At 72.0% G+C, this 115,343-nt stretch carries 94 protein-coding genes, 1 tRNA gene and 5 pseudogenes (1 of these 100 running past the window's edge); 57 read left to right on the top strand and 43 right to left on the bottom strand.

What is annotated here, in order from left to right; genetic code table 11:
- The coding region (locus AB0P07_RS16130) for an ADP-ribosylglycohydrolase family protein (protein ID WP_365550686.1) at positions 1–1,395 on the bottom strand (1,395 nt) is incomplete at its 3' end.
- 233 nt (positions 1,396–1,628) lie between these two features.
- Between AB0P07_RS16130 and AB0P07_RS16135 the strand changes: the two genes are divergently transcribed.
- From AB0P07_RS16135 to AB0P07_RS16145, 3 genes are all read left to right on the top strand, one after another.
- Positions 1,629–2,360 carry a VIT1/CCC1 transporter family protein gene (locus AB0P07_RS16135; RefSeq protein WP_365550689.1) on the top strand — a complete coding sequence of 244 codons (732 nt, stop codon included), beginning with the start codon at positions 1,629–1,631 and terminating at the stop codon, positions 2,358–2,360.
- Positions 2,361–2,812: 452 nt separating this feature from the next.
- On the top strand, positions 2,813–7,351 hold the full coding sequence (gltB, locus tag AB0P07_RS16140) for a glutamate synthase large subunit (protein ID WP_365550691.1): 4,539 nt from the start codon (positions 2,813–2,815) through the stop codon (positions 7,349–7,351).
- Complete coding sequence (locus AB0P07_RS16145) at positions 7,344–8,807, top strand: glutamate synthase subunit beta (protein ID WP_365550693.1); 1,464 nt, start codon at positions 7,344–7,346, stop codon at positions 8,805–8,807. Before gltB ends, AB0P07_RS16145 begins: the two co-directional genes overlap by 8 nt.
- A 139-nt stretch (positions 8,808–8,946) precedes the next feature.
- Here the strand turns inward: AB0P07_RS16145 and AB0P07_RS16150 are convergent, their stop codons facing one another.
- Positions 8,947–9,867 carry a chitosanase gene (locus AB0P07_RS16150; RefSeq protein ID WP_365550696.1) on the bottom strand — a complete coding sequence of 307 codons (921 nt, stop codon included), beginning with the start codon at positions 9,865–9,867 and terminating at the stop codon, positions 8,947–8,949.
- 30 nt (positions 9,868–9,897) lie between these two features.
- On the bottom strand, positions 9,898–10,836 hold the full coding sequence (locus AB0P07_RS16155) for a rhomboid family intramembrane serine protease (protein WP_365550699.1): 939 nt from the start codon (positions 10,834–10,836) through the stop codon (positions 9,898–9,900).
- Between the two features lie 155 nt (positions 10,837–10,991).
- Here AB0P07_RS16155 and AB0P07_RS16160 point away from each other — a divergent pair.
- Positions 10,992–11,204, top strand: a pseudogene (locus AB0P07_RS16160) (VWA domain-containing protein); the annotation flags it as partial.
- 229 nt (positions 11,205–11,433) lie between these two features.
- Positions 11,434–11,940: pseudogene (locus AB0P07_RS16165) on the top strand (VWA domain-containing protein); the annotation flags it as partial.
- 9 nt (positions 11,941–11,949) lie between these two features.
- On the opposite strand, the gene AB0P07_RS16170 reads toward AB0P07_RS16165, so the two are convergent.
- Both AB0P07_RS16170 and AB0P07_RS16175 read right to left on the bottom strand, forming a co-directional pair.
- A complete protein-coding gene (locus AB0P07_RS16170; RefSeq protein ID WP_365550702.1) occupies positions 11,950–12,579 on the bottom strand; it encodes an SIMPL domain-containing protein in 630 nt (209 codons plus the stop codon).
- A gap of 40 nt (positions 12,580–12,619) precedes the next feature.
- Positions 12,620–13,519, bottom strand: a complete 900-nt coding sequence (locus AB0P07_RS16175) for a hypothetical protein (RefSeq protein ID WP_365550705.1) — start codon at positions 13,517–13,519, stop codon at positions 12,620–12,622.
- A gap of 137 nt (positions 13,520–13,656) precedes the next feature.
- On the opposite strand from AB0P07_RS16175, the gene AB0P07_RS16180 reads away from it, so the two are divergent.
- From AB0P07_RS16180 to AB0P07_RS16195, 4 genes are all read left to right on the top strand, one after another.
- A complete protein-coding gene (locus AB0P07_RS16180; protein ID WP_365550708.1) occupies positions 13,657–14,007 on the top strand; it encodes a chorismate mutase in 351 nt (116 codons plus the stop codon).
- Positions 14,008–14,136: 129 nt separating this feature from the next.
- On the top strand, positions 14,137–16,635 hold the full coding sequence (gene pepN / locus AB0P07_RS16185; protein WP_365550710.1) for an aminopeptidase N: 2,499 nt from the start codon (positions 14,137–14,139) through the stop codon (positions 16,633–16,635).
- Between the two features lie 172 nt (positions 16,636–16,807).
- Positions 16,808–18,166 carry an aminotransferase class V-fold PLP-dependent enzyme gene (locus AB0P07_RS16190; protein ID WP_365550713.1) on the top strand — a complete coding sequence of 453 codons (1,359 nt, stop codon included), beginning with the start codon at positions 16,808–16,810 and terminating at the stop codon, positions 18,164–18,166.
- Positions 18,163–19,575 (top strand): SidA/IucD/PvdA family monooxygenase, encoded by a 1,413-nt coding sequence (locus tag AB0P07_RS16195; protein WP_365550717.1) that lies wholly within the window; start codon positions 18,163–18,165, stop codon positions 19,573–19,575. The genes AB0P07_RS16190 and AB0P07_RS16195 overlap by 4 nt, the downstream gene beginning before the upstream one ends.
- A 30-nt stretch (positions 19,576–19,605) precedes the next feature.
- On the opposite strand, the gene AB0P07_RS16200 is transcribed toward AB0P07_RS16195, so the two are convergent.
- A complete protein-coding gene (locus tag AB0P07_RS16200; RefSeq protein WP_365550720.1) occupies positions 19,606–21,414 on the bottom strand; it encodes a 5'-nucleotidase C-terminal domain-containing protein in 1,809 nt (602 codons plus the stop codon).
- Positions 21,415–21,628: 214 nt separating this feature from the next.
- Here AB0P07_RS16200 and pyk point away from each other — a divergent pair, with 214 nt between their 5' ends.
- Complete coding sequence (gene pyk / locus AB0P07_RS16205; RefSeq protein WP_365550723.1) at positions 21,629–23,065, top strand: pyruvate kinase; 1,437 nt, start codon at positions 21,629–21,631, stop codon at positions 23,063–23,065.
- Here the strand turns inward: pyk and AB0P07_RS16210 are convergent, their stop codons facing one another.
- The gene (locus AB0P07_RS16210) at positions 23,066–23,845 is read right to left on the bottom strand and encodes a helix-turn-helix domain-containing protein (RefSeq protein ID WP_365550726.1); all 780 of its coding nucleotides are present in this window, start codon (positions 23,843–23,845) and stop codon (positions 23,066–23,068) included.
- Between the two features lie 106 nt (positions 23,846–23,951).
- A tRNA-Leu gene (locus AB0P07_RS16215) sits at positions 23,952–24,024 on the bottom strand.
- Between the two features lie 106 nt (positions 24,025–24,130).
- Between AB0P07_RS16215 and AB0P07_RS16220 the strand changes: the two genes are divergently transcribed.
- On the top strand, positions 24,131–24,787 hold the full coding sequence (locus AB0P07_RS16220) for a response regulator (protein WP_133888483.1): 657 nt from the start codon (positions 24,131–24,133) through the stop codon (positions 24,785–24,787).
- Positions 24,788–24,862: 75 nt separating this feature from the next.
- Here AB0P07_RS16220 and AB0P07_RS16225 read toward each other — a convergent pair whose 3' ends face one another.
- From AB0P07_RS16225 to AB0P07_RS16265, 9 genes are all read right to left on the bottom strand, one after another.
- Positions 24,863–25,579, bottom strand: coding sequence for an ABC transporter ATP-binding protein (locus AB0P07_RS16225; protein ID WP_365550729.1), 717 nt, complete (start codon positions 25,577–25,579; stop codon positions 24,863–24,865).
- Positions 25,576–26,532 carry an ABC transporter ATP-binding protein gene (locus AB0P07_RS16230; RefSeq protein ID WP_365550732.1) on the bottom strand — a complete coding sequence of 319 codons (957 nt, stop codon included), beginning with the start codon at positions 26,530–26,532 and terminating at the stop codon, positions 25,576–25,578. The genes AB0P07_RS16225 and AB0P07_RS16230 overlap by 4 nt, the downstream gene beginning before the upstream one ends.
- A gap of 5 nt (positions 26,533–26,537) precedes the next feature.
- Positions 26,538–28,364: a branched-chain amino acid ABC transporter permease gene (locus AB0P07_RS16235; RefSeq protein WP_365550735.1), complete on the bottom strand. Its 1,827-nt coding sequence runs from the start codon at positions 28,362–28,364 to the stop codon at positions 26,538–26,540.
- A gap of 5 nt (positions 28,365–28,369) precedes the next feature.
- Positions 28,370–29,302: a branched-chain amino acid ABC transporter permease gene (locus tag AB0P07_RS16240; RefSeq protein WP_365550738.1), complete on the bottom strand. Its 933-nt coding sequence runs from the start codon at positions 29,300–29,302 to the stop codon at positions 28,370–28,372.
- A 117-nt stretch (positions 29,303–29,419) separates the two neighbouring features.
- Positions 29,420–30,655, bottom strand: coding sequence for a branched-chain amino acid ABC transporter substrate-binding protein (locus AB0P07_RS16245; protein WP_365550741.1), 1,236 nt, complete (start codon positions 30,653–30,655; stop codon positions 29,420–29,422).
- Between the two features lie 287 nt (positions 30,656–30,942).
- Positions 30,943–31,539: a Tat pathway signal sequence domain protein gene (locus AB0P07_RS16250; protein ID WP_365550744.1), complete on the bottom strand. Its 597-nt coding sequence runs from the start codon at positions 31,537–31,539 to the stop codon at positions 30,943–30,945.
- Positions 31,536–31,973, bottom strand: coding sequence for a hypothetical protein (locus tag AB0P07_RS16255; protein WP_365550747.1), 438 nt, complete (start codon positions 31,971–31,973; stop codon positions 31,536–31,538). The genes AB0P07_RS16250 and AB0P07_RS16255 overlap by 4 nt, the downstream gene beginning before the upstream one ends.
- Positions 31,974–32,315: 342 nt before the next feature.
- Positions 32,316–32,804: a hotdog fold thioesterase gene (locus tag AB0P07_RS16260; RefSeq protein WP_102930581.1), complete on the bottom strand. Its 489-nt coding sequence runs from the start codon at positions 32,802–32,804 to the stop codon at positions 32,316–32,318.
- Between the two features lie 96 nt (positions 32,805–32,900).
- Complete coding sequence (locus AB0P07_RS16265; RefSeq protein WP_365550750.1) at positions 32,901–35,180, bottom strand: FdhF/YdeP family oxidoreductase; 2,280 nt, start codon at positions 35,178–35,180, stop codon at positions 32,901–32,903.
- Between the two features lie 293 nt (positions 35,181–35,473).
- Here AB0P07_RS16265 and polA point away from each other — a divergent pair, with 293 nt between their 5' ends.
- The 3 genes from polA to AB0P07_RS16280 all read left to right on the top strand — a co-directional run bounded on the left by polA (position 35,474) and on the right by AB0P07_RS16280 (position 41,033).
- On the top strand, positions 35,474–38,197 hold the full coding sequence (polA, locus tag AB0P07_RS16270) for a DNA polymerase I (RefSeq protein WP_365550753.1): 2,724 nt from the start codon (positions 35,474–35,476) through the stop codon (positions 38,195–38,197).
- A gap of 544 nt (positions 38,198–38,741) precedes the next feature.
- Positions 38,742–39,044, top strand: coding sequence for a hypothetical protein (locus AB0P07_RS16275; protein WP_365550756.1), 303 nt, complete (start codon positions 38,742–38,744; stop codon positions 39,042–39,044).
- 186 nt (positions 39,045–39,230) lie between these two features.
- Positions 39,231–41,033, top strand: coding sequence for a lytic transglycosylase domain-containing protein (locus AB0P07_RS16280; protein WP_365550758.1), 1,803 nt, complete (start codon positions 39,231–39,233; stop codon positions 41,031–41,033).
- 51 nt (positions 41,034–41,084) lie between these two features.
- On the opposite strand, the gene AB0P07_RS16285 is transcribed toward AB0P07_RS16280, so the two are convergent.
- Both AB0P07_RS16285 and AB0P07_RS16290 read right to left on the bottom strand, forming a co-directional pair.
- The gene (locus AB0P07_RS16285) at positions 41,085–44,264 is read right to left on the bottom strand and encodes an ATP-dependent helicase C-terminal domain-containing protein (RefSeq protein ID WP_365550761.1); all 3,180 of its coding nucleotides are present in this window, start codon (positions 44,262–44,264) and stop codon (positions 41,085–41,087) included.
- Between the two features lie 71 nt (positions 44,265–44,335).
- Positions 44,336–45,330 (bottom strand): annotated as a pseudogene (locus AB0P07_RS16290) (class I SAM-dependent methyltransferase).
- A gap of 226 nt (positions 45,331–45,556) precedes the next feature.
- Between AB0P07_RS16290 and rpsA the strand changes: the two are divergent.
- The 4 genes from rpsA (at position 45,557) to AB0P07_RS16310 (ending at position 49,357) form a co-directional block, all read left to right on the top strand.
- A complete protein-coding gene (gene rpsA, locus AB0P07_RS16295; protein WP_061445320.1) occupies positions 45,557–47,065 on the top strand; it encodes a 30S ribosomal protein S1 in 1,509 nt (502 codons plus the stop codon).
- Positions 47,066–47,225: 160 nt separating this feature from the next.
- Positions 47,226–48,164 (top strand): PAC2 family protein, encoded by a 939-nt coding sequence (locus tag AB0P07_RS16300; RefSeq protein WP_365550764.1) that lies wholly within the window; start codon positions 47,226–47,228, stop codon positions 48,162–48,164.
- Between the two features lie 136 nt (positions 48,165–48,300).
- Positions 48,301–48,927 (top strand): dephospho-CoA kinase, encoded by a 627-nt coding sequence (gene coaE / locus AB0P07_RS16305; RefSeq protein ID WP_365550767.1) that lies wholly within the window; start codon positions 48,301–48,303, stop codon positions 48,925–48,927.
- A gap of 49 nt (positions 48,928–48,976) precedes the next feature.
- Positions 48,977–49,357, top strand: coding sequence for a tetratricopeptide repeat protein (locus tag AB0P07_RS16310; protein ID WP_365550770.1), 381 nt, complete (start codon positions 48,977–48,979; stop codon positions 49,355–49,357).
- Between the two features lie 40 nt (positions 49,358–49,397).
- Here AB0P07_RS16310 and AB0P07_RS16315 read toward each other — a convergent pair whose 3' ends face one another.
- Entirely contained in the window at positions 49,398–49,655 is a 258-nt protein-coding gene (locus AB0P07_RS16315; RefSeq protein ID WP_365550773.1) for a DUF6343 family protein, read from the bottom strand.
- 172 nt (positions 49,656–49,827) lie between these two features.
- Between AB0P07_RS16315 and AB0P07_RS16320 the strand changes: the two genes are divergently transcribed.
- A complete protein-coding gene (locus tag AB0P07_RS16320; protein WP_365550776.1) occupies positions 49,828–50,511 on the top strand; it encodes a class I SAM-dependent methyltransferase in 684 nt (227 codons plus the stop codon).
- A gap of 67 nt (positions 50,512–50,578) precedes the next feature.
- Positions 50,579–51,016: a DoxX family protein gene (locus tag AB0P07_RS16325; protein ID WP_365550779.1), complete on the top strand. Its 438-nt coding sequence runs from the start codon at positions 50,579–50,581 to the stop codon at positions 51,014–51,016.
- Positions 51,017–51,049: 33 nt separating this feature from the next.
- Here AB0P07_RS16325 and AB0P07_RS16330 read toward each other — a convergent pair whose 3' ends face one another.
- Positions 51,050–51,589 carry an RNA-binding S4 domain-containing protein gene (locus AB0P07_RS16330; RefSeq protein WP_365550782.1) on the bottom strand — a complete coding sequence of 180 codons (540 nt, stop codon included), beginning with the start codon at positions 51,587–51,589 and terminating at the stop codon, positions 51,050–51,052.
- Positions 51,590–51,668: 79 nt separating this feature from the next.
- Here AB0P07_RS16330 and AB0P07_RS16335 point away from each other — a divergent pair, with 79 nt between their 5' ends.
- Together AB0P07_RS16335 and pip are read left to right on the top strand one after the other, a co-directional pair.
- Complete coding sequence (locus tag AB0P07_RS16335) at positions 51,669–52,382, top strand: uracil-DNA glycosylase (protein WP_365550784.1); 714 nt, start codon at positions 51,669–51,671, stop codon at positions 52,380–52,382.
- 55 nt (positions 52,383–52,437) lie between these two features.
- Entirely contained in the window at positions 52,438–53,409 is a 972-nt protein-coding gene (pip, locus tag AB0P07_RS16340; protein ID WP_365550787.1) for a prolyl aminopeptidase, read from the top strand.
- A gap of 262 nt (positions 53,410–53,671) precedes the next feature.
- Here pip and AB0P07_RS16345 read toward each other — a convergent pair whose 3' ends face one another.
- Together AB0P07_RS16345 and AB0P07_RS16350 are read right to left on the bottom strand one after the other, a co-directional pair.
- Complete coding sequence (locus AB0P07_RS16345; RefSeq protein ID WP_365550790.1) at positions 53,672–54,142, bottom strand: GNAT family N-acetyltransferase; 471 nt, start codon at positions 54,140–54,142, stop codon at positions 53,672–53,674.
- Complete coding sequence (locus AB0P07_RS16350; RefSeq protein ID WP_365550793.1) at positions 54,139–54,552, bottom strand: RidA family protein; 414 nt, start codon at positions 54,550–54,552, stop codon at positions 54,139–54,141. Before AB0P07_RS16350 ends, AB0P07_RS16345 begins: the two co-directional genes overlap by 4 nt.
- 311 nt (positions 54,553–54,863) lie before the next feature.
- Between AB0P07_RS16350 and AB0P07_RS16355 the strand changes: the two genes are divergently transcribed.
- From AB0P07_RS16355 to AB0P07_RS16370, 4 genes and pseudogenes are all read left to right on the top strand, one after another.
- Positions 54,864–56,735, top strand: coding sequence for an FUSC family protein (locus tag AB0P07_RS16355; protein WP_365550796.1), 1,872 nt, complete (start codon positions 54,864–54,866; stop codon positions 56,733–56,735).
- A pseudogene (locus AB0P07_RS16360) lies at positions 56,732–58,135 on the top strand (amidohydrolase). The gene AB0P07_RS16355 and the pseudogene AB0P07_RS16360 overlap by 4 nt, the downstream one beginning before the upstream one ends.
- 101 nt (positions 58,136–58,236) lie before the next feature.
- Entirely contained in the window at positions 58,237–58,926 is a 690-nt protein-coding gene (locus AB0P07_RS16365) for a DUF899 domain-containing protein (RefSeq protein WP_365550799.1), read from the top strand.
- Positions 58,927–59,081: 155 nt separating this feature from the next.
- A complete protein-coding gene (locus tag AB0P07_RS16370; protein ID WP_365550802.1) occupies positions 59,082–59,267 on the top strand; it encodes a hypothetical protein in 186 nt (61 codons plus the stop codon).
- A gap of 17 nt (positions 59,268–59,284) precedes the next feature.
- On the opposite strand, the gene AB0P07_RS16375 is transcribed toward AB0P07_RS16370, so the two are convergent.
- Complete coding sequence (locus AB0P07_RS16375) at positions 59,285–59,719, bottom strand: hypothetical protein (RefSeq protein WP_365550805.1); 435 nt, start codon at positions 59,717–59,719, stop codon at positions 59,285–59,287.
- Positions 59,716–60,366, bottom strand: a complete 651-nt coding sequence (locus AB0P07_RS16380; RefSeq protein ID WP_365550808.1) for an ATP-binding protein — start codon at positions 60,364–60,366, stop codon at positions 59,716–59,718. The genes AB0P07_RS16375 and AB0P07_RS16380 overlap by 4 nt, the downstream gene beginning before the upstream one ends.
- Before the next feature lie 266 nt (positions 60,367–60,632).
- Here AB0P07_RS16380 and AB0P07_RS16385 point away from each other — a divergent pair, with 266 nt between their 5' ends.
- The 3 genes from AB0P07_RS16385 (at position 60,633) to AB0P07_RS16395 (ending at position 62,666) form a co-directional block, all read left to right on the top strand.
- Positions 60,633–61,493, top strand: a complete 861-nt coding sequence (locus tag AB0P07_RS16385; RefSeq protein ID WP_365550811.1) for a helix-turn-helix transcriptional regulator — start codon at positions 60,633–60,635, stop codon at positions 61,491–61,493.
- Positions 61,494–61,769: a DUF397 domain-containing protein gene (locus tag AB0P07_RS16390; protein WP_102929095.1), complete on the top strand. Its 276-nt coding sequence runs from the start codon at positions 61,494–61,496 to the stop codon at positions 61,767–61,769. It begins immediately after the preceding gene.
- A 117-nt stretch (positions 61,770–61,886) separates the two neighbouring features.
- Positions 61,887–62,666 (top strand): SAM-dependent methyltransferase, encoded by a 780-nt coding sequence (locus AB0P07_RS16395; RefSeq protein ID WP_365551281.1) that lies wholly within the window; start codon positions 61,887–61,889, stop codon positions 62,664–62,666.
- Between the two features lie 77 nt (positions 62,667–62,743).
- Here the strand turns inward: AB0P07_RS16395 and AB0P07_RS16400 are convergent, their stop codons facing one another.
- Positions 62,744–63,223, bottom strand: a complete 480-nt coding sequence (locus tag AB0P07_RS16400; RefSeq protein ID WP_365550815.1) for an anthrone oxygenase family protein — start codon at positions 63,221–63,223, stop codon at positions 62,744–62,746.
- Between AB0P07_RS16400 and AB0P07_RS16405 the strand changes: the two genes are divergently transcribed.
- The 3 genes from AB0P07_RS16405 (at position 63,222) to AB0P07_RS16415 (ending at position 64,901) form a co-directional block, all read left to right on the top strand.
- Complete coding sequence (locus AB0P07_RS16405; protein WP_365550818.1) at positions 63,222–63,392, top strand: hypothetical protein; 171 nt, start codon at positions 63,222–63,224, stop codon at positions 63,390–63,392. The genes AB0P07_RS16400 and AB0P07_RS16405 overlap by 2 nt on opposite strands.
- Before the next feature lie 14 nt (positions 63,393–63,406).
- On the top strand, positions 63,407–64,039 hold the full coding sequence (locus AB0P07_RS16410; RefSeq protein ID WP_365550820.1) for a uridine kinase: 633 nt from the start codon (positions 63,407–63,409) through the stop codon (positions 64,037–64,039).
- Between the two features lie 67 nt (positions 64,040–64,106).
- Positions 64,107–64,901: a methyltransferase domain-containing protein gene (locus AB0P07_RS16415; protein WP_365550823.1), complete on the top strand. Its 795-nt coding sequence runs from the start codon at positions 64,107–64,109 to the stop codon at positions 64,899–64,901.
- A gap of 79 nt (positions 64,902–64,980) precedes the next feature.
- Here AB0P07_RS16415 and AB0P07_RS16420 read toward each other — a convergent pair whose 3' ends face one another.
- Positions 64,981–65,925 carry a PfkB family carbohydrate kinase gene (locus tag AB0P07_RS16420; RefSeq protein WP_365550826.1) on the bottom strand — a complete coding sequence of 315 codons (945 nt, stop codon included), beginning with the start codon at positions 65,923–65,925 and terminating at the stop codon, positions 64,981–64,983.
- A complete protein-coding gene (locus tag AB0P07_RS16425) occupies positions 65,922–66,830 on the bottom strand; it encodes a pseudouridine-5'-phosphate glycosidase (RefSeq protein ID WP_365550829.1) in 909 nt (302 codons plus the stop codon). Before AB0P07_RS16425 ends, AB0P07_RS16420 begins: the two co-directional genes overlap by 4 nt.
- 135 nt (positions 66,831–66,965) lie before the next feature.
- Here AB0P07_RS16425 and AB0P07_RS16430 point away from each other — a divergent pair, with 135 nt between their 5' ends.
- Positions 66,966–67,394 (top strand): VOC family protein, encoded by a 429-nt coding sequence (locus tag AB0P07_RS16430; RefSeq protein WP_365550832.1) that lies wholly within the window; start codon positions 66,966–66,968, stop codon positions 67,392–67,394.
- 34 nt (positions 67,395–67,428) lie between these two features.
- Here the strand turns inward: AB0P07_RS16430 and AB0P07_RS16435 are convergent, their stop codons facing one another.
- A complete protein-coding gene (locus AB0P07_RS16435) occupies positions 67,429–67,983 on the bottom strand; it encodes a methylated-DNA--[protein]-cysteine S-methyltransferase (RefSeq protein ID WP_365550835.1) in 555 nt (184 codons plus the stop codon).
- A 73-nt stretch (positions 67,984–68,056) separates the two neighbouring features.
- Positions 68,057–68,926 carry a glycerophosphodiester phosphodiesterase family protein gene (locus AB0P07_RS16440; protein WP_365550838.1) on the bottom strand — a complete coding sequence of 290 codons (870 nt, stop codon included), beginning with the start codon at positions 68,924–68,926 and terminating at the stop codon, positions 68,057–68,059.
- Between the two features lie 290 nt (positions 68,927–69,216).
- On the opposite strand from AB0P07_RS16440, the gene AB0P07_RS16445 reads away from it, so the two are divergent.
- The 5 genes from AB0P07_RS16445 (at position 69,217) to AB0P07_RS16465 (ending at position 76,372) form a co-directional block, all read left to right on the top strand.
- Positions 69,217–70,095 carry an MHYT domain-containing protein gene (locus AB0P07_RS16445; RefSeq protein WP_365550841.1) on the top strand — a complete coding sequence of 293 codons (879 nt, stop codon included), beginning with the start codon at positions 69,217–69,219 and terminating at the stop codon, positions 70,093–70,095.
- Between the two features lie 40 nt (positions 70,096–70,135).
- The gene (gene uvrB, locus AB0P07_RS16450; protein ID WP_365550843.1) at positions 70,136–72,274 is read left to right on the top strand and encodes an excinuclease ABC subunit UvrB; all 2,139 of its coding nucleotides are present in this window, start codon (positions 70,136–70,138) and stop codon (positions 72,272–72,274) included.
- 142 nt (positions 72,275–72,416) lie between these two features.
- Positions 72,417–72,995: a TerD family protein gene (locus tag AB0P07_RS16455; protein WP_030185838.1), complete on the top strand. Its 579-nt coding sequence runs from the start codon at positions 72,417–72,419 to the stop codon at positions 72,993–72,995.
- 109 nt (positions 72,996–73,104) lie between these two features.
- Entirely contained in the window at positions 73,105–75,126 is a 2,022-nt protein-coding gene (locus AB0P07_RS16460; RefSeq protein ID WP_365550846.1) for a TerD family protein, read from the top strand.
- 250 nt (positions 75,127–75,376) lie between these two features.
- Positions 75,377–76,372 (top strand): TerC/Alx family metal homeostasis membrane protein, encoded by a 996-nt coding sequence (locus AB0P07_RS16465; RefSeq protein WP_365550849.1) that lies wholly within the window; start codon positions 75,377–75,379, stop codon positions 76,370–76,372.
- 361 nt (positions 76,373–76,733) lie between these two features.
- Here the strand turns inward: AB0P07_RS16465 and AB0P07_RS16470 are convergent, their stop codons facing one another.
- Positions 76,734–77,780, bottom strand: coding sequence for a S66 peptidase family protein (locus AB0P07_RS16470; RefSeq protein ID WP_365550852.1), 1,047 nt, complete (start codon positions 77,778–77,780; stop codon positions 76,734–76,736).
- Positions 77,781–77,884: 104 nt separating this feature from the next.
- Here AB0P07_RS16470 and aroQ point away from each other — a divergent pair, with 104 nt between their 5' ends.
- Positions 77,885–78,358, top strand: a complete 474-nt coding sequence (gene aroQ, locus AB0P07_RS16475; RefSeq protein ID WP_365550855.1) for a type II 3-dehydroquinate dehydratase — start codon at positions 77,885–77,887, stop codon at positions 78,356–78,358.
- Between the two features lie 267 nt (positions 78,359–78,625).
- Here the strand turns inward: aroQ and AB0P07_RS16480 are convergent, their stop codons facing one another.
- Both AB0P07_RS16480 and AB0P07_RS16485 read right to left on the bottom strand, forming a co-directional pair.
- Positions 78,626–79,282, bottom strand: a complete 657-nt coding sequence (locus tag AB0P07_RS16480; protein WP_365550858.1) for an MBL fold metallo-hydrolase — start codon at positions 79,280–79,282, stop codon at positions 78,626–78,628.
- Positions 79,283–79,334: 52 nt separating this feature from the next.
- Positions 79,335–80,021, bottom strand: a complete 687-nt coding sequence (locus tag AB0P07_RS16485) for a maleylpyruvate isomerase family mycothiol-dependent enzyme (RefSeq protein ID WP_365550861.1) — start codon at positions 80,019–80,021, stop codon at positions 79,335–79,337.
- A gap of 223 nt (positions 80,022–80,244) precedes the next feature.
- Here AB0P07_RS16485 and uvrA point away from each other — a divergent pair, with 223 nt between their 5' ends.
- The gene (gene uvrA / locus AB0P07_RS16490) at positions 80,245–83,295 is read left to right on the top strand and encodes an excinuclease ABC subunit UvrA (protein WP_365550863.1); all 3,051 of its coding nucleotides are present in this window, start codon (positions 80,245–80,247) and stop codon (positions 83,293–83,295) included.
- 60 nt (positions 83,296–83,355) lie between these two features.
- On the opposite strand, the gene AB0P07_RS16495 is transcribed toward uvrA, so the two are convergent.
- Positions 83,356–84,264: a carbohydrate kinase gene (locus AB0P07_RS16495; protein ID WP_365550866.1), complete on the bottom strand. Its 909-nt coding sequence runs from the start codon at positions 84,262–84,264 to the stop codon at positions 83,356–83,358.
- Complete coding sequence (locus tag AB0P07_RS16500; RefSeq protein ID WP_365551283.1) at positions 84,261–85,379, bottom strand: LacI family DNA-binding transcriptional regulator; 1,119 nt, start codon at positions 85,377–85,379, stop codon at positions 84,261–84,263. Before AB0P07_RS16500 ends, AB0P07_RS16495 begins: the two co-directional genes overlap by 4 nt.
- Before the next feature lie 273 nt (positions 85,380–85,652).
- Between AB0P07_RS16500 and AB0P07_RS16505 the strand changes: the two genes are divergently transcribed.
- Positions 85,653–86,078, top strand: coding sequence for a Rieske (2Fe-2S) protein (locus AB0P07_RS16505; RefSeq protein ID WP_365550869.1), 426 nt, complete (start codon positions 85,653–85,655; stop codon positions 86,076–86,078).
- A gap of 54 nt (positions 86,079–86,132) precedes the next feature.
- Here AB0P07_RS16505 and AB0P07_RS16510 read toward each other — a convergent pair whose 3' ends face one another.
- Positions 86,133–87,089 carry a hypothetical protein gene (locus tag AB0P07_RS16510; protein WP_365550871.1) on the bottom strand — a complete coding sequence of 319 codons (957 nt, stop codon included), beginning with the start codon at positions 87,087–87,089 and terminating at the stop codon, positions 86,133–86,135.
- 337 nt (positions 87,090–87,426) lie between these two features.
- Here AB0P07_RS16510 and uvrC point away from each other — a divergent pair, with 337 nt between their 5' ends.
- The 11 genes and pseudogenes from uvrC to AB0P07_RS16565 all read left to right on the top strand — a co-directional run.
- Positions 87,427–89,613, top strand: a complete 2,187-nt coding sequence (gene uvrC, locus AB0P07_RS16515; protein WP_365550874.1) for an excinuclease ABC subunit UvrC — start codon at positions 87,427–87,429, stop codon at positions 89,611–89,613.
- Positions 89,610–90,629 (top strand): RNase adapter RapZ, encoded by a 1,020-nt coding sequence (gene rapZ / locus AB0P07_RS16520; protein ID WP_365550877.1) that lies wholly within the window; start codon positions 89,610–89,612, stop codon positions 90,627–90,629. The genes uvrC and rapZ overlap by 4 nt, the downstream gene beginning before the upstream one ends.
- Positions 90,630–90,636: 7 nt before the next feature.
- On the top strand, positions 90,637–91,728 hold the full coding sequence (gene yvcK, locus AB0P07_RS16525) for a uridine diphosphate-N-acetylglucosamine-binding protein YvcK (RefSeq protein ID WP_365550880.1): 1,092 nt from the start codon (positions 90,637–90,639) through the stop codon (positions 91,726–91,728).
- Positions 91,719–92,708 carry a DNA-binding protein WhiA gene (whiA, locus tag AB0P07_RS16530; protein WP_061445365.1) on the top strand — a complete coding sequence of 330 codons (990 nt, stop codon included), beginning with the start codon at positions 91,719–91,721 and terminating at the stop codon, positions 92,706–92,708. Before yvcK ends, whiA begins: the two co-directional genes overlap by 10 nt.
- Before the next feature lie 226 nt (positions 92,709–92,934).
- Entirely contained in the window at positions 92,935–95,925 is a 2,991-nt protein-coding gene (locus AB0P07_RS16535) for a M14 family zinc carboxypeptidase (RefSeq protein ID WP_365550883.1), read from the top strand.
- 227 nt (positions 95,926–96,152) lie between these two features.
- Positions 96,153–97,163, top strand: a complete 1,011-nt coding sequence (gene gap, locus AB0P07_RS16540) for a type I glyceraldehyde-3-phosphate dehydrogenase (RefSeq protein WP_003976871.1) — start codon at positions 96,153–96,155, stop codon at positions 97,161–97,163.
- Positions 97,164–97,296: 133 nt separating this feature from the next.
- Positions 97,297–98,508: a phosphoglycerate kinase gene (locus AB0P07_RS16545; protein ID WP_365550886.1), complete on the top strand. Its 1,212-nt coding sequence runs from the start codon at positions 97,297–97,299 to the stop codon at positions 98,506–98,508.
- A gap of 5 nt (positions 98,509–98,513) precedes the next feature.
- Positions 98,514–99,290, top strand: coding sequence for a triose-phosphate isomerase (tpiA, locus tag AB0P07_RS16550; RefSeq protein ID WP_365550889.1), 777 nt, complete (start codon positions 98,514–98,516; stop codon positions 99,288–99,290).
- Positions 99,291–99,435: 145 nt separating this feature from the next.
- Positions 99,436–99,672, top strand: a complete 237-nt coding sequence (gene secG / locus AB0P07_RS16555) for a preprotein translocase subunit SecG (RefSeq protein WP_078884770.1) — start codon at positions 99,436–99,438, stop codon at positions 99,670–99,672.
- A gap of 212 nt (positions 99,673–99,884) precedes the next feature.
- Entirely contained in the window at positions 99,885–100,220 is a 336-nt protein-coding gene (locus AB0P07_RS16560) for an RNA polymerase-binding protein RbpA (RefSeq protein ID WP_003976875.1), read from the top strand.
- A gap of 15 nt (positions 100,221–100,235) precedes the next feature.
- Positions 100,236–100,475: pseudogene (locus AB0P07_RS16565) on the top strand (glucose-6-phosphate isomerase); the annotation flags it as partial.
- Positions 100,476–100,541: 66 nt separating this feature from the next.
- Here AB0P07_RS16565 and AB0P07_RS16570 read toward each other — a convergent pair.
- Genes AB0P07_RS16570 through AB0P07_RS16580 form a run of 3 tightly spaced genes read right to left on the bottom strand, consistent with a single transcriptional unit; the run spans position 100,542 to position 104,265 of the window.
- Positions 100,542–102,935: an FtsX-like permease family protein gene (locus AB0P07_RS16570; RefSeq protein ID WP_365550893.1), complete on the bottom strand. Its 2,394-nt coding sequence runs from the start codon at positions 102,933–102,935 to the stop codon at positions 100,542–100,544.
- Positions 102,936–102,985: 50 nt separating this feature from the next.
- On the bottom strand, positions 102,986–103,753 hold the full coding sequence (locus AB0P07_RS16575; RefSeq protein ID WP_365550896.1) for an ABC transporter ATP-binding protein: 768 nt from the start codon (positions 103,751–103,753) through the stop codon (positions 102,986–102,988).
- Positions 103,750–104,265 carry a PadR family transcriptional regulator gene (locus AB0P07_RS16580; protein ID WP_365550899.1) on the bottom strand — a complete coding sequence of 172 codons (516 nt, stop codon included), beginning with the start codon at positions 104,263–104,265 and terminating at the stop codon, positions 103,750–103,752. The genes AB0P07_RS16575 and AB0P07_RS16580 overlap by 4 nt, the downstream gene beginning before the upstream one ends.
- A gap of 160 nt (positions 104,266–104,425) precedes the next feature.
- Between AB0P07_RS16580 and AB0P07_RS16585 the strand changes: the two genes are divergently transcribed.
- The 5 genes from AB0P07_RS16585 (at position 104,426) to AB0P07_RS16605 (ending at position 111,108) form a co-directional block, all read left to right on the top strand.
- The gene (locus AB0P07_RS16585) at positions 104,426–105,697 is read left to right on the top strand and encodes an ABC transporter substrate-binding protein (RefSeq protein ID WP_365550902.1); all 1,272 of its coding nucleotides are present in this window, start codon (positions 104,426–104,428) and stop codon (positions 105,695–105,697) included.
- 189 nt (positions 105,698–105,886) lie between these two features.
- The gene (locus tag AB0P07_RS16590; protein ID WP_365550905.1) at positions 105,887–107,512 is read left to right on the top strand and encodes a glycoside hydrolase family 13 protein; all 1,626 of its coding nucleotides are present in this window, start codon (positions 105,887–105,889) and stop codon (positions 107,510–107,512) included.
- Between the two features lie 36 nt (positions 107,513–107,548).
- The gene (locus AB0P07_RS16595; protein WP_365550908.1) at positions 107,549–108,877 is read left to right on the top strand and encodes an ABC transporter substrate-binding protein; all 1,329 of its coding nucleotides are present in this window, start codon (positions 107,549–107,551) and stop codon (positions 108,875–108,877) included.
- Positions 108,878–108,890: 13 nt separating this feature from the next.
- Entirely contained in the window at positions 108,891–110,258 is a 1,368-nt protein-coding gene (locus AB0P07_RS16600) for an ABC transporter permease subunit (protein ID WP_365550911.1), read from the top strand.
- 10 nt (positions 110,259–110,268) lie between these two features.
- Positions 110,269–111,108, top strand: coding sequence for a carbohydrate ABC transporter permease (locus tag AB0P07_RS16605; RefSeq protein WP_365550914.1), 840 nt, complete (start codon positions 110,269–110,271; stop codon positions 111,106–111,108).
- Between the two features lie 130 nt (positions 111,109–111,238).
- Here the strand turns inward: AB0P07_RS16605 and pgl are convergent, their stop codons facing one another.
- The 4 genes in view from pgl to tal are tightly spaced (at most 3 nt apart) and all read right to left on the bottom strand, a layout consistent with a single transcriptional unit that may run on beyond the window.
- Positions 111,239–112,024 (bottom strand): 6-phosphogluconolactonase, encoded by a 786-nt coding sequence (gene pgl / locus AB0P07_RS16610; protein ID WP_365550917.1) that lies wholly within the window; start codon positions 112,022–112,024, stop codon positions 111,239–111,241.
- Positions 112,021–113,073, bottom strand: coding sequence for a glucose-6-phosphate dehydrogenase assembly protein OpcA (gene opcA / locus AB0P07_RS16615; RefSeq protein ID WP_365550920.1), 1,053 nt, complete (start codon positions 113,071–113,073; stop codon positions 112,021–112,023). The genes pgl and opcA overlap by 4 nt, the downstream gene beginning before the upstream one ends.
- The gene (zwf, locus tag AB0P07_RS16620) at positions 113,070–114,593 is read right to left on the bottom strand and encodes a glucose-6-phosphate dehydrogenase (RefSeq protein ID WP_365550923.1); all 1,524 of its coding nucleotides are present in this window, start codon (positions 114,591–114,593) and stop codon (positions 113,070–113,072) included. Before zwf ends, opcA begins: the two co-directional genes overlap by 4 nt.
- A gap of 3 nt (positions 114,594–114,596) precedes the next feature.
- On the bottom strand, positions 114,597–115,343 hold the 3' portion of the coding sequence (gene tal, locus AB0P07_RS16625) for a transaldolase (RefSeq protein ID WP_365550926.1). Its footprint extends 372 nt past the window's final position; the window shows 747 of its 1,119 coding nt (coding positions 373–1,119); its start codon lies off the right edge, out of view; the stop codon is at positions 114,597–114,599.

Here is a 115,343-nt window from a genome sequence, read left to right on the forward strand (position 1 = left end):
CGCGCCTGGTCGTGTGGGCTTCGGGGCGGGTGGCCGTTGTTCTGTGCTCCGGGGTGTTCGCACGGCTCCCGGGGGTGGGGCTCCCGCGCCTGGTCGTGTGGGCTTCGGGGCGGGTGGCCGTTGTTCTGTGCTCCGGGGTGTTCGCACGGCTCCCGGGGGTGGGGCTCCCGCGCCTGGTCGTGCGGGTTCAGTGTCGGACGGCCCCTGTTCCGTGATCCGGGGTGTTCCCTCCGCTCCCGGTGGCGGGGCTCCCGCGCCCGGTGGTACGCGCTCCGGGCCCGACGGCACCTCCGCCGGGTCCCCGGGCACCCCTTCCGCGTCTCTGGGCACCCGCACCGTGAGCACCGCCGTCCCCGCCGGACCCCGAGACACGTCCTCCCGGCTTTCCGCGCCCGGCGGAGCCTCTCGCGTCAGGAGGTCCGCCACCTCCAGGACGTGGTGGCCGGCCATCGTCGGCAGGCAGGTGCCGCGGGCCGGTCCGATGGCGGCGGCCCAGTCGGGCGGGATGGCGTGGACGCCCCGGGTCGCGCCGGCCAGGGCGCCGGCCACCGCGGCCGTGGTGTCGGCGTCGCGGCCCATGTTGACGGCCGTCAGCACCGCGTCCGTGAAGTCGCCGTCGGCCGCCGCGTACGCGCCGAAGGCGAGGGCGACGGCCTCGGGGGCCAGGTCGGTCCACGGGTAGCCGCCGATGACCACCGCGGAGCGCACCGCGCGTTCGCCGCGGTGGGCCGCCGTCATCGCGCGGCGCAGACAGCGCGCCGTCCAGGAGTCGTCCGGGACGACGGCCAGCGCGGAGGCCACCACCGCGACGGTCGACGCCCCGGCCATCGCCGCCGCGACGCCGGCCGCCACCGCCTGGCCGCCGTAGATGCCCTCGCCCTCGTGGCTGACCGAGCCGTCGATCGCCGCCAGCCGGGCCGCCTCCGCCGGGCGCCCGGCGGCGAACACACCGTGCGGCGCGGCCCGCATCGCCAGTCCGTCGCTCCAGGCGTGCCGGTGCTGGGCGGAGATCGGGGCGGCCAGGCCCCGGCGCAGGTTCTCCAGGGTGCCGCGTTCGCTGAAGCCCGCGCCCCGGAACGGGCCCTCCTCCCGGTCCGCGATCCACTCGTGCCAGGCCGCCTCCACATGGGCCTGGGTGAGCGCGGCGCCGTGGCGGGCCAGCAGCAGACCCGAGAAGATCGCGTACTCCGTGTCGTCGGTACCGGCGGGCCGGTCGGCCACGTAGCCCGTGATGCGGCCCCAGCGGGCGCGGATCTCCGAGGGCTTCATGTTCTCGGCCGGCGCCCCGAGGGCGTCCCCGACGGCCAGCCCGAGCAGCGCGCCCCGGGCCCGGTCGCGGAGCCCGACGGCGCCCTGGGGCGCGGGGACCGGGGGAATGCAGGCGGTGGATGCCATGCGGCCTCTCCTCTCCCTCGGCACATCTGTCCCCGGTGCGGTGCGCACCGCAGCCGAACCGGGCGCAGCGTCACCCGGTCGACATATGAGCAAGCATGATCACGAATGAGTGAGCAGGGGTAAAGCCGCAGGTAAGCCCAGCCTTTCCTTGCTGGCGGGACGGAAATGAACGGCGTAGATTGGGTGTTGTTGAAAAGTGGAATGAGTCCAAACTAGCTTTCCGGGGGAACCCTGTGGCCATCATCGAGACCGAGGCGGCGCTGCACGAGGCGCACCGCGACAACCACACCCACCGCGACGTGAGCGGCGGCTGGCTGCGCCCGGCCGTCTTCGGCGCCATGGACGGACTGGTCTCCAACCTCGCCCTGATGACCGGTGTGGCCGGCGGTACGGCGAGCCAGCAGACCGTGGTGATCAGCGGGCTCGCCGGTTTGGCTGCCGGTGCCTTCTCCATGGCCGCCGGCGAGTACACCTCCGTCGCCTCCCAGCGTGAGCTGGTCGAGGCCGAGCTGGACGTGGAACGCCGCGAGCTGCGCAAGCACCCGGCGGACGAGGAGGCCGAGCTGGCCGCGCTCTACGAGGCGCGCGGCGTCGAGCCGGAGCTGGCCCGCGAGGTCGCCCGCCAGCTGTCCAGCGACCCCGAGCAGGCGCTGGAGATACACGCCCGCGAGGAGCTGGGCATCGACCCCTCCGACCTGCCCTCGCCGACCGTCGCGGCCGTGTCCTCCTTCGGCTCCTTCGCGCTGGGCGCCCTGCTCCCCGTCCTGCCGTTCCTGCTCGGCGCCAGTGCGCTGTGGCCCGCCGTACTGCTCGCGCTGGCCGGGCTGTTCCTGTGCGGCGCGGTGGTCGCCAAGGTCACGGCCCGCAGCTGGTGGTACAGCGGCCTGCGGCAGCTCGCCCTCGGCGGCGCGGCGGCCGGTGTGACGTATCTCCTGGGCAGCCTGTTCGGAACGGCCGTAGGATAGTCCGGCTCGAACCTATGCGGCTCTCCGTATAAGTAGTCGCCGCTCGCAGCCGTTACTCGCTGGTTTCGAGTGCGTAATCTCCGGGCATGAGCCGTAAGCGCTGTGGGCAATGAGGCCTGCCGCGCATCCGTGGAGCGGGTGACGACGCTCGCTGCGCGCCCTCGGGCCGGCGGACATCGATCTGTTCGCTTCGGTCCCCACAGCCGCCACCGCGGGTGCGGAACCCCCACCGCCCCCGTCGGTGTCCGCATGCTGGAACGGATTGTCCCGTTTACCGAGAAGCAATCCATCATGTAACCTGCACCAAATTTTTCAGCGACTGCTGCACCACCGCAGAGGGCCAACGTCGTCCCTCGGCACTTGCCACATGCCAGATGACGACGACGGGAGAGCCGATGCGTACGCCGCGCCAGCCGTCCCAGCACTCCGCGAATGGCCAGAACCGGTCCTTCATGGATGCTCGCCCTGCCGCGCAGGGTATGTACGACCCCCGCAACGAACACGACGCGTGCGGCGTCGGTTTCGTCGCCACCCTCACCGGCGAGGCGTCCCACACCCTGGTCGACCAGGCACTCACCGTGCTGCGCAACCTGGAGCACCGCGGCGCCACCGGCTCCGAGCCCGACTCGGGCGACGGCGCGGGCATCCTCTCCCAGGTGCCGGACGCCTTCTTCCGTGAGGTGGCCGGATTCGAACTGCCCGAGGCCGGCTCGTACGCCGTCGGCATCGCCTTCCTGCCGGTCGAGGGCACCGACGACGCCGTCTCCCGCATCGAGGCCATCGCCGCCGAGGAGGGCCTCACCGTCCTCGGCTGGCGCGAGGTACCGGTCGCCCCGCAGATGCTCGGCGCCACGGCCCGCTCGACCATGCCGGTCTTCCGCCAGATCTTCGTGTCCGACGGTGCCTCGCAGGGCATCGCCCTGGACCGCCACGCCTTCGCGCTGCGCAAGCGCGCCGAGCGCGAGGTCGGCGTCTACCTCCCGTCGCTGTCCGCGCGGACCATCGTCTACAAGGGCATGCTCACCACCGGCCAGCTCGAGCCGTTCTTCCCGGACCTGTCCGACCGCCGCTTCGCCTCCGCGATCGCGCTCGTGCACTCCCGGTTCTCCACCAACACCTTCCCGAGCTGGCCGCTCGCCCACCCGTACCGCTTCGTCGCCCACAACGGCGAGATCAACACGGTCAAGGGCAACCGCAACTGGATGCGCGCCCGCGAGTCCCAGCTCGCCTCGGACCTGTTCGGCTCCTCCGCGGACCTGGAGCGGATCTTCCCGATCTGCACGCCGGACGCCTCGGACTCCGCCTCCTTCGACGAGGTCCTGGAACTGCTCCACCTGGGCGGGCGTTCGCTGCCGCACTCCGTGCTGATGATGATCCCGGAGGCTTGGGAGAACCACGCCTCCATGGACCCGGCCCGGCGCGCCTTCTACCAGTTCCACTCCACGATGATGGAGCCCTGGGACGGCCCCGCCTGCGTCACCTTCACCGACGGCACCCAGGTCGGCGCCGTGCTCGACCGCAACGGTCTGCGCCCCGGCCGCTACTGGGTCACCGACGACGGCCTCGTCGTCCTCGGCTCCGAGGTCGGCGTCCTCGACATCGACCCCGCGAAGGTCGTCCGCAAGGGCCGCCTGCAGCCCGGCCGCATGTTCCTCGTGGACACCGCCGAGCACCGCATCATCGAGGACGACGAGATCAAGGCCCAGCTCGCCGCCGAGCAGCCCTACGCCGAGTGGATGGAAGCCGGCGAGATCGAGCTGTCCGACCTGCCCGAGCGCGAGCACATCGTGCACACCCACGCCTCGGTCACCCGCCGCCAGCAGACCTTCGGGTACACCGAGGAGGAGCTGCGGGTCATCGTCGCGCCGATGGCCAAGGCCGGCGCCGAGCCCATCGGCTCCATGGGCACCGACTCGCCGATCGCCGCCCTCTCCGACCGCCCCCGGCTGCTCTTCGACTACTTCACCCAGCTCTTCGCCCAGGTCACCAACCCGCCGCTGGACGCCATCCGCGAGGAACTGGTCACCTCCCTGCGCTCCTCGCTCGGCCCCCAGGGCAACCTGCTCGACCCGACGGCCGCCTCGTGCCGCAGCGTCCTGCTGCCCTTCCCGGTGATCGACAACGACGAGCTGGCCAAGCTCATCCACATCAACGCCGACGGGGACATGCCCGGCTTCAAGGCCGCGACCCTCTCCGGGCTCTACCGGGTGCACGGCGGCGGCGACGCGCTGGCCGCGCGCATCGAGGAGATCTGCGCCGAGGCCGACGCCGCCATCGAGAACGGCGCCCGGCTGATCGTCCTGTCCGACCGCCACTCGGACGCCGAGCACGCGCCGATCCCCTCGCTGCTGCTCACCGCGGCCGTCCACCACCACCTCATCGGCACCAAGCAGCGCACCCAGGTGGGCCTGCTGGTCGAGGCCGGCGACGTCCGCGAGGTCCACCACGTCGCCCTGCTCATCGGCTTCGGCGCCGCCGCGGTCAACCCGTACCTGGCGATGGAGTCCGTGGAGGACCTGGTCCGCGCGGGCACCTTCCTGCCCGGCATCGAGACCGAGCATGCCATCCGCAACCTGATCTACGCCCTCGGCAAGGGCGTCCTCAAGGTCATGTCCAAGATGGGCATCTCCACCGTCGCCTCCTACCGCGGCGCCCAGGTCTTCGAGGCCGTCGGCCTGGACGAGGCCTTCGTCGCCAAGTACTTCAACGGCACCGCCACCAAGATCGGCGGCGTCGGCATCGACGTCGTCGCCCAGGAGGTCGCCGCCCGCCACGCCAAGGCGTACCCGGCCAGCGGCATCGCGCCGGCCCACCGCGCCCTGGACATCGGCGGCGAGTACCAGTGGCGCCGCGAGGGCGAGCCCCACCTGTTCGACCCGGAGACGGTCTTCCGCCTCCAGCACTCCACGCGCTCCGGCACGTACGACATCTTCAAGAAGTACACCGAGCGGGTGAACGAGCAGTCCGAGCGGCTGATGACGCTGCGCGGCCTGTTCGGCTTCACGTCGGACCGGCAGCCGATCCCCCTCGACGAGGTCGAGCCCGTCTCCGAGATCGTCAAGCGCTTCTCCACCGGCGCCATGTCGTACGGCTCCATCTCCCAGGAGGCGCACGAGACCCTCGCCATCGCCATGAACCAGCTGGGCGGCAAGTCCAACACCGGTGAGGGCGGCGAGGACCCGGAGCGCCTGTACGACCCGGCGCGCCGGTCCAGCATCAAGCAGGTCGCCTCCGGCCGCTTCGGCGTGACGTCCGAGTACCTGGTCAACGCGGACGACATCCAGATCAAGATGGCCCAGGGCGCCAAGCCCGGCGAGGGCGGCCAGCTGCCCGGCCACAAGGTCTACCCCTGGGTCGCCAAGACCCGGCACAGCACCCCCGGTGTCGGCCTGATCTCCCCGCCGCCGCACCACGACATCTACTCCATCGAGGACCTGGCCCAGCTGATCCACGACCTGAAGAACGCGAATCCGCAGGCGCGGATCCACGTCAAGCTGGTCTCCGAGGTCGGCGTCGGCACGGTCGCGGCGGGGGTGTCCAAGGCGCACGCGGACGTCGTGCTCATCTCCGGCCACGACGGCGGCACCGGTGCCTCCCCGCTCACCTCGCTCAAGCACGCGGGCGGCCCCTGGGAGCTGGGCCTCGCCGAGACCCAGCAGACCCTGCTGCTCAACGGCCTGCGCGACCGGATCGTCGTCCAGACCGACGGCCAGCTCAAGACCGGCCGCGACGTCGTCATCGCCGCGCTGCTGGGCGCCGAGGAGTTCGGTTTCGCGACCGCGCCGCTCGTCGTCTCCGGCTGCGTCATGATGCGCGTCTGCCACCTGGACACCTGCCCGGTCGGCATCGCCACCCAGAACCCGGTCCTCAGGGAGCGGTTCTCCGGCAAGGCCGAGTACATCGTGAACTTCTTCCGGTTCATCGCCGAGGAGGTCCGCGAGATCCTCGCCGAGCTGGGCTTCCGCTCCATCGAGGAGGCCGTCGGCCACGCCGAGACCCTCGACGTGACCCGCGCGGTCGACCACTGGAAGGCGCAGGGCCTCGACCTCGAGCCGCTGTTCCACGTGCCCGCCCTGGCCGAGGGCGCGGTGCGCCACCAGGCCGTCGCCCAGGACCACGGTCTGGAGAAGGCGCTCGACAACCAGCTGATCAAGCTGGCATCCGACGCGCTGGCCGCCCCGGACGCCACCCGGGCCGCCCCGGTGCGCGCCCAGGTCGCCATCCGCAACATCAACCGCACGGTCGGCACCATGCTCGGCCACGAGGTGACGAAGAAGTTCGGTGGCGCCGGGCTGCCCGACGACACCGTCGACATCACCTTCACCGGCTCCGCCGGCCAGTCCTTCGGCGCCTTCGTCCCGCGCGGCATCACGCTGCGCCTGGAGGGCGACGCCAACGACTACGTCGGCAAGGGCCTGTCCGGCGGACGGATCGTCGTCCGCCCCGACCGGGGCGCCGACCACCTCGCCGAGTACTCCACCATCGCCGGCAACACCATCGGCTACGGCGCCACCGGCGGCGAGATGTTCCTGCGCGGCAAGGTCGGCGAGCGCTTCTGCGTCCGCAACTCCGGCGCACTGGTCGTCTCCGAAGGCGTCGGCGACCACGGCTGCGAGTACATGACCGGCGGCCACGCGGTCGTCCTCGGCGAGACCGGGCGCAACTTCGCGGCCGGCATGTCCGGCGGCATCGCCTACGTCGTCGACCTCGACCGCGACAACGTCAACGTCGGCAACGTCGACGCGATCCACGCCCTGGACGACGCCGACAAGGACTGGCTGCACGACGTGGTGCGCCGCCACGCCGAGGAGACCGGGTCCACCGTCGCCGAGAAGCTGCTCGCCGACTGGCCCGCCGCCGTGGAGCGCTTCAGCAAGCTCATCCCCAGCACGTACCAGGCAGTGCTCGCCGCCAAGGACGCCGCCGAGCGAGCCGGTCTCTCCGAGACCGAGACCACCGAGAAGATGATGGAGGCGGCGACCAATGGCTGATCCCAAGGGCTTTCTGAACCACGGACGCGAGGTCGCCAGGACCCGGCCCGTCGAGGAGCGCGTCAAGGACTGGAACGAGGTCTACGTCCCCGGCTCCCTGCTGCCGATCATCAGCAAGCAGGCCAGCCGCTGCATGGACTGCGGCATCCCGTTCTGCCACAACGGCTGCCCGCTCGGGAACCTGATCCCCGAGTGGAACGACTACGCCTACCGCGAGGACTGGTCGGCGGCGTCCGAGCGCCTGCACGCCACCAACAACTTCCCGGAGTTCACCGGCCGCCTGTGCCCGGCTCCGTGCGAGTCGGCGTGCGTGCTCGGCATCAACCAGCCGCCGGTCACCATCAAGAACGTCGAGGTCTCCATCATCGACAAGGCGTGGGAGACCGGGGACGTCGCCCCGCAGGTCCCCGAGCGCCTGTCCGGCAAGACCGTCGCCGTCATCGGCTCGGGCCCGGCGGGGCTCGCCGCCGCCCAGCAGCTCACCCGGGCCGGTCACACCGTCGCCGTCTACGAGCGCGCGGACCGCATCGGAGGCCTCCTCCGCTACGGCATCCCCGAGTTCAAGATGGAGAAGCGGCACATCAACCGCCGCATAGAGCAGATGCGCGCCGAGGGCACCCGCTTCCGCACCGGCGTCGAGATCGGCCGCGACCTCAAGGCGACCGACCTGAAGAAGCGCTACGACGCCGTCGTCATCGCCGCCGGCTCCACCACCGCCCGCGACCTGCCGGTCCCCGGCCGCGAGCTGAACGGCATCCACCAGGCGATGGAGTACCTGCCGCTGGCCAACAAGGTCCAGGAGGGCGACTACGTGGCGCCCCCGATCACGGCCGAGGGCAAGCACGTCGTCGTCATCGGCGGCGGCGACACCGGCGCCGACTGCGTGGGCACCGCCCACCGCCAGGGCGCGGCCTCCGTCACCCAGCTGGAGATCATGCCCCGGCCGGGCGAGGAGCGGGACGCGGTGCGCCAGCCGTGGCCGACCTTCCCGATGCTGTACAAGGTCACCAGCGCCCACGAGGAGGGCGGCGAGCGCGTCTACGCCGTCTCCACCACCCACTTCGAGGGCGACGAGGACGGCAACGTCCAGTGGCTGCACATGAGCGAGGTCGAGTTCGTCGAGGGCAAGCTGACCCCGAAGCCGGGCACCGAGCGCAAGATCCCGGCCCAGCTGGTCACCCTCGCCATGGGCTTCACCGGCACCGACAAGGAGAACGGTCTGGTCGACCAGTTCGGCCTGGAGCTCGACGCGCGGGGTAACATCGCCCGGGACGCCGACTTCCAGACCAACGTGCCGGGTGTGTTCGTCGCCGGTGACGCCGGCCGCGGCCAGTCGCTCATCGTCTGGGCGATCGCCGAGGGCCGCTCGGCGGCGCGCGGCGCCGACCGCTTCCTGACCGGGGCCAGCGAACTGCCGGCCCCGATCCGCCCGACCGACCGCGCCCTCGCGGTCTGACGGACGGAACAACCGCCCCGAGGGGCGGACAACCGCCCCGAGGGCGGACAACCGAAGAACGTCCCGCACAAAGGCGTGCGGAACACTGATGGCGCCTGCCCCGTCCCCGACCGGACCAAGGGCAGGCGCCGTCGCATGCTCAGGGCACCCGGTAGGTGTCCCCGTACATCTCCCACACCAGCGGCGTCGCCAGCCGCATGTTCCCGGCCGCGAGGAACCGGCGCTGGGCCGTGTCGACGCGGGAGGTGTCGATGCCCGGGCGCTTGGCCTCCATGGCCTGCTTCCGCACGTCCAGGAAGGTCTCCAGGTAGGCCTTCTCGGAGCCCCCCTGCCCCGGCGTCCTCGCCTCGGCCATGGCCCGCTCGCGCAGCCCGTAGAAGCCCTCGGCGTCCGTGTCGGGGCCGTGGAAGACCATCGCGTCGTAGTAGACGAACTGGCCCAGCGTGCCCAGGCCGTCCAGCTTGGCCAGCCGCACCGCCGGTTCGAAGTAGACCCGGTCGCGCTCCTCCTCCTGCGCCTCGCGGAACGCCGGGACCTCGGCCTCCGCCCGCCAGGCCGCCGTGAAGCCCGGGTCCAGGCCTTCGTGGGAGTCGCTGCCGTCCACCTTGCGCAGGGCGGGCAGGAACTTGGCCAGACCGTTGTCCGGGTGGTCCTCGGTGTAGCGCTCGACCAGCATGAGCAGGTCGTGGGTGCCGGTGCAGAAGCCGATGATGCCCGCGGTGTACCCGTCGCCGTCGCCGACGTCCTGGATGCTGCCGTAGGCGGTGCGCCACTTCGTGGTCGAGTTCTCGGCGCTGGACACCAGCTGCTGGGCCAGCTCCTTCTTCGCCGGCGCGGCCAGCCCCGGCGGCAGGTCGGCGATGAGCGCGTCGTCCGCCTCCCGTTCCTCCTCGGCCCGGTCCTTGGCGTCGTCGCGGGCCGACTTGGCGGTGGCCGGGGCCGACGACGACGCGGAGGACGCGGAGGACGCCGAGTCGGCCGGGTCGTCCGGCACGGCGAGGTACACGCCCGCGGCGATCACGGGAAGGGCCCCGAGGAGCAGCACTCCGGCACGTTTCACAGGGGGACACCTCTCATAGGGGGACACCTCTCACAGGGGAACACTTCCGCCGGTCAGTTCCGACACCTTCACCGCCGCCGTCACCGCCAGCAGCACCACCAGCCCGGCCGCCGCCCCGGCCTGCACCGCCGCCCGGCGACCGTCGCGGGGCGCGTACGCGTACGACAGGGCCAGCGCGCCGCCCACGAGCAGGCCGCCGAGATGACCCTGCCACGAGGTGAACCAGGCGGACACCACCAGCCACAGCAGCAGCCCGGCCAGGAAACGGTTGACCCGCCCCCTCTCGGCACCCAGCCTGCGGTGCAGCACGTAGTACGCGGCCCCCACCCCGAAGATCGCCCCGGACGCGCCGATCGAGGTCTGTCCGGGATCGGCCAGGACCAGCTCCAGGACGGAACCGCCGAGCGCCGACAGCAGATACAGGACGGCGAACCGTACCCGGCCGAGCATCAGCTCCACCACTCGCCCCAACTGCCACAGCACCACCATGTTCAGCGTGATGTGCACGAGCCCGAACGTGCCCTCGAAGGGCGACTGGTGCAGGAAAGCGCTGGTGAGCATCCGCTCCCACTCGCCCCCGGCCACACCCTCCACCCGCAGCGGCCCGGAGCCCAGGAACACGCCGTCACCGCCGGGCAGAGGGGTGCCGTCCGGACCGACCAGCCGCGAACCCACCATGGCGAACCGGTCCACGAGGTCCGGCCGCACCAGCTCCGCCAGGTACGCCAGCACGTTCAGCGCGAACAGCACGTACGTCACCACGGGCGTCGCCGAGATCCGGCCCCCGACGAGGGTCCGGGCCTGCCGTACCGACCGCGCCCCCTCCCGCACGCACTCCGGGCACTGGTGGCCGACGGGCGCCTCGCGCATGCAGTCGGGGCAGACGTACCGCTCGCAGCGGGTGCAGCGGACGTGGCACACCACCGCGGGATGTCGGTAGCAGGTGGTGTCGGTGGACTCGGAATCCACGGGGCCGGCTCCTCGGGACGGGCGGACGGTGAGCCGGTGGGGGACGGCGGCGAACAAAATAACGAATGCCGGTGGACCGGCCGGGAGGCGGGGTGCGCCGTGCCGTACCCTCGGCACCCGTACGACGCACGGCAGGGATGACAGGGGGAGTCCGCATGGCCGCGATCAGTCTCACCAAGGTGCGGGAGAGCGCGCCCGCGCTGGTCGATCTGTACAAGACCGCCGGGGTGTCGCTCACCAAGCACGGCATGGACGGGGCCCGGGCCGCGGTCTACCTCGTCGTCGACTACTCCGGCTCGATGAGGCCGTACTACAAGGACGGCAGCGTGCAGGCGCTCGCCGACCGCGTGCTGAGCCTGTCCGCCCACCCAGGGCCTGCCGTCTGGATCATGCCGGCGTCGCGGGGCGTGGCACGCACATCTGCCGCGTTGTCGTCGGTCGCCGACTCCCCCACGCTCGGCTTCGCTCGCGCGGGAGGGGCCCCCATCGCGTCGACTCCCTCCTCCGCCTTGCAGCTGCACGCACCACGCCCCGCTCGGGTTGGTCGGGAGATGCCGTCTGTCTCAGCCGACCTGACCCAGACGGCAGGCCCTGCACGACGACGGCACCGTGCCGGTGGTGTTCTTCTCCACCGACGTCGACGCCGTCACCGAGATCGCGCTCGCCGACCACCAGGGGCGGATCGAGCAGATCGTGGCCGGTCTCGGGCACATGGGCAAGACCAGCTACCACCTGGCCATGGACGCCGTCGTCGACCACTACCTGGACAGCGGCTCCACCGACCCGACCCTGGTCGTCTTCCAGACCGACGGCGGCCCGATCAACCGGCTCGCCGCCGAGCGGTACCTGTGCAAGGCGGCGGCACTGCCGCTGTTCTGGCAGCTCGTCGGCTTCGGCGACCCGGACAGCCGCCAGTTCGACTACCTGCGCAAGCTCGACGAACTCCCGGTGCCCGGCAAGCGGGTCGTCGACAACGCCGGCTTCTTCCACGCCGGCCGCGACCCCCGCAAGGTCACCGACGCGGACCTCTACGACCGGCTGGTGGGGGAGTTCCCCCAGTGGCTGGCGGCCGCACGCGCCCAGGGCATCGTGCGGCCCGCCTGAGCGCCGGGGTCAGTGCCGCAGGGAGAAGCCCAGCGCGACCCGGGCGGACACCTCCACCACCCCCGGGGCCAGCGCCCCCGGCGGGCCGCCGCCCGCGGAGACACGGAACGCGGCGACGGGCTCCGGATCCGCGTCCTGGATGTGCAGGACCGGCCCCAGCCGCGCGTCCGCCGCCTCCGCGTACACCTCGGCCTTGCGGCGGGCCGCTGCCACGGCCCTGCGCCGCGCCTCGTCGAGGAGTGCGGACCGGTCGCGCACGTCGAACTCGACGCCGTCGATCCGGTGCGCGCCCGCCTCGACCACGTCCGCGATCAGCCGCTCCAGCCCGTCCAGCCCCTCGGTCTCCACCGCGTACGAGGCATGGCACCGGTACCCGATCATCTTGCGGCGGCCGCCGTGACCGTCGTACTCCGAGCTGAGGCTCAGCCGGGAACCCGAGACCGAGGCGTCCGGCACCCCGTGCCGCCGCAGTACCTCCCGCAGCCGGGCCACCGCCTCCTCGGCCCGCTGGAAGGCCTCTTCCGGTGACGGTTCCACAACGTCCACCGCCGGCAGCACCCGCGCGAACGACGGCTGGGCCCGCACCGTGCCCGAGCCGAACACGCTGATGCCCCAGGGTTCTTCGATGGCCTGTGTCATACGGGCATTCAAGCAGTGCCCCCGCACCCCGCGCCCCCGATCACGTGTCGCACTCCAGCACCGTCCGGCACAGCCCGCACCGCGCCCGTACCCGCCCCCGCACCGGCACCCTGATCCGCTGGTGACACGTCGGGCAGGGGAACGACACCCGCAGCTGCCCAGGCGGCTGAGCCGTGAACGCGTACGCGTCGCCGTCCGCCGCCGCACCGGCCGCGTGCGGATCCTGGGCGTGGCGGCGGTCCCGGGCGTAGCGGCGGCGGCCCGCCCAGCCGGCCGCCGTCAGCGGCGGCTGCTGCTCGTCCCGGCGCGCCCTGGCCAGCCCCTTGCCGTACGCCGTGTACGCCTGCGGACTGGTGAACCACACCGACGGATCCTCGCCGAACACCAGCGCCCGCTTGGCCAGCACGTAGCCGAACTCCTCCGGCGTCAGATACCCCAGCTTCTGCGAGGACGCCGCGTCCTCCCGGTAGGCGTCCAGGAGCAGCCAGCCCGCGCCCAGGTACGTCGCCGCCGTGTCGGTCAGGATCTCGTTGGCCCGGGTGCCCGGGAAGGACAGGTCCAGACGGTGCAGACAGACGTGCATCACCTCGTGCGCGAGCGCCGCCCCGATGTCCCGGCGATGCGTGCGGAAGCGGTCGTTCAGCTCGATGAAGTACTCCGGTCCCGCCGTCAGTTCCACGTTCGCCGCGTGGGTCATCTCGCGGAAGGAGACGATCATGCGGGCGTCCGGCAGCCGGTAGTGCCGCACCAGCTCGTGGGCCACCCGCTGCGTGCCCAGATACAGGTCGTCCGTGTCGCAGAACGCCACGTCCACCGGGGCCACACTGGCCGAGAACGTCCGGACGGTGTCGTACGACAACCGCCGGTACAGCGCCGTGACCGCCTCCCGCACCGTCTCCAGGTGCGGGAAGCCGTGCTCGACCGGTCCGCCGTTCGCCACGCCCTACCCCCAAGACGCCTGAACCCTGCTCCCTGAGTCCTGCTCGTCCCACTGTAGGAGCCGCACCGGGACCGTGCGGCGTTCAGCGCCTGAGACGGTCTGCGACAGCCGGGCCGGCGCCCGTAGGGTGTGCGCCCATGACCACCAGCAACACCGGTACCGGTGCCGTCGAACCCGCCGCCCGCCAGGAGCTGGCCCGGCTGCGGGACAGCATCGACAACATCGACGCGGCCGTCGTCCACATGCTCGCCGAGCGCTTCAAGTGCACCCAGCAGGTCGGCCACCTCAAGGCCCGCCACCGGCTGCCGCCCGCCGACCCGGCCCGCGAGGCCCAGCAGATCGCCCGGCTGCGCGCCCTCGCCGAGAGCGCCAAACTCGACCCCGCGTTCGCCGAGAAGTTCCTGAACTTCATCGTCGCCGAGGTGATCCACCACCACGAGCGCATCGCCGAGAGCAACGGCACCCCCGACGCACCGGCCGCCGACTGAGACGGGCCGCGCCCCCGGCCTCGGGGGCGCACGCCGGGAGAGTGCGACGGCCGGCGCGGCGGAGCGGACATACCGCGCGTACCGAACCGCCTCTGTGCCCTGCCCACCGCATCAGGCAGCATGTCGTGCATGTCCGTACTGACGCGCGACGAAGCGCAGACCCGTTCCCGGCTCCTCGACGTCCACCACTACGCGATCGACCTCGATCTCACCCGTGGGGACGAGACCTTCGACTCCCGTACCGTCGTCCGGTTCACCGTCCGCGGCGACACGGACAGCACGGACACGTTCGTCGAGGTCAAGCCCGCGGAGCTGCACGCCGTCACCCTGGACGGACAACCCCTGGACCCGGCCGCGCTCGACGAGAACCGCCTGGCGCTGAAGAACCTCGCGCCCGGCGAGCACGAACTGCGCGTCGACGCCGCCATGCGCTACTCCCGCACCGGCGAGGGCATGCACCGCTTCACCGACCCCACCGACGGCGAGACCTACGTCTACACGCAGCTCTTCCTCGACGACGTCCAGCGCGTCTACGCCGCCTTCGACCAGCCCGACCTCAAGGCCGTCTTCGACCTCACCGTCACCGCCCCCGAGGGCTGGACCGTCCTCGCCAACGGCATCACCGAGCACACCGGCGACGGCCGCTGGAAGGCCGCCACCACCCCGCTCATCTCCACCTACCTCGTCGCCGTCGCCGCCGGACCCTGGCACTCGGTGCGCACCGAGCACCGCGGCCTGCCCTTCGGCATCCACTGCCGCCGCTCGCTCGCCCCGCACCTGGACGCCGACGCCGACGAACTCCTCGACGTCACCCGCGCCTGCTTCGACCGGTACCACGAGAAGTTCACCGAGCCCTACCCCTTCGACTCCTACGACCAGGCGTTCGTCCCCGAGTTCAACGCCGGCGCCATGGAGAACCCCGGACTGGTCACCTTCCGCGACGAGTTCGTCTTCCGCTCCGCCGTCACCGAGACCCAGCGCCAGACCCGCGCCATGGTCGTCGCCCACGAGATGGCCCACATGTGGTTCGGCGACCTCGTCACCCTGCGCTGGTGGGACGACATCTGGCTGAACGAGTCCTTCGCCGAGTACATGGGCTACCAGACCACCGCCGAAGCCACCCGCTTCACCGACACCTGGACCGACTTCGGCGTCACCCGCAAGGCCTGGGGCTACGACGCCGACCAGCGCCCCTCCACCCACCCCGTCGCCCCCGAGGACGTCCGGGACACCGCCTCCGCCCTCCTCAACTTCGACGGCATCTCCTACGCCAAGGGCGCCTCCGCCCTGCGCCAGCTCGTCGCCTGGCTCGGCGAGAAGGACTTCCTGGCCGGCATCAACACCCACTTCGAACGGCACAAGTTCGCCAACGCCTCCCTCGCCGACTTCATCGACTCCCTCGCCGCCGCCACCGACCGAGACGTCCACGCCTGGGCCGACGCCTGGCTGCGCACCACCGGCGTCGACACCCTCACCCCGGCCATCGCCGGCGACAACGGCAGCCGCGTCCTCACCGTCCACCGCACCGGCGAGCGCCCCCACCGCATCGCCGTCGGCCTCTACGACCAGGACCCGGGCGATCACGGCCGCCTCACCCCGCGCGAACGCCTCGACATCGACGTCCCCCAGGACGGACCCCGGCCCATCGGCAAGCTCCCCGCCCTCGTCGTCCTCAACGACGGCGACCTGAGCTACGCCAAGATCCGCTTCGACGCCGACTCCTTCCACGCCGTCCGCGAGAGCCTGTCCGGCCTGCCCGACCCGCTCACCCGAGCCGTCGTCTGGAACGCCCTGAGGGACGCCGTCCGCGACGGCGAACTCCCCGCCACCACCTACCTCGACACCGCCCGCACCCACCTCCCGCACGAGACCGACCTCGCCCTCGTCGACGGCGTCCTCGCCTTCGCAGCCGGCCAGGTCGCCGACCGCTACGTCACCCCCGAGCAGCGGCCCGCCGCCCTGAACACCCTCGCCGAGCTGTGCCGCGACCTCATCCGCCGCACCGAGGACGGCGACCACCCCGGCCTGCGCCTGATCGCCGTACGCCACCGCATCTCCACCGCCGCCCACCCCGACACCATCGCCGCCTGGCTCGCCGACGGCACCGTGCCCGGCGGGCCCGAACTCGACCCCGAGCTGCGCTGGCGCATCCTCACCCGACTCGCCGTCCTCGGCGCCACCGACGAGGCCGCCATCGCCGCCGAGCTGGCGAGCGACCCGAGCGCCACCGGCCAGGAGGGTGCCGCCCGCTGCCGCGCCGCGCTGCCCGACGCCGAGGCCAAGGCCCGCGCCTGGGACGCCATGTTCGCCTCCGACGACCTGTCCAACTACCTGTTCACCGCCACCGCCCAGGGCTTCTGGCAGCCCGAACAGGCCGACCTCGTGGCCGGCTACGTACCGCGCTACTACACCGAGGCCGTCGCCCTCGCCGCCCGCCGCGGCCCCGCCATCGCCGACGCCGCCGGACGCTGGGCCTTCCCCGCCCACGCCGTCGACACCGACACCCTCCGCCTCGGCCGGGAGTGCCTCGCGAACGCCGACCCGATCCCCGCCCTGCGCCGCAAGCTCACCGACCAGCTCGACGACCTGGCCCGCGCCCTGCGGGTACGGGAGGCGAACACCGACTGAGCCCGGACGCGGCCGGCCCCCTCTCCGGCGGGGCGGAGGGAGGGGACGGCCGCGAGGCCGGGTGACAGGCCGCCGGAATACCCCTTTCGGGTTGGATCACTGAGCTGTCCGGGCGTACACGCATCCGTGCGTACAAGCTGGAACCCCAGCCCCCGTGCCCCAAGGACGGCTCATGGGCCTGCCGCCCCTCGCCTCGGGCCCGCACGGCACCGACGCCCTGCGACCCCTGCTCGACACCGTGCTCGACGCCCTGCGCACCGGCACGGCCGCACGCGGCGGCCCGCTGCCCGCGGGCGGCCCCGACGCCGTCGCCGCCCGGGTGGCCGACGCGGCCGGCGACATCCTGCCCGACCGCGGCGACCCCGACGCGCTCCACGTCCTGGTCACCGCCCTCGCCGAAGGCGCCGCCGACCCCGCCCACCCCCTGTGCGCCGCCCACCTGCACGCCCCGCCACTGGCCGTCGCGGCCGCCGCCGACCTCGCCGCGAGCGTCCTCAACCCCTCCCTCGACTCCTGGGACCAGGCACCCGCCGCCTCCGCCCTGGAAGCCCTCGTCACCCGCGCCCTCGCCCGCGAGACCGGCGCCGCCGACGCCCTCGTCACCACCGGCGGCACCGAGTCCAACCAGCTCGCCGTCCTGCTCGCCCGCGAGACGCACGGCGCCCACCTGCGGCTGCTCCACGGCGAGAACGCCCACCACTCCCTGCCCCGCGCCGCCCGGCTCCTCGGCCTGCCCGAACCCGTCGTCGTCCCCGCCCCCGCCGGCACCCTCGACCCCGCCGCCCTCGACGAGGCGCTCACCCACATCCCCGGACCCCACCTCGTCGCCGCCACCGCGGGCACCACCGACACCGGGCTCATCGACCCGCTCCCCGAGATCGCCGACCGCTGCGCCGCCCACGGCGCCCGCCTCCACGTCGACGCCGCCTACGGCGCGGGCCTCCTCTTCAGCGACCGGCACCGCCCACGGCTCGCGGGACTGGAGGCCGCCGACACCGTCGCCCTCGACCTGCACAAACTCGGCTGGCAGCCCATCCCCGCCGGCCTCCTCACCGTCACCGACACCGACGACCTCGCCGCCCTCCACCACCGCACCGACTACCTCAACGCCGACGACGACACCGACGCCGGACTCCCCGACCTCCTCAAACGCTCCCCGCGCACCAGCCGCCGCCCCGACGTCCTCAAAGCCGCCGTCACCCTCAAAACCCTGGGCCGCACCGGACTCGGCGCCCTCGTCGACACGGTCTGCTCCCTCGCCCGGGACTTCGCCGACCTGATCGAGGAACACCCCGGATTCGTGCTGCACGCCCCGCCCACCATCAGCACGGTCCTGTTCCGGCCCGCGCACGCCACCGACGACGCCGTCGCCGCCGTACGCCGCACCCTGCTCGCCACCGGCCGCGCCGTCCTCGGCCGCGCCCGCGCCGACGGCCGGCTCTGGCTCAAGGCGACCCTCCTCAACCCCCACACCCGACCGGAGGACCTCGCCGCCCTCCTGACCCTCGTGGAAGGACACACCCCCCGATGAACACCACCCCGCACCCCGGCCCCGACGCCCCGCGCGACCTCGTCGGCATCGGCATCGGCCCCTTCAACCTCTCCCTCGCGGCCCTCGCCGACCCCCTCACCGGCCTCGACACCGTCTTCTACGAACAGCGCCCCGACTTCCGCTGGCACCCCGGCCTGCTCATCGACGGCGCCCGCGTCCAGGTGCCCTTCCTCGCCGACCTCGTCACCCTCGTGGACCCCGCCAGCCCCTGGACCTTCCTCAACCACCTCAGGGCCAGAGAACGCCTCTTCCCCTTCTACTTCGCCGAACGCTTCCACATCGAGCGCGCCGAATACGACGCCTACTGCCGCTGGGTCGCCGAGAACCTGCCCGCCCTCCGCTTCCACCACCAGGTCGACGCGGTGCGCTGGAACCCCGAACGCGACCTCTTCGAGGTCGACTACACCCAGCTCGACGCCGACGGGGAGGCCGAGGCCCTGGGCCGCACCCACACCCGCAACGTCGTACTCGGCGTCGGCACCGAACCCCACGTCCCCGACCCACTCAGACCCCTCGTCGACGACCCCGCCGTCCCCGTCGTCCACGCCGCCGACTACCTCCGCCACCGCGACACCCTCCAGGCCGCCGGACACATCACCGTCATCGGCACCGGCCAGTCCGGCGCCGAGATCTTCCTCGACCTGCTCCGCCGGCGCCCCACCGGCCACGAGCGCCTGCACTGGCTCGGCCGCACCGAGGCCCTCGCCCCCATGGAGTACTCCAAGCTCGGCCTGGAACACTTCACCCCCGACTACACCCGCTACTTCCACGGCCTGGCCGAACCGGTCCGCGACCGCCTCGTCGCCGCCCAGTGGCAACTCCACAAGGGCATCGACGCCGACACCACCGCCGCCATCCACGACGAGCTCTACCGCCGCACCCTCGACGGCGGCTGGCCCGACACCACCCTCACCCCCGGCGTCCACGTCCGCACCGCCGGCCGCATCGGCGCCACCCAGATCGAACTCCACCTCGAACACGAACAGCAGAAGACCCGCTCCCGCCTCACCACCGACGCCGTCGTCCTCGCCACCGGCCACCGCGAACGCCCCCTCGGCCGCCTCCTCGCCGGCCTCGACCCCTACATGCGGCGCGACAGCCGCGAACGCTCCCGCATCGACGACCGCCACCGCCTCGTCCTCGACCCCTGCGTCACCGGCAACGTCTACGTCCAGAACGCCGAGACACACACCCACGGCGTCGGCACGCCCGACCTCGGCCTCGCCGCCTGGCGCAGCGCGACCATCCTCAACGACCTCACCGGACAGGAGCCGTACCCGCTGCCCGGCCGCACCGCCTTCACCACCTTCGGCCTGGAAAACGGCCGGCCCCAGATCCCGTCCGCACGCCACCACCGGGTACTCACCCCGCTGGTGGACGGAATCTGAGGCCGCCCCACATGCCCTGCACGCAGCAGGTCAGAACACGGGCTCGCCGTCCCGCGTCAGCGACCAGTCCACGGACGCGAAGTCCTTCGGGTCCAGCACGCCCTTCTCCGTCGCCCACTCCGCGATCCGCGTACGGATCTCCGTCGACTCCGACCACAGCTCCATCGCCGACGCCACGTGCGGGAAGGCGCCGCCGCCGTTGGCCCGGTAGTTGTTCACCGCCAGCACGAACTGCTGCGCGTCGTCCAGCGGAGCACCGCCGTACGTGAGGTTCCTGATCCGCGAACCGGCCGCCTGCGCGACGTCGATCTCGTACTTCAGCCCCGACACGTAGTCGTAGTTGTAGTCCGGACGGCCGTTCGCGTTGGTCAGCTCGTCCACGTCCACCGGCGCACCGGCGGCCGTCCGCACGTAGTACTCCGCCGAGTACTCCAGGTACGCCCGCACCTGAGCGCCCGTCAGCAGCTTCGCGACCAGCGTGTTGTCGTACACGTACAGGCTCGACAGATCCCGGATCGTCACGTCGCCGGCCGGGATCTCGGAGGTCCGCGAGAACGGCGACGCCTGCGCGAGGACCGGCAACGCGGCGTACTCCGTGCCCGCCAGCGCCGCCTTGACCACGTCCTCCTGCACCCTGGTGATCAGGTCGATGATCGGGGCGTCCTTGTACCGCGCCTCGACCGTCGTCAGCGTCTCGGTGGCGGTGCCGACCACCTGGTTGACGTACGCCACGACCTTCTCGTGCTCGTCCTTCAGCAGCTTCGTGATCCTCGGGTCGTCCTCGACCGCGCTGGAGTCGCGCAGCGACGCCTTCACCGACTCGACGTGCCAGCGGCCCCGCTCGAAAACCAGCTCGAAGTCGAACAGGGTCAGCCGCTCGGCGTAGCACAGCGGCTCCGACAGGACGACGGCCTTCCCGGTCTCCTCGTTGACGACCTTCAGCTCCGCGATCTCCTCGTGCGCATGCCCCACCAGGATCGCGTCGATGCCCGGCACCTGCCGCGCCACGTTGGCCGCCGCGTTCTCGACGAACGGGACCTGATCGCCGTAGGAGGACGTGCCCGACGAGCCCGAGTGCGCCGACACCACCACGACGTCCGCGCCCATCGAACGCAGCTTCGGCACCCACTTGGCCGCCTGCTCCTCCAGACCCGGGAAGGCCAGCCTCCCCTGCACGTACGCCTTGTCCCAGATCGCGATGCCCGGGTTGGTCAGCCCCAGCACCGCCACCTTCACCGGCGGCGCGCCCTTCACCCGGAACGTCTTCATGAAATACGGCGGGAAAGCCGGCTTCAGCGTCTTCGCGTCCACCGCGTTCGCGCCGAGCAGCGGGAAGTCGCACTGCTCCTCGAACCGGCGCAGCGTCTCGATGCCGTAGTTGAACTCGTGGTTGCCGAGGGCCACGGCGTCGTAGCCGATCGCGTTCATCGCCTGCGCCATCGGGTGCACCGGGCCGCCCTCGGCGGTGATCGGGTCGACCTTGGCGTAGTAGTACGCCAGCGGGGTGCCCTGGATGGTGTCGCCCGCGTCGATCAGCAGCGTGTTGTGGCGGCCCTTCTCCTCGCGGACCTGGTGCACCAGGGAGGAGATCCGGCCGAGGCCCTGGGCGTTGCCCGCCGCGTCCGTGTACTCGGCGTCCTTGAAGTAGTCCCAGTTGAAGACGTGCCCGTGCAGGTCGGTGGTGCCGAGCACGGTCAGCGCGTACCGCTTGGGCCTGCGGCCGCCCCGGTGCGCGGGGACCGCGGCCTCGGCCGCCGGAGCAGCCGCCGCGCCGGCCAGGGCGACCCCCGCCCCCGTCACGGCGGACCTGCTCAGGAACTTCCGGCGGTTCAACGGCATGGCTGATTCTCCTCGGTGACCCGTACACACAGTGGCGACGCGCGTAGATTCTGTCCTGAACATGCCTCCTGTCAAGGGGCGACGGACCATCCGAATGCTCATCGGAGCGACAGCGCGCACAATTCAACACTTGTCAATAACCCTTTACTCAAAGGTTGTTGAGTGGTCACGCGTGGCCAATTCGCTACCCGGCAGTAAGTCATAGGCTCGACCCATGCGCCGAGCAAAGATCGTCTGCACCCTTGGGCCCGCCACCGACTCGTACGACCAGATCAAAGACCTGGTCGACGCCGGAATGGACATCGCCCGCTTCAACTTCAGCCACGGCACCCACGCCGAACACGAAGAGCGCTACCACCGGGTCCGCAAGGCGTCCGACGAGACCGGACGCAGCGTCGGCACCCTCGCCGACCTTCAGGGCCCGAAGATCCGCCTCGGCCATTTCGCTGAAGGACCCGTACTCCTCGAACACGGCGACACCTTCACCATCACCGTCGAAGAAGGCGTCGAAGGCGACCGCCGCATCTGCGGCACCACCCACGCAGGCCTCGCCGAGGACGTCACCCCCGGCGAACGCGTCCTCGTCGACGACGGCAAGGTCAGCCTCGAGGTCACCGACGTCGACGGACCCAGGGTGCGCACCAAGGTCATCGAAGGCGGCATGGTCTCCGACCACAAGGGCCTCAACCTCCCCGGCGTCGCCGTGTCCGTGCCCGCCCTGTCGAAGAAGGACGAGGACGACCTCCGCTGGGCGCTGCGGGCCGGCTTCGACGTCGTCGCCCTCTCCTTCGTCCGCAGCGGACGCGACATCCTCGACGTGCACCGCATCATGGACGAAGAGGGCCGCCGCCTCCCCGTCATCGCCAAGGTCGAAAAGCCGCAGGCCGTCGAGAACATCGAGGACATCGTCGCCGCCTTCGACGGCATCATGGTCGCCCGCGGCGACCTCGGCGTCGAAATGCCCCTCGAACAGGTGCCGATCGTCCAAAAGCGCGCCATCAAACTCGCCAAGCGCAACGCCAAACCGGTCATCGTCGCCACCCAGATGCTCGACTCGATGATCGACAACGCCCGCCCCACCCGCGCCGAGGCCTCCGACGTCGCCAACGCCGTCATCGACGGAACGGACGCGGTGATGCTCTCCGGCGAGACCAGCGTCGGCAAGCACGCCACCGACACGGTCCGCACCATGGCCCGCATCGTCGAAGCCGCCGAAGAGGACATCCTCGCCAAGGGACTCCCCCCGCTGACCGAACGCAACAAGCCCCGCACCCAGGGCGGCGCCGTGGCCCGCGCGGCCGCCGAGATCGGCGACTTCCTCGGCGCCAAGTTCCTGGTCGCCTTCACCCAGTCCGGCGACACCGTCCGCCGCCTGTCCCGCTACCGCTCACCCATCCCGCTGCTCGCCTTCACCCCCGAACCGGCGACCCGCTCCCAGCTCAGCCTGACCTGGGGCGTGGAGACCTTCCTCGGCCCCCACGCGGACTCCACCGACGCGATGGTCGACCAGGTGGACGAGCTTCTGACCCGCTACGGACGCTGCGAGAAGGGCGACGTCGTGGTCATCACGGCCGGCTCCCCGCCGGGGGTGTCCGGCACCACGAACCTGGTGCGGGTGCACCACATCGGGGAGGACGACGCTCCCGAGTGATCAGTACTTGGGGCCGACATGGACGTCCATGAGCGCTACGGAGGCTCTGCGGGCTACTGAGATGTTGTACGCGTTGCCGTGGCGGCTGCAGCGGGTCCACTCGACGCCGAGTCTGTCGAGGGTGTCCGTGAACAGGCGGCGGATGTCGGCCGAGACATTGGTGAAGAAGTACCGAGGGTATTCGTAGCGCTTGCGTTCGCCGCCGACGATCCGGGTCGTCCAGTTGGTGACACGGCAGCCGTCCGAGTGGATGAGGCCCCGGACGAATTCCCAAGGGTGAGCGTCGACGATGGTTTGTTGCCATGGCTCTAGAACGATCTTGCGCTGATGCTTCACGCCGGGCCCATGTTGGGGGATCATGCAGCACCAGTGCTTGGTGTAGGACTTGACCTCGACGCACCCGGGTTTGCGTCGCTGATGGACACCGGGCAGCGGCATGACTCGTCGTATGGCAGCTTCGGTCTCAGCGATGAGGCCAATCTGCGTAGCGTTGCAGAAGATGGACAGATGGTGCTGGCCCGGCTTCGAGACGATGTGCCCGTCGCCGAGGTAGAGGCCGAGCAAGTAGGCGTACGCAACTTCGTCGAACTCGCGGCCCGTGCACCGGGGGCAGTCGGTTGGTTGTTCGTACACGACGCTGCGTGCCTTGCGATCTTCGCTGCGCCACCAGCCCAGGGTCCCTCGCGGGATGTTGAGCTGTGCGGCAACCGCGCGGTTGGGGATTCCCTGGTTCATGAGCGCAACGGCGTGTGCGCGGATCGAAGGGCTGTGCTGTTCCATGAAGCCACAGTGAGCTGGTCGTCACGACTTCAGGGACGAAAGGGCCAAGGATCACGCGAACGTGATCCTCCACTTAGATGAGGCTTCCTTTGAAATGAAGGAAAAGTGCCCCGGGTGGGATTCGAACCCACGCTGTCGGTGGTTTGAGCACCGTGTCTCTACCGCTGGACTACCGAGGCTTCCTGTAAAACAGAGGTTGACGGTCACCCGCCGTGCCCCCACCTTATCGCAGCTAGGTACGCTCTTGTCAGCAGTACCGCCTGCCCCGGAACAAGGAGCGCCCACGTGACCGCCCCCGAGTCGCCCCAGCCCGCCGACGTGACCGACGACGACCAGTCGCACGTTCCTCCGCTGACGACCCGTGTCGTCATCGCCGAGGACGAGGCGCTCATCCGGCTGGATCTCAAAGAGATGCTGGAGGAGGAGGGGTACTCCGTCGTCGGCGAGGCCGGTGACGGTGAGCAGGCCGTCGAGCTGGCCCGGGAGCACCGGCCCGACCTCGTGATCCTGGACGTGAAGATGCCCAAGCTGGACGGCATCTCCGCGGCCGAGAAGATCGCCGAGGAGTCCATCGCGCCGGTGCTGATGCTGACCGCCTTCTCGCAGCGCGACCTGGTGGAGCGGGCCCGGGACGCCGGGGCGATGGCGTACCTGGTGAAGCCGTTCAGCAAGAGCGACGTGGTGCCGGCGATCGAGATGGCCGTCTCGCGGTTCACCGAGTTGAAGGCGCTGGAGAAGGAGGTCGCCGACCTCAGCCTGCGCCTGGAGACCCGCAAGCTGGTGGACCGTGCCAAGTCGGTGCTGCAGACGGAGTACGGGCTGACCGAGCCGGCCGCCTTCCGGTGGATCCAGAAGACCTCGATGGACCGGCGGATGTCGATGCAGCAGGTGGCCGAGGCGGTCATCCAGGATGCCGAGGAGAAGAAGGCGTCCAAGGGCTGAGGCTTTGATGTGCGCGTGAGGCCCGCGTCCCTGGGGGGCGCGGGCCTCAGCCGTGTGTACGGTCCGCCGGTGGTGTCAGTCCTCGCCGAGGTAGGCCTTGCGGACCGACTCGTCGTGGAGGAGGTCCCGGCCGCTGCCGGACAGGACGATGTTGCCGACCTCCATGACGTGGCCGTGGTCGGCCAGGGAGAGGGCGGCTTGGGCGTTCTGCTCGACGAGCAGGATGGTGGTGCCCTGGGACTTCAGTTCGGCGATGGTCGCCATGATCTTCTGCATCATGATCGGCGAGAGGCCCATGGAGGGTTCGTCGAGCATGAGCAGCTTGGGCTGGGACATCAGGGCGCGGCCCATGGCGAGCATCTGCTGCTCGCCGCCGGAGAGGGTGCCGGCGGCCTGCTTGCGGCGTTCCCCGAGGATGGGGAAGAGGTCGTAGGCGTGCTGGATGTCCTTGTCGATGCCGGCGCGGTCGCTGCGGAGGAAGGCGCCGAGGCGCAGGTTGTCCTCGATCGTCATGCGCGGGAAGATGTGCCGGCCCTCGGGTGAGTGGGCGAGGCCCAGTGAGACGATCTGGTGGGCGGGGACTTTCTTGAGGGACTTGCCGCCGAATTTTATCTGGCCGCCGACCGGCTTGAGCAGCCCGGACAGGGTGCGCAGGGTCGTGGTCTTGCCGGCGCCGTTGGTGCCGATGAGGGTGACGACTTCGCCGGCGTCGACCTTGAAGGAGATGCCCTTGACGGCTTCGATCTTGCCGTAGGCGACGCGGAGGTCCTCGACCTCGAGCAGTGCGGTCATCGGTCGTTCTCCTTGCCGGCCGCGGTGTCCGTGGTGGTGTCGGCTTCGGCGGTCTCCGTGGCTTCGGCGGTTTCCGCGGCTTGTGCCTGGTCGGCTTCGGCGGCCTCCACCTCGGCGGTCTCTGCGGCGCCGGGGTCGTCGGCGAGGGGTTCGCCGAGGTAGGCGGCGACGACGCGTTCGTCGCCCTGCACCGTGGCGCTGTCGCCCTCGACGAGCTTTTCGCCCTGGACGAGGACGGCGACGCGGTCGCAGAGGTTGAAGATGAAGCGCATGTCGTGCTCGATGACGAGGACGGCGATGCCTTTGTCGCGGATGGCGAAGACGAGTTCTTCGGTGGCTCGGGTCTCCTGGGGGTGCATGCCGGCCGTCGGCTCGTCCAGGAGCAGTAGTCCCGGTTCGCTGGCCAGTGCGCGGGCGATCTCCAGCTTGCGCTGTTCGCCGTAGGGGAGGTTGCGGGCGAGGTGGTCGGCCTTGGGTGCGAGTCCGACGAACTCCAGGAGTTCCAGGGCGCGCTCCCGGGACTCCTTCTCCGCACGGTGGAAGCCGGGGCCGCGGAGGACGGCTGACCAGAAGCCTTCCTTGGTCCGGGTGTGGCGGCCGACGAGGACGTTTTCCAGGACCGTCATGTTGGCGAACAGCCGGATGTTCTGGAAGGTGCGGGCGATGCCTGCGGCGGTCACTTTGAAGGATTTGGCGGGCAGTACCTGGTTCTTGTAGCGGACCTCGCCCTCGGTCGGGATGTAGAGGCCGGTCAGGCAGTTGAAGAAGGTCGTCTTGCCGGCGCCGTTGGGGCCGATCAGGCCGACGATCTCGCCGCTGTTCACGGTGAGGTTCACGCCGTTGACGGCGGTCAGTCCGCCGAAGCGCATCGTGACACCGCGTGCGTCGAGGATGGTGGTGCCGGGGGCGGGGGCGCCCGGTGCGGTGTCCTTGGTGGTGGTGTCGGTGGTCATGGTGGTCAGGCCCCTGTCTTGCTCAGGACTGCGGGCGCTTCGTCCTCTTCGTGGAACTCCAGCTTTCGGCGCCGGTTGGCGATGAGACCTTCCGGGCGGAAGCGCATCAGCAGGACCAGCGCGAGTCCGAAGGCGAAGAGCTGGTAGTCGTCGAGGAACTGGAGCTTGTTGGGAATGAGGAAGAGCAGCGAGGCGCCGATGAGGGGGCCGGCGATGGTGCCCATGCCGCCCAGTACGACCGCGGCGAGCAGGAAGGCCGAGTTGGGTGGGGTGGTGCCGGCGAAGAGGTACTGCTCGGGGGTGACGGTGTAGGTGACGTGTGCCTGGACGGTGCCGGCGAGTCCGGCGAGTGAGGCGCCGACGGCGAAGGCGATGAGTTTGACGCGGAAGCCGTTGATGCCCATGGCGAGGGCGGCGGTCTCGTCCTCGCGGATGGCGACCCAGGCGCGGCCGATGCGGGAGTCGCCGCTGCGTCGGAAGACGAGGACGACGACGGCCGTGATGATGAGCATCAGCAGGAAGTAGTTGGCGAACCGGCCGAGGGTGAAGCCGCCGATGTCGTGCGTGATCCCGAGGTCGAAGCCGAGGATCTTGAGGTCGGGGATGGACGAGATGCCGTTGGAGCCGTTGGTGACGTCGGGGCCCGAGGTGCCGTCCAGGTTGTTGGCGGTGATCCGGAAGATCTCGCCGAAGCCGAGGGTCACGATGGCGAGGTAGTCGCCGCGCAGTCGCAGGGTGGGGGCGCCGATGAGGACGCCGAAGACGAGGGAGGCGGCGGCGCCGACGAGGACGGCGCCCCAGAAGGGGAGGTGCAGGTCGAACGGGGAGCTGGGGGAGCCGGAGACCATGGAGGCGGCGTAGGCGCCGACGCCGAGGAAGGCGACGTAGCCGAGGTCGAGCAGTCCGGCGAGGCCGACGACGATGTTCAGGCCGAGGGCGACCGTGGCGAAGATGAGGATGTAGACGCCGATGGTGGCGTACTGGTCGTCGGACTGGGTGAAGGGGAAGCAGGCGGCCGCGAGGAAGGCGCCGCAGATGGTGATGTTCTGGTGGCGTGCGGTGATCTGCGCGGCCTGGGCGATCAGGCCGGCCTTGTTGAGGGCGGCGAAGCCGAAGCCGGCGGTGATGAGGAAGCCGACGAAGAGTTCGTCGTACTCGGTGCCGATGCCGTAGGTGAAGACGAACAGGCCGGCGGCGAGGACGGCGACGATGATCAGGATCTCGGCGTAGGACGGCAGGGCGCGTACGGGGCGCGGGCTGCCGGAGGTGAAGGCTGCCTTGACGGTCTGCCAGTTGTGGGCGCTGTTGTGCCTGAATCGCTCCCAGCCGGTGTCGTCCGGGTCGAACGGGTCGGGTTCGGGGCGTTCGACGGGCAGGGCGAGGGAGCCGATCAGGGCGATCAGGGTGACGGCGGCCGCTAGGTAGCCGCCGGGCTCCAGGTTGACGAGGCCGCCGAGTTGGGCGCTGATCGCGATGACCGTGTACCAGGTGGTGGCGAAGGCGGCGAGGGCGGCGAACCTGAGGGCCGCGTCGGCGCCGGCGGGCACGAGCCAGCCCAGCCCCTTGACGCCGTACGACGCGAGGCCGATGAGGGTGGTGAGGGCGCCGGCGACGAGCACCAGCACCTGGAGGCCGCCCGGGTAGCCGTAGTAGGTGAGGTCGCCGGGGAACTCGGCGGTCCAGGTCCAGGCGAGGAAGGTGGAGACGACGGTGAGGACGCCGCCGCCGGTGGCGAGGGCGCGGCCGATGTGCGCGGGGATGCCGATGAGGCCGGGGTTGTCGCCGGGGGCGGGGGCGCCGGCGTTCTTCGGCGCGGTGGTCTGTGTGGTCATCGGTGTCACGCCCTGTCCGCAACGCGTTCGCCGAGCAGGCCCTGGGGCCTGAACAACAGCACGAGGATGAGGAGGATGAAGGCCCAGACGTCGGACCAGGACTGGCTGCCGAACTTGTCCAGGCCGGGGATGTCGGCGATGTAGGCGGTGGCCAGGGTCTCGGCGACGCCGAGGGTGATGCCGCCGATCATGGCGCCGTAGATGTTGCCGATGCCGCCGAGGACGGCGGCGGTGAACGCCTTGAGGCCGAGGATGAAGCCCATCTTGAAGTCGATCTGGCCGTACTTGAGGCCGTTGGCCACGGCGCCGACGGCGGCGAAGACGGCGCCGAGCGCGAACGCGACCACGATGATGCGGTCGGTGTTGATGCCCATCAGCTTGGCGGTGTCCGGGTCTTGTGCGGTGGCCTGCATGCCCCGTCCGGTGCGGGTGCGCATCACGAAGAAGCCGAGGATGGCCATGCTCACGGGGGCGGCGATGAACAGGAAGATGTCGCCGGTCTGCAGGGTGACGCTGCCGATGTGGAAGGGGCCGCCGTCGATCTGCGGGAAGGTGCGGGCCGACTTGGCCTCGGGGTACCAGGCCCACACTGCCTGCTGGAGGGCGAGGGAGAGGCCGATGGCGGTGATGAGGGGTGCGAGACGGGGTGCGCCGCGCAGGGGCCGGTAGGCGAACCGTTCCGCCCCGACGGCGACGGCGACGGAGACGACCATGGCGCCGAGGAGCATCAGGGGCAGGGCGATCAGCATGGAGGTGCCGTCGGGGAGGATGTAGATGTAGACCGTGAGCGCGCCGAAGGCGCCGGTCATGAAGATCTCGCCGTGGGCGAAGTTGATGAGCTGGACAATGCCGTAGACCATTGTGTAGCCGATGGCGATCAGCCCGTACATGGATCCCAGTAGCAGGCCGTTGACCAGCTGCTGCGGCAGTTCGTTCACCGCATGTCCTCCGAGACTTTCGGATAATCGACGGATGTGGCCGGATGCGAGTCCGCGCGGGGCGCCTGTGGAACAGCGCCCCGCGCGGCTCGTGGGCTGTGGTGCGGGTGTCCGGGGTCAGCCGGTGAAGGTGCCGGACCTCACGGAGCCCCACGCACCGTTCTCGACGGCGTACACGGTGAGCTGCTTGTTGGTGGCGTCACCGAACTCGTCGAAGGAGACCTTGCCGGTCACACCGTCGAAGGAGACGTCCTGCATGGCGTCGACGACCTTGGCCCGGGCGTCGCTGGGGAGCTTGCCGTCGTTGGCCTCCACGACCTTCTTGACGGCCTCGATGATCGCCCAGGCGGAGTCGTAGGAGTAGCCGCCGTAGGCCTCGTAGGCCTCCTTGTATCCCTCGGCCTTGTAGTTCGCGACGAATTCCTTGGCGGAGGGGAGTTCCTCCACCGGGGCGCCGACGGAGGTCGCGAGGTCGCCGTTGCCGCTGGCGCCGGCGAGCTTGATGAAGTCGGCGCTGTAGATGCCGTCGCCGCCGACCAGCGGAATCTTGGCGCCGGCGGCCTTGATCTGCTTGCTGAGCGGTCCGGCCTGCGGGTACTCGCCGCCGTAGTAGACGACGTCGGCGCCGGAGTTCTTGACCTTGGTGGCGACCGCGTTGAAGTCCTTGCTGTCCGGGTTGATGTGCTCGGTGCCGACCACCTTGCCGCCGAGCTTCTTGAACTCCTGGGTGAAGGTGGCGGCGAGGCCGGCGCCGTAGGTCTTCTTGTCGTCGATGACGAAGACCTTGCGCTTCTTGGAGTCGTTGTAGACGTACTGCGCGGCGAAGGGGCCCTGGATGGCGTCCGTGGTCGCGGTACGGAAGTACGACTTGTACGGCCGGACCTTCTTGGTCTGCCAGTCCACGCCCTGGGTGAGCGAGGGGTTGGTGTTGGCGGGGGAGACCTCGACCAGTTTGGCCGTGTCGAAGACCTTCTGCATGGACTCGCCGACCGAGGAGTTCAGCGGGCCGACGACGCCGAGGACCTTGTCGTTGGCGACGAGCTTGGTGGCGTTCTGCTGGCCGACGGAGGGCTGGCCCTGGTCGTCGAGGGCTTCGACCTTGAAGGTGATGCCTTCGACGGTCTTCTCCTTGTTGGCCGTCTTGGCCGCGAGGTCCGCCGAGTTCTTGATGCCGAGGCCGAGCGCGGACAGGTCGCCGGTCAGCGGGGCGTCGACGCCGATGACGACGGTGGTGCCACCGCCGCCGTTGCCGGAGTCCGAGCCGCCGTCGTCGTCGCGCGAGCCGCAGGCGGTGAGGGTGAGCGCTCCCGCCGCCAGAGCGGCGGTGATGGCGATGAGCGAACGTTGACGCACGATCAGTCCTTTCCCTGGCGCGGCCGCTTCCCCGTGGAGGCGGTCGAGTCGATCGCGGGGCCGAAATGACAATCCGACGGCGCGGTGACTGGCCGTGACTCTAAGCGTGTGCAGGGAAGGTGGAGGAGGGTCTGACTCAGGCTGTGACTCTCTTGTTATGACACCGGGTATTGCAGAGCGGTACTGGCTGAGAAGAAGGGCTGAATTCAGGCCGATTCGCCCTGTCCGCATGGTGAGAACCCGCAGGACCGGCGGGGCGTGTTCAGGTGTCTGGGGCGTTTTGGTGATTACCTGTAATCGTTGCTGCAGGCGACCTCGAGGGTCCGGGAGAGGTCCCGCGCATAGCGCGTGCCCAGGATGAAACTGTGCTCCTCTATTGCGCGCGCATTACGCAGCGTTACATCCAGGAAAGGGAGTCCCGGATTCCGGGGCGTTTTTTCACATTCCGTCACCCGGAGCGTGACAATGATCTTGCGGGTCGAATGCGATTTTGTCTGGAAAGGTGCCGCGGGGGAGGAGGTCGCCGACAGGCCGTCGTAGGGCTGGGTCAGTCGCGTCACGGTCACGGGCGGTCCCGACCGCACGCTGAGCAGCACCGTGAAGCTGAAGGTGTCGGCCGCGCTCCCCGGGGAGTCGGTCACGGGGGCCGCGTAGACGAGGTCGATCGCCTGGGACGGGTACGGCGGCGGGGGAGCGGGGGGTGGCTGCGGCCGGCTCGCGCAGAGGTAGCCGCCGCCCGCCAGGGCGGCGAGGGTGGCGGTGGAGGCGAGGACGGTCCGGCGGTGGCGTTCGTAGAGCAGTGCGAGCCGTCCTCGCGGCCGGGGTGGCGGCGCCTCCTGGACGCGGGTGTTCTCACCCGGTTCGACGGGGCCGATGCCGCTCACGACTGCCACGGGCCGCGGCTCGGGCCTCCGTCGCGGTACCCGTCGGTGCACGCCTGCCGGACCTGGCGGTCGATCAACTCACCGGCTGCCCGGACGCCTTGGTTCCGCTTCGCGGTCCGCGCCGCGTCCACGACCTCCCGCAGGATGTCGTACTGCCGGTTGGACAGTCCCATCGACTGATAGTCGCCGTAGGGCTCGCCGCCGTCCAGCATCTCGCGCGCCCAGTATCCGACGGCGCTCACGCACAACTGCGCGCCGGACAAGGGGCGCGGGGGCCGCGGGAGCCCGGACGACGCGGACGTGACGGGCGCGCCACGGGCGGAACCCTCCGCTCCGTCACCGGAGTCGCCGCAGCCGGCGACTGCGGCGATCCCGACGGCCGTCACCAGCGTCAGCGCCACCCGTCCCGGCCGGAGTGCCCCTCCCCGTCCCATGCCCCGACGCTATGACCCGGGACGAGCGGGGGCAACGGCCCGGGCACGGGTGCCGCGGGCCGGGCGTGCGGCGCCCGGGCGCCGACAGGACGTCTTCGGGGTGTCTGTCGGCGGGCGGACGGCCGCCTCCGGATGTCCGCCCACGGCCGGCGCGGTGCGCGGCTCGGTACGCCGCACCTCGCCCGGTGTGCCGCATGCCGCTCGGTGCGCCGCACGTCGCCCGGTGTGCCGCATGCCGCTCGGTGTGCCGCACCTCGCCCGGTGATCGCCGGTGCACCGCACGCCGCCGGCGCACCGCGCACCGCGGGCTGAGCACCGCGCCCTGAACACCAGGCGTGGTGCTCAGCCCGCGGTGCCCGCCCCGGCCCCGTCGCCGGGGTTCACGTCCCGCAGCAGGCAGGTGAGTCGGGCGGTGCACACCCGGCGGTCCTGCTCGTCGCTGATCACGACCTCGTACGTCGCCGTCGAACGCCCCCGGTGCACCGGCGTGGCCACCCCGGTGACCAGGCCGGAGCGGACCCCGCGGTGGTGGGTGCAGTTCAGGTCGACCCCGACGGCGATCTTGGAGGCGCCGCCGTGCAGCATCGAGCCGACCGACCCGAGCGTCTCGGCCAGCACGGCCGAGGCGCCGCCGTGCAGCAGTCCGTACGGCTGGGTGTTGCCCTCGACCGGCATGGTGCCGACGACCCGGTCCGCCGACGCCTCGACGATCTGGACGCCCATGCGCGTCCCCAGGTGCCCGGCGGAGAACAGTGCGGGCAGGTCGACGCCGAGCGCGGCGTACTCGTCGATGACCTCCTGCGGGAACTGCACCTGCTGCTGCTCGCCCATGGCCGGCTCCGTTTCGTCGATCCGTCTGTCTGCAGGGCGGCCGGTCGCGGTGACCGGTCGGCCGCCTGGTCAGGCTTGACCTCGCTGAGCGAACGCTCAGTCGGTCGCCGATTGTTCCAGACGGACGACCACGGACTTGCTGGCCGGGGTGTTACTGGTGTCCGCGGTGGCGTCCAGCGGCACCAGGACGTTGGTCTCCGGGTAGTACGCCGCCGCGCAGCCCCGGGCCGTCGGGTAGTGCACGACGCGGAAGCCGGGCGCCCGCCGCTCCACCCCGTCCCGCCACTCGCTCACCAGGTCGACGTACGAGCCGTCCGCGACGTCCAGCTTCCGGGCGTCCTCCGGATTGACCAAGACGACGCGGCGGCCGTTCCTGATGCCCCGGTACCGGTCGTCCAGGCCGTAGATCGTGGTGTTGTACTGGTCGTGCGAGCGCAGCGTCTGCAGCAGCAGCCGCCCCTCGGGCAGCTCGGGGAACTCGACCGGCGCGGCGGTGAAGTTGGCCTTGCCCGTGGCCGTCGGGAAACGGCGCTCGTCGCGCGGGGCGTGCGGCAGGGCGAACCCGCCGGGACGCGCCACGCGCGCGTTGAAGTCTCCGAAGCCCGGCACGACCCGCCCGATGCGGTCGCGGATCGTCGCGTAGTCCTTCTCGAACTCCTCCCACGGCGTGCGGCTCTCCTCGCCCAGCACCCGCCGCGCCAGCCGGCACACGATCGCGGGTTCGGACAGCAGCTGCCGGCTCGCGGGCTCCAGCCGGCCCCGGGAGGCGTGCACCATGCCCATGGAGTCCTCGACGGTCACGAACTGCTCGCCGCCCCCCTGGACGTCGCGTTCGGTGCGGCCCAGCGTCGGCAGGATCAGCGCCCGCGCGCCCGTGACCGCGTGCGAGCGGTTCAGCTTCGTCGACACGTGCACGGTGAGCCGCGCGCGGCGCACGGCCGCCTCGGTGACCTCCGTGTCGGGGGAGGCGGAGACGAAGTTGCCGCCCATGGCGAAGAACACCTTCGCCTCGCCGTCGCGCAGTGCGCGGATGGCCCGTACGACGTCGTAGCCGTGCTCGCGCGGCGGTGCGAAGCCGAACTCCTTCTCCAGGGCGTCCAGGAACGCGGGCGCGGGCCGTTCGAAGATGCCCATCGTGCGGTCGCCCTGCACGTTCGAGTGGCCGCGCACCGGGCACACGCCCGCGCCGGGGCGGCCGATGTTGCCGCGCAGCAGCAGGAAGTTGACCACCTCGCGGATGGTGGGCACCGAGTGCTTGTGCTGCGTCAGGCCCATCGCCCAGCACACGATGGTGCGCTCGGAGGCGAGCACCATGCGCAGTGCTTCCTCGATCTCCGCGCGCGTGAGACCGGTCGCCGCGAGCGTCTCGTCCCAGTCGGCGGCGCGGGCGGCCGCGGCGAAATCCTCGTAGCCGTGCGTGTGTTCCGCGACGAAGGTCTCGTCGACCGCGCCCTCCGTCTCGAGGACCAGTTTGTTGAGGAGCCGGAACAGCGCCTGGTCGCCGCCGAGGCGGATCTGCAGGAACAGGTCGGTGAGGGAGGCGCCCGCGGTGAGCCCCTTGGGGGTCTGCGGGTTCTTGAAGCGTTCGAGTCCGGCCTCGGGCAGCGGATTGACGCTGATGATCTTCGCGCCGTTCGCCTTGGCCTTCTCCAGGGCCGAGAGCATCCGCGGGTGGTTGGTGCCCGGGTTCTGGCCCGCCACGATGATCAGGTCCGACTTGTAGAGGTCCTCCAGCAGGACGCTGCCCTTGCCGACGCCGATGGTCTCGGACAGGGCCGAGCCGGACGACTCGTGGCACATGTTGGAGCAGTCCGGCAGGTTGTTGGTGCCCAGCTCACGCGCGAAGAGCTGGTAGAGGAACGCCGCCTCGTTGCTGGTGCGCCCCGAGGTGTAGAAGACGGCCTCGTCCGGCGAGTCCAGCGCGGCGATCTCCTCCGCGACGATGTCGAAGGCGCGTTCCCAGGTGACCGGCTCGTAGTGCTCACCGCCCTCCGGCAGGTACACCGGGTGCGTCAGCCGGCCCTGCTGGCCCAGCCAGTAGCCGCTGCGGGTGGCGAGGTCGGCGGCGGGGTGCGCGGCGAAGAACTCCGGGGTGACCCGGCGCAGGGTGGCCTCCTCGGCCACGGCCTTCGCGCCGTTCTCGCAGAACTCCGCCTTGTGCCGGTGGTCGCCCTCCGGCCAGGCGCAGCCCGGGCAGTCGAAGCCGTCCTTCTGATTGACACGCAGGAGCGTCAGCGCCGTCCGCTTCACCCCCATCTGCCGCTGTGCGACCCGCAGGGTGTGGCCGATCGCCGGGATACCCGCCGCCGCATGCTGGGGCTCCGTGACCTGCGGCGCGTCCTGAACCGGATCACCCTTGGGCGGCTTGGTCGCCATCGCGCGCTCCTTCGCTTACGCGTTGTGAAGTACGTCTCCGATCCTCGCACGCGCCGACGGCAGCGAGGCCGCTCGGGGCGGGGCAGGGCCGGCACGCTGTGGTTGCGCCGCCGGAACGAGCGCTGGCTGCTGCCGCCGGGCGGGAGAACGCCCCGAAGGGGCGCGGGGCTGTGCTCGATGTGCGGCTCCGCCGCGTGGGCGCGACCAGCCGCAGCACCCGCCGACGGATCGCGCGCCGGTGCCACAGGCGATCCCGGCACCGACTGTCAGTGGCACATGGCAGGATCGGGGTCGTGGCGAAGACAGCATCGAAGAAGACCGACAGCACCTCCGGCGGCCGACCGCGGCTGATGCTCATGGACGGGCACTCCCTGGCGTACCGCGCGTTCTTCGCGCTGCCCGCGGAGAACTTCACGACCGCGACGGGCCAGCCGACCAACGCGATCTACGGCTTCGCGTCGATGCTGGCCAACACCCTGCGTGACGAGGCGCCCACGCATTTCGCGGTGGCGTTCGACGTCTCCCGCAAGACCTGGCGGTCCGAGGAGTTCACCGAGTACAAGGCGAACCGCTCCAAGACCCCGGACGAGTTCAAGGGGCAGGTCGAGCTGATCGGCGAGCTGCTCGACTCCATGCACGTGCCCCGCTTCGCCGTCGAGGGCTTCGAGGCGGACGACGTCATCGCCACCCTCGCCACCCAGGCCGAGGCCGAGGGCTTCGACGTGCTGATCGTCACCGGCGACCGGGACTCGTTCCAGCTGGTGAGCGAGCACACCACGGTCCTGTATCCGACCAAGGGCGTCTCCGAGCTGACCCGCTTCACGCCGGAGAAGGTCTTCGAGAAGTACGGACTGACCCCCGCCCAGTACCCCGACTTCGCGGCGCTGCGCGGCGACCCGTCCGACAACCTGCCCGGCATCCCGGGCGTCGGCGAGAAGACGGCCGCGAAGTGGATCAACCAGTTCGGGTCCTTCGCGGAGCTGGTCGAGCGCGTCGACGAGGTCAAGGGCAAGGCCGGGCAGAATCTGCGCGACCACCTGGAGTCCGTCAAGCTCAACCGCCGGCTCACCGAGCTGGAGCGGCGCGTCGAGCTGCCGAAGACGGTCACCGACCTGGAGCGGACGGCGTACGACCGCAAGGGCGTCGCGGTGATCCTGGACACCCTGGAGATCCGCAACCCCTCCCTGCGCGAGCGGCTCTACGCCGTCGACCCGGGCGCCGAGGAGGCCGAGGCCGCCCCGGTGGTCGCGGACGGCGTGCAGCTGGACGGCACGGTGCTGGGCACCGGTGAGCTGGCCGGCTGGCTCGCCGAGCACGGAGACCGGCCGCTCGGCGTCGCGACGGTCGACACCTGGGCCCTGGGGACCGGCTCGGTCACCGAGGTCGCGCTGGCCGCGGCCGACGGGAAGGCCGCCTGGTTCGACCCGACCGAGACCGACGAGGCCGACGAGACGGCGTTGCGGACCTGGCTCGCCGACCCGGACCGGCCGAAGGTCCTGCACAACGCCAAGGGCGCCATGCGCGTCTTCGCCGAGCACGGCTGGAGCGTCGCCGGCGTGGACATGGACACCGCGCTGGCCGCCTACCTGGTCAAGCCGGGCCGCCGCTCCTTCGACCTGGACGCGCTGTCCCTGGAGTACCTGCACCGCGAGCTGGCCCCCGCCGCCGCGGCCGACGGACAGCTCGCCTTCGGCGCGGACGAGGGCGCCGAGGCCGAGGCGCTGATGGTGCAGGCCCGAGCCGTCCTCGACCTGGGCGATGCCTTCGAGGGCCGCCTGGCCGACGTCGGCGCCGCCGACCTGCTGCGCGACATGGAGCTGCCCACGTCCGCGCTGCTCGCCCGCATGGAGCGGCACGGCATCGCGGCCGACCGGGAGCACCTCCAGGCCATGGAGCAGATGTTCGCGGGAGCGGTCCAGCAGGCGGTGAAGGAGGCACACGCGGCGGCCGGACGGGAATTCAACCTGGGCTCGCCCAAGCAGCTCCAGGAGGTCCTCTTCGGCGAGTTGAACCTGCCGAAGACCAAGAAGACCAAGACCGGCTACACCACCGACGCCGACGCCCTGGCCTGGCTCGCCGCCCAGACGGACAACGAGCTGCCGGTGATCATGCTCCGCCACCGTGAGCAGGCCAAGCTGCGGGTCACGGTGGAGGGCCTGATCAAGACGATCGCCGCGGACGGCCGCATCCACACCACGTTCAACCAGACGGTCGCCGCGACCGGTCGCCTCTCCTCCACGGACCCGAACCTGCAGAACATCCCGGTCCGCACCGACGAGGGTCGCGCCATCCGCCGCGGCTTCGTGGTCGGCGAGGGCTTCGAGTCGCTGATGACGGCCGACTACAGCCAGATCGAGCTGCGGGTGATGGCCCACCTGTCCGAGGACGCGGGCCTGATCGAGGCGTTCACCTCCGGCGAGGACCTGCACACCACCGCGGCGGCCCAGGTCTTCTCCGTCGAGCGGTCGGCCGTGGACGCGGAGATGCGCCGCAAGATCAAGGCCATGTCCTACGGGCTGGCGTACGGCCTGTCCGCCTTCGGCCTCTCCCAGCAGCTCAACATCGAGGCGGCCGAGGCCCGCGGCCTGATGGACGCCTACTTCGAACGCTTCGGCGGCGTACGCGACTACCTGCGCCGGGTCGTCGACGAGGCCCGGGCCACCGGCTACACGGCCACCCTCTTCGGCCGCCGCCGCTATCTGCCCGACCTCAACAGCGACAACCGTCAGCGCCGCGAGGCGGCCGAGCGCATGGCGCTGAACGCGCCGATCCAGGGCACGGCGGCCGACATCGTCAAGATCGCCATGCTCAACGTGGACAAGGCACTGAACGAGGCCGGCCTCGCCTCGCGCATGCTCCTCCAGGTCCACGACGAAATCGTCCTGGAGATCGCACCCGGCGAGCGCGCCGAGGCAGAGGAACTGGTCCGCCGCGAAATGGCCAACGCGGTACAGCTCAGGGTCCCCCTGGGCGTCTCGGTGGGCGCGGGCCGCGACTGGGAATCAGCAGCACACTGACTCTCCGCTGCGGCTGCGGCTGCGGCTGCGGCTGTCGCTGCGGCGCGGGCTGCAGGTTGCCCCGGTCGCGGGCAGCCGCCATGCCGCCGTCGCCGTCGCTGCGGGCAGTCGTGCCGCTGGGGCGGCACGGATGGGCGCTGGGGGTACCTCCCAGGCCGTTCAGGCACTGGGGGAGGCACCCCGCAACGCGGGTTGCGCCCCCGCCCCCCGCCCGCCCCGTGCCGGCCACCCCGTAGCGCCGGGTGGGCACCCGCCCCGCCCCGCCCGGGCCGGCCGTCTCGTCGGCCCCGGTCGCGCACCCTGCCCCGCCCGGGCCGGCCACGCAGGCGCTCCCGGAGCACACGCACCCCGCCCCGTCCGCGCATCCCACAGCCCGCGCCGGGCAGAGAGCACCCCGTTCCACCCGCCCGCCCGTCCCCATCACTCCGGTGGCCCCCGAGGAAACGCCCCGACCCCGCTCTCCCTCCAGGATGCGGGCATGGGTATACGCATGCTCCACCACCGGACGACACCGGCACGGGCACGCACAGACGGACCCGCCCGCGTGCCACTCCTCCCGGTCCCGGTCTTCGCGCCGGGCGCAAGTACCGGCCGCACCCCCGCCACCCTCACGACGGTCCTGCACCGCACCGCGAAGGTGCTCCGCGGCAGACTCGTCCCCCGGGCCACCGGGACCGCCGTCCCGCACGAGACACCCGCCTGGCACCTGTGGGCCGACCTGGCCCGCGGCTACCTCGCGCTGGCGCTCACCCTGCTGCCCCGGCCCCGCCCCGCCCGCACGTTCACCGTGTTCGTCGCGAGCGCCGACCCCCTGGGCACACGACCCGGAGGCCCGGCTCCGTACTGACACCCCCGGAGCCACGGCGGCCGTGTGACGGAGGGCGAGCGCCACCACGATTCCTCATATGAGCAAGTGGTGAATATCGGGCACGAACGGGTGCCCGTGCAAAGCAAGTTGTCGTAGGGTCGCCTGCGGCCCCGTACGGGTCGGACGGACGAGGACGCGTGGGCGTTCAGGGGAGGGGTTCACTCTATGGCGGCGCATTTCGACAGGAGGCTCCGCAAGGCGGCGGTCACCACCACCGTCGCGGCGGTCGCGGTCGCGGCCCTGTCCGCGTCCCAGGCCCCCGACGTGACGGCCGACGGCAACGGCAGACAGACCGCTTCCGACAACGTGCCGACGTCCGACACGCCCGCCGCGGACAGCGCCACCGGCAACTCGCCCTACTACACCGACCTGCCGCCGCTCAACAGCCCCAGCCCGGCCCCGACCACGGGCACTCCCACGTCCCCGGGCTCGTCCGAGGCCGGCATCCCCGCGACCGTCCTCGACGCCTACAAGAAGGCCGAGTCGGAGCTGCGCCGTGCCAAGCCCGGCTGCAACCTGCCCTGGCAACTGCTCGCCGCCATCGGCAAGGTGGAGTCCGGTCAGGCCCGCGGCGGCCGCGTCGACGCCAACGGCACCACGATCGGCAGGATCATCGGCCCGCAGCTCGACGGCAACGGCTTCGCGCTCATCAAGGACACGGACAACGGTGTCTACGACGGCAACAGCAGTTACGACAACGCCGTCGGACCCATGCAGTTCATCCCGTCCACCTGGGCGTGGGCGGGCCGCGACGGCAACGGCGACGGCAAGGAAGACCCCAACAACGTCTACGACGCCGCGCTCGCCGCCGGCCACTACCTGTGCCGCTACGACTGGGACCTGTCCGACCAGGCCGACCTCAACCGCGCGATCCTCAGCTACAACAACTCGCAGGACTACCTGAACACGGTCCTGTCGTGGCTGGAGCACTATCGCAAGGGCACCCGCGAGATCCCGGACGGCACCGGCAGCCTTCCGGTCGGCCGCAGCGACGACACCAACGCGGGCGCCAGCCCCTCGCCGGGCCGCACGGGCGCGAACACCGGATCCCAGGCCCCGAGCACCCCGAGCACCCCGAGCAGCCCGAGCCCGAGCAAGCCGCCGGCCTCGGAGACGCCCACCAAGCCGGGGAGCCCGAGCACCAAGCCGCCGACGGACCCGGCGCCGCCGACCGAGACCCCCGCCCCGACACCCACGCCGACGCCCACCGACACCGTTCACCATCTGGAGAACGCCGGCACCACGGGCCTCACCGCGACCGCGGGCGACGCCTTCGCCGAGAAGATCAGCACCCGCGCCGAGACCAAGGCCGGCGACGCCGTCGGCAAGGTGCGCATCCGCTTCACCGTCCTGGGCGACACGGACGCCACCTTCACCGGTGGCGAGAAGGTCGCCGCGGTCACCACCAACGCCTCCGGCGTGGCCGTGGCGCCCGCGCTGGTGGCGGGCGAGCAGACCGGTGCGTTCACCGTCCGCGCCACCGTGGTCGGCCGTACCGTCCCGGGCCTCGACTACAAGGCCACCGTCACCGAGCGCGTCGCCGACACCCTCACCAGCACCGGTCCGAAGGAGCTGACGTGCACGCCGGGCGGCGAGTTCGCCGACCAGGTGGAGGTGAAGGCCACGCTCAAGGGCGCCGTCGCGGACAAGGTCGCCGTCACCGCCACCCTCGTCAAGTCGGACGCCGACCCGGCCGAGAACGACAAGGGCCCCTACTTCAAGGACGCCGACGGCAAGGCCGTCCGCACCCTGACCGGCCGGCAGACCGACGCCGAGGGCCTGCTGCGGCTGCCGAAGCTGTACGCCGACGACACCGAGGGCACCTACATCCTCCGGCTCACCACGCCGGGCGGCGCCACCCTCGACATCACCCTGAAGGTGGCCGAGCCGGCCGAACCGACACCGGAGCCGTCCACCGACCCGTCGACGGCCCCCTCGGCCCAGCCGTCGACCGAACCGACGGCGTAGGAGCCGTCCCGCCCGCACCCGGCGGGGCGCTCTCCGCCCCGCCGACCGCGGTCACCTCCCGAGCCGTGCCTTCGTGTACCGCGTCGGCTCCGCCGTGGCCGGGTCCTCGGGCCACGGATGCTTCGGATACCGGCCGCGCAGCTCCGCCCGTACGCCCCGGTATCCGTCCTTCCAGAAGGAGGCCAGGTCCGCGGTGACCGCGGCGGGACGGCCGGCGGGGGACAGGAGATGGACCAGGAGTGGCACCCCGGCGATCTCCGGTGACCGCTGCAGCCCGAACATCTCCTGCAACTTCACCGCGAGGACGGGCTGTTCGGGGTTGGCGTAGTCGATCCGGATCCTGGACCCACTGGGGACGACGATCCGTTCGGGGGCCAGCTCGTCGAGCCGCGCCGCCTCCCCGGAGGCCCAGGGCAGCAGCCGTGCCAGCGCCTGGCCGGCGTCGATCCGCCCCAGGTCGGCCCGCCGCCGGGCCCGGCTCAGCTCGGGCTCCAGCCACTCGTCCACGCGCGCGAGGAGCGCGTCGTCGGACACGTCCGGCCAGGGCTCGCCGAGATGCCGCCGCAGGAACGCGAGCCGCTCGCGCAGCAGATCGCCGTCGGCCGACCGGCGCAGCAGCCCGAACCCTTCCCTCCGCAACCCCTCCAGCAGTGCGCCCCGCACGAGACCGGGGTCGGCGTCGGCGAGGGGCCGCACCGCGAGCTCCACCGCCCCGAGCCGCTCGACGCGCCGGGCCACCACGTCGCCGTCGGCCCAGTGCACCTCGTCCCGTTCGGTCTTCAGCGCCCCTGCCGCGAGCCGCGCGATGTCCTCGTCGACGACCGCACCGAGTTGCACGCGCGCGTGTCCCTTGCCCACGGGCCGGTCGGCGACGGCGACGGCGATCCACGGCGCCCCACGCAGCCCGGACGTCTCCGACAGCTCCGCCCGGGTACCGGACACCATCAGGTACGAACCGCCGTCCTTCCTGGCCACCCGCTCCGGAAACGCCAGAGCGGCCACCAGCCCGGCGAGCACGTCCTCCCCGACCCGCTGCCCGCACCCGTCGCCCGCGCCCTCGACAGCGCCCCGCAGCCGCCGTACCTCGGCCCGCCACCGCGCCCCGTACGCGTCGCCGGCACGCCGAGCGGCCCGCAGTACGGCCGCCAGGTCGTCCCCGTACTCCCGCGGCGTCTCCTCACTCAACAGCCCCACCACCTCGGCCACCACCTCACCCCCACGGCCCCTGTCCCCGCCGGCGCGGTCCCCGCCCGCCGCAGGGGCGCCGGCCTCGGAGGCAGCCGCCGAGGCCTCGCGGGTCCCGGGTGTGCCCGCTCCGGTGGCATCGTCCGCCTGGAGACCACCGGCGCGGGAGGCGCCCGTCGGTGACCCGCCCGTCCGGGAGCCGCCGGCGCGGTCCCCGCCAGCGGTACGGTCGCCCGCCCCGGAGGCAGGCGCTCCGGGGCGGCCGGTCCCGGCACCACCTGATCCGGAGGAGTCCGTCCCGCAACCGTCGGTGTCACCGGGCCTCGCCCCGGGGGTGTCCGTCGCCGCGGTGGCCGCCCCGGAGTCACGTCGTCCAGCAGTGCTCGTTCCGGCGGGAGTTTCGGTGGGGCCTGTCCCGAAGGTGCCGGTCCGCGGTGCACCCGCACCGCGGTGTGCTGTCCCGGGGCCCTCGGTCCCGGAGCCCTCGGCCCGGGAGACGACCGGGCGGGCGGTGTCGCCGTCGGCGTGTCGGGGGTCCGGCGTCTTCGTCGGCGAGGACCCCAGGCCCGGGGACCGCGCGCCGGAGCGGCCGGGAGACGGCGAAGACCGCGCGCCCGAGCGGCCAGGAGACGGCGACGACCGCGCACCGGAGCGGCCGGCAGACGCCGCCGTTTCGGGGGCGGGCCGGCGTGAAACTCCCGCGCTCAGCTCCTCCGCGTCCAGGAGGGCCCGGCCCAGCCGGGGATGCACCCCGAGGCGGGCCAGCCTTGTGCCCCGTGCCGTCGCGCGCCCGGCCGCGTCCACCGCGCCGACCGCCTCCAGCACCGACCGGGCGGCCGTCATCGCCCCGCCCGGCGGCGGATCGAGCAGCGCCAGTCCGGACGCGTCCGGATCGCCCCAGCAGGCCGCCTGCAACGCGAACGCCGTCAGGTCGGCCACCTTGATCTCCGGTGCCGGGAACCGCGGCAGCCGGGCGTCCTCCGCCTCCGCCCAGCAGCGGTACACCACCCCCGGCGCCTCACGGCCGGCCCGGCCCGCCCGCTGCCGCGCCGCCGCCCGCGAGGCCCGTACCGTCGTCAGCGCGCTCAGCCCGCGCGCGTGGTCCACCCGCGGTTCCCGCGCAAGGCCCGCGTCCACGACCACCCGCACGCCCGGAACCGTCAGCGACGACTCGGCCACCGCGGTCGCCAGCACCACCCTGCGCCGCGCCCCGGGCGCCAGCACCGCGTCCTGCACGGCGCCGGGCGCCCGACCGTGCACCTGGAGCACGTCGACGTCCCCGAGCGCCCCCAGCCGCCCGGCCACACGGGAGATCTCGCCGACCCCCGGCAGGAAACACAGCACGTCCCCGTCCCGCTCGGCCAGCGCCCGCCGCACCACCGACGCCACGTGCGTGAGCAGTGCCGGGTCCACCCGCATTCCGTGCGGCGGCCGCACGGGTCGCGCCGGTGGCGCCCAGACGACCTCGACGGGGTACGACACGCCCGGCGCCTCGACGACCGGCGCGTCGCCCAGCAGCCGGGACCAGCCCTCCGCGTCGGTCGTCGCGGACGCGGCCACCAGCCGCAACTCAGGACGCAGGGTCTGCCGCACGTCCCACAGGAACGCCGCCGTCGTGTCCGCGTCCAGATGCCGCTCGTGACACTCGTCCAGCACCACGACGTCGACGCCCGTCAGCTCCTGGTCCCGCTGGAGCCGCTGCAGCAGCACACCGGTCGTGACGACCTCCACGCGTGGGTGGCGCCCGACCACCCGTTCACCGCGCACCGTGTACCCGACGCGTTCGCCCGGCCTCTCGCCCAGCAGCCACGCCATCCGCCGGGCCGCCGCCCGCGCCGCGATCCGCCGCGGCTCGGCCACGACCACGCGCCGCGCGGGAGCGCCCTTCCCGCCCAGCAGCCCGGCCAGCGCCAGCGGCACCAGCGTGGTCTTCCCGGTGCCGGGCGGCGCGACCAGCACCGCCGTACCGTGCCCCTTCAGGGCGTCGTGCAGCGCGGGCAGGGCACCGCGCACGGGCAGCGCGTCCAAGGCGTCGTAACGGATCACGCCCCCAGTGTCGTACGTCCGCGAAACCGCCCTCCCAGGCGCGCGTGGCACCACGCTCCGGGAGGTGCGGCTCAGTCGCGCTCGCAGACGAAGATCGCGGTCCCCGGGATCAGATGCCCGCGCAGCGGGGACCAGCCGCCCCACTCCGAGGTGTTCCAGTCGGGCCACTCCGGCTCCACGAGGTCCACCAGGCGGAACCCGGACGTCACCACGTCCCGCACCCGGTCCCCGAGCGTCCTGTGGTGCTCGACGTACACCGCGAGACCCTCGTCGTCCTGCTCCACGTACGGGGTGCGGTCGAAGTACGACGCGGACACCGACAGCCCCTCGGGGCCCGGCTCGTCCGGGAACGCCCAGCGCAGCGGGTGCGTGACCGAGAAGACGAAGCGGCCGCCGGGCCGCAGCACCCGGCGCACCTCCCGCAGCACCAGCCGCGGGTCGGCGACGAACGGCAGCGCCCCGTACGCCGAGCACGCCAGGTCGAACGAGCCGTCCGCGAAGGGCAGCACGGCGGCGTCGGCGCACACCAGGGGAAACGAACCGCCGATGCGCAGGGCGTGCTGGAGCTGGCGGTGGGAGAGGTCCAGGGCCACCGGACGGGCGCCCTGGGCGGTCAGCCAGCGCGAGCACTGGGCGGCGCCGGCGCCGATCTCCAGGACGTCCTTGCCCTTCAGCTCCTCCGGCGGGCCGAGCAGCTCGGCCTCCACCTCGTCCAGGCCCTCGGGACACCACACGAAGCGGTCGTCGCCGAGAAAGGTGCCGTGCTCGGTCTGGTACTCGTCCGCGTTCCGGTCCCACCAGCCGCGGTTGGCCCTGGAACTCTCCGTGACACCTGCGGCACGCCGGGTCGCCTCCGGCTCGTGTTCTTCGGCTCCGTCGGCCCCGAATGCGGCCTCGGACGTTACGGGCTCTTGGATGACCGGCTCCCTCGTACTAGTCTGCGGGCTCTTCCGTGCCGCCCGTCCCGCGTGTCACACAAGGGGCATCCAGGGGTCCGTGTGGCCTCGGGAGACGGCTTTTGTGCCGGGTATGCGGGGATCCGCCCCGGGTGGGCGGCTTCGTGCATTGACCCTGCCCGGCTGCCCCCGTATGCTACAAGTTGCGCTGCGGGCCTGCGCACCTCAGACGTAGCAGGTCGCGCTCGCATCTGTTGTATGTCCCCTCGGTTCTCGAGGCGTCACCAGTGGATTTCGGTGAGGCTTCCTTGGCTGTCCGGCTTCTGCAGAGCGAAACGGGCTCCCGGCGTAAGCAGTACCTACGACTTCAATGTCCGTACCGGAGCCCTTTCCCACATGACGAGCAGCACCGAGACCACCGCCACCACCCCGCAGGTTGCGGTCAACGACATCGGTAACGAGGAAGCCTTCCTCGCCGCGATCGACGAGACGATCAAGTACTTCAACGACGGCGACATCGTCGACGGCGTCATCGTGAAGGTCGACCGGGACGAGGTCCTGCTCGACATCGGTTACAAGACCGAAGGTGTCATCCCGAGCCGCGAGCTCTCGATCAAGCACGACGTCGACCCCAACGAGGTCGTCGCCGTCGGTGACGAGATCGAGGCCCTGGTCCTCCAGAAGGAGGACAAGGAAGGCCGCCTGATCCTCTCGAAGAAGCGCGCCCAGTACGAGCGTGCCTGGGGCACCATCGAGAAGATCAAGGAAGAGGACGGCATCGTCACCGGTACCGTCATCGAGGTCGTCAAGGGTGGTCTCATCCTCGACATCGGCCTCCGCGGCTTCCTCCCGGCCTCCCTGGTCGAGATGCGCCGTGTCCGCGACCTCCAGCCCTACGTGGGCAAGGAGCTCGAGGCGAAGATCATCGAGCTGGACAAGAACCGCAACAACGTGGTCCTGTCCCGCCGTGCCTGGCTGGAGCAGACCCAGTCCGAGGTCCGCCAGACGTTCCTCACCACCCTCCAGAAGGGTCAGGTCCGTTCCGGCGTCGTCTCCTCGATCGTCAACTTCGGTGCCTTCGTGGACCTGGGTGGCGTCGACGGTCTGGTCCACGTCTCCGAGCTGTCCTGGAAGCACATCGACCACCCCTCCGAGGTCGTCGAGGTCGGCCAGGAGGTCACCGTCGAGGTCCTCGACGTCGACATGGACCGCGAGCGTGTCTCCCTGTCGCTGAAGGCGACCCAGGAAGACCCGTGGCAGCAGTTCGCCCGCACCCACCAGATCGGCCAGGTCGTGCCCGGCAAGGTCACGAAGCTGGTGCCGTTCGGTGCGTTCGTCCGCGTGGACGAGGGCATCGAGGGTCTGGTCCACATCTCCGAGCTGGCCGAGCGCCACGTGGAGATCCCGGAGCAGGTCGTCCAGGTCAACGACGAGATCTTCGTCAAGGTCATCGACATCGACCTCGAGCGCCGCCGCATCAGCCTCTCGCTGAAGCAGGCCAACGAGGCCTTCGGTGCCGACCCGTCCGCGGTCGAGTTCGACCCGACCCTGTACGGCATGGCCGCGTCCTACGACGACCAGGGCAACTACATCTACCCCGAGGGCTTCGACCCCGAGACCAACGACTGGCTCGAGGGCTACGAGACCCAGCGCGAGGCCTGGGAGACGCAGTACGCCGAGGCCCAGCAGCGCTTCGAGCAGCACCAGGCGCAGGTCATCAAGTCCCGCGAGGCGGACGAGAAGGCCGCTGCCGAGGGTGTCGACACCGCGGGTGCGGCCCAGGCCGCGTCCGGCAGCGGTGGCGGCGGCTCGTACTCCTCCGAGGGCGGCGACAACTCCGGCGCCCTCGCGTCGGACGAGGCGCTGGCCGCGCTGCGCGAGAAGCTGGCCGGCGGCCAGAGCTGAAGCTCTGCACACCGGCCGCTGACCCACAGCGGTTGAAGCACAGTGGTTGACCAAGGGGCCGCACCTTTCGAGGTGCGGCCCCTTCGGTGTTCCTCCTGCGGGAATGCCCCACCCCACACCGGCGTTGTCACTTGTGAACACAAGGAGGGGAGCGGTCACTGTGCTTGATCCGCAGGATTTGTACGCCTGGGAGCCGAAGGGCCTCGCCGTCGTCGACATGGCACTCGCCCAGGAGTCTGCCGGACTGGTCATGCTGTACCACTTCGACGGATACATCGACGCCGGCGAGACCGGCGACCAGATCGTCGACCAGGTGCTCGACTCGCTGCCCCACCAGGTCGTCGCCCGCTTCGACCACGACCGGCTGGTGGACTACCGGGCCCGTCGGCCGCTGCTGACCTTCAAGCGCGACACGTGGACGGACTACGAGGAGCCGACCATCGAGGTCCGGCTCGTCCAGGACGCCACCGGGGCGCCCTTCCTGATCCTGTCGGGTCCCGAGCCGGACGTCGAGTGGGAGCGGTTCGCGGCCGCCGTACGGCAGATCGTGGAGCGGCTCGGCGTGCGCCTCGCGGTGAGCTTCCACGGCATCCCCATGGGCGTCCCGCACACCCGGCCCGTCGGCATCACCCCGCACGGCACCCGAACCGACCTCGTGCCGGGCCACCGCAGTCCCTTCGAGGAGGCGCAGGTCCCCGGCAGCGCGGAGGCGCTCGTCGAGTACCGGCTCGCGCAGGCCGGCCACGACGTGCTCGGCGTCGCCGCGCACGTCCCGCACTACATCGCCCGCTCCCCGTACCCGGACGCGGCGCTGACCGTCCTGGAGGCGATCACCGCGGCGACCGGCCTGGTGCTGCCGGGCATCGCGCACTCCCTGCGCACCGACGCCCACCGCACCCAGACGGAGATCGACCGGCAGATCCAGGAGGGCGACGAGGAGCTCACCGCCCTCGTCCAGGGCCTGGAGCACCAGTACGACGCGGCCGCGGGCGCCGAGACCCGGGGCAACATGCTCGCCGAGCCCGTCGAGATCCCCTCCGCGGACGAGATCGGCCGCGAGTTCGAACGGTTCCTGGCGGAGCGGGAGGGCGACGGCTGATCCGGTAATCTGGCGGATGGGCGCGCCCCACCTCTCCCCGCTTCAGCGGGGGTGATCCGGTGGGTCTGACCGGCGGTATCGGAGTCGGTAAGTTGCTCCCCGCACCCGCGGGGACAGGTGAGGTGGAGGCGCGGTCATGCTGTCCGTGGGCCTGACCGGCGGAATCGGCGCCGGCAAGAGCGAGGTGTCCCGGCTCCTCGTCGAGCACGGCGCGGTACTCGTCGACGCCGACCGGATCGCGCGCGAGGTCGTCGCCCCGGGGACGCCGGGACTCGCCGCGGTCGTCGCGGCGTTCGGCGAGGACGTCCTCGCCGAGGACGGCGGCCTGGACCGGCCCAGGCTGGGCTCGATCGTGTTCTCCGACCCGGAGAAGCTGGCCGTCCTGAACGGCATCGTGCACCCCCTGGTCGGTGAACGATCCCGCGCGCTCGAAGAGGCCGCCGCCGAGGACGCCGTCGTCGTCCACGACGTCCCCCTGCTCACGGAGAACGGCCTGGCACCGCTGTACGACCTCGTGGTCGTCGTGGACGCCGACCCCGCCACCCAGCTCGACCGGCTGGTACGGCTGCGCGGCATGACCGAGCAGGACGCACGGGCGCGCATGGCCGCGCAGGCGACGCGAGAGCAGCGCCGGGAGATCGCGGACGTGGTCGTCGACAACGATGTACCGCTGGAGGAGCTGCGGCGCCGCGTGGCAGAGGTGTGGACCGACCTGGTGCGCAGGGCGCACTCGGACCGGCACTCGGATCGGCGCACGGAATAGCGGCCCTCCCGCGCGCGTTGATCCCTTACAGCGAGGGAAGGACTCAGCCGTGCCCGAGACAAGCGGTCCTGTCGGACGTACTCCGGAGACTGACGTCATCGACTTCCGTGCCGCCGAGCAACTGCTCGCCGCGCGGGACCCGCGTGGCGCGGTGAAGCTGCTCGACGGGGTCATCGGCGCCCATCCCGAGAACACCGCCGCGCGGATGCTGCGCGCGCGTGCCTTCTTCGCGGCGGCGCAACTGCGACCGGCCGAGCTGGAGTTCACCATCGTCCTGGAGCGGGAGCCGGACAACGCGTTCGCGCACTTCGCACTCGCCCGCACCTATGAGCGCCGGGGCTGCCCCGACCAGGCCCGACGCCACTTCCGGCTGGCCGCGGCGCTGGACCCGAACCCGGAGTACCTGCAGCAGGCGCGGTTCGACTCCTGACGGTCCCGGCTCCGGCGGGGTGGTCCGGCCGTCGCCGTCGTCAGCGCTTCGGCGGGAGGTACGGTGGGACGTTCCGGCCCGGCTGGTAGTGCGGGCCCTGGCGGATGTGCCGCAGGATCACGGTCAGGTCGACCGTGGCGACGAGCCACAGCACACCGCAGGCGAGGGCCCATCCGAACCGTCCCGTGAGTGCGAAGGCGGCCGTGCCGAAGATCGCCCAGACCAGCCCCCACAGGCTCAGCCAGAAACGCGCCCGCAGCGCACTGCGCGCGGTGGCCGGTTCACTGCCCGTACGCATCGGTTCACCACTCCTGTAATGAACGTACTCCGGCAGGCCGCGCGGGGGAAACGAGGCCTGCGGTGCGGCCGGCCGCAGCGCGCGACGGGACGCGTTCACTCGGTCGGGTGAATCGGCTGTGGAGGGGAACGGGTGTGCGGGGGCGGGCCGTTGGACGGGCATGGAGCTGAGAATGCGAGAGGGATACCAGGGCACGGGTCCGGGGGCCATCACCCCGGACGGCTGCGCGGTCGAGCTCTATTCGCGGCTGCCCGCCGGAGCCGAGCCGGACATCATCGCCGCCGCCGTGCCCGGGGGCGCGCGGATACTGGAGCTGGGCAGCGGGGTGGGACGCATGACCCATCCTCTGCTGGAGCGGGGCTTCACCGTCACCGCGGTGGACGAGTCCGCCGAGATGCTGGAGCGCGTGCTCGGTGCGCGCACCGTGTGCAGCCCGATCGAGGATCTCGACCTCGGCGAGCGCTTCGACGTGGTGATGCTGGCGTCGTTCCTCGTCCACGCCGGGGACACCGAGGTCAGACGGGGGCTGCTGCGCACCTGTGCCCGGCATGTCACGGACGACGGCTGTGTACTGATCCAGCGCGAGGCGGCGGACTACCACTCGAACCTGCCCCGTGAGCGGGTGGACCCCAGCGGCTTCACCGTCCGGATCCTGTCGGCGGACCCGGTGGGGGACGGGGTCAATTCGGTCCGTGCGGAGTACGAGTTCCCGGACGCGGTCTGGACGCAGACCTTCCGGGCCCGGCCGCTGACCAGGGAGCAGTTCGAGGAGGCACTGGGGGAGGCGGGACTCGCGGTGGACCGGTATCTCACCGACGACGAGACGTGGGTGAGGGCGGTGCCGGTCCGGCGATGAGTTCCGGTGCGGCGGGCGGTCTGTATCCCCGACAGCCGGCACGGACCGCTCACCACAGGAGACCCTCATGTCCGACACCACCGCTTCCCCCGCTCGCACCGTTACGGCCCGTGGCCGTGGGCTCCGCATCGCCCTGCGCACGGTGCAGGTGCTCCTGGCGGTGTTCTTCGCCGTCGCGAGCGCCCTGCCCAAGCTGATCGCGCACTCCTCGGCGGCCGACACCTTCGCCGAGATGGGCTGGGGCACCGCCGGCATGTACGCGATCGGCGTCCTCGAGCTGGCGGGAGCGGTCGCCCTGCTGGTCCCGGTGCTGCAGTCGGTGGCGGCGACGGCCCTGAGCGCGCTGATGGTGGGCGCGTTCGTCGTCCAGCTCACCTACTTCGACGGCGAGAACGCGGCGACACCGCTCATCCTGACGGTGCCGCTCCTGATCGTCGCCCGGGCCCGCCGCGGGCACCACGAGGAGTTGCGCCGCCTGGTGCGGGCCCGGGTCCGACGCGGCTGACCCGGTCCGGCGCCGGGCGTGCCACGGCCGCGCTCAGGGCCTGCTGCCGGCATCCCTTCGGGAGCTGCTCAGGCCCTCCAGCCCGCGCAGGCGGTCCATCTCGCGGCGGTCGCGCTTGGTCGGGCGGCCGGCGCCCCGGTCCCGGACGCCGGCCGGGGCGACCGCCTCGCGGGGCGGGGGCGGCGGGGAGTTGTCGACGTAGCACTGGACGGCGACCGGCGCACCGACGCGCTTGCGGATCAGCCGCTTCACGACGACGACGCGTTCCCGGCCCTCGTGGCGCAGGCGCACCTCGTCGCCGACGCGGAGCGCGTACGCGGGCTTCACCCGCTCGCCGTTCACCCGGACGTGGCCGCCGCGGCAGGCGGTGGCGCCCAGGGAGCGGGTCTTGATCAGCCGGACGGCCCAGATCCAGCTGTCCACGCGGACGGTCTCGCCGCTCTGCGGCCCGGCGGCCTCGGCCGCGGCGATCGCCGCGGCGGTCTTCGGGTCCGGTGGCGCGGCGGTGGCAGCGGCGCCGTCCTGCGGGGCGGCCACCGGGCCGCTCCCGCCTTCGTCATGCTCGGAAGCCATGCCTCGACCTTAACCGCCCGGCACAGTGGCACGGGCCGTGATTTCCGGGGCCCGGCGGTGGTGGACTTACGGTGGACGCATGGACAACGGCGCCCTTCCCGTACTCGACCAGCGCATCGCGGGCTGCCGGGCCTGCCCGAGACTGGTCGAGTGGCGGGAGGAGGTGGCCCGCACCAAGCGGGCGGCGTTCGCCGACTGGACGTACTGGGGCAGGCCGGTACCCGGATTCGGGCCGCCTGACGCGCGACTGCTGATCCTCGGGCTGGCCCCCGCCGCCCACGGCGGGAACCGCACCGGCCGGATGTTCACCGGCGACCGTTCCGGTGACGTCCTGTACCAGGCGCTGTACGACGTCGGCCTCGCCTCGCAGCCCACCGCGGTCAGCGTGGACGACGGCCTCGAACTGTACGGCGTACGCATCACCTCCCCGGTGCACTGCGCCCCGCCCGCCAACAAGCCCACCCCCGCCGAACGGGACACCTGCCGGGCCTGGCTCGGCCAGGAGCTCGAACTGCTGAGGCCGACCCTGCGGGCGGTGGTCGTGCTCGGCGCCTTCGGCTGGCAGGCGGCGCTGCCCGCGTTCGCCTGGGCGGGTTGGACCGTGCCCCGCCCCCGCCCGGCCTTCGCACACGGCGGACACGTGACGCTCGACGCGCCCGACGGGCCGGACCTCCACCTCCACGGCTGCTTCCACGTCAGCCAGCGCAACACCTTCACCGGCAGACTCACCCCCGAGATGCTGCGCGACGTGCTGCGCACGGCGGCGGAGACGGCGGAGCTGCCCACCCGGTGAGGCCGCACCGCAAAAAAGGATGAGCGCCCGCAGCCGCCGCGGCTACGGTGCTCCGATGGGCCTGTATCCGGAGATCGAACCGTACGACCACGGCATGCTCGACGTCGGCGACGACAACCGCGTCTACTGGGAGACCTGCGGAAACCCGCAGGGCAAGCCCGCTCTGGTGCTGCACGGAGGGCCCGGCAGCCGTGCGAGCCCGGGCCTGAGGAGGTACTTCGATCCCGCCGCCTACCGGATCGTCCTCCTCGACCAGCGCGGCGCCGGGCGTTCGCGGCCCCGCGCCGGCGCCCACGACACCGACATGAGCGTCAACACGACCGCCCACCTCATGGCCGACCTGGAGCGGCTGCGGACCCACCTGGGCATCGGGCGGTGGCTGGTGTGGGGCGTGTCGTGGGGGTCCGTGCTGGGCCTGCGGTACGCGCAGACGCATCCCGGGGTGGTGACCGAGCTGGTGCTGACGGGGGTCGCCACCGGCTCCAACGCCGAAGTGGCCCTCCTGACCCGCGGGCTGGGACACATCTTCCCCGAGGCCCACGAGCGATTCCTCGCCGAGCTGCCCGCGGACCAACGCGACGGCAACCTCGCGGCCGCCTACAACCGCCTACTGGAGTCTGCGGACCCGGCGGTCCGTGAGCGTGCCGCGCGGGCCTGGACCGACTGGGAGACGGCGACGATTCCGGCACCGCCCGGCTCGGTCGCCCGGTTCCGGGACCCGGAGTTCCGCCTGGGCTTCGCGCGCACCGTCACGCACTACTGGGGCAACGACCACTTCCTCGGCGACGGCAACGACGAGGGCGTCGTCCTCAGGGACGCGCACCGGCTGAAGGGCGTCCCCGGCACCCTGGTCCAGGGCAGCCTCGACTTCGGCAACCTTCTCGGCATCGTCTGGCGGCTCCATCACGCCTGGCCGGACAGTGAGCTGGTGGTCGTGGACGAGGCAGGTCACGACGCCGGGACGGCCGGCGACGAGGCTCTGATCGCCGCGACGGACAAGTACGCGCGCGGCGACACCGGAGGGTGATGCCTAGCCAGGGGTGTCGTTTGGATCGGGTCGGCTCCAGGCAAGGGGGCCGTGTGGCCGACCCGAGCGGGGGCGATGGGGGCCCCTCCCGCGCGGGCGAAGCCGAGCGTGGGGGAGCGTGCGGCTGCAAGGCGGAGGAGGGCGGCAACGCGGAGCGTCGACAACCGACGACAACGCCGCTGGGGGCACCTCCCACGCCCTTCAGGCAGTGGGGGAGCGCGTGCCGGACCCCGCGACCCCGGCACGATCCAAACGACGCCCCCTAAGGGCGCCACACGTAGCGCACGTCCGGCTCGCGCTCCTCGTTGCGGCCGCCGTCCGTCCACTCCACGGGCTTGAAACCGTGCCGCGTGTAGAAGCGCCGTGCGGGCGTGTTGACCTGGAAGGTCCACAACGACAGCCCGTTCGCCCGGCGCTCCTTGGCCAGGGCGACGAACCGGTCCCCGATCCCGCGGCCGCGCCGCTCGGGGGCGAGGTACAGCTGAGACAGCTCCTCGCCCTCCAGCGCCATCACACCGGCCACCGCGCCGTCGGCCCCCTCCGCCACCCAGGTCTCGCACCGCTCCACCACCACGTGCCGGAACCACGCACGGACCTCGGCGTCCGAGTGGGGCCGGACCACGGCCGGGAGCGCGGCGGTGAAGGAACGCAGCCAGACGTCGGCCGCCGCACGGGCGTCGGCGGCCGAGGCGCGCCGCAGCACGACCGCGTCGGTGTCGTCACCCGGGCTCACGGACGGCCCTCCTCCGGCACGACCGCGGTCGCGGTGATCTCCACCAGTTGTCCCGGATAGCCGAGGCAGGCCACCCCGAGCAGCGTCGAGGAGTGCGGACCGGCGCTCAGCCCGGACGCCTCGACGACGCTCCAGACGGCGGACAGCGCGGCGGTCTCGGCGCTCACGACGTACACGTCGGTCGACACCACGTGCTCCAGGCCGCTGCCGACGGCACGCAACTGCTCGGTGAGGTTCGCGATCACCTGCTCCGCCTGACGGACCGGATCGCCCTCCCCGACCAGCTTCCCCTCGGCGTCGAGCGGGACGGAACCGGCGAGCAGGGCGAGTCTGGTCCCGGCCTCGACGACGGAGGCGTGGGAGTAGGTGGGCGGCGGAAAGAGACCGGGCACGGTCACGCGCTGGATCACGTGGACTCCTGGAAGACGGACGGACAGCCTGCCGATCGTCCGTCCTCCGCCCGCACCGGCGCACCCGAATTACCGTCACCCACGGCCGCGCCCCCGGACCCGTCGAGCGCGCGATCGTCACATGCGCGCAACACACGCGTTCCCGTGCCGCCCACGTGCTCCCTTATCGTTGACATCACGTCGTCGACGCCACGTCCTCGGCATCACGTCGTCCTCGGCATCACGTCGTCGACACCACGCACACCCGCCCGGCCACCGTCGTCCGAAGGCTCACCACCGCCCTCGACCGGACGACAGGAGCCCCGCATCCCGTGTTCCGCACCGCCCGCCGCGCCCCGCACGCCCTTCCGCCCTGGCTCGGCCACGCCCTGAACGCCCAGCGCGGTCCCGTGCCGTGGAACGCGGTGGTCCGGGGCGCCCTGGCCGGCGGCCCGCTGCTGACCGCGGCACTGGTCGCCGGGCGGGCCTCCCTCGGGGTCGTCGCGGCGATCGCCGCCATGCTGGCCGGCATCAACGACCGTCCCGGCAGTCGCCGTACCTCCGTGCGACGGATCGGCGTACCCGCGCTCGCGGGAGCGGCCGGGCTGCTGGCCGGGACGTACGCCGGGCCGCACCTGGGGACCGTGGCGCTCACCGCGCTGCTGACCGGGCTCGGGCTGGCCGCCGGAGCCGTCAGTGCGATCGGGCCGGTGGCCTCGGCGACCGGGACGCAGCTGCTGGTCGGCAGCGCCGTGGGCGCCGGGATGCCGCTGCCCGACCCCGGCTGGCAGACCGTGCCGGCGTTCCTCGCCGGGGCCGGATGGCTGCTCCTGCTGCGACTGGTGCTGCCCACCCCCGCCGCCCTCACCGGTGACCTCCGTCTCGACTTCCGCTTCGACGGGGAGCGGGCGGCCGTCGCCGACGTCTACGAGGCCGTCGCCGCACTGCTCGACGCGATCGGTACCGGGGACGCCGTCGCCCGGCGGGCCGCGCTCACCGCCGCTCTCGACCACGCGCAGGACACGCTCGCCGGACCCCGGCTGCGGCGCCGTGCCTCGACCGCGGCCGAACGGCGGCTGCACGCCCAGTACGCGGCCGCGCTGCCCCTGGGCGAGGCCGCGACCGCGCTCGCGTGGGCCGAGCAGGCCGTGCCCGCGCGGGCCGCCGAGGGGCCCCGGCGGCTCGCGGCGGCCGTCCGCGGCAACAGCCCCGCCGGGCCGCTGCCCGCGCCCTGCCGGTCCGACCCCGCCCTGCGCGCCCTGGACGACGCACTGCTGCACGCGGCGGAGGCCTTCGACCGGGGCAGGGGACCGGAGCTGCACGTCCGGAGGCGGTCGCCGCGCTCCGTGGCGCGGGTGGTGCTCGGCGCGGGCGGACGGGAGTACGGGCTGCGGGCCGGGCTGTGCTTCGGTGCCGGTGCCGCCGTCGCCCAGGTGCTGCACCACGGGCACTGGTACGGCTCCCACCAGCACTGGTACTGGCTGCCCGCCACCGCCGTCTTCCTCGTCAAGCCCGACCTCGGCCCGCTCGTGTCCCGGGTGCTGTGCCGGGTGGCCGGGACGGTGCTGGGGGCGCTGCTGTTCGCCGGGTGCGCGGCCGTGCTGCCCCGGCCCGAGGGGCTGGTCGTCCTCGTCGCGGTCTGCGGTGCCCTGGTGCCGGTCGCCGCGCGGCACTTCGCCGCCCAGACCACCGTCGTCACCGTCCTCGTCCTCTCCCTGGTCATGGTCGGCGGCGAACCGCCGGCCTCCGCGAGCCGTATCGGGGAGACGCTGGTGGCCTGCGCGATCGTGCTCGTCGTCGGGCACCTGCCGATGCCCGGGCAGCGGGGCGCCGGAATCCGGGCGGGCGTCGAGGCCGCCGACGCAGCCGCGCACGCCTACCTCACGCACGTACTGAGCGAGTCCGACGACCGCGCCACCCGCTGGACCCTGCGCCGCGAGGCCTACCGCTCCCTCGCCGAGGCCCGCGCCGCCATCGCCCGGGCCGCCGCCGAACTGCCTGCCCTCGCCCGGCACTCCGAGGGCACCGACGAGGTCGCCGCCGTCCTCGAACGGCTCGTCGACACCACCACCGCGTGCGCGGTGCACCTCGACGACACCGGGCGGCTCACCCCCCGGCACACCGAACGGCTCGCCGCCCTGCGGGACGAACTCGCCGAGCGGCGCGGACGGGTGGGGCGGCGCCACCGTACGTTGGCGGCATGACGCCTCCCTCTCCCGAGCCCGCCGATCTCGTCGTCACCGGCTGCACCGTCCTCGTGCACGACGACCGGGAACGGGGCGGCTTCGGGCAGGACCGGGCCGTCGTCGTGCGCGACGGGATCGTCGACTCCGTGACCACCGCCGCCGCCGCTGCCGCGGTGCCCGCCGCCGACCGCATCGACGCACGCGGTCGGGTCGCCCTCCCCGGGCTGATCGACTGCCACACGCACGCGCCGATGGTCGCCCTGCGCGGCCTGGCCGAGGACCTGCCCACCGAGGAGTGGTTCAACGACGTCGTCTGGCCCGTCGAGTCCAACCTCACGGCAGGGGACGTGGTCCTGGCCGCCCGGCCGGCCTGCGCCGAGATGATCCGCGCCGGGGTCACCACCTTCGCGGACAGCTACTTCCACATGGACCGGGTGGCCGAGGTCGTCGACCGGTGCGGGGACGGGCGTACTTCTCCTCGCAGGGACCCCAAGGCAGGGAGGCGTCACTGGAGTTCGCGCTGCGGTGCCGCGGCCGGGCCGGCGGCCGGATCACCACCGCCCTCGCCCCGCACGCCCCCTACACGGTGACCGACGCCGACCTCACCGCGACCGCGGAACTAGCCCGCGACCACGGCCTGCCCGTGCATCTGCACGCCGCCGAGAACCGCGACCAGACCGACACCAGCCTCGCCCGGCACGGAGTCACCCCGATCGAGGTCCTGGAACGCACCGCATTCTCGACACCGACGTGCTCATCGCCCACGGCACCGGCATCACCGAGCGCGACCTGCCGCTCCTCGCGCGCGCGGGCGGCCGTACGGCGGTGGCGACCGCGCCCCGCGGCCACCTCAAGTTCGCCTGGCCCGGCACCACACCGGTGCGCGCGCTGCGCGGCATCGGCGTCCCCGTGGGGCTCGCCACCGACGGCGCCGCCTCCACCAACTCCCTCGACGTGTGGGAGTCGATGGCGCTCACGTCCCTGATCCAGAAGTCCACCGAGAGCGCCCCCCGCTGGCCGACCTCCCGCCAGGCGCTCCACCACGCCACCCTGCAGAGTGCCGAGGCGGTCGGGCTGGGGACGCCGTCGGCCGCATCGCACCGGGGCGGCGCGCCGCCCTGATCCTCGTCGAATTCACCGGCCCGCACACCCAGCCCGGTCACGACCTCGCCGCCACGCTGGTGCACAGCGCACGCTCCGCCGACGTGCGCACGACGATCGTCGACGGGCGGGTCCTCATGCGGGACCGCGAGCTGCTCACCGTGGACGTTCCCGAGGTGGTCCGGGAGCTGGCCAAGCGGCTGCCCGCCCTGACCGATCGGGGGCACGGGCGGCGCATCCAGGAGTACGGCACCGGGAAGGCCTGTTCGGAGCGTCTTCAACGGCCTCTTGAAAAGAATCTTGCCGGGCAGCGATGAGTTCCGCTCCGCCCTTCGGTCACCATCCGGACGGCCCGTCCGCTTCGGGCCGTCGGCCGTCGGACCGAAGCACGACGCATGTCGCACAGGAGGCTGGAGCCATGTCGCTGCCCGAGATCGTCACCCGCGCGGACTGGCGCGCGGCGCGCGAGGCCTTACTGGTAAAGGAGAAGGCGGCCACCCGCGCGCGTGACGCCCTCAACGCCGAGCGGCGCGGGCTGCCCATGGTGGAGGTCGACAAGGAGTACGTGTTCGAGGGCGGCGACGGCAAGGCCACCCTGCTCGACCTCTTCGAGGGCCGCGAGCAGCTCGTCGTGTACCACTTCATGTTCGCGCCCGAATGGGAGGCCGGCTGCCGCAGCTGCTCGGCGTTCCTGGACCAGATCGGCCACCTCGCCCACCTCAGGGCCCGCGGCACGTCGTTCGCGGCCGTCTCCCGGGCGCCGTATCCGAGGATCCTGCCGTTCAAGGCGCGGATGGGCTGGACGCTGCCCTGGTACTCGTCGTACGTCAGCGACTTCAACACCGACTTCGAGGCGACCCTCGAGCACGAGGGCGAGCTGGTGGAGCGGCCGGGTCTCAGCTGCTTCCTGCGGGACCGCGAACGGGTCTTCCACACCTACTCGACGTACGAGCGAGGCCTGGACGGGCTGGGCTCGACCACCAGCCTGCTCGACCTGACCGCGCTCGGCCGGCGCGAGCCGTGGGAGAAACCCGAGGGGCGCGCGTCGGCTCTCGGTGCTCCCGCGGGCAGTGGGAGAGTCCGCTACCACGACGAGTACGAGGGCTGACACGCTCGGTGGCGAAAACGGCCGAACGGCCGAGGCGCGGATCACCCTTCGCGGTGAACGGGTGTCAACTATGTCTCAGTACCCTCATCACGCGAGGCATTCGCTCCATGGTTGGCGTTCAACTCTACGAGTGCAGCGCTACATGGAGGTGCGGAGTGAACGGGCGAACAGTGCTCGAACGCTTTCCCGCCGGCGGACCGCGGGGATCCTGGCCGGCGGAGGAGTTCGCCCAGGCACGGCGTCTGGAGGGCCTGCCCGCCGAGGTCGTCATGGACCTCGCCTCGGACATGTTCCTGGTCGTCGTGCGCCGCGGCGACGGCGCGGGTGACGCCGCGGCCTGACCGCCGCCGTCCGGTGCCTACGCGCTGACCGTCCGCGACCAGGTGGGCGTCGTGTTCGTCAGCCGGCACAGGGCCAGGTACAGCGGGATGGGCGGCGTATAGGGAACCGTGCCGTCCGAGCGGTGCAGGAGGCCGGGGAGGCAGGCGGTCCCCGGCACCACCGCACCGGTGGCGTAGCGCGCGGGCGCCGGCCACTCAAGGGCGTAGTCGGAGTCGGACGGAACGATCCACCACCAGTGCGTCTCATCGGCGTAGACGCACCCCACGCGCGGCAGCCGGGGCAGCACCTGCTGGGCGAGGAGGGCGGGCACCGCCACCGCGTCGCAGCCCAGCGGTGCGGTCATGCCGTCCGGCACCGGCAGTCTCACGGACGTCCGGGCGGTGTGCCGTCCGCGCTGGAGGCGGACCATCGTGTCCAGGCCCAGCGGTCGGATGCCGGACGCAGCCCTCATAGCCATTCGGTCCCCGTTCCGTGGCGTGTCTCCCGGCTTTCCCGGCGGCGGGACTCCGCCTCGCCGTCGTCCCCCGGGGCGTCCGCGGGGCCGGGCTTCGGTCGGGCGCCCCAGCCCAGGTCGTTGCGGGGCACCGAGGGGGCGAGCGGTTCGTCGGCCCGGCGCGGCAGCTCGGCCCAGACCAGCAGTCCGGGTCCCTGCTCGTGCGCCCCCCAGGCGTCGCACAGGGCGTCGACGAGGATCAGACCCCTGCCGTGCTCGTCCTCGGGCTGCTGATCGGCCGAGGGGTGGGGCTGGCCGGGGGCGCAGCCCTCGTCGCGCACGGCTATGCGGACCAGATCGTCGGCGTCGTGCAGCTCGCACACTATGTGCCTGCTCGCCGTGTGCACGATCGCGTTGGTCACCAGTTCGGAGACCACCAGGGCCGCGGTGTCGCAGGTGTCCTCGCACACCGCCCAGCCGCTCAGCCGGGCCCGTGTCAGGCGTCTGGCCTGCGAGGGAGAGCCCGGATGAGCGGCCAGCTCGAAACGGAACCGGCGCTCGGCGGCGGTGGCTCCCGGGGAGCCGGCTCCCATGGCGGCACCGAGGCCCAGGGAGCCCACGGCGGCGTCTGTTCCTAAGGGCGCGGACGGAATCACGCTTGCCACTATCGCCCCGCCGTGAACACTTGGCAAGTGTCACTCTGAAAAATGCAGAGTGCTGTGTGACGTTCTGGACGGCCGTGGCACACTGCTCGCAACAGCACGTCGAGCGGCGCCACTTCAGACTGTTCGAGAGGCCTCAGCCATTCGAACAGGTCTTCGAATGGCGCCGCCGGGCTGTCCGCACCAGGACACGCCGGGCTCGCCGCGGCTGCCCGGACAGCGGAACAGGGACGCAAGGACTCTTTTCAGGACTCTTCAGGAGGTGGGCGGTGAGCGAGCCGCGGTCCGCGCCGACGGTCGGCCAGGTCGTACTCGGCCGGCGCCTGCTGGACCTGCGGGAACGCGCCGGTCTCAAACGCGAGGAAGCCGCCCGCATCCTCCGCGTCGCCCCGGCCACGGTGCGCCGCATGGAGATGGCCGAGGTCGCCCTCAAGATCCCGTACCTCCAGCTCCTGCTGAAGGCCTACGGCGTGAGCGACGAGGAGGCCGACGCGTTCGTCCGGCTGGCCGAGGACGCCAACAAGCCGGGGTGGTGGCAGCGCTTCCACGACATCCTGCCCGGCTGGTTCTCGCTGTACGTCAGCCTCGAGGGCGCGGCCTCCCTGATCCGCTCCTACGAGCCCCACTTCGTCCCCGGGGTGCTGCAGACCGAGGACTACGCGCGCGGGGTGCTGCGCTCGGGCGCCGTCGGACAGACCCGGCCGGACGACATCGAGCGCCACGTCGACCTGCGCATGCAACGCCAGGGACTGCTCACCCGTAAGGACGCACCCCGGCTGTGGGTCGTGATGGACGAAACCGCGCTGCGCCGCCCCGTCGGGGCGCCGGAGGTGATGCGTGCCCAGATCGACCGGCTGCTCGAGGCCGCGAAGCTGCCCAACGTGACGCTGCAGATCGCCCCGTTCGCGAACGGGCCGCACCCCGGCACGTACGGGCCCTTCGTGCTGTTCCGATTCGCCATGCCGGAACTCCCGGACATGGTCTACAGCGAGTACCTGACCGGCGCCGTCTACCTCGACGCGCGCGCCGAGGTGGCGACCCACCTCGAGGTCATGGACCGCATGGCGGCGCAGGCCGCCACGGCACATCGCACGAAGGAGATCCTCCGGGATCTCCGCAAGGAGCTGTGAATGAACCGCATCAAACCCCAGCGCCCGCCCCTGACCCGCGGTGAGCGGATCTACAACGGCATGCCCGCCCGCGAACTGGGCAGCGAGGGCTGGCACAAGCCGTGGAGCGGCGGTAACGGAGGCAACTGCCTGGAGGCGATGAAGCTCGCCGACGGCCGGATCGCGGTACGGCAGTCCACCGACCCGGACGGGCCGGCGCTGATCTACACCTCGGCCGAGATGACGGCGTTCATCGAGGGAGCGAAGGCGGGAGAGGCGGACTTCCTGCTGTCCTGAATCCTGCGCCCCCTTGTTTGTTGTTTTTAAGCTGTTTGGCACTGAGTCGATCACCCATCGCGACGAGAACTCAACACCTGGGAGTGCGTCACGGCCGGGCAACGTCCCACCGCCGGGATCGACACGAGCAAGCCGCACCCCGCGCGGATGTACGACTGGTATCTCGACGGAAAGGACAACTACCCGGCCGACGAGGCGATGGGCCGGCAGATGCTCACCCTGGACCCGAGGGTGCCGGTGATGGCGCGGGTCAACCGCGCCTTCATGCACCGGGCCTCCCGATGGCTGGCGGCCCACGGCACACGGCGGTTCCTCGACGTCGGCACCGGTATCCCGACCGAGCCCGACCTGCATCAGGTCGCCCAGGAGGTCAGGCCCGACGCCCGCGTCGTCTCCTGCGACAACGACCCCCTCGTGCCGGCCCACGCGGCGGCCCTGCTGCGCGGCACGCCCGAGGGGAGGACCGAGTACCTCCAGGCCGACGTCCGGGACCCGGACGCCGCCCTGGAGGGTGCCAGGAAGGTCCTGGACTTCGACCGGCCGATCGCGCTGTCCCTGGTCGCCCTGCTGCACTTCGTCTCCGACGAGGACGGGGCGCACGACCTGGTCCGCCGGCTGCTGGACGCGCTGCCCTCCGGCAGCCACCTGGTGATGACCCATGCGACGGCCGACTTTACTCCCGAGCAGTCGCGGGCGGCCACCGAGCAGCTCCGGGCCGCCGGAGTCACCCTGGCCCTGCGCTCGCGCGAGGAGTCCACCCGCTTCTTCACCGGCCTCGACCTGGTCGAACCCGGCGTCGAGGTGCCGCACCTGTGGCACCCCGAACCGGGCGACCCGGTCGCCGGCCAGGAGGGCGGCGTCATCCCGGGCTACGGGGCGGTGGCCCGCAAGCCCTGACCCGTCGCGGCGGACCACGGTCGCCGGCCGACGGCTGCCGACTGACGGCTGCCGACTGACGGGTGACGGCCGAGGGCTCAGGCGAGGGCCAGTACGTACGCGACCGCCGCGGCGGCCGAGGCAACCGCACGGACGTGGTTCCACGCCGTCCACTCCCTGACGTAGCCGGGCCAGCGGCCGGCCGCCTCCGCGGAGCCCGGCTCCAGCCGGAGCAGCGCGGTGTTGCGCGGCACGTTGGCGCCGGCCGTGACCCCGAACGCCCCCACCAGGTACAGCGCGCTGCCGAGCAACAGCTCCACCGCCGCCTCCTCGGGCCACACCACCAACGTCACCACGGCGATCACCGCGGCCAGCACCGCCGTCCCGAGGAACACCGACATGAAGGCCGGCCGTACCGCGGCCGTGTTGATCGCGTTCATCGCGGCGACCCCCTGCGCGGGCGGCAGCGCGGCGAGCCCCCGCATGACGAAGGTGGAGAAGGCACAGAAGACACCGGCCGTCACACCGGTCCCCAGCACGCCCAGCACCGTCAGCACGAAGTACGGTCCCTCGGTCATGTCCTGCCCACTCCCACCCGTCGAGTGGCCGCCGGCCCGGTGGCCGCCCGCCGTCGTCCCCCGAGTCAACCGCCGCACCGGCACGGTGACCATGGCCGAGCGCCGCGCGCCCATGCGCGAGCGTCCAGGCGACCGGGGCGACCGGCACGACGGGGGACTGGCCGGGTGACGCATCATGGGCGGGTGCGACTGGAAGCGATCACCTGGGACCGGCTCGGCGACCGGCTCGCCGAGCGCCTGCTCGGCCTGGAGCCCGCCGACGGCAGCGCCTGGACGCGCGTCGCCCTCGACGGCGCCCCGGCCGCCCGCCCCGGCGACCTCGCCGACCGCATCGGCGAGGCGCTGCGCGTGCGCGGCCGCCCCTCCCTCGTCGTGGGAACGGGGGGCTTCCTGCGGCCCGCCTCGCTCCGTCTGGAGTACGGACATCAGGACGTCGAGTCCTACTACAACGGCTGGTACGACACCGGCGCCCTGTGGCGCGAGGTCTTCGACCCCGTCGGCCCCGGCGGCGACGGACGGGTCCTGCCCGACCTGTGGGACCCGGTCACCGACCGCGCCACCCGCAGCCCCCGCGCCCGGCTGCCCGCCGGCGGTGTGCTGCTGCTCCACGGCCCCTTCCTGCTGCGCCACTGGTTCCCCCTGGACCTGAGCGTCCACCTCGTCCTCACCCCCGGCGCGCTGCGCCGCCGCACCCCCGAGTCCGAGCACTGGACCCTGCCGGCCTTCGAGCGCTACGACGAGGAGAGCGACCCCTCCGGCACCGCCGACGTCCTGGTGCGCGCCGACGATCCACGCCGTCCCGCCTGGAACGGCTGACCCGGGGGCTGCTGACGCCGGAGCGTCGCCCCCTTCGGGCAAGGCGGACAACTGGGATGATCCCAGCATGACGCGAACCGACGGATACCTCCTCGACAACGCTCAGGCCGAGGCTGCGGAGCGCTTCGACGCCTTCGCCACACTCTTCGACCCCACCACGTTCCGGCACCTCCAGGCGCTCGGCGTCGGCCCCGGGTGGCGCTGCTGGGAGGTCGGGGCCGGAAGCACCTCCGTGGTGTCGTGGCTGGCCAAACGGGTGGGGCCGACCGGCAAGGTCCTTGCGACGGACATCGACACCTCACGGGTCGCCCCCGCGGGCCGGCCGCCCGTCGAGGTCCGGGTGCACGACGTCGGCGCGGAGGAACCGCCGGGGGACGGCTTCGACCTCGTGCACGCCCGGCTCGTACTCGTCCACGTCCCCGACCGGGAGCGGGCGTTGCGGTCCATGATCCAGTCCTTGCGCCCGGGCGGCCGCCTCCTGGTCGAGGACGCCGACCCGGCGCTCCAGCCGCTGCTCTGCCCCGACGAGCACGGCCCCGAGCAGGAGTTGGCGAACAGGCTCCGGCACGGCTTCCGCCAACTGCTGTCCCGGCGGGGCGCCGACCTGTCCTACGGCCGCAGGCTGCCCCGGCTGCTCAGGGAGGCGGGCCTGCGCCGGGTGGAGGCCGACGCGTACTTCCCGGTCACCTCGCTCGCGTGCGCCGCCCTGGAGTCCGCGACCGTACGACAGATCCGCGACCAGCTGGTCTCCGCGGGGGTGGCCTCCCACGACGACATCGACCGCCACCTCGCGAACGTCGCGGCCGGGGGCATGGACCTCGCGACGGCACCGATGATCTCGGCGTGGGGGCGCAAGGGGTGACCGGCGGCCGCCCATCACCTGAAGGGACCGCCGCAACCCGTCGCAAGGGGTGACCGCTTCCCCACTCGCCGCAAGGCGGCTACTGCCGTTGTCCCTCGGCCGCTCGCGGGCCGGCCGTTCGCGGAGGTCTCCCGCCCACCCCTTCGACCGCCCGCGCGCCCGCCCGGCACCCGGCGGCCGCCGCAGCCTCGGGCTCCGCGCCCCCGAGCAGCGCGGCGAGAAACGCGCCGGTGAAGGCGTCACCGGCGCCCGTGCTGTCCCGCGGCGACGCCGCGACGGCGGCGACCCGTGCGCCCACGGTGCCGGACCGGGCCACCAGCGCCCCGTCCGCCGCCAGCTTGGCGACCACCAGCGGAACGTGCCGGCTGAGCTTCGCGGCCGCGTCCGCCGCGTCGGGCAGGCCGGTGAGCAGGCACGCCTCGTCACGGCTGGGCAGCAGCACGTCCAGGCCCTCGACCAGGCCGAGGAACCGGCCGACGCCCAGCTCGGCGAGGAACCCGGCCGACGCGGGGTCCAGGCTGACGGGCACCCCGCGCGCGCGTGCCGCCGCCAGGACGACCGACACCAGGGCGCGGCCCGGCGCCGAGAAGAGCAGATACCCCGACAGGTGCAGCCGGCCGACCCCGTCCAGCAGTGCGTCCGACCAGTCGTCCGGCCCGATCAGCAGCGAAGCCCCGCTGTCCGTCAGGAACGTCCGCTCGGCCGAGTCACCGGTGTCGACGAGGCAGATCACCGTGCCCGTGGGCGCCGTCGCGTCGACGACGAGCAGTGGACGCACCCCGCACGCCGCCAGCTCCCGCTCGTGCCACGCGGACGCGTCGGCGCCCACCCGGCCCAGCATCCGTACGTCCGCGCAGCCCGCGTACGCGGCCCAGCAGGCCACGTTGGCCCCCGCCCCGCCGGGCAGCCGCCGGATCGAGGCGGCGGTGTCCGTGCCGGCGGCCAGCGGCCCCCGATGACGGGCGACGACGTCCGTGACCACGTCCCCGACGACCAGCAGCGCACCGTCCGGGGCGGTGCTCATACCCGGGTCCAGGCCGCCGCGATCCGGGCCGCGAGCCGTACGTTGCCCCGCACCGCCGCCAGGTTGGCGCTCAGCGAGGCGCCGTCGGTGAGCCGTACCAGGCGTTCGAGGAGGAACGGCGTGACCGCCTGACCGGTGACACCCTCCGCCTCACACGCGTGCAGCGCGTCGGCGAGCACGCGCGCGTGGAGCGCGGGATCGAGCTGCTCGGCCTCGGGAACGGGGTTGGCGACCACGAGCGCGGAAGGCGGTCCGTCCAGGGCGTCCTGCGCCCGCATGACCGCCGCCACCTGCTCCGGTTCGTCCAGCGTCCAGTCCACGGGGTGTCCCGAGTCGGACAGGTAGAAGCCGGGGAAGCGGTCCGTCCCGTAACCCGCCACCGCCACCCCCAGCGTCTCCAGCCGCTGCAGGGTCGCCGGGACGTCCAGGATCGACTTCACGCCGGCGCAGACCACCGTGATCCGGGTGCGGGCCAGCAGTCCCAGGTCGGCCGACTCGTCCTGGGTCACCGTCCACTCCCGGTGCACCCCGCCCAGCCCGCCGGTCGCGAACACCCGGACGTCCGCGAGGGCCGCCAGCAGGGCGGTCGCCGACACGGTGGTCGCCCCGCTCGCCCCACGGGCCACCGCGAGCGGCAGGTCCCGGTGCCCCAGCTTGCGGATGCCGTCCTCGTTGGCGACCCGCTCCAGCTGCTCCTTGTCGAGGCCGACCCGCGGCCGTCCGTCCAGCACGGCGATCGTCGCCGGTACGGCGCCCTCTCGCCGGACCGCCTCCTCCAGCTCCCGCGCCACCAGCAGGTTGCGCGGGCGCGGCAGGCCGTGTGCGATGATCGTGGACTCCAGAGCCACCACCGGGCGACGCGCGTCGAGCGCCTCCCGCACCTCTTCCGACACCATCAGCTGCACGCGCCTGCCTCCCGTCCGACGGTCTCCCTCGGCTCCGCTCTCCCTCATCCCTGGCGGGCGGGAGACCCGGCCAAACCCCGCGGGCGCCGGAACAAAACCGTTGCGGCCCCCGGGACGGGACACCAGCCTGGGGCCATGACAGACAACACGACACGTCTCGACCACGTAGTCCTGTGGGTGCGCGACCCGGTCGCCGCGGCCGGCTTCTACGAGAAGAACCTCGGCTGCGAGCCACTGCGGCTCGCCGAGTACACCGCGGGGACCGTGAGTTTCCCCTCCGTGCGGATCAACGACGAGACCATCCTCGACCTCGCGCCGCACTCCATGGCGGCCCGCATGCGCGTGCTCCCGGGAGCCGACGCCAGTGCCGGGCATCCCGTCAACCACATCTGCCTGTCCCTGCCCGCCGACGACTTCGACGCACTGCGCGCCCGTCTGCAGGAGCAGTCCGTACCGGTCTCGGACCTCTCGCACGACTCCTACGGCGCCCGCGGCCCGGCCAGGCGGAGCTTCTACTTCGGCGACCCGGACGGCAACATCGTCGAGGCGCGGCACTACGACTAGCGGCCACCCCGCCACGTCCTGCCCGAGCCGCCCGTCAGAACAACGGCTCGGGCAGGACGCCCTCCAGCGCGAGCAGCCGCCGCTTGGTGTCCACGCCGCCGCCGAAGCCGCCGATGCCCCCGTCGCTCTCCACGACCCGGTGGCACGGCACGACGACCGGCAGCGGATTGGCCCCCATGGCCAGGCCCACCGCCTGCGCGGCGCCCGGCTGACCCACCCGGCCGGCCAGGTCGCCGTAGCCGACGACCGAGCCGTAGGGGACGCCGGACGCCAGCTCGCGCAGTACCCGCCGGTTGAAGCCCGAGATCAGCGACCAGTCCAGCGGCAGGTCGAAGTCGCGCCGCCGGCCCGCGAAGTACGCCCGCACCTGGCGTATCGCCTCGGTCAGCAGCGGGGAGCCGGGTGCCTCGACGGGCTCCGTGCCCAGCCGGGCCGCGAGCCTGTCGAGCGCCCGGTCGCGCGCCGCGTCGGTGGCGTGGAACACGACGTTGACCAGGCCGTCGCGGGTGGCGGCCAGCAGCAGCGGGCCGATGTCGGTGCCGACGACGGTCCACACGACCCGCTGCTCGTTGTGCCCAGGGCTGTCCATGCGCCCACCGTACGGCCCGCCACTGACAACGCCCCGCCACCGCCAGCGCCCCGTCGGTTCCACGGCGCCCGGGTCAGTCCACGGCGTCCCGCACCACGTCGGGCTTGTTGCTGATGATGCCGTCGACGTCGTACCCGGCGACCCGGCGCGCGGTGTCCGCGTCGTTCACCGTCCAGGTGAGCACCTCCAGCGGCCTGCCGTGCGGGCCCGTGAACGCGTGCACCGCGGACACGTAGCCCATGGACAGTGAGCCGTGCGACGGGTTGATCTGGTCGGCGAACTCCGCGTACGCCGGCAGGTCCGAGACGGCCGGAGTGCCGAGGAACCCGGTCTTGACGGCGGGCTTGAGGTCGTGGACCGTCCGGATGCTGTCGGCGTCGAAGCTCTGCACGACGAGCCGTCCCGCCACGTGCCGCCGGTCGAGCCAGCCCTCGTTGGCGAGGACCTTGAGGGTCTGCCGCTCGATGCCCGGGTACAGACCGGGGCTCTTCAGCTCCAGCAGCAGCTTCTGGTGGTTGTGGTCCACGCGGTTCACGTACTGCTCCAGCGTCGGCACGCGCGCGCCCGCGTACTCGGGCCCGAACCAGCTTCCCGCGTCCAGCCGCGAGATCTCCGCGGCCGTGAAGTCCTTCACCTTCCACGGCGACCGGTCCGGGAAGACCTCCTCCACGTCGGTCGTGCGGGCCAGGCTCTCGTCGTGGAGGACGACGAGTTCGCCGTCCCGGGTGCGCTGGACGTCGTTCTCCACCCAGCGGATGCCCAGCTCGGCGGCCCGGTCGACGGCGGCCAGCGTGTTCTCCGGCGCGTACCCGGAAGCACCCCGGTGGGCGACGACCGTGGGCCCGTCGCCGCCCGCCTCGTCGGCCCGGGCGTGCGAGAGGGGAGCCGTGAGGGCGACCCCCAGAAGAGCGGTGGTCGTGACGGCTACTGCGCGTACGTGCATGCGTACTCCTCGCCTCGAACGATCACGGACAGCACCACTGTGACATCAGAGAGTCAACAAATGAGGGGTGTGGAGTGGCCACAGGCTGAATGGAGTTGCTCAACTACGCTCACGCAGGCGGCACAACTGGGGCGAGACCGTGATTCTTTGCCGGAGAATCGTTCGACCATTCCGGTGGAAGTCATACTCTCTGCCTCGACCCTGATCGTTCGCGCGGTTCTGGGAGGGGGCGCACATCGGAAGGAACCGGGACACCACCGGGGCGTAAGTAGGCGGAAAGGCAGCCGCACATGCACAACACGGTCGACGGATTCAGCTACGGGCTCGTCACACCGCTGGTGGCCTACCTCATGGCCTGCCTCGGTGGCGCCCTCGGCCTGCGCTGCACCGCCAGGGCCATGCTGGTCAGCCGTTCCTGGCGCCCCGGATGGCTCGCCCTCGGCTCGGCGGCGATCGGCTCCGGCATCTGGACCATGCACTTCGTCGCGATGATGGGGTTCACGATCGAGCACATCCCGATCCGCTACGACTGGCTGATGACCTTCGCCAGCCTGGCCGTCGCCATCGTCATGGTCGGCGTCGGGATCTTCATCGTCGGCTACCGGGGCGCGCGCGGGACGGCGCTGTTCACCGGCGGCACCCTCACCGGCCTGGGCATCGCCTCGATGCACTACCTCGGAATGGCCGGGATGCACCTGGACGGGCAGCTCACGTACAACACGCTCACCGTCGCCGCGTCGGTCGTCATAGCCATGGCCGCCGCCACCGCCGCCCTGTGGGCGTCCGGACAGGTCCGGGGCTTCCTGTGGAGCGTCGGCGCGGCCCTGATCATGGGACTGGCCGTCACCGGCATGCACTACACCGGGATGGCCGCCCTCCAGGTCCACGTCACCGGCACGGCCGAGCCCTCCGTCGGCGGATCGTCCGCCGAACTGCTCGCCCCCATGCTGATCGGCCCCCTCGCCTTCCTCCTCCTCGCCGGCGTCGTCGTCCTGTTCGACCCGCTGATGGTCATGGGGAGGCCCGCCGTCGTCCCCGTCGAGCGGAAACCCGGCGTCCCCGCCCACTCCGAGGCCCCGCGTACGTTCCGGCACCCGGCACACCACCCCGCCCGCCGCGCCCGTCGCCCCCTCGCCCACCGGCGCTCCCGCGCCCCGCAGAACCGCTGACCGGGACCGGTTGTCAGTGCGGGGTCGTACGGTGGAACCCATGCGGCCCGTTTCCCAGATCGAACGCACGGTGGCGCCCTTCGAGGTCGTCAGCCCCTACCAGCCCAGCGGCGACCAGCCGGCGGCCATCGCCGAGCTGGCCCGGCGCGTCCAGGCAGGCGAGAAGGACGTCGTCCTGCTCGGCGCCACCGGCACCGGCAAGTCCGCCACCACCGCGTGGATGATCGAGAAGGTCCAGCGCCCCACCCTGGTCATGGCGCCGAACAAGACCCTGGCCGCCCAGCTGGCGAACGAATTCCGCGAGCTCCTGCCGAACAACGCCGTCGAGTACTTCGTCTCGTACTACGACTACTACCAGCCCGAGGCCTACGTCCCCCAGTCGGACACCTACATCGAGAAGGACTCCTCGATCAACGAGGAGGTGGAGCGCCTGCGGCACTCCGCCACCAACTCGCTGCTCACCCGCCGCGACGTCGTCGTGGTCGCTTCCGTCTCCTGCATCTACGGCCTCGGCACTCCGCAGGAGTACGTGGACCGCATGGTCCCCCTGCGGGTCGGCGAGGAGCACGACCGGGACGAGCTGCTGCGCCGCTTCGTCGACATCCAGTACACGCGCAACGACATGGCCTTCACCCGCGGCACCTTCCGGGTGCGCGGCGACACCATCGAGATCTTCCCGGTCTACGAGGAGCTGGCCGTCCGCATCGAGATGTTCGGCGACGAGATCGAGGCCCTGTCCACGCTCCACCCCGTCACCGGCGAGATCATCAGCGACGACCAGCAGCTCTACGTCTTCCCGGCCTCCCACTACGTCGCCGGCCCCGAGCGCCTGGAGCGGGCGGTCAACGACATCGAGAAGGAGCTGGCCGAGCGCCTGACCGAGCTGGAGAACCAGGGCAAGCTCCTGGAGGCCCAGCGGCTGCGGATGCGCACCACCTACGACATCGAGATGCTCCGCCAGATCGGCTCCTGCTCCGGCGTGGAGAACTACTCGATGCACTTCGACGGTCGCTCGCCCGGCTCCCCGCCGAACACCCTCCTCGACTACTTCCCGGACGACTTCCTGCTCGTCGTCGACGAGTCGCACGTCACCGTGCCGCAGATCGGCGCGATGTACGAGGGTGACGCCTCCCGCAAGCGGACCCTGGTCGACCACGGCTTCCGGCTGCCCTCCGCGCTCGACAACCGCCCGCTGAAGTGGGAGGAGTTCCAGGAGCGCATCGGGCAGACCGTGTACCTGTCGGCGACCCCGGGCGCCTACGAGCTCTCCCGGGCGGACGGCGCCGTCGAGCAGATCATCCGCCCCACCGGCCTCGTCGACCCCGAAGTCGTCGTCAAGCCCACCGAGGGCCAGATCGACGACCTGGTGCACGAGATCCGTACGCGCACCGAGAAGGACGAGCGGGTCCTGGTCACCACCCTCACCAAGAAGATGGCCGAGGACCTCACCGACTACTTCGTGGAACTCGGCATCCAGGTCCGGTACCTCCACAGCGACGTCGACACCCTCCGCCGCGTCGAGTTGCTGCGCGAGCTGCGCGCCGGTGAGTACGACGTGCTGGTCGGCATCAACCTGCTGCGCGAGGGCCTGGACCTGCCCGAGGTGTCCCTGGTGGCGATCCTCGACGCCGACAAGGAGGGCTTCCTGCGCTCCGGCACCTCCCTGATCCAGACCATCGGCCGCGCGGCGCGCAACGTCTCCGGACAGGTCCACATGTACGCGGACAAGATCACGCCGGCGATGGAGAAGGCCATCGACGAGACCAACCGCCGCCGTGAGAAGCAGATCGCGTTCAACAAGGCGAACGGCGTCGATCCCCAGCCACTCCGCAAGAAGATCAACGACATCGTCGCCCAGATCGCCCGCGAGGACGTCGACACCGAGCAGCTCCTCGGCTCGGGCTACCGCCGGGCGGAGGAGGGCAAGGGCGCCAAGGCCCCCGTGCCCGCGCTGGGCGGCCAGAAGGCCGGTGGGACCAAGGCGGCCAAGGGGCGGGCCAAGGAGACGGCGGTCACCGACCGCCCGGCGGCGGAGCTGGCCGGACAGATCGAGGACCTGACCACCCGGATGCGGGCCGCCGCGGCCGACCTCCAGTTCGAGATCGCGGCCCGACTGCGCGACGAGGTCTCCGAGATGAAGAAGGAACTGCGCCAGATGAAGGAGGCGGGCCTGGCCTGACGGCCCGTCCGGGCAGCGCACTGTGTTGCAAGACCGACACAAAGCGCGGACCGGGGTGGGTCACTGCCAGTGCCCCTGCGTAGGGTTCTGGTCAACCGCGGGTACCGCGGCAACAGGGGACAGTTCGAGAGGGGATCAGCGCGTGACCGTCAACATGACCAAGGGTCAGGCCATCAGTCTGCAGAAGAGCGACGGCGGCAGCCTGACGTCGGTGCGCATGGGTCTCGGCTGGCAGGCGGCTCCCCGGCGCGGCCTGTTCGGTTCGCGCACCCGGGAGATCGACCTGGACGCCTCCGCCGTCCTCTTCGCGGACAAGCAGCCGGTCGACGTCGTCTTCTTCCGCCACCTGGTGAGCGACGACGGCTCGGTGCGCCACACTGGGGACAACCTCGTCGGCGGTGTCGGCCAGGGCGGCGACGACGAGGCGATCCTCGTCGACCTGCAGCGCGTCCCGGTCCACATCGACCAGATCGTGTTCACGGTCAACTCCTTCACCGGCCAGACCTTCCAGGAGGTGCAGAACGCCTTCTGCCGGCTGGTGGACGAGACCAACGGCCAGGAGCTCGCCCGCTACACGCTGGCCGGTGGCGGTGCCTTCACGGCGCAGATCATGGCCAAGGTGAACCGCGCGGGCCAGGGCTGGGCGATGACCGCCATCGGCACCCCGGCCAACGGCCGCACCTTCCAGGACCTGATGCCGGCGATCCTGCCGGTCCTGTAGCGGACGGCCCGCAGCAGTCCGAGACGAACGGGCCGGTCCCGCCCGCGGGACCGGCCCGGCCCGCACGGCGCCTCGCGGGTGACGCACGAACGACACAGGGGGAGAGGCGATGACGGCCGAGCTGACGCGGGGACAGAACCACCCGCTTCCCGGGGCGCGTCTCGAGATCCGGGTCTCGGCCGGTACGCCGGTCCTGGCCGGAGCCACGCTCGGCGACGAGAACGGCACCGTCCACGGTGTCGAAGGGGTGGTCCACCCGGGCGCGCCCACCCTGCCGGGCCTGGAGGTCTCCCGGCAGGCCGCCGCCGACCACCGTCTCGCGGTGGACCTGGACGCCGTGCCGGATTCCGCGCACCGCGTCAGCGTGCTGCTCGCCCTGCCCGCCGGGGGGAGTGGCCCGGCCCGGTTCGGGGCCGTCGCCGCGCCCTTCGTCGCCGTCACGGGCCTCGACGGCGACGAGGTCGCCAACTACACCCTCACCGGTCTGGAGGCCGAGTCCGCCGTCGTCGCGCTGGAGCTCTACCGGCGTCAGGGCGCCTGGAAGGTGCGCGCCGTCGGCCAGGGGTACGCGGGCGGCCTCGCCGAACTCCTCACCGACCAGAAGCTGCCCCAGGCCCACCAGCTCGCGGCGATCATCCACGAGGCGGTGGCGAGCGGACTGGCCCGTTCGATACCGGCTCCGCCGGCCGCCGCCCCGGCGCACCGGCCGGAGCACGGCACCGCGCCCCGGACCGGCCCGAGCGGCACCGCGGGGCCCGTACCGCCCACGTCTCCGTACGACTCCCAGGGGGCCTCCGGCCCCGGCCCGCAGACGCCCGGGGCGCCGGGACAGCACGGAGCGCAGCAGCCGTACGCGGGCGGCCCGGTCGGCCCCGGGGAGCCCGCCGCCGGTCAGCCGGCCGCAGGCGGCCCCATCGACTACAGCCACCCGCGCCGGCAGACCGCGGCACCGCCCCCGCCCCCGCCGGCCGCGCCCCCGGCCGAACCGGGGCAGCCCGCCCGGCCCGTCGCCGGTGACGCCACCGGCTGGTCCATGGAGGAACGCCTCTACAACCAGGTGTGGGGCATGTTCGAGGACCTGGCCCGCACCACGGCCGCCTACCGCAGCGCCGTCGACTTCGCCGACTCCCGGATGGAGAAGGAACTCGACCAGGCCCTGTCCGACCCGCGCAACCGGATCGGCGGGCAGGGCGACGCCGCCCGGGAGGCGGCGCGCGGCCGGCACGCTCAGTTGGTGTCCCAGGCCAGGGAGGTCCTGGACCGGGACGTCGCCCAGCTCGTCGCGGAGGCCGAAGTCGTCGAACCCGCCCTGCCGGCCGCCTTCGCGCGCTGGGACAACCCCGTCTGGCACGCCTACCGCGTCCCCATGGAGATCCCGATGGCCGTGCGGCTCGGCGATCTGCATCTGCCCGAGGCCGACCGCATACGCGTCCCCATGCTGATCCGGCTGCCGCTCGAGCGCGGCCTGTGGATCGACAGCGGGCGCTCGGCCTCGCTCGACGGTTCGTTCGCCGACCCCCACGAGATGCGGCGCCTGGGCCTGGAGACGGCCGTCGCCCACGCCGCCCGGCTGCTCGCCGTCTACCCGGCGGGCGAGTTCACCCTGCACGTCATCGATCCGGCCGGTTCGGGGGCGCAGGCGCTGACGCCGCTGGTGCGCAGCGGGGTGCTCGCCGCGCCGCCCGCCCAGGGCGCCGCCGGGGCGGCGGAGGTGCTGGCCCGTCTCACCCAGCGCGTCGACCTGGTGCAGATGGCGCTGCGCGGCGGAGCGCCGGACGCGCTCCCGCCCGGCCTCGACACCTCGCAGCAACTGCTGATCGTCAACGACTTCCCGCACGGCTTCGACGACCGGGCCGTCAACCAGCTGCGCTACCTCGCCGACGAGGGGCCGGCCGTCGGCGTCCACCTGATGATGGTCGCCGACCGCGAGGAGTCCGCCGGGTTCGGACCGCTGCTCGACCCGCTGTGGCGCTCGCTGCTGCGGCTGACGCCGGTGGCCGACGACCACCTCGCCGACCCGTGGGTCGGACATGCCTGGACCTACGAGCCGCCGCTCGTGCCGCCCGGCAGCCAGGTGCTCCAGCAGGTGCTCGCGCAGGTCGCCGCCGCCCGCGGCTCATGGGGACGATGACCGCTTCCCACCTGGCCTTTTGAGCTTTATTTGCAAATCTCTTTACCTTTCCTTGGTGATAGGGGTACTGTCGTCCGTACGGAGGGGAGTACTCCCTGTCTGCTGCGGCGTACCCGTCAATACGGATCAGGCCAGATCCCGGGGCGTCGGCCCGTGGTTCGGGCGCATCACGCGTCCCGGGCCGGGGTGGAAGAGACCTCCGGCAGCGACGACGCTGACATCTGCCGTGTGACGTACTGCCGGAGGCGTAGTGGAAGTCTCGACGACCCTGTGGGTCCTGACCATCGTGGGCCTCGCCGCCCTCATCGCGGTCGATTTCTTCATCGGCCGCAAGCCGCACGACGTATCGATCAGGGAAGCCGGCATCTGGACCGGCGTCTGGATCGCCCTGGCGGGCCTCTTCGGGCTCGGCCTGCTCCTCTTCGGCGGTGGTGAACCCGCCGGCGAGTTCTTCGCGGGCTTCATCACCGAGAAGTCCCTGAGCGTGGACAACCTCTTCGTCTTCGTCCTCATCATGGCGAAGTTCGCGGTGCCCTCGCAGTACCAGCAGCGGGTGCTGCTGATCGGTGTCCTCATCGCCCTGGTCCTCAGGGCGATTTTCATCGCCGCGGGTGCCGCGATCCTCGCCAGCTTCGCCTGGGTCTTCTACATCTTCGGTGCCTTCCTCATCTACACCGCCTGGAAGCTCATCCAGGAGGCACGGGCCGACGAGGAGGACGAGGAGTTCGAGGAGAACAAGCTCCTCAAGGCCGCCGAGCGCCGCTTCGGCGTCGCCGACCGGTACCACGGCACCAAGCTGTGGATCGAGGAGAACGGCAAGCGGATCATGACCCCGATGCTGGTCGTGATGCTCGCCATCGGCACCACCGACGTGCTCTTCGCGCTCGACTCCATTCCGGCGATCTTCGGTCTGACGCAGGACCCGTACATCGTGTTCACGGCCAACGCGTTCGCGCTGATGGGCCTCAGGCAGCTGTACTTCCTCATCGGCGGACTGCTGAAGAAGCTGGTCCACCTGTCCTACGGCCTGTCCGTGATCCTGGGCTTCATCGGCGTCAAGCTGGTGCTGCACGCCCTGCACGAGTCCGGCGTGCACGTCCCCGAGATCAGCATTCCGGTCTCGCTCGGCGTGATCTGCTCCGTCCTGATCATCACCACGATCACCAGCCTCCGCGCCTCCAAGATGCAGGCGGAAGCGGCGGCGGCCGAGAGCGGCGACGCCCCGAAGGACAGCGTCGAGGCCTGATCCACCCGGGCCGGGGAGCGGCGAGCGGCGCGAAGCCGTTCGCCGCTCCCCGCTCCCCGTCGCCCGGCGGCCTCGGCCCGCCCGGCGCAGTCGGTGGGCGAAAGGCCCGGGGACCCGGCGTGCGGGCCCTGTCCCCCTCTGCGACGATCACCGCATGGTCACCGGTCCCAGGGGGCTCCTCGCACAGTGGACCACCGTCACGCCCGTGATCGCGGTCGTGCTGCTCGCTCTCACCTGGGGTCGCTCGCCGCCCGGCGTGGTCGTCGCGCTGCTCACGCCACACCCTTGCAGGGAGGCGTCCACCTGGTGCTGTTCGCGGCCTATCTGGAGCTGGCCGTCAACCCGTAGACCGGCGGGAGGCTCAGTAGGTCACGGTGATGCGCCGTGCGGGTCCGTCGACCCGGACGGCGCCCCCGTACGGGACGACCACCTGCGGATCGGTGTGGCCGAGGTCCACGTCGAAGACGATCACGGCATCCGGAGCATAGGCGCGCATCGCGCGCAGGACCGCCGCCCGCTGCTCCGCCGCGTACCGGGCGGCCTCCTCGGGGCTGTTGGGGTGCTGGAAGGACCACGTCTTCGGGCGCCCCATCAGCAGCGCCGAGAAGCGGCCGAGCAGCCCGCGCTCGCCCATGTTGCGCAGGATGCGGAAGACCTCCTCCGCGGCCGGCAGCTCCTCGGACGTTTCCAGGAACAGCACGTCACCGTCGTACTCCGCCGGATCGCGCGCGATCTCGCGGTCGGCCATCAGCAGCCAGGCGAGGATCTCTAGGCAGCCGCCCCAGGTACGTCCCTCGACCACCCGGTCGGCGTTCTCCCAGGACCAGCCGGCGCCGGGGCGCGCCCCGGGCTCGGTCGCGAAGGTCGCGGGGTCGGCCCAGTCGCGGTCGACGTCGTTCCAGCGCTCGGCGGGCCGCAGTTCGTACGGACCCGGGGTGAACAGCGCGGCACGCAGCGAGTCGGCGGTCTGCGGGTGCAGGGCGCCGGGACGGCCCAGCTCCACCATCACGCTCGCGCCGTGAAAGCCGACGATCCCGGTGTTGCGCAGGTAGGCGAGCAGGTTGGTGTTGTCGCTCATGCCGAAGAAAGGCTTCGGGTTGGCCCGGATCAGCTCCCGGTCGAGCAGTGGCAGCACGGTGATCTGGTCGTCGCCGCCGATCGACGCGAACACCGCCTTGATGCCGGGGTCGGCGAAGGCCGCGTGGAGGTCGGCGGCACGCTCGGCGGGCGACGCGCCCATCTTCCGGGTGGCCGGGTACTCGACCGGCTCGAGACCGTACTCCTTGCGCAGGCGCGCCACGCCCAACTCGTAGGGGAGCGGGAAGAGTCCCGGCAGTCCGGACGCGGGGGACACCACCGCGACGCGGTCACCGGGCGAGGGCTTGGGCGGGTACGCGATCACCGTCATACGCGGAGAGTACGGCCCGCCGGCGCGTCGGCGCACCGTGATAAACCGGGGACCGAGCAGCGGTCGCGCAAGGGCCGCCGCGCCCCTCACGGACCGGAGGAACCGTGCCCCGCACCCTGGCGACCGCCCCGATCATGATCCTCAACGGCCCCAACCTGAACCTGCTCGGCCAGCGTCAGCCGGAGATCTACGGCTCCGACACCCTCGCCGACGTCGAGGCACTGTGCGTCAAGGCAGCGGCCGCGCACGGCGGCACGGTGGACTTCCGGCAGTCCAACCACGAGGGGGAACTGGTCGACTGGATCCACGAGGCCCGGCTGAACCACTGCGGGATCGTGATCAACCCCGCCGCGTACTCGCACACGTCCGTCGCCATCCTGGACGCCCTCAACACCTGCGACGGGCTGCCGGTGGTCGAGGTCCACATCTCCAACATCCACCAGCGTGAGGCGTTCCGGCACCACTCCTACGTCTCGCAGCGCGCCGACGGCGTGGTCGCGGGGTGCGGGGTGCAGGGGTACGTGTTCGGCGTGGAGCGGATCGCGGCCCTGGCCGGGGCGGGTACGGCCAGGACCTGAGACGCCGGGGCCGCCGGCCGAGGGCGGGGAACGGGAGGCCGGCGGCCCGTGCCGCCCAGGAGCCGTCGGTCCTGTGCGGGGCTGCCACCAGTCGACCGCGCCGCACCACCGCGGCGGGAGCGCGCGCGGACCGCGGGTGTGTGCGAACGCTTCACACGGGGCGCGCACGGAGGCACGAGGGCGCGGGCACGGGCCCGCACGTCCGTACGCGCCCGTCTGCCCCTCATCGGCGCGAGACCGCCCGCCGCCGGCCGGCGCGCCCTACCGTCACCAGCCGCGCGCCCGCCACTCCGGCAGGTGCGGCCGCTCCGCGCCGAGCGTCGTGTCGTCGCCGTGCCCGGGGTAGACCCACGTCTCGTCCGGGAGTGTGTCGAAGAGCTTGGTCTCCACGTCGTGGATCAGGCTCGCGAACGCCTTCGGGTCCTTGAAGGTGTTGCCCACACCGCCTGGGAAGAGACAGTCCCCGGTGAACACGTGCGGATGCCCGTGCGGGTCGTCGTAGACCAGGACGATGGAGCCCGGCGTGTGTCCGACCAGGTGGCGTGCGGTGAGCTCCACCTGCCCGACCCGGATCGTGTCGCCGTCGTCCACCAGGACGTCGGTCGGCACCGGGATGCCCTCGGCGTCGAGCCGGCCTGCGTGGGTGCGGGCGCCGGTGGCCGCGACGACCTCGGCGAGCGCCTGCCAGTGGTCGCCGTGCCGGTGGGTGGTGACGACGGAGGCGATGCCGTCGTCACCGATCGTGCCGAGCAGGGTGTGCGCGTCGTTGGCGGCGTCGATCAGCAGTTGCTCGTCGGTGGCCCGGCAACGCAGCAGATAGGCGTTGTTGTTCATCGGACCGACCGCGACCTTGGTGATCATCAGGTCCTTGAGCTCGTGCACGTCGGCGGGTCCGCCGACCGTCACCTCTCCGCTGTACGTCATGACGGCCAGCCTAGCGCCGGGGCGGCCCGCAGACCGCCTCCCGTCCGCCCGCCTACAGGGGAGGCAGCGCCGGCAGCGGGCCGCCCTCCACCGCGAGCGCGGAACCCGCACGGCGACCGGCGAGCCAGCCGAGGAGACCGGCCGGGGGACCGGTGACGGTGACCTCCGGGGTGTCGGCCTCCCGTCCCGTGCGCCACGCGCGCGTGCCGTCCGTGAGCCGGGTCGGCGGCACGTCCGGGTGCCCGGCGAACCGGGCGGCGAGGAAGTCGGTCTCCCGCGCGGTGAACTCCGCCGGAAGATCCTCCAGCTCGTACCCGATGCCCAGGTCGACGTGGTGCAGCTCCACCTCGGCCCAGCGCCGGAACGGCACCCTGGAGGCGGAGTCCGTGACGCCGCCCCGCAGCTCCACGGTGCGGGACCAGTCCGCCGGCGTCGCCCCCGTCCCCTGGAAGCGGGCCGCGCTCTCGCGCAGGTCCGCGAGCTGGGCGTCGAGGGGGCGCGGGGCGTCCCGCTCGATGTCGGCGTCCCTGGCCTCGCCGGAGACGTACATGGGGCGCCCTTCGAGGACGTTCACCAGAGCGTCGGCGTTGCGGGAGAGGTGGGCGAGGACGTGACCGCGACTCCAGCCGGGAAGCCGTGACGACTCCGTCACGGACGCGTTGTCCAGTTTCCCGACCGCGGTGAGCAGCCGCTCGGTAGCGTCACGTACAGACGCCAGGTCATGAGCGTGATCAATCATGCTGCTGACCCTAGACCGCGCCACCCCTTCGGGTGAAGGTTGTGGACGACGCCCGTAATTCGAATGCACGTGCTATAAGGTCGACTGTGGCGTCGGGCATGCTGGGAAGTCGGGGTTTGTTGACAACCGGTGAATCCGACCGGCGTTGTCAGTGGCTCCCCCTAGTCTGAGAAAGACGGGGGCCCCGCCCCTGTCACTTCTCTCAAGAAAGGTGCGGACCGGCGTGGCCGACCGTCTCATCGTCCGTGGCGCGCGCGAGCACAACCTGAAGAACGTCTCGCTCGACCTGCCTCGTGACTCGCTCATCGTCTTCACGGGCCTGTCCGGGTCGGGCAAGTCCTCCCTGGCCTTCGACACCATCTTCGCCGAGGGCCAGCGGCGCTACGTGGAGTCGCTCTCCTCCTACGCCCGGCAGTTCCTCGGCCAGATGGACAAGCCGGACGTCGACTTCATCGAGGGCCTCTCCCCGGCGGTCTCCATCGACCAGAAGTCGACCTCGCGCAACCCGCGCTCCACGGTCGGCACCATCACCGAGGTCTACGACTACCTGCGCCTGCTCTTCGCCCGCATCGGCAAGCCGCACTGTCCCGAGTGCCACCGGCCCATCTCGCGCCAGTCGCCGCAGGCCATCGTCGACAAGGTCCTGGAGCTGCCGGAGGGCAGCCGCTTCCAGGTGCTGTCGCCGCTGGTGCGCGAGCGCAAGGGCGAGTTCGTCGACCTCTTCGCCGACCTGCAGACCAAGGGCTACTCCCGCGCGCGGGTGGACGGCGAGACCGTCCAGCTGTCCAACCCGCCCACGCTGAAGAAGCAGGAGAAGCACACCATCGAGGTGGTCGTCGACCGCCTCACGGTGAAGGACTCCGCCAAGCGGCGCCTGACCGACTCCGTGGAGACCGCGCTCGGCCTGTCCGGCGGCATGGTCGTGCTCGACTTCGTCGACCTCCCCGAGGACGACCCCGAGCGCGAGCGCATGTACTCGGAGCACCTGTACTGCCCGTACGACGACCTGTCCTTCGAGGAGCTGGAGCCCCGCTCCTTCTCCTTCAACTCGCCCTTCGGCGCCTGCCCCGACTGCTCCGGCATCGGCACCCGCATGGAGGTCGACCCGGAGCTGATCGTCCCCGACGAGGACAAGTCCCTCGACGAGGGCGCCATCCACCCCTGGTCGCACGGGCACACCAAGGACTACTTCGGCCGCCTGATCGGCGCCCTCGCCGACGCGCTCGGCTTCCGCACGGACATCCCCTTCGCGGGCCTGCCGCTGCGCGCCCGCAAGGCCCTGCTCAACGGCCACAAGACCCAGGTCGAGGTCCGCTACCGCAACCGGTACGGCCGCGAGCGCCGGTACACCACGGCCTTCGAGGGCGCCATCCCCTTCGTCAAGCGCCGGCACAGCGAGGCCGAGAGCGACTCCAGCCGCGAGCGCTTCGAGGGCTACATGCGCGAGGTGCCCTGCCCCACCTGTGCGGGCACCCGCCTCAAGCCGCTCGTGCTCGCGGTCACCGTCATGGGCAAGTCGATCGCCGAGGTCTCGGCGATGTCCATCAGCGACTGCGCGGACTTCCTGGGCGAGCTGACGCTCAACGCCCGCGACAAGAAGATCGCCGAGCGCGTGCTGAAGGAGGTCAACGAGCGGCTGCGCTTCCTGGTCGACGTCGGCCTGGACTACCTCTCGCTGAACCGCGCGGCGGGCACCCTCTCCGGCGGCGAGGCCCAGCGCATCCGGCTGGCCACCCAGATCGGCTCCGGACTCGTCGGCGTGCTGTACGTCCTGGACGAGCCGTCCATCGGCCTGCACCAGCGCGACAACCACCGGCTGATCGAGACCCTCGTCCGACTCCGGGACATGGGCAACACCCTCATCGTCGTCGAGCACGACGAGGACACCATCAAGGTCGCCGACTGGATCGTCGACATCGGTCCCGGCGCGGGCGAGCACGGCGGCAAGGTGGTGCACAGCGGTTCCGTCAAGGAACTGCTCGACAACGCCGAGTCGCAGACCGGGCTGTACCTGTCCGGACGCAAGGCCATCCCGCTGCCCGACATCCGGCGCCCGCAGGACCCCTCCCGGCGGCTCACCGTGCACGGCGCCCGGGAGAACAACCTCCAGGACATCGACGTGTCCTTCCCGCTGGGCGTCTTCACCGCCGTCACCGGCGTCTCGGGCTCCGGCAAGTCGACGCTGGTCAACGACATCCTCTACACCCACCTGGCCCGCGAGCTGAACGGCGCGCGGAACGTCCCGGGCAGGCACACGCGCGTGGACGGCGACGACCTCGTCGACAAGGTCGTCCACGTCGACCAGTCGCCCATCGGCCGCACCCCGCGGTCGAACCCGGCGACGTACACCGGCGTCTTCGACCACATCCGCAAGCTGTTCGCCGAGACGACGGAGGCGAAGGTCCGCGGTTACCTGCCCGGGCGCTTCTCCTTCAACGTCAAGGGCGGCCGCTGCGAGAACTGCGCGGGCGACGGCACCATCAAGATCGAGATGAACTTCCTCCCGGACGTGTACGTCCCGTGCGAGGTCTGCCACGGCGCCCGGTACAACCGGGAGACCCTGGAGGTCCACTACAAGGGCAAGTCCATCGCCGACGTGCTGAACATGCCGATCGAGGAGGCGACCGACTTCTTCGAGGCGGTCCCCGCCATCTCCCGGCACATGAAGACCCTCAAGGACGTCGGTCTCGGGTACGTCCGGCTCGGCCAGTCCGCGACCACCCTGTCCGGCGGCGAGGCCCAGCGCGTCAAGCTCGCCAGCGAGCTGCAGCGCCGCTCCACCGGACGCACGGTCTACGTCCTGGACGAGCCGACCACCGGTCTGCACTTCGAGGACATCAGCAAGCTGCTGACGGTTCTCGGCGGCCTGGTCGACAAGGGCAACACGGTCATCGTCATCGAGCACAACCTCGACGTGATCAAGACCGCCGACTGGGTCGTCGACATGGGCCCCGAGGGCGGCGCCGGCGGTGGCCTGGTGGTCGCCGAGGGCACGCCCGAGCAGGTCGCGGGTGTCCCCGCCAGCCACACCGGCAAGTTCCTGCGGGACGTCCTCGGCGCCGACCGGGTCAGCGACGCGGCCTCGGTGATCAGGCCGCGCAAGGCGGCGAAGACGGTCGCGACCAAGGCCGCCGCCAAGAAGACCGCGACCAAGGCGGTCACCGCCACGGCGGCCAAGAAGGCGACCGCCGCCAAAACGGCCAGGACCGCCAAGACGGCCAAGAAGGCCGCCACGCCCGCCGCGAAGAAGACCACGCGGACGAGCAAGGCCTGAGAGCGGACGGCGGCGCCGGACCCACGGGTGAACCCCTGGGTCCGGCGCCGCCGCCGTCCGTCAGACGGTGACCTCATGGGCGTACGGCGGTTCCGCGCCCGCCCGGGAGCAGGTGACCGCGGCCGCGCGGGCGGCGAAGCCCAGCAGCCCGGCCCAGCCGTCCGGCCCCAGCGCGGCCACGGCCGCGTCGCCGAGGGCGTTCCGTGCCGCGAGGCCGTGCAGCAGGGCCGCGTTCACCGTGTCGCCCGCGCCGATCGTGTCCACCACCTCGACGCGCTCCCCCGGCACCGTGTACTCGCCCCCGCCGCGGGTGAACACGGTCAGGCCGTCGCCGCCCCGGGTGACCACGACCGCGGCCGGTCCCGCCGCGAGCCACTCCCCGGGGGTGCCGCCGAGCCACTCGGCGTCCTCGGCGGACAGCTTCAGCAGCGACACCGACGGCAGCCAGCTCTTGAACCGGGCCCGGTAGGCGTCCGGGTCCGGGATCAGCCCGGCCCGGATGTTGGGGTCCAGCGCCGTGAACACGCCCCGCGCGGCCGTCTCGCGCAGTAGCTCCTCGTACGCGCTCGCGCCTGGCTCCAGCACCAGCGAACACGTCCCGAAGGAGACGGCCCGGGTGCCGGACGGCAGTCCGGCGGGCAGCGAGAACAGCCGGTCGGCGGTCCCGTCCACGTAGAACGAGTACGCGGCCGAGCCGTCCGCGTCGAGCGAGGCCACGGCGAGGGTGGTCGGCTCGGCCCCGCGCTGCACCGGCGAGACGTCCACGCCGGTCTCGCGCAGCCGGTCGAGGAGCGCCTCGCCGAAGGCGTCGTACGACACCCGTGAGCAGAACGCCACGGGCGAGCCGAGGCGGCCCAGCGCGACGGCGGTGTTGTACGGACCGCCGCCGAGCGCGGGCCGCAGCGCGGCGAGGGCACCCGTGCCCTGCGGTACCAGGTCGATCAGTGCCTCACCGGCGACGACGATCACGGGAGGGTCCTTTCGTTGGCCTTGGCATGGGCTTGCGCATGGGGTTCTCCGGACGGCCCGGCGAGCCGCCCGGACCGCTCCGGGAGCCGCCGGGGCTGCTCGGCGCAGCCGCAGGAGGTGCGGTGGGCGAAGGAGCAGGGCAGCCGTACGGTCCGCGCCGGCCGGTCCGGCGCGGCGAGGCGGTCGAGGAGCAGCCGCACGGCCCGCGCGCCGATCTCCCTGCTGGGCTGGGCGACGGCGGTGAGCCCGGGTGAGAAGAGGTCCGCCCAGGCGAAGTCGTCGAAGCAGCACAGCGCGAGGTCACCGGGTACGGACAGGCCCCGCTCGCGGAGGGCGCGCAGGGCGCCGATGGTCATCGCGTTGTTGGCGGTGACCAGCGCGGTGGGCGGCACCGCCAGGGACAGCAACTGCGCCGTGGCCCGTTCACCGCCGGCCGCCTCGGAGTCGCCGTGGACCAGCAGCCGCTCGTCGTAGGGCAGACCCGCGGCGGCGAGGCCGTGCCGGTATCCGGTGATCCGCTCACGGGTCGTGCTGAACCCCGGCCGGCCCGCGACCAGGCCGATCCGGCGGTGGCCCAGCCCGGCGAGATGACCCACCAGCCCCGTGGTCGGCTCGGCGCCCTCGGCGCAGACCTGGTCGAAGCGCGGGGCGTCCTCGGCCTCCGGCACGTCGACGACCCGGTCGAGGAACACGGCCGGCACCCGGTGGCGGGTGAGGTAGGCGACCAGGTCCCGGGGCTCGGCGGAGGGCGCGACGATCATGCCGTCCACACGCCGCTCGTGCAGCAGCTGGACCACCTTGCGCTCGTGCCCGGGGTCGTCGTGCGGGTCGGCGATGAGCAGGCCGTAACCGTGCTCCAGGGCGCCGGCCTCGACGCCCTGGAGGATCTCCGTGAAGTACGGGTTGCTGATCGCCGACACCGCGAGCCCGATGGAACGGGTGCGCGAGGTCACCAGGGAGCGGGCGAGGGTGTTCGGCGTGTAGCCCAGCTCCTCCACGGCGTCGAGCACCGCCTGGCGGGTGTGGGGCAGCACCGGGCGGGTGCCGTTGAGGACGTGCGAGACGGTCGCCACGGAGACACCGGCACTCCGTGCGACATCGGCCATGGTCGCCACCGGCGCACCCCCTTCGCTCACGGCCCCGCTCCGGACCCGTCACTCACGGCCCGATCCGCCCGGACCCCTCACTCACGGCTCCGCTCCGGCCGGACCGTACCCCATGGGTCAGGGGCGCGTAAACGCTTGCGCAAGCGTTTACGCGACATCGGACGGCGACCCGCCTCCCGGCCACCCGGCCCGCGGGACCACCCGCCCGGCCGGATATCGTCGCCCTGCAGCGCACCTCCCGCTCACGCCCCGCCCGGCCCCCGACCGACCAGTGGAGACCTCATGCCCGGCCGCCCCGCCCCGAGTCGCCGTACCGTCCTGCGCTCGGTGGCCGCCACGCCCGTCGCCGGACTCGGCCTGGCCGCCTGCTCCCCGGGCGACGACGGCGCCGCCCCGGCCAGGCCCACCGCGCCCGTGGACCTCGGCGCGGACGGAGAGGTGGCCAAGGGCGCGACGACGCTGTTCCCGGACGGGAACGTGGTGGTCAGCCGAGCCGAGGACGGCTCCCTGAAGGCGTTCAGCACGGTGTGCACGCACGCGGGGTGCCCCATCAAGAAGCTGGAGGGCACCAAGCTCGTCTGCAACTGCCACGGCAGCGAGTTCGACGCCCGCACCGGCGAGGTGCTGCACGCCCCGGCGACCGTGCCGCTCATCGAGCTGCCGGTCGAGGTGAAGCAGGGCCGGATCGTCGCGAGCCCGGGGTCCTGACCGGCAGGAGCCCGACCGGCAGCAGCCGACGCCCTCCCCGGCGCGCCCGGCGTCCTACTCCCAGTCCCAGCCGATCCCCAGCATCCCCGACCTGACCCGGGGCTCCACGAGGTGCACCGAGCGGTGCAGTCCGCTGAGCGCCAGCTCCTGCCGGCCGCCGCGCGGCGCCGCCGGGGAGTGCTGCGTGAACCGGTGGCAGCGCACCGGAAGGGCCGAGGCGTCGAACCGCACCTGGAGCGCGTACTGCCCGCCCGCGGCACCGAACCCGCGGACGTACTCGCGCGACACACCGGCCGTGCCGTCCTCGACCCCGTAGCGGAAGAGGTGGGTGTCGCCGGCCCCCAGCCGCGTGTCGAAGAGCAGCTCGGTCACCAGCAGGCCGGTCTCCTGGTGGGTGCGCACCCGTCCCGTGCGGCAGTTCTCCAGGGCGTGGACGGTCATCCGGGCGGGGACGCACCCCGGGTCGCCGTAGTGGACGGCGACGAAGCGGTCGACGTCGTCCCGGTGGGCGCGGACGATGAGGTGCGACTCGCGGCCCGCCAGCTCACGGCCGGACCCGACGCGGATCCGTTCGTGGTGCCCGAGGGTGTGCACCCCGCCGTCCGGCGACGGGTGCCCCAGTTCGGCCAGCAGCCCGTCCAGGACGCCCGAGGCCGCCAGGTGGGCGCGGTAGGAACGGCCCGCGGGCCGTCGGTCGCGGTCCGACATCTCGGCGCCGGACTCGGCGAGCAGACGTATCAGCGACTCCTCGGGCAGCTGGAGTATCTCCTCCAGGGCCCGCACGGCCCGCAGGGACTCCGGACGCTGCGGGCGCCGGGCCCCCTGCTGCCAGTAGCTCAGGCTCGTGACGCCCACCTTCACCCCGTGGCGCGAAAGATGGTGCTGCACACGCTGCAGCGGCAGCCCACGCGCGGCGATCGCCGCGCGCAGCGCGACGTGGAAGGGGCCACCGCGCAGGGCCGAGTCGAGTTGCGCCGTGGCGACGTCCGCGTGCTGTGTGGCGTGCGGCATGCAGGGGCCCTTCTGTGAAGTTCACGACGGCTGGTCAGACCGTCGACACGGATCGGCCGGGGCCGCCCCCGGTCGCGGCGCAGAGGTCTTCACATCCGTACGCCGCGCCTCAGGCCCCGAGTCCCCCCGCATTGAAGCGCGTTGACCTAGTCCGGACAACACCTGACGCCCGACCGTCACGCGCTCCTGGCCGAGAACGCACGGGCCCGCCCTCCCGGTGGCCACCCGCCGTGACCGAGCGGCCCCGCAACGTCTTCCCCGCCGACGGTCCACAGGGGTCCGGCCCGTCGTCCACAGCCCCGCCGCGGTGTCGGTCCGCGCCAGTAGGGTGTGAGTCATGGCCGACCCCTCCAGCTACCGCCCCAGGCCGGGAGAGATCCCGGACACCCCGGGGGTGTACAGGTTCCGTGACGAGCACCGCCGGGTGATCTACGTCGGAAAGGCGAAGAGCCTGCGCCAGCGCCTGGCGAACTACTTCCAGGACTTGGCGCACCTGCACCCGCGCACCCGCACCATGGTCACCACGGCCGCGTCCGTGGAGTGGACGGTGGTGTCGACGGAGGTCGAGGCACTGCAGCTGGAGTACTCCTGGATCAAGGAGTACGACCCCCGGTTCAACGTCAAGTACCGCGACGACAAGAGCTACCCGTACCTCGCGGTGACGATGAACGAGGAGTTCCCGCGCGTCCAGGTGATGCGCGGCCACAAGAAGAAGGGCGTGCGCTACTTCGGGCCGTACGGACACGCCTGGGCCATCCGTGACACGGTCGACCTCCTGCTGCGCGTCTTCCCGGTGCGCACCTGCTCCACGGGCGTCTTCAAGAACGCCGCCCGCACCGGCCGCCCCTGTCTGCTCGGCTACATCGGCAAGTGCTCCGCGCCCTGCGTCGGCCGGATCACGCCCGACGACCACTGGGACCTGGCCGACGAGTTCTGCGACTTCATGGCCGGCCGCACCGGCACCTACCTGCGCCGCCTGGAGCGGCAGATGGCCGACGCCGCGGAGGAGATGGAGTACGAGCGGGCGGCGCGTCTGCGGGACGACATCGGGGCCCTCAAGAAGGCGATGGAGAAGAGCGCGGTCGTGCTCGCCGACGCCACCGACGCCGATCTGATCGCGGTCGCCGAGGACGAGCTGGAGGCCGCCGTCCAGATTTTCCACGTGCGCGGCGGACGTGTGCGCGGTCAGCGCGGCTGGGTCACCGACAAGGTGGAGGAGATCACCACCGGCGCCCTCGTCGAGCACGCCCTGCAGCAGCTGTACGGAGAGGAGAGCGGGGACGCCGTGCCCAAGGAGGTCCTGGTCCCCGCCCTGCCCGACCCGGTCGAGCCCGTCCAGCAGTGGCTGACCGAGCGCCGGGGCTCGGGCGTGTCGCTGCGCATCCCGCAGCGCGGCGACAAGAAGGCGCTGATGGAGACCGTCCAGCGCAACGCCCAGCAGGCCCTCGTCCTGCACAAGACCAAGCGCGCCTCGGACCTGACGACGCGCTCGCGCGCGCTGGAGGAGATCGCCGAGGCCCTCGACCTCGACAGCGCCCCGCTGCGCATCGAGTGCTACGACATCTCGCACCTCCAGGGCGACGACGTCGTGGCCTCCATGGTCGTCTTCGAGGACGGGCTGGCCCGGAAGAGCGAATACCGGCGGTTCCAGATCAAGGGCTTCGAGGGACAGGACGACGTCCGTTCCATGCACGAGGTCATCACCCGCCGCTTCCGCCGCTATCTAGCCGAGAAGGAGAAGACCGGCGAGTGGGCGGACGGCGAGTCACTTACCGACGGCGGTCAGCACCCCGACGGCGGGCAGCACCTCGGCGGTGGGCAGCACCCCGACGGTGGGCAGCACCCCGACGGCGAAGCCGGCCCGGGCGACCAGGCCGCCCCGGACGACGGCGAGGCGCTCACCCACGGCCCGGCCCTCAAGGACGACGACGGCCGGCCCAAGAGGTTCGCCTACCCGCCGCAGCTCGTCGTCGTCGACGGCGGTCAGCCGCAGGTCGCGGCCGCCCAGCGGGCGCTGGACGAGCTGGGCATCGACGACATCGCCGTGTGCGGTCTCGCCAAGCGCCTTGAGGAGGTCTGGCTGCCCCGCGAGGACGACCCGGTCGTCCTGCCCCGCACCAGCGAAGGCCTCTACCTGCTGCAGCGGGTCCGCGACGAGGCCCACCGCTTCGCCATCACCTACCAGCGCACCAAGCGCGCCAAGCGCTTCCGCGCCGGGCCGCTGGACGACGTGCCCGGTCTGGGGGAGACCCGCAAACAGGCGCTGATCAAGCACTTCGGTTCGGTGAAGCGGCTGCGGGCGGCGACGATCGACCAGATCTGCGAGGTGCCCGGCATAGGCCGCAAGACGGCCGAGACCGTGGCCGTGGCCCTGGCCGGGGCCGCCCCGGCCGGGCCCGCCGTGAACACGGCGACCGGAGAGATCATGGATGACGACGACGGGGCACCCGAGACGACGGCGGATGCCCCGGGGGAGCCCGTGTCCGCGGGCACCCCGGACGAACGACGGGGGCAGGAGAGATGACCGAGCACGAGGCACAGCCCGCAGCCCGACGAGAACAGACGCAGTCCGCCGCAGCCGGACGAGAACAGACCCAGTCCGCGGCGGCACGAGAACAGACCCGCGACGACGGAGCACAGGTGAGTACGGGCAAGGAAACAGCCGGGGCGCACGAAGCGGCCATCCCCGAGCTGGTGATCATCTCCGGCATGTCAGGGGCCGGCCGCTCGACGGCCGCCAAGTGTCTGGAGGACCTGGGCTGGTTCGTCGTCGACAACCTCCCGCCCGCGCTGATCCCCACCATGGTGGAGCTCGGCGCCCGCTCCCAGGGCAACGTGGCCCGCATCGCGGTGGTCGTGGACGTCCGCGGCCGACGCTTCTTCGACAACCTGCGCGAGTCCCTCGCGGACCTCGACGCCCGCGGCGTCACCCGCCGGATCGTCTTCCTGGAGTCCTCCGACGACGCCCTGGTGCGCCGCTTCGAGTCGGTGCGCCGCCCGCACCCCCTCCAGGGCGACGGCCGCATCGTGGACGGCATCGCCGCCGAGCGCGAGCTGCTCCGGGAGCTGCGCGGCGACGCCGACCTGGTGATCGACACCTCCAGCCTCAACGTGCACGAGCTGCGCGCCAAGATGGACGCCCAGTTCGCGGGCGAGGAGGAGCCCGAGCTGCGGGCCACGGTGATGTCCTTCGGCTTCAAGTACGGCCTCCCGGTCGACGCCGACCTCGTCGTCGACATGCGCTTCCTGCCCAACCCGCACTGGGTCCCGGAGCTGCGCCCCTTCACCGGCCTGAACGAGGAGGTGTCGAGCTACGTCCTCAACCAGCCCGGGGCCAAGGAGTTCCTCGACCGCTACGCCGAGCTGCTCCAGCTGATCGCGGCGGGCTACCGTCGGGAGGGCAAGCGCTATGTGACCGTCGCCGTCGGCTGCACCGGGGGCAAACACCGGTCCGTGGCCATGTCGGAGAAGCTCGCCGCCCGGCTCGCCGCCGAGGGCGTGGAGACGGTGGTCGTCCACCGGGACATGGGACGGGAATGACAGGGGAATGACAGGACGCACTCCGCGGCTGAGCCGGCTGCGCCGGGTGGTGCCCGAGGGACGCGGCGGCAGACCCGCCGACGCCCGCGCGGCCCGGCCCGAACAGACGCGCGGTGGCAAGCCGCGCCGCCGGGGCGCCCAGCCCAAGGTCGTCGCCCTCGGCGGCGGCATGGGCCTGTCCGCCTCGCTCGCCGCACTGCGCCGGATCACCGGCGACCTCACCGCCGTCGTCACCGTCGCCGACGACGGCGGCTCCAGCGGGCGGCTCCGTGACGAGCTGGGCGTGCTGCCGCCCGGTGACCTGCGCAAGGCGCTGGCCGCGCTGTGCGGGGACGACGACTGGGGCCAGACCTGGGCCCGCGTCATCCAGCACCGCTTCCAGTCCCAGGGCGACCTGCACGAACACGCGGTCGGCAATCTGCTGATCGTCGCCCTGTGGGAGCAGCTCGGCGACCACGTCCAGGCGCTGGACCTGGTGGGCAAGCTGCTCGGCGCGCACGGGCGGGTGCTGCCCATGTCCGCCGTCCCGCTGGAGCTCCAGGCCCTGGTCAGGGGCCACGACCCGGAGCGGCCCGACGAGATGGACACCGTGCGGGGACAGGCGACCGTGGCGCTCACGCCGGGCGAGGTGCAGTCCGTGCACCTGGTGCCGAGCGACCCGCCGGCCGTCCCCGACGCGGTCGACGCCGTCCTGGACGCCGACTGGGTGGTGCTGGGCCCCGGCTCCTGGTTCTCCTCGGTCATCCCGCACCTGCTCGTGCCCGAGCTGCTGGACGCCCTGGTCGAGACGAAGGCGCGCCGAGTGCTCTCGCTGAACCTCGCCCCGCAGCCCGGAGAAACTGAGGGCTTCTCACCGCAGCGTCATTTGGAGGTTTTGGGACGACACGCCCCTAAACTCGCCCTGGACGTGGTGCTGGCCGACGAGGCCGCCGTGCCCGACCGTGACTCGCTCACCGACGCCGCGAAACGGTTCGGCGCCGCGGTCGAGCTGGCTCCGGTAGCCCGGACCGACGGGACCCCGAGGCACGACCCGGAGCTGCTGGCCGCCGCGTACGACCGTATTTTTCGGATGCATGGAAGGATCGGCCCATGGCGATGACGGCAGCGGTGAAGGACGAGATCTCCCGGCTCCCCGTCACCCGGACCTGCTGCAGAAAGGCGGAGGTCTCCGCCGTTCTGCGGTTCGCCGGCGGCCTTCACCTGGTGAGCGGGCGCATTGTGATCGAGGCGGAGCTGGACACCGCGCGGGCGGCCCGCCGGCTCAAGCAGGACATCCTGGAGATCTTCGGGCACGGTTCGGAGCTGATCGTGATGGCGCCCGGCGGGCTGCGCCGCGGTTCGCGCTTCGTCGTCCGGGTGGTCGCCGGCGGTGACCAGTTGGCCCGGCAGACCGGCCTGGTGGACGGCCGGGGACGGCCCATCCGGGGGCTGCCGCCGCAGGTGGTCTCGGGGGCCACCTGCGACGCCGAGGCCGCCTGGCGAGGGGCCTTCCTGGCGCACGGCTCGCTCACCGAGCCCGGCCGTTCCTCCTCCCTGGAGGTGACCTGCCCGGGGCCCGAGGCGGCGCTCGCCCTGGTCGGCGCCGCCCGTCGGCTGTCGATCCCCGCCAAGGCCCGCGAGGTGCGCGGCGTGGACCGGGTCGTGGTCCGCGACGGCGACGCGATCGGCGCCCTGCTCACCCGGCTCGGCGCCCACGACTCGGTGCTGGCCTGGGAGGAGCGCAGGCTGCGCCGCGAGGTCCGCGCCACCGCCAACCGGCTCGCCAACTTCGACGACGCCAACCTGCGCCGTTCGGCCCGCGCGGCCGTCGCCGCCGGCGCCCGGGTCCAGCGCGCCCTGGAGATCCTCGCCGACGACGTGCCCGAGCATCTGGCCGCCGCGGGCCGGCTGCGCATGGAGCACAAGCAGGCCTCCCTGGAGGAGCTGGGCGCCCTCGCCGACCCGCCGCTGACCAAGGACGCCGTGGCCGGGCGCATCCGCCGCCTGCTGGCCATGGCCGACAAGCGGGCCTCGGACCTCGGCATCGCCGGCACGGACGCCAACCTCGGCGAGGAGCTGGCCGACAACCTCGTCGGCTGACCGCACGGGCCAGGACCGCCGACGAGCGGTGCCGTCGGCGAGTCGATGCCGCCGACGAGCGGATACGACCAACAAGCCGGTGCCGGCGCCCACTTGGGTGGCCGGTACCGGCTTCGGCGTGTCCCTGCCGGGCTCTTGACTCGATCATGAGCTGTCATGAGCCTGGCACCTGTTCGCCACTGTGGCGGACCCAGGCCTGTCGGACAGGCCCCACCTAGGGGGGTTCATGAGACGAAGAGCGAGATCGATCCTCGCCGTCGGCGCGCTCCTGATCGGCGGAGCGAGCTTCGCACCCGTCGCCCAGGCACAACCCGCGGACCCGGCGACCCCGGACGCGAACGAAGTGAAGGTCTTCCGCGCCGACGTCACCCAGGAGCAGGTACCCCTGCTGCTGGCTGCCGGCCAGGACGGCCACGAACTCGGCGAGCAGGTGCCCGACCGCGGCACGGCCGCCGTCGAGCTCTACCTCACCGAGAAGCAGGCCGGCGCGCTGGAGAAACAGGGCGTCGACCTCACCGAGCACACCCTGTCCGCCCAGTCCGAGAAGCGGGTCGAGAGCGCCGCCGACGGCGTCTTCCGCCCGTACAGCGGCAGCGGCGGCCTGCGCGAGGAGATCCTGCGGACCGCCCGGGAGAACCCCGGGCTGACCAAGGTCGTCTCCATCGGGAAGACCGTGCGGGGCCAGGACATCCTGGCGCTCAAACTCACCAAGCACGCGAAGAAGTCGAGGGACGGCTCGAAGCCGTCCGTCCTCTACATGTCCAACCAGCACGCGCGCGAGTGGATCACCCCGGAGATGACCCGGCGGCTGATGCACCACTACCTGGACAACTACAAGAAGGACCGGCGGATCAGGAAGATCGTCGACTCCACCGAGCTGTGGTTCGTCCTGTCGGCCAACCCCGACGGCTACGACTACACCTTCGAGAGCGACGACAACCGCCTCTGGCGCAAGAACCTGCGCGACCTCAACGGCGACGGCACCATCGGCACCGGCGACGGCGTCGACCTCAACCGGAACTTCGCCTACAAGTGGGGCTACGACGACGAGGGCTCGTCCCCCAACCCCACCAGCGAGACCTACCGCGGCGCGAGCCCCGGCTCCGAGCCCGAGACCAAGGCGCTCGACGCCTTCCAGAAGCGGATCGGCTTCACGTACGGGATCAACTACCACTCCGCCGCCGAACTCCTCCTCTACGGCGTCGGCTGGCAGGTGGCCACCAACACCCCGGACGACGTCCTCTACAAGGCGCTGGCCGGCACGCCCGACAACTCCGCGATCCCCGGCTACCACCCGCAGGTCTCCTCGGAGCTGTACACCACCAACGGCGAGGCCGACGGGCACGCGGCCAACGTCAACGGCATGGCGATGTTCACCCCGGAGATGTCGACCTGCCAGACGGCCTCCGACGTGGACCCCGACGACCAGTGGAACGCGCGCGACTGCCGGTCGGGCTTCAACTTCCCCGACGACGAGAAACTGATCCAGGAGGAGTTCGCCAAGAACATCCCCTTCGCGCTCTCCGTCGCCGAGACCGCCGCCCACCCCGACCGGCCCTCCTCCTCGGTCGGCCTGGACGCCGCCGACTTCACCCCGGCCCCCTTCACCACCTCCTACGCCCGCGGCGGCGGCCAGGAGGTCTCCGTCGTCGTCCGCAAGTCCGTGCGCGACAAGGAACTGAAATACCGCGTCAACGGCGGACGCACCCACGACACGGAGCTGCGGCCCTGGCGGGGCGGCGAGACGTACGGCGGCGAGGACAACCTCTACTTCGACGAGTACCGGGCCGAGGTCCGGGGCGCCGGCCCCGGCGACCGCGTCGAGGTCTGGTTCACCGGCGAGGCACCCCGCGGTGCTCACGACCGGCACGGCAGGCACGACAGGCACGGCAAGCGCACCGAGAGCGCGCACTTCACCTACACGGTCGCCGAGCGGGCCCGCGCCGACGTCCTCGTCGTCGCCGAGGAGGGCGCGAAGGCCACGCAGACACAGACGTACGTGGACGCCCTCAAGGCCGGCGGCCGACGCGCCGCCGTCTGGGACGTCGCCACGCAGGGCGCCCCCGACGCGCTCGGCGTCCTCGGCCACTTCGACACGGTCGTCCACTACACGGGCGCCGCGGTGCCCGGCAACGCCACCCAGCTCCAGCTCCGGGCCTTCCTCAACGAGGGCGGCAAGCTGATCGAGGCCGGCGAGCAGGCCGGCGGCGAGGTCGACCTCGGCGGCGGCACCCTCTCCGACGACTTCAGCCAGTACTACCTGGGCGCCTACACCCGCACCGCCACCTCCGGCGCCACCGGCTTCGCCGGCTCCGGCAAGCTCGACGGGACCGGCGGGACCCTCGGCGACGCCCCCCGCAACCCGCTGGACGCCGCCGGCGCGTACAGCGTGACCTCCGACGAACTGGACCCCGGCACGTACCCGCAGTTCGCGAGTGCGGGCGCCGGGAAGTTCGCCGGGACGGTCAACCCGTACGGTCCCTACGCGGGGAAGTGGATGGCCGCCGCCGTCCACACCGACGACGCCTACAAGCGCCTCACCCGCACCGTCGACCTCACCGGAGTCACGGCCTCCGACCGCCCCACGCTCCGCACCCAGCTGCTGTGGGACACCGAGCGCGGCTACGACCACGCCGTGGTCGAAGCGCACGTCACCGGCGCCGACGACTGGACCACTCTGCCCGAGGCGAACGGGGCCACCGGCACGGCCGTGCCCGCCGAGTGCGCGGCCGGGTTCTACCTGGCCGGGCACCCCTGGCTGGCGCACTACCTGACCCTGTCCGACGAGGGCTGCACCGCGACCGGCACCACCGGCCGGTGGAACAGCCTCACCGGCTCCTCCGGCGGCTGGAAGCAGGTCGAGTTCGACCTGAGTGCCTACGCCGGGAAGTCCCTGGAGCTGTCGATCGCCTACGTCACCGACCCCGGCAGCGGCGGCCGCGGCGTCCTCGCCGACGAGGCATCCCTGGTCGTCGGCGGCACGGCGACGCAGACCGAGGGCTTCGAGACCTCGCTGGGCGCCTGGCAGGTCTCGGGACCGCCCGAGGGCAGCCCCGCCGTCGTGAAGGACTGGACCCGCACCGGGACCCTGTTCCAGACCTACGGTGCCGTCACCACCGACGACTCCGTGCTGCTCGGCTTCGGCCTGGAGCACCTTGCCGAACCGGCGGCCCGCGCGGCGTTGGTCCGGCAGGCGCTGCATGCCCTGGACGAGTGAATTCCGGTGTGCGGGGGACTGACCCGGTGTAGCGAAATCGGGTGATCGGTCCCCGTCGCCCAGGGCGGTCCGTACCCCTACTGGTGGGTACGGACCGCCCTGCCGGGTATGGGCCGTCTCGATGTCACCCCCGACGCCGTAGGGAGGTAGGGTCGGAGGTGGTCGGGGACATCCCAAATACAGCTCGCCGGCACATCGGGCCGGCGTACCAACGAGGAGATCGGTTCGTGACGATCCGCGTAGGCATCAACGGCTTTGGCCGCATCGGTCGTAACTACTTCCGCGCGCTGCTGGAGCAGGGTGCGGACATCGAGATCGTGGCTGTCAACGACCTGGGTGACACCGCGACCACCGCCCACCTGCTGAAGTACGACACCATCCTCGGCCGCCTCAAGGCGGAGGTCTCGCACACCGAGGACACCATCACCGTCGACGGCAAGACCATCAAGGTCCTGTCCGAGCGCAACCCGGCCGACATCCCGTGGGGCGAGCTGGGCGTCGACATCGTGATCGAGTCGACGGGCATCTTCACGAAGAAGGCCGACGCGGAGAAGCACATCGCCGGTGGCGCGAAGAAGGTCCTCATCTCGGCCCCGGCCAAGGACGAGGACATCACCATCGTGATGGGCGTCAACCAGGACAAGTACGACCCGGCGAACCACCACGTCATCTCCAACGCCTCCTGCACCACCAACTGTGTGGCGCCGATGGCCAAGGTCCTCGACGAGAACTTCGGCATCGTCAAGGGCCTGATGACGACGGTCCACGCGTACACGAACGACCAGCGCATCCTGGACTTCCCCCACAAGGACCTGCGCCGCGCCCGTGCCGCCGCGGAGAACATCATCCCGACCACCACCGGTGCCGCCAAGGCGACCGCGCTGGTCCTGCCGCAGCTCAAGGGCAAGCTCGACGGCATCGCGATGCGCGTCCCGGTCCCGACCGGCTCGGCCACCGACCTGGTCGTGGAGCTCCAGCGCGAGGTCACCAAGGACGAGGTCAACGCCGCGTTCAAGAAGGCCGCCGACGACGGCGACCTCAAGGGCATCCTGTTCTACACCGAGGACGCGATCGTCTCCTCGGACATCACGGGCGACCCGGCCTCCTGCACCTTCGACTCCTCCCTGACCATGGTCCAGGAGGGCAAGTCGGTGAAGATCCTCGGCTGGTACGACAACGAGTGGGGCTACTCGAACCGCCTCGTCGACCTCACGGTCTTCGTCGGCAACCAGCTCTGATCCACTTCGGCAAGGCACCTCATGCGGTAGCAGGGCTCGGGCAGCGCAAGGTCGCGCTGTCCGAGCCCTGCGTCGCGTCCGCCGCCACCAGCCCTCGTAGGATCACGAGCGATCCGAGAATCCAGGAGCCCTCTTGAAGACGATCGACGAACTGCTCTCCGAAGGCGTCGCGGGCAAGCGCGTCTTCGTCCGCGCCGACCTGAACGTCCCGCTGGACGGCACCACCATCACCGACGACGGCCGCATCCGCGCCGTGGTGCCCACCGTCGAGGCGCTGGCCGCCGCGGGCGCCCGGGTGATCGTGGCCTCGCACCTGGGCCGCCCCAAGGGCGCCCCGGACCCCGCCTTCTCCCTCGCCCCGGCCGCCGCCCGCCTCGGTGAACTGCTCGGCGCCGACGTCGCCTTCGCCGAGGACACGGTCGGCACCTCCGCCGAGGCCGCCGTCTCCGGCCTCGCCGACGGCGGCGTCGCCGTCATCGAGAACCTGCGCTTCAACGCCGGTGAGACCAGCAAGGACGACGCCGAGCGCGCCGCCTTCGCCGACAGGCTGGCCGGCCTCGCGGACGTCTACGTCGGCGACGGCTTCGGCGCGGTGCACCGCAAGCACGCGTCCGTCTTCGACCTGCCGAAGCGGCTGCCGCACTACGCCGGATACCTCATCGCCACCGAGGTCGGCGTGCTCAAGGCGCTCACCGACGACGTGCAGCGCCCGTACGTGGTCGCCCTCGGTGGTGCCAAGGTCTCCGACAAGCTCGCCGTCATCGACCAGCTGCTCGGCAAGGCCGACCGGCTCCTCATCGGCGGCGGCATGGCCTACACCTTCCTCAAGGCCAAGGGGTACGAGGTCGGCATCTCCCTGCTGCAGGAGGACCAGATCCCCGCGGTCAAGGAGTACATCGAGCGCGCCGAGAAGAACGGCGTCGAGCTGGTCCTGCCCGTCGACGTCCTGGTCGCGCCCGAGTTCCCGGACCTGAAGACCAAGGCTCCGGCCAACCCCACCACCGTCGCCGCGGACGCCATCCCGGCCGACCAGGAGGGTCTGGACATCGGTCCCGAGACCCGCAAGCTGTACGCATCGAAGCTCGCCGACGCCGCCACCGTCTTCTGGAACGGCCCCATGGGCGTCTTCGAGCACCCCGACTACGCCGAGGGCACCAAAGCGGTCGCCCAGGCCCTCGTCGACGCCCCGGGCTTCAGCGTGGTCGGCGGCGGCGACTCCGCCGCGGCCGTGCGCACGCTCGGCTTCGACGAGAACGCATTCGGCCACATCTCGACCGGCGGCGGCGCCTCCCTCGAATACCTCGAGGGCAAGACGCTCCCCGGCCTCGCCGCACTGGAGGACTGACCCCGATGACCACCCGCACGCCGCTGATGGCGGGCAACTGGAAGATGAACCTCAACCACCTGGAGGCCATCGCCCACGTCCAGAAGCTCGCCTTCGCCCTCGCGGACAAGGACCACGACGCCGTCGAGGTCGCCGTCCTCGCCCCCTTCACCGACCTGCGCTCCGTGCAGACCCTGGTCGACGGGGACAAGCTCAAGATCAAGTACGGCGCCCAGGACATCTCCGCCCACGACGGCGGCGCCTACACCGGTGAGATCTCGGGCCCGATGCTGGCCAAGCTGAAGTGCGCGTACGTGGCCGTCGGCCACTCCGAGCGCCGGCAGTACCACGCCGAGACCGACGAGATCGTGAACGCCAAGGTCAAGGCCGCCTACAAGCACGGTCTGACCCCGATCCTGTGCGTCGGCGAGGAGCTGGACGTCCGCGAGGCGGGCAACCACGTCGAGCACACCCTCGCCCAGGTCGAGGGCGGTCTCAAGGACCTCCCGGACGAGCAGGCCGAGACCGTCGTGATCGCCTACGAGCCCGTGTGGGCCATCGGCACCGGCAAGGTCTGCGGCGCCGACGACGCCCAGGAGGTCTGCGCGGCGATCCGCGGCAAGCTCGCCGAGCTGTACTCCCAGGAGCTGGCCGACAAGGTCCGCATCCAGTACGGCGGCTCCGTCAAGTCCGGCAACGTCGCCGAGATCATGGCGAAGCCCGACATCGACGGCGCCCTGGTCGGCGGCGCCTCGCTGGACTCGGACGAGTTCGTCAAGATCGTCCGCTTCCGCGACCAGTAGCCGCCGCCCGGCCGTGAGCCGGATCGACCAGTGAGTATGCGCTGGCGGCGATACGTCGTACCCTTGCGGGGGCATGGTGGCCTGCTGTCACCGTGCCCCCGTCGTTCACCGTCGTTCATCCGAATCCGAGGAAGTTGGTCCAGCCGTGGTTTTGGGGTTCTCGATCGCCCTGATCGTCTTCAGCCTGCTGCTGATGCTGCTGGTGCTGATGCACAAGGGCAAGGGCGGCGGTCTCTCCGACATGTTCGGTGGCGGCATGCAGTCGTCCGTCGGCGGCTCCTCGGTCGCCGAGCGCAACCTCGACCGAATCACCGTCGTGGTCGGTCTGCTCTGGTTCGCGTGCATCGTGGTGCTCGGCCTGCTCATGAAGGCCAACAACTGACCCGTCACGCTGCCCCGTCAGCACATCCGCACGTAAAGCCCCATGTCCGGTACGCGCTCCACCGCGCGGCCTATCATGGGGCTTGCGTCTGCGCATCGGAGCTTGTAACTCCAATCACTGGACGCGCGTTGGGCCTTACGTAGACTGAGGCGCTCGCAGCGAAGCGAAACGCCGACTCGCTTTGCGGCACCATCACGCAGGGAGTTACGACCGTGGCAAGTGGCAACGCGATCCGGGGAAGCCGGGTCGGGGCGGGGCCGATGGGCGAGGCCGAGCGCGGCGAGTCCGCGCCGCGTCTGCGCATCTCCTTCTGGTGCTCCAACGGACACGAGACACAGCCGAGCTTCGCGAGCGACGCCCAGGTCCCGGAGACCTGGGACTGCCCGCGCTGCGGCTTCCCCGCCGGACAGGACCGGGACAACCCGCCGGACCCGCCGCGCACCGAGCCCTACAAGACCCACCTCGCGTACGTGCGCGAGCGCCGCAGCGACGCGGACGGTGAGGCGATCCTCGCCGAGGCACTCGCGAAACTGCGCGGCGAGATCTAGCGGCCGACGTCCGACGTGAACGCAGACGGCCGTACCAGGCTGCACCAGAGGCCCGAATGGGCCGCGCTGACCAAGCACCGCGAGCAGCTCGGCGAGGTGCGGCTGCGTGAGCTGTTCGCCGCGGACCCGGGGCGCGGCACCGGCTGGACGCTCCGCGTCGGCGACCTGCGCATCGACTACTCGAAGCATCTGGTCACCGACGAGACGCTGGCTCTGCTCCGGGAACTGGCCGCCGCGACCGACGTGTTCGGGCTCGCCGCCTACCGGGAGCTGCGCGGCCGGCAGTGAGCGAAGTTGGCGCGGTGGCCCGGCCGGTACCGGTCAGGCCACCGCGCTCAGCGTGTCCGCGAGCCGCCGCCGGGCCGCCCGCGCCGACGGCACCGCGGCCAGCGCCGCCGCACCGAGCACGGCCCCCGCGCCCACAACCACCAGGAGGACGGGGGAGGGTGACCGGGCGATCCCCGCGCCGATGCCGCTGGAGGCGCCCTGGGCGTCGATCAGCCAGTGGGCGAGCGGCAGCCCGAGGGCGGCGGCGAGGAGCACGGCCGCCAGGGCGGTGCAGGCCGTGGCCGTGACGGTGATGCCGGTGATCTGGCGCGGGGAGAGCCCGATCGCCTTGAGGGCGAGCAGGTCCCGTTCACTTTCCCGGACGGTGCCGCCGATCGCCGTGAGCAGTTCGATCAGACCGACCAGTGCGAGGACGACCCCGCGCAGGGGGGAGAGCCCGTCGGCCGGGTTCGCCACGGCATGCACGTCGAGCCTGCCGTGCCCGGCCTCGGTGAGCCGCCCGGCGACCTCGTGCGGGTCGGCGCCGGTGTGCAGCCGCAGCTGGTAGAGGGCCGGTTCGAGCCATGGATCGTTCTCCCGGAGGGTGTCCAGGGAGGTCGAGATCACCCGGCCGGCGTTCTCCGGCTCGATGCTGCGGCCCACGATGTGCAGGATCTGCGGCCGGTCGCCGACGGTCATCCGCACCCAGTCGCCGACCTCCACCTCCAGCAGGTCCAGCAGCCCCTGCCCGGCCACCGCCTCGTCCGGCCCGTGCGCGCGGCGGCCCTCGGCCAACGCGTACGGGTAGGGGTCCGCCCGGGTGCCGAGCCCGCGCAGCGCGATCGTCGCGGTCTGTCCCGGCACGAGGGCGGCCACCTCGACGCCCGGGTAGGCGGCGGCGACCCCGGGGTCGCGCTCCAGCAGGGCCCGGGTGCCGCGCTCATCGGCACCGGCGTCCACGCGGGCGGTCAGCGCGGTCGGCAGGCCGATCTGCTCGGGCCGGCTGTGGAAGCGGTCGATGGTGGTCCACGCGCTCATCGCCACCACGATCAGCAGCAGCGGCAGCGTGAGCCGCGCCACCGTGGCCAACGAGCGCGGGCGGCGGGCGAACGCCTTGTGCCAGCCGAGCACGAGCGCGGGCGGCACGCGCACCTCCAGCGCGCGCACCCCGGGCGACGCGTCGGCACCCGGCGCACCGGCTCCGTCGGAACCCCTGACACCGGGCCCTCGGGCGCCACGCCCCCGTACCCCGGCTCCCACCGGCACCCGCAACCCCCGCAGCCCCAGCACCCGCCGAGCCGCCCCGGACAGCCCGCCGCCCTGCGCCCCCGCCGGGCGCGGCAGCGGAACCGGCGGCACCCGGCCCGCCCGCCACGCCGCGAGGCCGGTGGTGGCGCCGATGAACAGCACCGCGCACGCCGGTACGACGAACAGCGCGACCGTGTGCCCGGGCAGCCCCTGCCACACCCCGACCGCGTCCCCGAGCCGCCCCGGCACCCGGCTGCCGAGGGCCTGGGTGAGCGCGGCGGCGGTCGCCGCGCCGAGCAGCGCGTACGCGAGGTGCTGGAGCAGGAAGACCCGTACGACCTGGCCCGGTGTGAAGCCGATCGCCTTCAGCACCGAGATGTCCCGCAGATGCCCCCGGATCCGGGTGCCGATCGCCCCGTGCACCGCCAGACCCGCGGCGAGGAGCGCGCCGAGTCCGAACAGGCCGAGGACCTGACCGAGCAGCCGGTTGTCGCCCTGGGCCTCCGCGCGGGCCCGCTCCCAGGTGGAGACCTGCCCGATCGCCCCGGCGCCCAGCACGGTCACCGCCCGCTGCACGGCGTAGTCCGTCTCCCCGGGATCGGTCAGCCGCAGGCCGATCACCTGGCCGCCCGGGTCGGGCACCGCGGCCGGCGGCGTCCACACCAGGCCCGGCTGCTCGCCCGGCCGGTAGCGGCGTTCGGGACTGTCGGCGATGCCGAGCACCGTGAGGGTCCGCGGGGTGCCGGGCAGGGTGAGGGTGTCGCCGGGCTGGGCCAGCAGCGCGCGGGCGAGGCGGGTCTCCAGGACCACCCCGTCGGGGTCGCCGGCGTCGAGCCAGTGCCCGGCGGTGAGCAGCGGGCGTCCCACGTCGGGCCGCTCGGCGGTGCCGCGCAGTTCCACGGAGGCCCGGGTGCCGCGTACGGCGACGGTGGCGGAGGCGGTGGGGTAGGGGCCGGCGACGGACTGGACGCCGTCCAGCGCGGCCAGCTTCCCGGTGTCGGCGGCGCGGTCGGTGTGCAGCCAGACGTGGGCGCCGCGCGCCTGCGTGAAGACCCGCTGCCAGGGGTTGGTCGCGTACCCGAACAGGGCCGTGGCCAGCAGCAGCGACGCGACGATCCCGGCGGTGGCGAGGACGAGGAACAGCGCCTCGCCCCGGTGGGTGCGCAGATCGGAGTGGGCCCAGCGCAGGGTGGCTCGCACGGCCTCAGCCCTTCGGTGCGCGGTGCGCGCGGTGGTCGTACGCCCGCATGTCAGTCCTTGAGTTCCAGGACTGCGGACGTCCCGGGGCGGCGGCGCGGTGGCGCGGCGGCGTCCAGCTCGGCGTCGTCGGCCATCCGACCGTCGAAGAAGCTGATCACCCGGTCGGCGGCGCTGGCGAGCCGCGCGTCATGGGTGACCAGCACGATCGTCTGGCCCCGCTGGTGGAAGCGGGACAGCAGCCGCATCACCTCGCGGGTGCCCTTGCTGTCCAGGCTGCCCGCGGGCTCGTCCGCCAGCAGCAGCGGCGGATGGTTGACCAGCGCCCGGGCCAGCGCGACCCGCTGCTGCTCGCCGCCGGACAGCTCGCCGGGCATGCTGCGCTCCTTGCCCGTCAGGCCCAGCTCGGTCAGCAGCTCCGACCGCTCGGCGCGCGCCCGCTTCGGCGGCAGCCCGGCGAGCAGGGCGGGCAGCTCCACGTTGTCGGCGACGGACAGGTCCGAGACCAGGTTGAAGAACTGGAAGACGATCCCGATCCGCTTTCTGCGCTCGATCGCCCAGCGCTTCTCGCTGTACGCGTCCGTGCACGCGCCGTCCAGCCAGAGGCTGCCCGCGTCCGGCCGCTGGAGCCCGCCGAGCAGGTGCAGCAGCGTCGACTTCCCGGCCCCGGACGGCCCGGTGACCGCCACGAACTCGCCGCGCCGCACCGTCAGGTCCACCCCGCGCACGGCGTGCGCCGGGGCGCCCTCGCCGTGGTGCGTCTTGACCAGGCCCTCGGCGCGCAGCACGGGAGCGGGGTCGGCACTCGCCCCAGCGCTCACTCCAGCTCCTCCAGCTCTTCCTGGCACCGTTCCAGCCAGTCGAGGTCGGCCTGCAGGTGCAGCATCGCGCCCTCGATGAGGAGGTGGGCGACGCGGTTGTCCCGGTCTTCGGCGGCGGCCAGCTTCGACAGCTGCCGCATCGTGTTCAGGTACTGCCGCCGCTGCTTGTTGATCAGGGCGATCTGGTCGGCGAGCCCGGTCTGCGGAGCCAGGGCGAGCTTCATGAAGAACTCGTCCCGCACCCGCGGCTCGTCCGCCGTCTCCTCGTACCAGGCCCGCAGCTCGTCGCGCCCGGCGTCGGTGAGGTGGTAGACCTTCTTGTTGGGCCGGCTCGACTGCTCGACGTCCTCGCCCTCGATCAGTCCCGTCTTCTCGAGACGGCCGAGGGTGACGTAGATCTGGCCGACGTTCGGCTGAGGGTACGCGGAGCCCAGCAGTTGCTCAAGGTCCTGCTTCAGCTCGTAGCCGTGGGCCGGGCCGCGGGCCAGGAGAGCCAGGAGGTGCAGGCGCACTCAGCCGTCCTCCCGCTTCTGTTCGAGTCCCCGGATGTGCTCCACGCCCTAGTATCGCGCATACCTAACAGGTATACATGGCCTCTGACCCGGGACGAGGACGCCCGGTGCCGGTGCGAGCCGGCGGAACCGGTGTACGAGGGTGTACAGGGAGGAACCTATGCGGTGGATCCACGCCGCCGGTAGGGGCCTCCTCGTCCTCCTCGTCGTCCTGGCCGGGTACGCCGCCTCCGGCGCCCGCGCGCAGGAGGGGACCGCGAGCGGCCGGGGCCCGCTCACCCTGGCCACCGCCGGGGACCTCACCGGCTACCTCGGCCCGCTGCTGGAGGGCTGGAACCGCGCCCACCCCGGCGAACGGGTCACCCTCGTCGAACTGCCCGACTCCGCCGACGAGACCCGCGCGCAGATGGCCACCGACCTGCGCGACGGCGGCCGGCACCGCTTCGACGTCCTCAACATCGACGTCAACTGGACCTCCGAGTTCGCCGCCGCCGACTGGATACGCCCGCTGCCCCGCGACCGCTTCCCGCTCGGCACCTTCCTGCCGCCGGTCGTCGGCACCGCGACCTACGACGGCCGGCTCTACGCCGTCCCGTACGTCACCAACGCCGGCCTGCTCCTGTACCGCAAGGACGTCCTCGCCGCCGAGGGCGTCCCCCCGCCGCGCACCTGGGCCGAGCTGGAGCGGTACGCCGAGACCATCGCTCCGAAGCACGGACTGGACGGCTACGCGGGCCAGTTCCTGCCCTACGAGGGTCTGACCGTGAACGCCGCCGAGTCCGTCTACTCGGCCGGGGGCAGCATCCTCGGCGACGAGGGCGCACGCGTCACCGTGAACTCGGCGGCGGCCCGCGAGGGCATCGGCTTCCTGGCGCGCGGGGTGCGCGAGGGCTGGATACCGAAGGCGGCGCTGACCTACAAGGAGGAGGAGTCCAAGCAGGCCTTCCAGGACGGCCGCCTGCTCTTCCTGCGCAACTGGCCCTACGCCTACGTCAGTGCCTCCGCCCCGGACTCCGCGGTCGCCGGGAAGGTCGGCGCCGTACCGCTGCCCGGCCCCGACGGCCCCGGCACCAGCGTCCTCGGCGGCTCCAACCTGGCCGTCGGCACCCACGCCGAGCACCCCGGCTCGGCCGCGCGCCTCATCGCGTACCTCACCGGCGAGCGCGTGCAGCGCCAGGTCCTCACCCGCGGCGCGCTGCCGCCCGTACGGGCCGACCTGTACGAGGACCCCGAGCTGATCGAGGCGTTCCCCTACCTGCCGACCCTGCGCGAGAGCGTGCTCGCCGCCGCCCCGCGCCCCAAGAGCCCGCGCTACGCCCAGGTCAGCCTGGCCGTGCAGGCGGTCGTGCACGACGCGATGACCGGCCGGCAGACGCCCGAGGCGGCGGTGCGACGGCTGGCGCGCGAGCTGGCCGCCATCTCGCGGCACTGAAACCTGCCGCTCTTCTAGCTACTCGTTAGGTAACGCCGACATCTCATCTGTGTCCTCAGTGCGGTGAAAAGTCCGCATATGTAATCCCAACCACTCAGGAGCTCTCGTTCTGTTCGTTGACACCTTCGCGACGCCGCTACCTAACATGCATGCACAACAGCGACGGCTCCCAACAGACAGGTCCTCGGGGTGAACAGGCACCACTGGTGGCGTGACGCGGTGATCTACCAGGTCTACGTCCGCAGCTTCCTCGACAGCACCGGCGACGGCGTCGGCGATCTCGCCGGTGTCCGGACCGGACTGCCCTACCTGCGCAAACTCGGCGTGGACGGGATCTGGTTGAGCCCCTTCTACCCCTCGCCCCAGCACGACCACGGCTACGACGTCGCCGACTACCGGGGCGTCGACCCGCTCTTCGGCGACCTCGACGAGTTCGACGCGCTGGTCGCCGCGGCCCGGCGCCTCGGCATCCGGGTCCTGCTCGACATCGTCCCCAACCACTGCTCCAGCGAACACCCGTGGTTCCGCGAGGCCCTGGCCTCCCCGCCCGACAGCCCGGCCCGCGCCCGCTTCCACTTCGCCGACGGCCGCGGACCGGACGGGAACGAGCCGCCCAACAACTGGCACGCCATGTTCGGCGGCCCCGCCTGGACCCGCGTGACGGAGCCCGACGGCCGCCCCGGCCAGTGGTACCTGCACATGTTCACGCCCGAACAGCCGGACTGGAACTGGCGCACCCCCGAGGTCGCCGCCGAGTTCGACCGGATACTCCGCTTCTGGCTGGACCGGGGCGTCGACGGCTTCCGCATCGACGTCGCCGCCGGCCTCTACAAGCACCCGGAGCTGCCCGACTCCCCGGACCCGGAGGCCGACGCCCGCACCCGCGACTCGGTCAACCCGCTGGCCTGGAACCAACCCGAGGTGCACGACGTGTGGCGGCACTGGCGCGCGGTCTGCGAGGAGTACACGGCCCGTGACGGCCGCGAACGCCTCCTGGTCGGCGAGGTGTCGGTCCCCAGCGCCCGCGAACACGCCCGCTACGTCCGGCCCGACGAACTCCACCAGGCCTTCTTCTTCGACCTCCTCGGCGCCCCCTGGGACCCCGACGCCTTCCGCAAGGTCGTCTCCGAGGCCATGCAGGACATCGCCGGCACCGGCTCCACGGTCACCTGGGTCCTCAACAACCACGACCAGGTCCGCACCGTCACCCGCTACGGCGAACCCGCCACCGACGGCAGCGGCCTGGGGACGGCCCGCGCCCGCGCCGCCGCCCTCCTGATGCTCGCGCTGCCCGGCGCCGCGTACATCTACCAGGGCGAGGAACTGGGCCTGCCCGAGGTCGTCGACCTGCCCGACGACGTGCTCACCGACCCGATCTTCCACCGCACCGGCAGCCGTGCCCGGGTCCGCGACGGCTGCCGGGTGCCGCTGCCCTGGTCGGGACAGGCGTCCCCGTTCGGCTTCACCTCCGGTGAGGGGAGCGCCAAGCCATGGCTGCCGCAGCCCGAGTACTTCGCCGAGTACGCCACCGACCGCGCCCTCGCCGACACCCGCTCCTTCTGGCACCTCTACCGCGACGGCCTGCAACTCCGCTCCGACCTCCCGCAGTTGGGTGAGGGCACCTTGCGCTGGCTGGACACCCCGCCCGGCGTCCTGGCCTTCGTCCGCGGCGACGGCCTGGTCTGCGCCGTCAACTTCGGCACCGCACCCACGCCCGCCCCCGTCCCCGGCGCCCCGCTGCTCGCCAGCGACGGCCCCTGTCCGCCCGGCGTCCTGCCCGGGTCCACCGCCGCCTGGTGGATCGCCGACCTCTGACCTCGCTCCACCCGACCCTTCGAAGGGACCTCCACGATGATGCGACGACGCACCACCCTGCTCACCGGCTGCACCGGCCTCGTCCTCGCCCTCGGCGCCACCGCCTGCGGCGGCTCCGGACCCGTCACCGCCGGCGGTGGCGACAAGGCGCTCAGCGGACAGTCGGTCACCGTGGCCGGCGTCTGGTCCGGCACCGAGCAGGAGAACTTCCAGAAGGTGCTGGACGCCTTCACCGAGAAGACCGGCGCGAAGACCTCCTTCGTCTCCACCGGCGACAACGTCTCCACCGTCGTCGGCAGCAAGATCGAGGGCGGCAACGCCCCCGACGTCGTGATGGTCCCGCAGGTCGGCGTGCTCCAGCAGTTCGCCGGCAACGGCTGGCTGAAGCCGCTGTCCAAGACGGCCCAGAAGTCCGTCGACACCGACTTCGCGGACGTCTGGCAGACGTACGGGACCGTCGACGGCACGCTCTACGGTCTGTACTTCAAGGCGGCCCACAAGTCGACCGTCTGGTACAGCCCCGACGCCCTCACCCAGGCCGGGGTCGAGCCGCCGAAGACGTACGACGAGCTGCTGAAGGCCGGGCAGACCGTCTCCGACTCCGGGCTCGCCGCCTTCTCGGTCGCCGGGCAGGACGGCTGGACGCTGACCGACTGGTTCGAGAACGTCTACCTCTCCCAGGCCGGCCCCGAGAAGTACGACGCCCTCGCCGCCCACGAACTGAAGTGGACCGACGCGAGCGTGGTCGAGGCGCTCACCACCCTCGGCAAGCTCTTCAAGGACGAGCAGCTCGTCGAGGGCGGCCGGAAGGGCGCGCTGAACACCGACTTCCCGGGCTCGGTGGAGAAGGTGTTCGGCCCGAAGCCCGAGGCCGGCATGGTCTACGAGGGCGACTTCGTCGCCGGGGTCGCCAAGGACCAGTTCGGCAAGGAGATCGGCAAGGACGCGAACTTCTTCCCGTTCCCCGCGGTCGACGGCGGCGAGGCGCCCGTGGTCAGCGGCGGTGACGCGGCCGTCGTCCTCAAGGACGGCAAGAACTCCAAGGCGGGCATGGCCCTCCTGGAGTACCTCGCGACGCCGGAGGCCGCGGCCGTGTGGGCCGAGGCGGGCGGCTTCCTCTCCCCGAACAGGAACCTCGACCCCGCCTCCTACGGCGACGACGTCACCCGGGCCACCGCCGAGTCCCTCGTCGGCGCCGGGAACTCGGTCCGCTTCGACATGTCCGACCAGGCACCCGCGGCCTTCGGCGGCACCAAGGGCACCGGCGAGTGGAAGATCCTCCAGGACTTCCTGCGCGACCCCTCCGACCCGAAGGCGACCGCGGCCGAGCTGGAGGCCGCGGCGGCCAAGGCCTACAAGGGCTGAGGGCCGACCGGTCATGACCTCCACCCTGGTGAAAGAGGCGAGCCCGCCCGCCGCTCCCGGCCCGGCGCCCCTGCGGCGCCCCCGGCGGCGCCGGGCGGCCGTCGCCCTGCTCTTCGTCCTGCCCGCGCTGCTCCTGCTGGGCGCCCTCGTCGTCTACCCCGTGCTGTTCTCCGTCGGCCGCAGCTTCTTCGACGCCTCCGGCACGCGCTTCGTGGGCGGCGAGAACTACACCGAGATGTTCCGCGACCCGGCCACCCTCAAGGCCATCCGCAACACGGCGATCTGGGTCGTCGTCGCGCCCACCCTGCTCACCGGCCTCGGCCTGATCCTCGCAGTCCTGGTGGAGAAGGTCCGCTGGGCCACCGCCTTCAAGCTGCTCCTCTTCATGCCGATGGCGGTCTCCTTCCTCGCCGCCGGCATCGTCTTCCGGCTCGCCTACGACCACGACCCGGACAAGGGCGTCCTCAACGCCGCCGTGACCGGCGTGCACGACGCCTTCGCCGGTACGGCGAGCTACCCGGGCGCCCGGGCACGGGAAGGGCAGGGCGACGGGGGCCTGGTCAAGGCGGCGGACGGCTCCTACCGGACGAGCGCGGGCGTGTCCCCGGGCGACACGGTGGCCCTCGGCCTGGTCGGCGTGGCGCCCGACGACCTGCCCTCCGGCGCGCGGACCGCGTACGGGGCGGCGGGACGGGACGCCGCCGGCGACGAGGTGCGCGGGGTCGTCTACCTGGACTTCACGCCCGGCGGGGGAGGGGAGCAGGGCCGGGTGGACCGGCGCGAGAGCGGGCTGCCCGGGATGACGGTCGAAGCGGTGCGCGACGGCCGTACGGTCGCCACCACGACCACCGGCGACGACGGCGCCTTCTCCTTCGACGGGCTGGAGCCGGGCTCCTACACGGTGAAGCTCCCCGCCTCCAACTTCGCCCCGCCCTACGAAGGCGTCTCCTGGCTCGGACCCGCTCTCGTCACGCCCGCCATCATCGGGGCGTACCTGTGGATCTGGACCGGGTTCGCGATGGTGCTGATCGGCGCCGGACTGTCCTCGCTGCCGCGCGACGCGCTGGAGGCGGCGCGGATGGACGGCGCCAACGAGTGGCAGATCTTCCGGCGGATCACCGTGCCGTTGCTGGCACCGGTCCTCACGGTCGTCTTCATCACCCTCGTGATCAACGTGATGAAGGTCTTCGACCTCGTCTACATCATCGCGCCCGGGCCCGTGCAGGAAGACGCGACGGTGCTCGCGACGCAGATGTGGCTGGTGTCGTTCGGCGGCGGCAACAACCAGGGACTCGGCAGCGCGCTGGGTGTGCTGCTCCTGCTGCTCGTCGTCCCGGCCATGGTCTTCAACGTCCGCCGCTTCAAGAGGAGTCAGCGATGAGGAGTCAGCGATGAACGCCGTCCGGCGGTATCTGGGCAACGGGATCGTCCAGGCCTTCCTCGTGCTCGTCGGGCTGGTGTGGATGACGCCGCTGGCCGGGCTGTTCCTGTCCTCGCTGCGGTCGTCCGAGGACACGGCGAAGGGCGGCTGGTGGACGGCCCTGGCGAGCCCGGGACAGCTCTCCCTGGACAACTACTCGGCGCTCCTCGGCAACTCCGGCATCACCCGGGCCTTCTGGAACACGGTGCTGATCTCCGTGCCGACGACCGTGCTCGTCGTGGTCGTCGGGGCGCTGGCCGGGTACGCCTTCGCCTGGCTGGACTTCCCGGGGCGCGAGACGATCTTCCTGGTCGTCGTCGCGCTGCTGGTGGTGCCCGTGCAGATCGGGCTGCTGCCGGTCGCCAAACTCTTCGGACAGCTGGGCCTGTTCGGCACCGTCCCGGGCGTCGTGCTCTTCCACGTCGCCTACGGGCTGCCGTTCGCGGTGTTCCTGCTGCGGAACTACTTCGCCGAGATGCCCAAGGAGATGCTGGAGGCCGCGCGCATGGACGGCGGCAACGAGTGGCGGATCTTCACGCGGCTGGTCCTGCCGGTCGGCAAGCCGGCCATCGCCAGCCTCGCCATCTTCCAGTTCCTGTGGGTGTGGAACGACATGCTGGTCGCGCTGCTCTTCGCGGACAGCTCGTCGCAGCCGCTGACGGTGGAACTCCAGTCGCAGATCCGCCAGTTCGGCAGCAACATCGACGTGCTGGCGCCGGGGGCGTTCCTGTCCCTGGTGGTGCCGGTGGTGGTGTTCTTCGCGTTCCAGCGGCACTTCGTGCAGGGGGTCATGGCGGGGTCCGTGAAGTGACCGGGGGGTGGGTGCGGCGGGGAGGTTTTCGCCCCCGCCGCCCCTTCCCGTACCCGTCCCTGGGGGCTGCCGCCCCCAGACCCCCGCTTTCGGCCTGAACGGCCTCGTCCTCAAGCGCCGGACGGGCTGATTACGCCGACGCCGGTGGGTACAGCGACCTCGGCAGTTGTGACGCCGCCGCCGCGTCCAGCAGCCACAGGGTGCGGGTGCGGCCCCGGGCGCCCGCTGCCGGGGCCTGGATCTCGCCCGTGCCCGACAGGGCCATCGCCACCGCGTTCGCCTTGTCCTCGCCCGCCGCCAGCAGCCACACCTCACGGGCGGCGCGGATCGCGGGCAGCGTCAGGGAGATGCGGACGGGTGGCGGCTTGGGCGAGCCGTGGACGCCGATCACCGTGCGCTCCGTCTCCCGGACGCCCGGGTGCTCCGGGAAGAGCGACGCCACGTGGGTGTCCGGGCCGACGCCCAGGAGGAGGACGTCGAAGGACGGGACCGCGGCGTGGTTCTCGGGGACGGAGGCCGTGGCCAGCTCCTGCGCGTAGGCCGCCGCTGCCGCCTCCACGTCCGAGCCGTGCGGGCCGTCGGACGGTGCCATTGCGTGCACCCGCTTCGGGTCCAGCGGCACCGCGTCCAGCAGGGCCTCGCGCGCCTGGGTGACGTTGCGCTCCGGGTCGCCCTCCGGCAGGAAGCGCTCGTCGCCCCACCACAGGTCGAGCCGGCCCCAGTCGATCGCGTCCCGGGCCGGGGAGCCGGCCAGCGCCGAGAGCAGGCCGTTGCCGTTGCGGCCGCCGGTCAGGACCACGGACGCGCTGCCCCGGGAGGCCTGCGCGTCCACGATCTTCGTGATCAGGCGGGCCGCCGCGGCCTCGGCCATCAGCTCCTTGTCGCGGTGCACGACCAGCTGCGGGGTGTCGCTCATTTCGCCGCCGCCTTCCTCACCGGTGTCTTGTCCTGCGCCGCGTCCTTCGCGGAAGCCTTCGCGACCGTCCCGACGGGAGCGGCGGCCGCGAGGGCGCCCTCGCCGGCCGGGTCACCTTGGGCCGGCGCGTTCAGCCGGTCCACGCCGTACCGCAGCGCCGAGGCGTACGTGTCGTCCGGGTCCAGACGGCGCAGCTCCTCCGCGATCAGCTCGGCCGTCTCACGGCGCTTGAGCGCGACCGCGCGGGACGGCTGGCCCTGGATGGAGAGGTTCGCCAGCGTGCCGTCGGCCCGGTCCAGGACGACCGGACCGCAGTCGGTGTCCATCCGGACCGCCGTCAGACCCGGCCCGTTCGACACCGTGCGCCGCACCGGCACGTCCAGCCGGTCCGCGAGCCACATCGCCAGCAGCTCGCAGCTCGGGTTGAACTCCTCGCCCTCCACCGCGACCGACTGCACCTCGCAGTCGACCTGGTCGAGGGCCGCCGCCAGCATCGAGCGCCACGGCGTGATGCGGGTCCACGACAGGTCCGTGTCGCCCGGTGCGTAGGCCTCCGCACGGGCCACCAGCTCCCGTATCGGCTCCTCGCAGGCGTAGGTGTCGGTGACCCGGCGCTGGGCGAGGGCGCCCAGCGGGTCCCTGGCCGGGTCCAGCGGCGCGTTCACCGGCCACCAGACCACGACCGGCGCGTCCGGCAGCAGCAGCGGCAGGACCACCGACTGGGCGTGGTCGACGACGTCGCCGTACAGCCGCAGCACGATCGTCTCGCCGGTGCCCGCGTCCGCACCGAGGCGGACCTCGGCGTCCAGCCGGGACTTGGTGCGGTCCCGGGGGGAGCGCGAGACGCGCTTGATGACGACGAGCGTGCGCGAGGGGTGCTCGTGCGCGGCGTCGCTCGCGGCCCTCAGCGCGTCGTAGGCGTTCTCCTCGTCGGTGACGATGACCAGCGTCAGCACCATGCCGATGGCCGGGGTGCCGATGGCCCGGCGGCCCAGCACCAGCGCCTTGTTGATCTTGCTGGCGGTGGTGTCCGTGAGGTCTGTCTTCATGGCCGGCGCCAGCTCCGTCCGTCTCGCTCCAGCATGTCGTCCGCCTCGGCGGGCCCCCAGGTGCCGGCCGGATACTGGGCCGGGGTGCCGTGCGCGTCCCAGTACTCCTCGATCGGATCGAGGATCTTCCAGGACAGCTCGACCTCCTCGGTGCGCGGGAAGAGGTTGGCGTCGCCCAGCAGCACGTCCAGGATCAGCCGCTCGTACGCCTCCGGGCTGGACTCCGTGAAGGACTCGCCGTAGGCGAAGTCCATCGACACGTCCCGGATCTCCATCGACGTGCCCGGCACCTTGGAACCGAAGCGGACGGTGACGCCCTCGTCGGGCTGGACGCGGATGACGATCGCGTTCGAGCCGAGTTCCTCGGTGGCCGTGGTGTCGAAGGGGGAGTGCGGCGCCCGCTGGAAGACCACCGCGATCTCCGTGACCCGGCGGCCCAGGCGCTTGCCGGTGCGCAGGTAGAAGGGGACGCCCGCCCAGCGGCGGTTGTCGATGCCGACCTTGATCGCCGCGTAGGTGTCGGTCTTCGACTTGGGGTCGATGCCGTCCTCTTCGAGGTAGCCGACGGCTTTGGCGCCGCCCTGCCAGCCGGAGGCGTACTGCGCGCGCACGGTGTCGCGGCCCAGGTCCCTGGGGAGCCGGACCGCGCCCAGCACCTTGGTCTTCTCCGCCGCCAGCGCGTCCGCGTCGAAGGAGGCCGGCTCCTCCATCGCGGTCAGCGCGAGCAGCTGGAGGAGGTGGTTCTGGATGACGTCGCGGGCGGCACCGATGCCGTCGTAGTAGCCGGCCCGGCCGCCGATGCCGATGTCCTCGGCCATCGTGATCTGCACGTGGTCCACGTAGGACCGGTTCCAGATCGGCTCGAACATCGTGTTGGCGAAGCGCAGCGCCAGGATGTTCTGGACGGTCTCCTTGCCCAGGTAGTGGTCGATGCGGAAGACCTGGTCCGGGGCGAAGACCTCGTGGACGATCGCGTTCAGCTCCTCGGCCGACCTCAGGTCGTGGCCGAACGGCTTCTCGATCACCGCGCGCCGCCAGGAACCGCTCGACTGGTCGGCCAGCCCGTGCTTCTTCAGCTGCTGGATGACCACCGGGAAGGACTTCGGCGGCACCGACAGGTAGAAGGCGAAGTTGCCGCCCGTCCCCTGTGCCTTGTCCAGCTCCTCGATGGTGCCGCGCAGCCGCTCGAACGCCTCGTCGTCGTCGAAGGTGCCCTGGACGAAGCGCATCCCCTGGATGAGCTGCTGCCAGACCTCCTCGCGGAACGGGGTGCGGGAGTGCTCCTTGACGGCGTCGTGCACGACCTGGGCGAAGTCCTCGTGCTCCCAGTCGCGGCGGGCGAACCCGACGAGCGAGAAGCCCGGCGGCAGCAGACCCCGGTTGGCGAGGTCGTACACGGCGGGCATGAGCTTCTTGCGGGACAGATCGCCGGTGACGCCGAAAATGACCAGACCCGACGGCCCCGCGATGCGCGGGAGCCGTCGGTCTGCGGGGTCACGCAGCGGATTGCTGCTCGACAATTGTCAGCCCTTCGAGGGAGCGAGGCGCTTGAGCTCCGCCTCCGTGGACTTCAGCAGGTCGTTCCAGGACGCCTCGAACTTCTCGACGCCCTCGTCCTCCAGGAGCTGGACCACCTCGTCGTAGGAGATCCCGAGCTTCTCGAGCGCGTCGAGGTCGGCGCGGGCCTGCTCGTACGTCCCGGCGACGGCGTTGCCGCCGATCTCGCCGTGGTCCTCGGTGGCGAACAGCGTCGCCTCCGGCATGGTGTTGACCGTGTTCGGCGCGACCAGGTCGGTGACGTACATGGTGTCGCTGTACGCCTTGTCCTTCACACCGGTCGACGCCCACAGCGGACGCTGCTTGTTGGCGCCGGCCTTCTCCAGGGCGGCCCAGCGGTCGGTGCCGAAGACCTCCTCGTACGCCTGGTAGGCCAGGCGCGCGTTGGCGACGGCGGCCTTGCCACGCAGGGCCTTGGCCTCGTCGGTGCCGAGCGCGTCGATCCGCTTGTCGATCTCGGTGTCCACGCGGGACACGAAGAAGGACGCCACCGAGTGGATTCGGGACAGGTCCAGGCCGCGCTCCTTGGCCTTCTCCAGGCCGGTCAGGAAGGCGTCCATGACCTTGCGGTAGCGCTCCAGCGAGAAGATCAGCGTGACGTTGACGCTGATGCCCAGGCCGATGGTCTCGGCGATCGCCGGGATGCCGGCCTCGGTGGCCGGGATCTTGATCAGCGTGTTGGGCCGGTCCACCAGCCAGGCCAGCTGCTTGGC

The sequence above is a fragment of the Streptomyces sp. NPDC085944 genome, assembly GCF_040686295.1.
Lineage (GTDB): Bacteria > Actinomycetota > Actinomycetes > Streptomycetales > Streptomycetaceae > Streptomyces > Streptomyces salinarius.

What these genes read in the sequence shown, in the direction of transcription:
- AB0P07_RS16415 (WP_365550823.1), top strand. Translation starts at nt 64,107, where the DNA reads ATGACGCGAACCGACGGATACCTCCTCGACAACGCTCAGGCCGAGGCT.
- coaE (WP_365550767.1), top strand. Translation starts at nt 48,301, where the DNA reads ATGCTGTCCGTGGGCCTGACCGGCGGAATCGGCGCCGGCAAGAGCGAG.
- AB0P07_RS16180 (WP_365550708.1), top strand. Translation starts at nt 13,657, where the DNA reads ATGACCACCAGCAACACCGGTACCGGTGCCGTCGAACCCGCCGCCCGC.
- whiA (WP_061445365.1), top strand. Translation starts at nt 91,719, where the DNA reads ATGGCGATGACGGCAGCGGTGAAGGACGAGATCTCCCGGCTCCCCGTC.
- AB0P07_RS16485 (WP_365550861.1), bottom strand. Translation starts at nt 80,021, where the DNA reads ATGATTGATCACGCTCATGACCTGGCGTCTGTACGTGACGCTACCGAG.
- AB0P07_RS16405 (WP_365550818.1), top strand. Translation starts at nt 63,222, where the DNA reads ATGTCCTGCCCACTCCCACCCGTCGAGTGGCCGCCGGCCCGGTGGCCG.
- pyk (WP_365550723.1), top strand. Translation starts at nt 21,629, where the DNA reads ATGCGCCGAGCAAAGATCGTCTGCACCCTTGGGCCCGCCACCGACTCG.
- opcA (WP_365550920.1), bottom strand. Translation starts at nt 113,073, where the DNA reads ATGAAGACAGACCTCACGGACACCACCGCCAGCAAGATCAACAAGGCG.
- AB0P07_RS16600 (WP_365550911.1), top strand. Translation starts at nt 108,891, where the DNA reads ATGACCTCCACCCTGGTGAAAGAGGCGAGCCCGCCCGCCGCTCCCGGC.
- AB0P07_RS16585 (WP_365550902.1), top strand. Translation starts at nt 104,426, where the DNA reads ATGCGGTGGATCCACGCCGCCGGTAGGGGCCTCCTCGTCCTCCTCGTC.
- AB0P07_RS16255 (WP_365550747.1), bottom strand. Translation starts at nt 31,973, where the DNA reads ATGGGACGGGGAGGGGCACTCCGGCCGGGACGGGTGGCGCTGACGCTG.
- AB0P07_RS16280 (WP_365550758.1), top strand. Translation starts at nt 39,231, where the DNA reads ATGGCGGCGCATTTCGACAGGAGGCTCCGCAAGGCGGCGGTCACCACC.
- AB0P07_RS16510 (WP_365550871.1), bottom strand. Translation starts at nt 87,089, where the DNA reads ATGCCGCACGCCACACAGCACGCGGACGTCGCCACGGCGCAACTCGAC.
- tpiA (WP_365550889.1), top strand. Translation starts at nt 98,514, where the DNA reads ATGACCACCCGCACGCCGCTGATGGCGGGCAACTGGAAGATGAACCTC.
- AB0P07_RS16445 (WP_365550841.1), top strand. Translation starts at nt 69,217, where the DNA reads ATGCACAACACGGTCGACGGATTCAGCTACGGGCTCGTCACACCGCTG.
- AB0P07_RS16420 (WP_365550826.1), bottom strand. Translation starts at nt 65,925, where the DNA reads ATGAGCACCGCCCCGGACGGTGCGCTGCTGGTCGTCGGGGACGTGGTC.
- AB0P07_RS16315 (WP_365550773.1), bottom strand. Translation starts at nt 49,655, where the DNA reads ATGCGTACGGGCAGTGAACCGGCCACCGCGCGCAGTGCGCTGCGGGCG.
- AB0P07_RS16375 (WP_365550805.1), bottom strand. Translation starts at nt 59,719, where the DNA reads ATGAGGGCTGCGTCCGGCATCCGACCGCTGGGCCTGGACACGATGGTC.
- yvcK (WP_365550880.1), top strand. Translation starts at nt 90,637, where the DNA reads ATGACAGGACGCACTCCGCGGCTGAGCCGGCTGCGCCGGGTGGTGCCC.
- uvrB (WP_365550843.1), top strand. Translation starts at nt 70,136, where the DNA reads ATGCGGCCCGTTTCCCAGATCGAACGCACGGTGGCGCCCTTCGAGGTC.
- AB0P07_RS16400 (WP_365550815.1), bottom strand. Translation starts at nt 63,223, where the DNA reads ATGACCGAGGGACCGTACTTCGTGCTGACGGTGCTGGGCGTGCTGGGG.
- AB0P07_RS16335 (WP_365550784.1), top strand. Translation starts at nt 51,669, where the DNA reads ATGGACAACGGCGCCCTTCCCGTACTCGACCAGCGCATCGCGGGCTGC.
- AB0P07_RS16365 (WP_365550799.1), top strand. Translation starts at nt 58,237, where the DNA reads ATGTCGCTGCCCGAGATCGTCACCCGCGCGGACTGGCGCGCGGCGCGC.
- AB0P07_RS16430 (WP_365550832.1), top strand. Translation starts at nt 66,966, where the DNA reads ATGACAGACAACACGACACGTCTCGACCACGTAGTCCTGTGGGTGCGC.
- pip (WP_365550787.1), top strand. Translation starts at nt 52,438, where the DNA reads ATGGGCCTGTATCCGGAGATCGAACCGTACGACCACGGCATGCTCGAC.
- AB0P07_RS16480 (WP_365550858.1), bottom strand. Translation starts at nt 79,282, where the DNA reads ATGACGTACAGCGGAGAGGTGACGGTCGGCGGACCCGCCGACGTGCAC.
- AB0P07_RS16145 (WP_365550693.1), top strand. Translation starts at nt 7,344, where the DNA reads ATGGCTGATCCCAAGGGCTTTCTGAACCACGGACGCGAGGTCGCCAGG.
- AB0P07_RS16190 (WP_365550713.1), top strand. Translation starts at nt 16,808, where the DNA reads ATGGGCCTGCCGCCCCTCGCCTCGGGCCCGCACGGCACCGACGCCCTG.
- AB0P07_RS16170 (WP_365550702.1), bottom strand. Translation starts at nt 12,579, where the DNA reads ATGACACAGGCCATCGAAGAACCCTGGGGCATCAGCGTGTTCGGCTCG.
- AB0P07_RS16435 (WP_365550835.1), bottom strand. Translation starts at nt 67,983, where the DNA reads ATGGACAGCCCTGGGCACAACGAGCAGCGGGTCGTGTGGACCGTCGTC.
- AB0P07_RS16265 (WP_365550750.1), bottom strand. Translation starts at nt 35,180, where the DNA reads ATGGCGACCAAGCCGCCCAAGGGTGATCCGGTTCAGGACGCGCCGCAG.
- AB0P07_RS16460 (WP_365550846.1), top strand. Translation starts at nt 73,105, where the DNA reads ATGACGGCCGAGCTGACGCGGGGACAGAACCACCCGCTTCCCGGGGCG.
- AB0P07_RS16230 (WP_365550732.1), bottom strand. Translation starts at nt 26,532, where the DNA reads ATGACCACCGACACCACCACCAAGGACACCGCACCGGGCGCCCCCGCC.
- AB0P07_RS16535 (WP_365550883.1), top strand. Translation starts at nt 92,935, where the DNA reads ATGAGACGAAGAGCGAGATCGATCCTCGCCGTCGGCGCGCTCCTGATC.
- AB0P07_RS16595 (WP_365550908.1), top strand. Translation starts at nt 107,549, where the DNA reads ATGATGCGACGACGCACCACCCTGCTCACCGGCTGCACCGGCCTCGTC.
- AB0P07_RS16320 (WP_365550776.1), top strand. Translation starts at nt 49,828, where the DNA reads ATGCGAGAGGGATACCAGGGCACGGGTCCGGGGGCCATCACCCCGGAC.
- pgl (WP_365550917.1), bottom strand. Translation starts at nt 112,024, where the DNA reads ATGAGCGACACCCCGCAGCTGGTCGTGCACCGCGACAAGGAGCTGATG.
- AB0P07_RS16605 (WP_365550914.1), top strand. Translation starts at nt 110,269, where the DNA reads ATGAACGCCGTCCGGCGGTATCTGGGCAACGGGATCGTCCAGGCCTTC.
- AB0P07_RS16195 (WP_365550717.1), top strand. Translation starts at nt 18,163, where the DNA reads ATGAACACCACCCCGCACCCCGGCCCCGACGCCCCGCGCGACCTCGTC.
- AB0P07_RS16260 (WP_102930581.1), bottom strand. Translation starts at nt 32,804, where the DNA reads ATGGGCGAGCAGCAGCAGGTGCAGTTCCCGCAGGAGGTCATCGACGAG.
- AB0P07_RS16235 (WP_365550735.1), bottom strand. Translation starts at nt 28,364, where the DNA reads ATGACCACACAGACCACCGCGCCGAAGAACGCCGGCGCCCCCGCCCCC.
- pepN (WP_365550710.1), top strand. Translation starts at nt 14,137, where the DNA reads ATGTCCGTACTGACGCGCGACGAAGCGCAGACCCGTTCCCGGCTCCTC.
- AB0P07_RS16210 (WP_365550726.1), bottom strand. Translation starts at nt 23,845, where the DNA reads ATGGAACAGCACAGCCCTTCGATCCGCGCACACGCCGTTGCGCTCATG.
- uvrC (WP_365550874.1), top strand. Translation starts at nt 87,427, where the DNA reads ATGGCCGACCCCTCCAGCTACCGCCCCAGGCCGGGAGAGATCCCGGAC.
- AB0P07_RS16505 (WP_365550869.1), top strand. Translation starts at nt 85,653, where the DNA reads ATGCCCGGCCGCCCCGCCCCGAGTCGCCGTACCGTCCTGCGCTCGGTG.
- AB0P07_RS16330 (WP_365550782.1), bottom strand. Translation starts at nt 51,589, where the DNA reads ATGGCTTCCGAGCATGACGAAGGCGGGAGCGGCCCGGTGGCCGCCCCG.
- AB0P07_RS16225 (WP_365550729.1), bottom strand. Translation starts at nt 25,579, where the DNA reads ATGACCGCACTGCTCGAGGTCGAGGACCTCCGCGTCGCCTACGGCAAG.
- rpsA (WP_061445320.1), top strand. Translation starts at nt 45,557, where the DNA reads ATGACGAGCAGCACCGAGACCACCGCCACCACCCCGCAGGTTGCGGTC.
- AB0P07_RS16390 (WP_102929095.1), top strand. Translation starts at nt 61,494, where the DNA reads ATGAACCGCATCAAACCCCAGCGCCCGCCCCTGACCCGCGGTGAGCGG.
- AB0P07_RS16440 (WP_365550838.1), bottom strand. Translation starts at nt 68,926, where the DNA reads ATGCACGTACGCGCAGTAGCCGTCACGACCACCGCTCTTCTGGGGGTC.
- AB0P07_RS16200 (WP_365550720.1), bottom strand. Translation starts at nt 21,414, where the DNA reads ATGCCGTTGAACCGCCGGAAGTTCCTGAGCAGGTCCGCCGTGACGGGG.
- AB0P07_RS16325 (WP_365550779.1), top strand. Translation starts at nt 50,579, where the DNA reads ATGTCCGACACCACCGCTTCCCCCGCTCGCACCGTTACGGCCCGTGGC.
- rapZ (WP_365550877.1), top strand. Translation starts at nt 89,610, where the DNA reads ATGACCGAGCACGAGGCACAGCCCGCAGCCCGACGAGAACAGACGCAG.
- AB0P07_RS16470 (WP_365550852.1), bottom strand. Translation starts at nt 77,780, where the DNA reads ATGACGGTGATCGCGTACCCGCCCAAGCCCTCGCCCGGTGACCGCGTC.
- gltB (WP_365550691.1), top strand. Translation starts at nt 2,813, where the DNA reads ATGGATGCTCGCCCTGCCGCGCAGGGTATGTACGACCCCCGCAACGAA.